This is a genomic window from Corynebacterium sp. MSK035, from assembly GCF_030232615.1.
GTDB classification, from domain to species: domain Bacteria; phylum Actinomycetota; class Actinomycetes; order Mycobacteriales; family Mycobacteriaceae; genus Corynebacterium; species Corynebacterium jeikeium_D.
Window position 1 is genome coordinate 115,343 of the sequence record NZ_JASPJP010000001.1, and the last position, 115,343, is coordinate 230,685.

Annotated in this window: 95 protein-coding genes, 1 tRNA gene, 1 pseudogene and 1 CRISPR repeat array (2 of these 98 running past the window's edge); of the genes and pseudogenes, 36 read left to right on the top strand and 61 right to left on the bottom strand. The window is 58.6% G+C overall.

Annotated features, from left to right (window positions below; translation table 11 throughout):
* The 5 genes from QP978_RS00510 to QP978_RS00530 form a co-directional block, all read right to left on the bottom strand.
* Window positions 1–1,126, bottom strand: the 5' portion of a protein-coding gene (locus tag QP978_RS00510; protein ID WP_049189478.1) for a sulfate adenylyltransferase subunit 1. Its footprint begins 176 nt before the window's first position; the window shows 1,126 of its 1,302 coding nt (coding positions 1–1,126); its start codon is at window positions 1,124–1,126; the stop codon falls past the left edge of the window.
* Window positions 1,126–2,052: a sulfate adenylyltransferase subunit CysD gene (cysD, locus tag QP978_RS00515; RefSeq protein WP_049189477.1), complete on the bottom strand. Its 927-nt coding sequence runs from the start codon at window positions 2,050–2,052 to the stop codon at window positions 1,126–1,128. Before cysD ends, QP978_RS00510 begins: the two co-directional genes overlap by 1 nt.
* Before the next feature lie 117 nt (window positions 2,053–2,169).
* On the bottom strand, window positions 2,170–2,934 hold the full coding sequence (locus tag QP978_RS00520) for a phosphoadenylyl-sulfate reductase (protein ID WP_048734528.1): 765 nt from the start codon (window positions 2,932–2,934) through the stop codon (window positions 2,170–2,172).
* Window positions 2,935–3,184: 250 nt separating this feature from the next.
* Entirely contained in the window at window positions 3,185–4,891 is a 1,707-nt protein-coding gene (locus QP978_RS00525) for a nitrite/sulfite reductase (RefSeq protein WP_069358959.1), read from the bottom strand.
* Between the two features lie 143 nt (window positions 4,892–5,034).
* Window positions 5,035–6,060: a sulfite exporter TauE/SafE family protein gene (locus QP978_RS00530; RefSeq protein ID WP_069358960.1), complete on the bottom strand. Its 1,026-nt coding sequence runs from the start codon at window positions 6,058–6,060 to the stop codon at window positions 5,035–5,037.
* A 253-nt stretch (window positions 6,061–6,313) separates the two neighbouring features.
* Between QP978_RS00530 and QP978_RS00535 the strand changes: the two genes are divergently transcribed.
* Together QP978_RS00535 and QP978_RS00540 are read left to right on the top strand one after the other, a co-directional pair.
* Window positions 6,314–7,819 (top strand): FAD-dependent oxidoreductase, encoded by a 1,506-nt coding sequence (locus tag QP978_RS00535; protein ID WP_049189473.1) that lies wholly within the window; start codon window positions 6,314–6,316, stop codon window positions 7,817–7,819.
* 64 nt (window positions 7,820–7,883) lie between these two features.
* The gene (locus tag QP978_RS00540; protein ID WP_048734520.1) at window positions 7,884–8,387 is read left to right on the top strand and encodes a phosphoribosyltransferase; all 504 of its coding nucleotides are present in this window, start codon (window positions 7,884–7,886) and stop codon (window positions 8,385–8,387) included.
* A 93-nt stretch (window positions 8,388–8,480) separates the two neighbouring features.
* Here QP978_RS00540 and purT read toward each other — a convergent pair whose 3' ends face one another.
* The 6 genes from purT to QP978_RS00570 form a co-directional block, all read right to left on the bottom strand.
* Window positions 8,481–9,701, bottom strand: coding sequence for a formate-dependent phosphoribosylglycinamide formyltransferase (gene purT, locus QP978_RS00545; RefSeq protein WP_049169873.1), 1,221 nt, complete (start codon window positions 9,699–9,701; stop codon window positions 8,481–8,483).
* 117 nt (window positions 9,702–9,818) lie between these two features.
* Window positions 9,819–10,850, bottom strand: coding sequence for a nucleoside hydrolase (locus QP978_RS00550; protein WP_070546043.1), 1,032 nt, complete (start codon window positions 10,848–10,850; stop codon window positions 9,819–9,821).
* A gap of 96 nt (window positions 10,851–10,946) precedes the next feature.
* Window positions 10,947–12,203 carry a glycerophosphodiester phosphodiesterase family protein gene (locus QP978_RS00555; RefSeq protein ID WP_070546041.1) on the bottom strand — a complete coding sequence of 419 codons (1,257 nt, stop codon included), beginning with the start codon at window positions 12,201–12,203 and terminating at the stop codon, window positions 10,947–10,949.
* 192 nt (window positions 12,204–12,395) lie between these two features.
* Window positions 12,396–13,034, bottom strand: coding sequence for an LppP/LprE family lipoprotein (locus tag QP978_RS00560; RefSeq protein ID WP_284856719.1), 639 nt, complete (start codon window positions 13,032–13,034; stop codon window positions 12,396–12,398).
* A gap of 162 nt (window positions 13,035–13,196) precedes the next feature.
* Entirely contained in the window at window positions 13,197–13,787 is a 591-nt protein-coding gene (locus QP978_RS00565) for an LppP/LprE family lipoprotein (RefSeq protein WP_049169864.1), read from the bottom strand.
* Between the two features lie 257 nt (window positions 13,788–14,044).
* Window positions 14,045–15,334 carry an adenylosuccinate synthase gene (locus QP978_RS00570; RefSeq protein ID WP_070546037.1) on the bottom strand — a complete coding sequence of 430 codons (1,290 nt, stop codon included), beginning with the start codon at window positions 15,332–15,334 and terminating at the stop codon, window positions 14,045–14,047.
* Between the two features lie 51 nt (window positions 15,335–15,385).
* Here QP978_RS00570 and QP978_RS00575 point away from each other — a divergent pair, with 51 nt between their 5' ends.
* Complete coding sequence (locus QP978_RS00575) at window positions 15,386–16,330, top strand: hypothetical protein (protein ID WP_284856720.1); 945 nt, start codon at window positions 15,386–15,388, stop codon at window positions 16,328–16,330.
* A gap of 134 nt (window positions 16,331–16,464) precedes the next feature.
* Window positions 16,465–17,157, top strand: coding sequence for a DUF1707 SHOCT-like domain-containing protein (locus tag QP978_RS00580; RefSeq protein ID WP_150961475.1), 693 nt, complete (start codon window positions 16,465–16,467; stop codon window positions 17,155–17,157).
* An 87-nt stretch (window positions 17,158–17,244) separates the two neighbouring features.
* Here the strand turns inward: QP978_RS00580 and QP978_RS00585 are convergent, their stop codons facing one another.
* The 8 genes from QP978_RS00585 to QP978_RS00620 form a co-directional block, all read right to left on the bottom strand.
* Window positions 17,245–18,648 (bottom strand): FUSC family protein, encoded by a 1,404-nt coding sequence (locus tag QP978_RS00585; RefSeq protein ID WP_284856721.1) that lies wholly within the window; start codon window positions 18,646–18,648, stop codon window positions 17,245–17,247.
* Window positions 18,649–18,755: 107 nt separating this feature from the next.
* Entirely contained in the window at window positions 18,756–19,166 is a 411-nt protein-coding gene (locus QP978_RS00590) for a DUF3151 domain-containing protein (RefSeq protein WP_016421545.1), read from the bottom strand.
* Between the two features lie 132 nt (window positions 19,167–19,298).
* Window positions 19,299–20,516 carry a glycoside hydrolase family 76 protein gene (locus tag QP978_RS00595; RefSeq protein WP_005510131.1) on the bottom strand — a complete coding sequence of 406 codons (1,218 nt, stop codon included), beginning with the start codon at window positions 20,514–20,516 and terminating at the stop codon, window positions 19,299–19,301.
* Between the two features lie 70 nt (window positions 20,517–20,586).
* Entirely contained in the window at window positions 20,587–21,258 is a 672-nt protein-coding gene (locus tag QP978_RS00600) for a TrmH family RNA methyltransferase (protein ID WP_038626765.1), read from the bottom strand.
* Window positions 21,245–22,090, bottom strand: a complete 846-nt coding sequence (locus QP978_RS00605) for a lysoplasmalogenase family protein (protein ID WP_070628460.1) — start codon at window positions 22,088–22,090, stop codon at window positions 21,245–21,247. The genes QP978_RS00600 and QP978_RS00605 overlap by 14 nt, the downstream gene beginning before the upstream one ends.
* Window positions 22,091–22,199: 109 nt before the next feature.
* Window positions 22,200–22,760, bottom strand: a complete 561-nt coding sequence (gene pyrE / locus QP978_RS00610; protein ID WP_070628459.1) for an orotate phosphoribosyltransferase — start codon at window positions 22,758–22,760, stop codon at window positions 22,200–22,202.
* A gap of 51 nt (window positions 22,761–22,811) precedes the next feature.
* Window positions 22,812–24,851, bottom strand: a complete 2,040-nt coding sequence (locus tag QP978_RS00615; RefSeq protein WP_284856722.1) for a TtfA family protein — start codon at window positions 24,849–24,851, stop codon at window positions 22,812–22,814.
* Window positions 24,852–25,059: 208 nt separating this feature from the next.
* Window positions 25,060–25,890, bottom strand: a complete 831-nt coding sequence (locus tag QP978_RS00620) for a sulfurtransferase (RefSeq protein WP_049193768.1) — start codon at window positions 25,888–25,890, stop codon at window positions 25,060–25,062.
* Window positions 25,891–26,069: 179 nt separating this feature from the next.
* Here QP978_RS00620 and QP978_RS00625 point away from each other — a divergent pair, with 179 nt between their 5' ends.
* Window positions 26,070–26,315, top strand: a complete 246-nt coding sequence (locus QP978_RS00625) for an SDR family oxidoreductase (RefSeq protein ID WP_239272088.1) — start codon at window positions 26,070–26,072, stop codon at window positions 26,313–26,315.
* 27 nt (window positions 26,316–26,342) lie between these two features.
* On the opposite strand, the gene QP978_RS00630 is transcribed toward QP978_RS00625, so the two are convergent.
* The 3 genes from QP978_RS00630 to clpB all read right to left on the bottom strand — a co-directional run bounded on the left by QP978_RS00630 (window position 26,343) and on the right by clpB (window position 31,542).
* The gene (locus QP978_RS00630) at window positions 26,343–27,881 is read right to left on the bottom strand and encodes an HNH endonuclease signature motif containing protein (RefSeq protein ID WP_284856723.1); all 1,539 of its coding nucleotides are present in this window, start codon (window positions 27,879–27,881) and stop codon (window positions 26,343–26,345) included.
* A 247-nt stretch (window positions 27,882–28,128) separates the two neighbouring features.
* A complete protein-coding gene (locus QP978_RS00635) occupies window positions 28,129–28,776 on the bottom strand; it encodes a GNAT family N-acetyltransferase (protein ID WP_048734476.1) in 648 nt (215 codons plus the stop codon).
* A gap of 186 nt (window positions 28,777–28,962) precedes the next feature.
* Window positions 28,963–31,542: an ATP-dependent chaperone ClpB gene (clpB, locus tag QP978_RS00640; protein WP_284856724.1), complete on the bottom strand. Its 2,580-nt coding sequence runs from the start codon at window positions 31,540–31,542 to the stop codon at window positions 28,963–28,965.
* Window positions 31,543–31,901: 359 nt separating this feature from the next.
* Here clpB and QP978_RS00645 point away from each other — a divergent pair, with 359 nt between their 5' ends.
* Complete coding sequence (locus QP978_RS00645) at window positions 31,902–32,789, top strand: fructose bisphosphate aldolase (protein ID WP_016421556.1); 888 nt, start codon at window positions 31,902–31,904, stop codon at window positions 32,787–32,789.
* 131 nt (window positions 32,790–32,920) lie between these two features.
* On the opposite strand, the gene QP978_RS00650 is transcribed toward QP978_RS00645, so the two are convergent.
* The 3 genes from QP978_RS00650 to QP978_RS00660 all read right to left on the bottom strand — a co-directional run bounded on the left by QP978_RS00650 (window position 32,921) and on the right by QP978_RS00660 (window position 35,208).
* Window positions 32,921–33,559, bottom strand: coding sequence for a DedA family protein (locus tag QP978_RS00650; protein WP_016421557.1), 639 nt, complete (start codon window positions 33,557–33,559; stop codon window positions 32,921–32,923).
* Window positions 33,560–33,642: 83 nt separating this feature from the next.
* A complete protein-coding gene (locus QP978_RS00655; RefSeq protein ID WP_016421558.1) occupies window positions 33,643–34,260 on the bottom strand; it encodes a trimeric intracellular cation channel family protein in 618 nt (205 codons plus the stop codon).
* A 105-nt stretch (window positions 34,261–34,365) separates the two neighbouring features.
* Complete coding sequence (locus tag QP978_RS00660) at window positions 34,366–35,208, bottom strand: nitrilase-related carbon-nitrogen hydrolase (RefSeq protein WP_198493784.1); 843 nt, start codon at window positions 35,206–35,208, stop codon at window positions 34,366–34,368.
* A gap of 143 nt (window positions 35,209–35,351) precedes the next feature.
* Here QP978_RS00660 and QP978_RS00665 point away from each other — a divergent pair, with 143 nt between their 5' ends.
* Window positions 35,352–35,669 carry a hypothetical protein gene (locus tag QP978_RS00665; RefSeq protein WP_049189443.1) on the top strand — a complete coding sequence of 106 codons (318 nt, stop codon included), beginning with the start codon at window positions 35,352–35,354 and terminating at the stop codon, window positions 35,667–35,669.
* The gene (locus QP978_RS00670) at window positions 35,657–37,219 is read left to right on the top strand and encodes an alpha/beta hydrolase (protein WP_284856725.1); all 1,563 of its coding nucleotides are present in this window, start codon (window positions 35,657–35,659) and stop codon (window positions 37,217–37,219) included. The genes QP978_RS00665 and QP978_RS00670 overlap by 13 nt, the downstream gene beginning before the upstream one ends.
* Before the next feature lie 108 nt (window positions 37,220–37,327).
* On the opposite strand, the gene QP978_RS00675 is transcribed toward QP978_RS00670, so the two are convergent.
* From QP978_RS00675 to dnaK, 4 genes are read right to left on the bottom strand one after another with little or no spacing between them, the layout of a single operon-like run.
* Window positions 37,328–37,738: a heat shock protein transcriptional repressor HspR gene (locus tag QP978_RS00675; RefSeq protein ID WP_016421562.1), complete on the bottom strand. Its 411-nt coding sequence runs from the start codon at window positions 37,736–37,738 to the stop codon at window positions 37,328–37,330.
* The gene (dnaJ, locus tag QP978_RS00680; RefSeq protein ID WP_005511752.1) at window positions 37,738–38,934 is read right to left on the bottom strand and encodes a molecular chaperone DnaJ; all 1,197 of its coding nucleotides are present in this window, start codon (window positions 38,932–38,934) and stop codon (window positions 37,738–37,740) included. Before dnaJ ends, QP978_RS00675 begins: the two co-directional genes overlap by 1 nt.
* A 60-nt stretch (window positions 38,935–38,994) precedes the next feature.
* Window positions 38,995–39,582 carry a nucleotide exchange factor GrpE gene (grpE, locus tag QP978_RS00685; protein WP_149420791.1) on the bottom strand — a complete coding sequence of 196 codons (588 nt, stop codon included), beginning with the start codon at window positions 39,580–39,582 and terminating at the stop codon, window positions 38,995–38,997.
* 2 nt (window positions 39,583–39,584) lie between these two features.
* Window positions 39,585–41,426, bottom strand: coding sequence for a molecular chaperone DnaK (gene dnaK / locus QP978_RS00690; protein WP_048734453.1), 1,842 nt, complete (start codon window positions 41,424–41,426; stop codon window positions 39,585–39,587).
* Window positions 41,427–41,944: 518 nt separating this feature from the next.
* Here dnaK and QP978_RS00695 point away from each other — a divergent pair.
* On the top strand, window positions 41,945–42,676 hold the full coding sequence (locus QP978_RS00695) for a YcnI family protein (RefSeq protein ID WP_049171733.1): 732 nt from the start codon (window positions 41,945–41,947) through the stop codon (window positions 42,674–42,676).
* Between the two features lie 277 nt (window positions 42,677–42,953).
* Here the strand turns inward: QP978_RS00695 and QP978_RS00700 are convergent, their stop codons facing one another.
* On the bottom strand, window positions 42,954–43,718 hold the full coding sequence (locus QP978_RS00700) for a cyclase family protein (protein ID WP_284856726.1): 765 nt from the start codon (window positions 43,716–43,718) through the stop codon (window positions 42,954–42,956).
* 246 nt (window positions 43,719–43,964) lie between these two features.
* Here QP978_RS00700 and QP978_RS00705 point away from each other — a divergent pair, with 246 nt between their 5' ends.
* A complete protein-coding gene (locus QP978_RS00705) occupies window positions 43,965–44,741 on the top strand; it encodes an enoyl-CoA hydratase (protein WP_049193758.1) in 777 nt (258 codons plus the stop codon).
* A 6-nt stretch (window positions 44,742–44,747) separates the two neighbouring features.
* Here QP978_RS00705 and QP978_RS00710 read toward each other — a convergent pair whose 3' ends face one another.
* Window positions 44,748–45,356, bottom strand: a complete 609-nt coding sequence (locus QP978_RS00710; protein ID WP_049189446.1) for a YdcF family protein — start codon at window positions 45,354–45,356, stop codon at window positions 44,748–44,750.
* 788 nt (window positions 45,357–46,144) lie between these two features.
* Here QP978_RS00710 and QP978_RS00715 point away from each other — a divergent pair.
* The 3 genes from QP978_RS00715 (at window position 46,145) to QP978_RS00725 (ending at window position 51,685) form a co-directional block, all read left to right on the top strand.
* The gene (locus tag QP978_RS00715) at window positions 46,145–49,528 is read left to right on the top strand and encodes a heterodisulfide reductase-related iron-sulfur binding cluster (RefSeq protein WP_070549977.1); all 3,384 of its coding nucleotides are present in this window, start codon (window positions 46,145–46,147) and stop codon (window positions 49,526–49,528) included.
* 263 nt (window positions 49,529–49,791) lie between these two features.
* A complete protein-coding gene (locus QP978_RS00720) occupies window positions 49,792–50,898 on the top strand; it encodes a histidine kinase (RefSeq protein WP_246818326.1) in 1,107 nt (368 codons plus the stop codon).
* A gap of 133 nt (window positions 50,899–51,031) precedes the next feature.
* Window positions 51,032–51,685, top strand: coding sequence for a response regulator transcription factor (locus QP978_RS00725; protein WP_016421571.1), 654 nt, complete (start codon window positions 51,032–51,034; stop codon window positions 51,683–51,685).
* 145 nt (window positions 51,686–51,830) lie between these two features.
* Here the strand turns inward: QP978_RS00725 and QP978_RS00730 are convergent, their stop codons facing one another.
* From QP978_RS00730 to QP978_RS00750, 5 genes and pseudogenes are all read right to left on the bottom strand, one after another.
* A complete protein-coding gene (locus QP978_RS00730) occupies window positions 51,831–52,430 on the bottom strand; it encodes a hypothetical protein (RefSeq protein WP_284856727.1) in 600 nt (199 codons plus the stop codon).
* An 8-nt stretch (window positions 52,431–52,438) separates the two neighbouring features.
* Window positions 52,439–53,113, bottom strand: coding sequence for a hypothetical protein (locus tag QP978_RS00735; RefSeq protein WP_284856728.1), 675 nt, complete (start codon window positions 53,111–53,113; stop codon window positions 52,439–52,441).
* A 47-nt stretch (window positions 53,114–53,160) separates the two neighbouring features.
* A complete protein-coding gene (locus QP978_RS00740) occupies window positions 53,161–53,754 on the bottom strand; it encodes a hypothetical protein (protein ID WP_016421574.1) in 594 nt (197 codons plus the stop codon).
* 714 nt (window positions 53,755–54,468) lie between these two features.
* A pseudogene (locus tag QP978_RS00745) lies at window positions 54,469–54,873 on the bottom strand (CE1759 family FMN reductase); the annotation flags it as partial.
* Window positions 54,870–55,994, bottom strand: coding sequence for a CE1758 family FMN-dependent luciferase-like monooxygenase (locus QP978_RS00750; RefSeq protein WP_284856730.1), 1,125 nt, complete (start codon window positions 55,992–55,994; stop codon window positions 54,870–54,872). The gene QP978_RS00750 and the pseudogene QP978_RS00745, both read right to left, overlap by 4 nt.
* Before the next feature lie 138 nt (window positions 55,995–56,132).
* Here QP978_RS00750 and QP978_RS00755 point away from each other — a divergent pair, with 138 nt between their 5' ends.
* The 3 genes from QP978_RS00755 (at window position 56,133) to QP978_RS00765 (ending at window position 60,180) form a co-directional block, all read left to right on the top strand.
* Window positions 56,133–56,669 carry a YceI family protein gene (locus QP978_RS00755; RefSeq protein ID WP_070856126.1) on the top strand — a complete coding sequence of 179 codons (537 nt, stop codon included), beginning with the start codon at window positions 56,133–56,135 and terminating at the stop codon, window positions 56,667–56,669.
* 147 nt (window positions 56,670–56,816) lie between these two features.
* The gene (locus QP978_RS00760; RefSeq protein WP_269667829.1) at window positions 56,817–58,187 is read left to right on the top strand and encodes a pyridoxal phosphate-dependent aminotransferase; all 1,371 of its coding nucleotides are present in this window, start codon (window positions 56,817–56,819) and stop codon (window positions 58,185–58,187) included.
* A 496-nt stretch (window positions 58,188–58,683) separates the two neighbouring features.
* Window positions 58,684–60,180: a YibE/F family protein gene (locus QP978_RS00765; protein ID WP_284856731.1), complete on the top strand. Its 1,497-nt coding sequence runs from the start codon at window positions 58,684–58,686 to the stop codon at window positions 60,178–60,180.
* Here QP978_RS00765 and QP978_RS00770 read toward each other — a convergent pair.
* A complete protein-coding gene (locus QP978_RS00770; protein ID WP_284856732.1) occupies window positions 60,177–61,559 on the bottom strand; it encodes a UDP-glucose dehydrogenase family protein in 1,383 nt (460 codons plus the stop codon). The genes QP978_RS00765 and QP978_RS00770 overlap by 4 nt on opposite strands.
* A gap of 201 nt (window positions 61,560–61,760) precedes the next feature.
* Window positions 61,761–62,342 (bottom strand): dCTP deaminase, encoded by a 582-nt coding sequence (dcd, locus tag QP978_RS00775; RefSeq protein WP_005511764.1) that lies wholly within the window; start codon window positions 62,340–62,342, stop codon window positions 61,761–61,763.
* Window positions 62,343–62,607: 265 nt separating this feature from the next.
* Between dcd and QP978_RS00780 the strand changes: the two genes are divergently transcribed.
* Window positions 62,608–62,681, top strand: a tRNA-Gly gene (locus tag QP978_RS00780).
* Window positions 62,682–62,830: 149 nt separating this feature from the next.
* Here the strand turns inward: QP978_RS00780 and QP978_RS00785 are convergent.
* The 10 genes from QP978_RS00785 to QP978_RS00830 form a co-directional block, all read right to left on the bottom strand.
* Entirely contained in the window at window positions 62,831–64,222 is a 1,392-nt protein-coding gene (locus QP978_RS00785; RefSeq protein WP_284856753.1) for an ABC transporter ATP-binding protein, read from the bottom strand.
* Window positions 64,219–64,905 (bottom strand): energy-coupling factor transporter transmembrane component T family protein, encoded by a 687-nt coding sequence (locus QP978_RS00790; protein WP_070437217.1) that lies wholly within the window; start codon window positions 64,903–64,905, stop codon window positions 64,219–64,221. The genes QP978_RS00785 and QP978_RS00790 overlap by 4 nt, the downstream gene beginning before the upstream one ends.
* The gene (locus QP978_RS00795) at window positions 64,898–65,494 is read right to left on the bottom strand and encodes an MptD family putative ECF transporter S component (RefSeq protein ID WP_070437219.1); all 597 of its coding nucleotides are present in this window, start codon (window positions 65,492–65,494) and stop codon (window positions 64,898–64,900) included. Before QP978_RS00795 ends, QP978_RS00790 begins: the two co-directional genes overlap by 8 nt.
* A gap of 34 nt (window positions 65,495–65,528) precedes the next feature.
* Window positions 65,529–67,277 carry an ABC transporter ATP-binding protein gene (locus tag QP978_RS00800; protein WP_070437222.1) on the bottom strand — a complete coding sequence of 583 codons (1,749 nt, stop codon included), beginning with the start codon at window positions 67,275–67,277 and terminating at the stop codon, window positions 65,529–65,531.
* Window positions 67,274–69,085, bottom strand: a complete 1,812-nt coding sequence (locus tag QP978_RS00805; RefSeq protein WP_444859535.1) for an ABC transporter ATP-binding protein — start codon at window positions 69,083–69,085, stop codon at window positions 67,274–67,276. The genes QP978_RS00800 and QP978_RS00805 overlap by 4 nt, the downstream gene beginning before the upstream one ends.
* A gap of 60 nt (window positions 69,086–69,145) precedes the next feature.
* Window positions 69,146–69,613: a recombinase zinc ribbon domain-containing protein gene (locus QP978_RS00810; RefSeq protein ID WP_224433374.1), complete on the bottom strand. Its 468-nt coding sequence runs from the start codon at window positions 69,611–69,613 to the stop codon at window positions 69,146–69,148.
* Between the two features lie 15 nt (window positions 69,614–69,628).
* On the bottom strand, window positions 69,629–70,018 hold the full coding sequence (locus QP978_RS00815) for a recombinase family protein (RefSeq protein ID WP_070429408.1): 390 nt from the start codon (window positions 70,016–70,018) through the stop codon (window positions 69,629–69,631).
* A 91-nt stretch (window positions 70,019–70,109) separates the two neighbouring features.
* Complete coding sequence (locus QP978_RS00820) at window positions 70,110–70,769, bottom strand: response regulator transcription factor (protein WP_284856733.1); 660 nt, start codon at window positions 70,767–70,769, stop codon at window positions 70,110–70,112.
* Window positions 70,766–71,935 (bottom strand): sensor histidine kinase, encoded by a 1,170-nt coding sequence (locus QP978_RS00825; protein WP_284856734.1) that lies wholly within the window; start codon window positions 71,933–71,935, stop codon window positions 70,766–70,768. The genes QP978_RS00820 and QP978_RS00825 overlap by 4 nt, the downstream gene beginning before the upstream one ends.
* Window positions 71,936–71,991: 56 nt before the next feature.
* The gene (locus QP978_RS00830; RefSeq protein WP_115598414.1) at window positions 71,992–73,323 is read right to left on the bottom strand and encodes an MFS transporter; all 1,332 of its coding nucleotides are present in this window, start codon (window positions 73,321–73,323) and stop codon (window positions 71,992–71,994) included.
* A gap of 185 nt (window positions 73,324–73,508) precedes the next feature.
* On the opposite strand from QP978_RS00830, the gene QP978_RS00835 reads away from it, so the two are divergent.
* The 3 genes from QP978_RS00835 to QP978_RS00845 all read left to right on the top strand — a co-directional run bounded on the left by QP978_RS00835 (window position 73,509) and on the right by QP978_RS00845 (window position 78,020).
* Entirely contained in the window at window positions 73,509–73,988 is a 480-nt protein-coding gene (locus QP978_RS00835; protein WP_005510532.1) for a universal stress protein, read from the top strand.
* Between the two features lie 196 nt (window positions 73,989–74,184).
* Complete coding sequence (locus QP978_RS00840; RefSeq protein WP_005510537.1) at window positions 74,185–74,379, top strand: DUF2613 domain-containing protein; 195 nt, start codon at window positions 74,185–74,187, stop codon at window positions 74,377–74,379.
* Window positions 74,380–74,408: 29 nt separating this feature from the next.
* Window positions 74,409–78,020 (top strand): alpha-(1->3)-arabinofuranosyltransferase domain-containing protein, encoded by a 3,612-nt coding sequence (locus QP978_RS00845; RefSeq protein WP_284856735.1) that lies wholly within the window; start codon window positions 74,409–74,411, stop codon window positions 78,018–78,020.
* Between the two features lie 6 nt (window positions 78,021–78,026).
* On the opposite strand, the gene QP978_RS00850 is transcribed toward QP978_RS00845, so the two are convergent.
* Window positions 78,027–79,307, bottom strand: coding sequence for an acyltransferase family protein (locus tag QP978_RS00850; RefSeq protein WP_284856736.1), 1,281 nt, complete (start codon window positions 79,305–79,307; stop codon window positions 78,027–78,029).
* A gap of 196 nt (window positions 79,308–79,503) precedes the next feature.
* On the opposite strand from QP978_RS00850, the gene pgfA reads away from it, so the two are divergent.
* Together pgfA and QP978_RS00860 are read left to right on the top strand one after the other, a co-directional pair.
* Window positions 79,504–80,664, top strand: a complete 1,161-nt coding sequence (pgfA, locus tag QP978_RS00855) for a cell envelope lipid trafficking protein PgfA (protein WP_048734381.1) — start codon at window positions 79,504–79,506, stop codon at window positions 80,662–80,664.
* 81 nt (window positions 80,665–80,745) lie between these two features.
* Window positions 80,746–82,578 carry an MmpA family trehalose lipid delivery protein gene (locus tag QP978_RS00860; RefSeq protein ID WP_126108224.1) on the top strand — a complete coding sequence of 611 codons (1,833 nt, stop codon included), beginning with the start codon at window positions 80,746–80,748 and terminating at the stop codon, window positions 82,576–82,578.
* Here the strand turns inward: QP978_RS00860 and QP978_RS00865 are convergent.
* Window positions 82,558–83,736: a glycosyltransferase family 4 protein gene (locus QP978_RS00865; RefSeq protein WP_070549971.1), complete on the bottom strand. Its 1,179-nt coding sequence runs from the start codon at window positions 83,734–83,736 to the stop codon at window positions 82,558–82,560. The two genes, QP978_RS00860 and QP978_RS00865, sit on opposite strands and share 21 nt — an antisense overlap.
* Window positions 83,737–83,829: 93 nt before the next feature.
* Between QP978_RS00865 and QP978_RS00870 the strand changes: the two genes are divergently transcribed.
* Window positions 83,830–84,693 (top strand): class I SAM-dependent methyltransferase, encoded by an 864-nt coding sequence (locus QP978_RS00870; protein WP_224783725.1) that lies wholly within the window; start codon window positions 83,830–83,832, stop codon window positions 84,691–84,693.
* Window positions 84,694–84,743: 50 nt separating this feature from the next.
* Window positions 84,744–85,382: direct repeats of the CRISPR family, unit length 29 nt; unit sequence GGAAATACCTCCGCGTGTGCGGAGAAGAG.
* An 18-nt stretch (window positions 85,383–85,400) separates the two neighbouring features.
* Here QP978_RS00870 and cas2e read toward each other — a convergent pair.
* From cas2e to cas6e, 4 genes are read right to left on the bottom strand one after another with little or no spacing between them, the layout of a single operon-like run.
* Window positions 85,401–85,715, bottom strand: coding sequence for a type I-E CRISPR-associated endoribonuclease Cas2e (gene cas2e, locus QP978_RS00875; RefSeq protein WP_083295731.1), 315 nt, complete (start codon window positions 85,713–85,715; stop codon window positions 85,401–85,403).
* Between the two features lie 17 nt (window positions 85,716–85,732).
* Window positions 85,733–86,671, bottom strand: coding sequence for a type I-E CRISPR-associated endonuclease Cas1e (cas1e, locus tag QP978_RS00880; RefSeq protein WP_070549970.1), 939 nt, complete (start codon window positions 86,669–86,671; stop codon window positions 85,733–85,735).
* Entirely contained in the window at window positions 86,671–89,412 is a 2,742-nt protein-coding gene (locus QP978_RS00885) for a CRISPR-associated helicase/endonuclease Cas3 (protein ID WP_070549969.1), read from the bottom strand. Before QP978_RS00885 ends, cas1e begins: the two co-directional genes overlap by 1 nt.
* The gene (gene cas6e / locus QP978_RS00890; protein ID WP_070549968.1) at window positions 89,409–90,092 is read right to left on the bottom strand and encodes a type I-E CRISPR-associated protein Cas6/Cse3/CasE; all 684 of its coding nucleotides are present in this window, start codon (window positions 90,090–90,092) and stop codon (window positions 89,409–89,411) included. Before cas6e ends, QP978_RS00885 begins: the two co-directional genes overlap by 4 nt.
* Window positions 90,093–90,311: 219 nt before the next feature.
* On the opposite strand from cas6e, the gene QP978_RS00895 reads away from it, so the two are divergent.
* From QP978_RS00895 to cas5e, 4 genes are read left to right on the top strand one after another with little or no spacing between them, the layout of a single operon-like run.
* Complete coding sequence (locus tag QP978_RS00895; RefSeq protein WP_070549967.1) at window positions 90,312–91,916, top strand: type I-E CRISPR-associated protein Cse1/CasA; 1,605 nt, start codon at window positions 90,312–90,314, stop codon at window positions 91,914–91,916.
* A complete protein-coding gene (locus tag QP978_RS00900; RefSeq protein ID WP_083295730.1) occupies window positions 91,916–92,596 on the top strand; it encodes a type I-E CRISPR-associated protein Cse2/CasB in 681 nt (226 codons plus the stop codon). The genes QP978_RS00895 and QP978_RS00900 overlap by 1 nt, the downstream gene beginning before the upstream one ends.
* 59 nt (window positions 92,597–92,655) lie before the next feature.
* Entirely contained in the window at window positions 92,656–93,765 is a 1,110-nt protein-coding gene (cas7e, locus tag QP978_RS00905; protein WP_308813178.1) for a type I-E CRISPR-associated protein Cas7/Cse4/CasC, read from the top strand.
* Entirely contained in the window at window positions 93,758–94,471 is a 714-nt protein-coding gene (gene cas5e, locus QP978_RS00910) for a type I-E CRISPR-associated protein Cas5/CasD (protein WP_070549964.1), read from the top strand. The genes cas7e and cas5e overlap by 8 nt, the downstream gene beginning before the upstream one ends.
* A 33-nt stretch (window positions 94,472–94,504) precedes the next feature.
* On the opposite strand, the gene QP978_RS10820 is transcribed toward cas5e, so the two are convergent.
* Window positions 94,505–94,801, bottom strand: coding sequence for a VOC family protein (locus QP978_RS10820; protein WP_350309293.1), 297 nt, complete (start codon window positions 94,799–94,801; stop codon window positions 94,505–94,507).
* Entirely contained in the window at window positions 94,743–94,898 is a 156-nt protein-coding gene (locus tag QP978_RS00920; protein ID WP_168162084.1) for a hypothetical protein, read from the bottom strand. Before QP978_RS00920 ends, QP978_RS10820 begins: the two co-directional genes overlap by 59 nt.
* Window positions 94,899–95,141: 243 nt before the next feature.
* On the opposite strand from QP978_RS00920, the gene QP978_RS00925 reads away from it, so the two are divergent.
* The 7 genes from QP978_RS00925 (at window position 95,142) to QP978_RS00955 (ending at window position 106,278) form a co-directional block, all read left to right on the top strand.
* Window positions 95,142–96,377, top strand: a complete 1,236-nt coding sequence (locus QP978_RS00925; protein ID WP_070549963.1) for an acetyl-CoA C-acetyltransferase — start codon at window positions 95,142–95,144, stop codon at window positions 96,375–96,377.
* 74 nt (window positions 96,378–96,451) lie between these two features.
* Complete coding sequence (locus QP978_RS00930) at window positions 96,452–98,683, top strand: 3-hydroxyacyl-CoA dehydrogenase NAD-binding domain-containing protein (RefSeq protein ID WP_070549962.1); 2,232 nt, start codon at window positions 96,452–96,454, stop codon at window positions 98,681–98,683.
* A 140-nt stretch (window positions 98,684–98,823) separates the two neighbouring features.
* The gene (locus QP978_RS00935; RefSeq protein WP_088611768.1) at window positions 98,824–100,452 is read left to right on the top strand and encodes a protein adenylyltransferase SelO family protein; all 1,629 of its coding nucleotides are present in this window, start codon (window positions 98,824–98,826) and stop codon (window positions 100,450–100,452) included.
* Between the two features lie 479 nt (window positions 100,453–100,931).
* Window positions 100,932–102,677: a peptide ABC transporter substrate-binding protein gene (locus tag QP978_RS00940; protein WP_187401468.1), complete on the top strand. Its 1,746-nt coding sequence runs from the start codon at window positions 100,932–100,934 to the stop codon at window positions 102,675–102,677.
* A 4-nt stretch (window positions 102,678–102,681) separates the two neighbouring features.
* Window positions 102,682–103,608, top strand: a complete 927-nt coding sequence (locus QP978_RS00945; protein ID WP_016421610.1) for an ABC transporter permease — start codon at window positions 102,682–102,684, stop codon at window positions 103,606–103,608.
* A complete protein-coding gene (locus QP978_RS00950; protein ID WP_049171781.1) occupies window positions 103,601–104,599 on the top strand; it encodes an ABC transporter permease in 999 nt (332 codons plus the stop codon). Before QP978_RS00945 ends, QP978_RS00950 begins: the two co-directional genes overlap by 8 nt.
* The gene (locus QP978_RS00955; protein ID WP_070854122.1) at window positions 104,596–106,278 is read left to right on the top strand and encodes a dipeptide ABC transporter ATP-binding protein; all 1,683 of its coding nucleotides are present in this window, start codon (window positions 104,596–104,598) and stop codon (window positions 106,276–106,278) included. Before QP978_RS00950 ends, QP978_RS00955 begins: the two co-directional genes overlap by 4 nt.
* Before the next feature lie 200 nt (window positions 106,279–106,478).
* Here the strand turns inward: QP978_RS00955 and QP978_RS00960 are convergent, their stop codons facing one another.
* Both QP978_RS00960 and QP978_RS00965 read right to left on the bottom strand, forming a co-directional pair.
* On the bottom strand, window positions 106,479–107,150 hold the full coding sequence (locus tag QP978_RS00960) for a YdhK family protein (protein ID WP_083296871.1): 672 nt from the start codon (window positions 107,148–107,150) through the stop codon (window positions 106,479–106,481).
* Between the two features lie 76 nt (window positions 107,151–107,226).
* Window positions 107,227–108,711, bottom strand: coding sequence for a YeeE/YedE thiosulfate transporter family protein (locus QP978_RS00965; RefSeq protein ID WP_284856737.1), 1,485 nt, complete (start codon window positions 108,709–108,711; stop codon window positions 107,227–107,229).
* A gap of 204 nt (window positions 108,712–108,915) precedes the next feature.
* Between QP978_RS00965 and QP978_RS00970 the strand changes: the two genes are divergently transcribed.
* Window positions 108,916–109,935 carry a hypothetical protein gene (locus tag QP978_RS00970; RefSeq protein ID WP_284856738.1) on the top strand — a complete coding sequence of 340 codons (1,020 nt, stop codon included), beginning with the start codon at window positions 108,916–108,918 and terminating at the stop codon, window positions 109,933–109,935.
* Here the strand turns inward: QP978_RS00970 and QP978_RS00975 are convergent.
* From QP978_RS00975 to betT, 3 genes are all read right to left on the bottom strand, one after another.
* Window positions 109,932–110,699: a CDP-alcohol phosphatidyltransferase family protein gene (locus tag QP978_RS00975; protein ID WP_284856739.1), complete on the bottom strand. Its 768-nt coding sequence runs from the start codon at window positions 110,697–110,699 to the stop codon at window positions 109,932–109,934. The two genes, QP978_RS00970 and QP978_RS00975, sit on opposite strands and share 4 nt — an antisense overlap.
* Before the next feature lie 143 nt (window positions 110,700–110,842).
* A complete protein-coding gene (locus tag QP978_RS00980) occupies window positions 110,843–112,411 on the bottom strand; it encodes an aldehyde dehydrogenase family protein (protein WP_049171791.1) in 1,569 nt (522 codons plus the stop codon).
* Window positions 112,412–114,592 carry a choline BCCT transporter BetT gene (gene betT / locus QP978_RS00985; RefSeq protein WP_284856740.1) on the bottom strand — a complete coding sequence of 727 codons (2,181 nt, stop codon included), beginning with the start codon at window positions 114,590–114,592 and terminating at the stop codon, window positions 112,412–112,414.
* Between the two features lie 348 nt (window positions 114,593–114,940).
* Between betT and betA the strand changes: the two genes are divergently transcribed.
* A protein-coding gene (betA, locus tag QP978_RS00990; protein ID WP_284856741.1) for a choline dehydrogenase crosses the window boundary here: on the top strand, window positions 114,941–115,343 show its start. The gene runs 1,337 nt beyond the window's last position; the window shows 403 of its 1,740 coding nt (coding positions 1–403); its start codon is at window positions 114,941–114,943; its stop codon lies off the right edge, out of view.

Genomic DNA, 115,343 nt, shown 5'->3' on the forward strand with positions numbered 1-115,343 from the left:
TGGGCTCACCGGTTTCGATATCGATGAGCGCATCGACGGAAGCGATACGACCACGCACCAGTGCGGCACCATAGCGCACCTCTACGACGCGACCGACTGCCAACGGCTTGTCTGCAAGGTGGACGGCCACGGCGGAGAAACGGCGCACGTCTTCCGGGCGCGTGCCACTGATGAGGTCGCCACGGGCGAGGTCGAACTCGGCATCCAGGCTGATGGCCACCGACTGGCCGGCCACGGCCTCAGTGACATCCTCAGCTGCCACGGTGATCTTCGTGACCGTAGCCTGACGGTTGGCGTCTACGGAGACAACATCGCCCACACGCACGCTACCTGCGGCGATACGGCCGGCGTAACCACGGTATTCAGTGGCGTGATCGCGAATGACATAGTCGATGGGCAGGCGCAGGTCAGCCTCGGCATCGGTTTCCAGGTCGGCACCGATGTTGAGGTTTTCCAGCAGCTCCAGCACGGTCGGCCCCTCGTACCACGGAGTGTGCTCAGAAGAATCGACAATGTTGTCGCCGACCAGAGCCGACACTGGAACAACGAAGGTGTTCTGCAGACCCAGGCGCTCTGCTAGTGCTGCCACATCCGACTCAATGGCGCGGAAGGCCTCTTCGCTGTAGTCCAGTAGGTCAATCTTGTTGACTGCGAAAATCACGTGGCGAACGCCCAGCAGACCGGCCACCGTTGCGTGACGCTTGGTCTGCGTCACGACGCCGTTGCGCGCGTCGATAAGCAAAACGACGGCCTCGGCGGTGGACATACCGGTGACGGTGTTTCGGGTGTACTGCTCGTGACCTGGGCAGTCGGCGAGGATGAAGGAGCGGACGTCGGTGGCGAAGTAGCGGTAGGCGACATCGATGGTGATGCCCTGCTCACGCTCGGCCCGCAGACCGTCGACCAGCAGCGACAGGTCCGGGTTTTCCTGACCGCGCGCCTGTGAGGAGGCGACGACGGCCTCGTACTGGTCAGCGAGGATATTCTTCGTGTCGTGCAGCAGGCGACCGACGAAGGTGGACTTACCGTCGTCGACGGAGCCAGCGGTGCACAGGCGAAGAGTGCGACGAGCGCGAGTGGCGCGGTCAGCGGAAATCAGGGTAGCTGGGGAATTTGGCTGGCTCATCAGAAGTAACCTTCCTTCTTACGGTCTTCCATGGAGGATTCGGACAACTTGTCATCTGCGCGGGTAGCGCCGCGCTCGGTGAGCTTGGATGTGCGAAGTTCCTCCATGACCTCCGCAATAGTGGTGGCAGTCGATTCGACAGCGCCGGTGCAGCTCATGTCACCGACAGTGCGGTAGCGGACAGTGCGAACCTCGAGGGTCTCGCCGTCGCGGGGGCCACCCCACTCGCCCGGTGCCAACCACATGCCGCCGCGGTTGAACACCTCACGCTCGTGGGCGAAGTAGATGGGAGGCAGTTCGATGTCACGGGCTTCGATATAGGCCCAGACGTCGGCCTCGGTCCAGTTCGAGATCGGGAAAACGCGAACGTTCTCTCCGGCGGCGTGGCGACCGTTGTAGAGGCCCCACAGCTCAGGGCGCTGACGGCGTGGATCCCAACCGCCGAAGGAGTCGCGGACGGAGAACACGCGCTCCTTTGCGCGGGCCTTCTCCTCATCGCGGCGGGCGCCACCGAGAACGGCATCGTAACCGCGGTTGGCAATGGTCTCCACCAGCGGCACGGTCTGCAAGGGGTTGCGGGTGCCGTCGGCACGCTCGGTGAGCACGCCGCTGTCGATCCAGTCTTGGACCTTGGCTACGTGCAGCTTGATGCCCGGCTGAGCGGCAATCTTGTCGCGGAATTCAATAACTTCGGGGAAGTTGTGGCCGGTGTCGACGTGGAGCAGCTCCAGCGGGATACCCGCCGGTGCGAAGGCGCGCTTGGCCAGCTCGAGCACGACGACGGAATCCTTTCCGCCGGAGAAAAGTAGTGCCGGACGCTCGAACTGACCGGCGGTCTGGCGAATAATGTCGATGGCCTCGGCTTCCAGCTCGGCAAGCCGCGGGTCGAGGCGGTTTTGTACGGAAACGGTGGTTGAGCTAGTCATGGGGGTTCTTTCTGTTGGGGCTGTGTTGGCTGTTGTAACTGCGCTGTTTTAGCTGATATCGGTTATCGGCGGGCGGCTAGTGGCTGGCGGCAAGTAGCTGTCTGCTAGCCGCTCGAACTAGAGGTGCAATCCGCACTCAGTCTTCTCGGAGCCCGCCCAGCGACCCGAGCGCGGATCCGCGCCCTCTGCCACTCGCGCGGTGCATGTCGCGCAGCCAATCGACGGGAACCCCTGTTGCGTCAGCGGATGCACAATGAGGTCGTTGTCCTCGATGTACTGGGCAACATCCTCATCTGTCCAGGTGGCCAACGGGTTGAGCTTGATGCGACCAGTCTTGTCGATCTCCAGTACCGGCGTGTGTGCGCGGGTCGGCGCGTCGACGCGCTTCAGACCTGTGACCCAGCCCTCGTAGGGGCGCTTCACGGCAGACAGCGGCTCGACCTTCCGCAATGCGCAGCAACGCGTCGGGTCGGTCTTGTACAGATCAACGCCCTCTTCGGCGTCCTGCTCGGCGCGGGTGCGCTTCGGCTCAATCGACAGCAGTCGGTTGTCGTAACGCTGTGCGACCTGCTCTGCCACGTCGAGGGTCTCCGGGAAGTGGTAACCGGTATCCAGGAAAATCAGATCTGCCTCCGGCGCGTGCCGAGCAGCCAGTTCCGCCAACACTGTGTCCTGCATCGACAGGGTCACAGCCAGTGGCGTGTGCAGGTGCTCCGCACCCCATTCCAATACTTCCCCAGCAGTGGCGGTCTCCAGCTTGGAGCCCCACTCCAGTGCGAGCTCAATCAGACGGCGAGCAGTTTCCGGGTTGTCCAGCGCGTCTTCACGCGCGAGCGCCTCCTGAGTCTTAATGACCTCAGCGGTTTTCAGTCCCGTGCTCATGACGCCACCTTTCTATCGATATGTCCGTGCAGTTTCACTGTGAATACCCGGCAGCATTCGCGGCATTGCCAGGCGTAATCGGTTTCCAGGTCGGGCCACAGATCATCACCGCCGCAGTAAGGGCAATGCATCACCGCACCCCGGTTCGGATTGGGGTGTGCGCTTCGGCCACCGATTCCCAGTCGCGCTGGCGTCTCGTCTTTTTCGCTTGACGACGGCCCCTGCGACCGAACCCCATTGGGAGATTCACTCACTTCAGGTCCTCCTCATCAGCGCGGACAATCCACTCGCGGAACTGTTCACCCTCGTGGCGCTGTTCCTTGAAGTGATTGACGACGCGCTCGATGTAGTCACCCAGTTCTGCCGAGGTGACCTTGTGTCCGCGAACCTTGCGGCCGAAGTTGGCATCGAGCCCCAGCGAACCACCGAGGTGAACCTGGAAACCCTCGACACGGTTGCCCTCGTCGTCGGTGACAATCTGCCCCTTGAGTCCGATGTCGGCAATCTGCGTGCGGGCGCAGGCATTCGGGCAGCCATTGAGCGCAATGGTGATTGGGACGTCGAGGTCACCGAGGCGTTCCTCCAAGTCGCCCACCAAATCAATTGCGCGCTGGCGCGTGGTGACAAGTGCGAGCTTGCAGAACTCTAGGCCGGTGCAGGCCAGGATGCCCCGTCGGAAAGCTGAGGGCTTGGCAGACAGGCCAATTTCGTCGAGTTCTGCGAGCAGGGAGTCGACCTGGTCGTCGGTGACGTCGAGGAGAATGAGCTCCTTCATCACGGTGGTGCGGACGCGGGAAACACCGTGGCGCTCGGCGATGTCGGCGAGTTTGACCAGGTCAGAGCCCGGAACACGGCCAACAGCGGGCTTAACACCGACGTAGTTGAGACCGTCGGCCTGCTTGTGCACGCCGATGTGGTCACGGTCGCCCTCGAAAGGTTCGGGTGCGGGGCCGTCGATAAGCTTGCGGTTGAGGTAGTCGTCTTCGAGTACCTGGCGGAACTTCTCCGCGCCCCATTCGGCAACGAGGAACTTCAGACGCGCACGATTGCGCAGGCGACGGTAGCCGTAGTCCCGGAAGATGCGGCACACGCCCGCCCATACCTCGGGAACCTCGTCCTCTGGGATCCAGGCGCCGAGACGCTGGGCGAGCATCGGGTTGGTGGAGAGACCACCACCGACCCAAACGTCGAAACCGGGGCCGTGCTCTGGATGATTGACACCGACGAAGGCAACGTCCTGGACCTCGTGGGTGACATCGAGACGCGGGGAACCGGAAACTGCCGACTTAAACTTACGCGGTAGGTTGGAGAACTCGTCGCCGGAGAGGTACTCCTCCTTGATGCGGCGGATGGCGTTGGTGCCGTCGACAATTTCATCGGCCGCAACACCGGCAACCGGGCTGCCTAGAATAACGCGGGGAACGTCGCCGCAGCCAAAGTTGGTGTCGAGACCAACTCGCTCAAGGCGCTCCCAGATCTCCGGCATATCTTCGACGCGAATCCAGTGCAGCTGGACGTTCTGGCGGTCGGAGAAGTCCGCAGTGTCGCGGGCGAAGTCGCGGGAAATCTCGCCGATGGTGCGAATGCCCTCGGTGGTGGTCTGGCCACCGTCGAGGCGGACGCGGAGCATAAAGTACTTGTCCTGCAGCTCGGCGTTGGTCTTCACGCCGGTGTGCTCACCGCTAAGCCCCTGCTTGCGCTGGGTGTAGAGGCCAATCCACTTAAAGCGAGGCGCTAGGTCCTCCGCGGGGATGGAGTCAAACCCCTGCTTGGAGTAGATGTCGATAACACGCTGCTTAACGGCGATGCCAGCATCTTCTTTCTTAATGCGCTCGTCGTCGTTAAGTGGCTCGCGGCCGTCGATAAGCCACTGCCCCTGTGGCTTCGGTGCGCGCTTCTTACGTCGGGTAGCCGCTGCGGAAGCTGGACGCTCGGCGGTTTTCGTAGGAGAGCTCATGGGGAATCTACCGAATCACTTTCGTTTTGTTCTCGTTGACCGAATTAGTTTCTAATCTTTATAGACCGTTTGGTCTACGTTGCATTGCAGGCAACATTAGACCGACCAGTCTGGCTAGTGCAAGCCGGGACACGCTCGGATACCTAGCGGACCCCCGCTTCGCCCACGCGGACACCGTTTTTCGCACCCACTTTGACACCTTCAGAAGCATCCTCGGCCCCGACATCAACCGAAGCGGGTGATGGAGATCCAGAACTAGACACATCAGCCGAGGGAGACTGAGAAGTCGGCTCAAGTTGGATCCGCTGACGCAGCCCCGGAAGAGTGTCGTGCGAACGCGCCCACAGCACCAGCGCGACGACAACAAAAGCCCACACGAGCAGAACCGTTGCCAGCACGCCACCAGAAACCAGCGACAAAAACAGAGTGCGAATATTCAGCCCCACCAACACGCCGCCGATCGCAATCCCAAGCAGCCGCGGATTAATGCGCCCCACCAGGTACGCAGCCAAGGGTGCCGCAATCACACCACCGCACAACAAACCAATTACCGGTGCGGCATGCTGGGTAAATTCCTCCCGCAGCTTGGGCAAAAAGCCCAGTACAGCCGCCGAGGCAACGAGAAATTCCGCCGCAGAGACAGTACCGATAATCTTGCGCGGCTGGTCAGCCTCAGCGCCGAGCAAAGTTGAGGTGGTAACAGGCCCCCAACCACCACCTCCCGTGGAATCAAGCAGGCCACCAAAGAGCCCCAGCGGAGCGAGCTTCTTCGCCCCCCAGGCCTTCTTCTTGCGCTTAACACTGGCCAAAAAGGCGAAGCGGATAATCACCCACAGACCGAGGAAAAGCAAGATTGTCGAGGTCACAGGCGTCGCAGCATCACCGTCGAGATTCGCCAAAAAGGTCGCACCAATAAAGGCACCGATAGCACCCGGCACGCCAAGACTCAGCGCGCGTCGCCAGTCGACATTGCCGAATCGCCAGTGTGAAATACCGGAGGCCAGTGTCGTACCCACCTCTGCTACGTGAACCACCGCCGACGCAGTGGCAGCACTACTACCAGCGACAATAAACAGCGAAGTAGCGGTGACACCGAAAGCCATCCCCAGAGTGCCGTCGACTAATTGCGCGCCAAGGCCGATTAGCACGAAGACTATGAGTTTTTCCATGACAAGCCCTTCCCCGCTTACCCAACCAGAGCCTGCCGTTGCCACGATGCTCGCACGACGAGCCCCTTTCAGAGCTCATTCAGCAGAAGCGATGCGCAGCAAAACCCTCTCAAGCCAAAGCAGTGATTCTTGCGGTGTTTTGTGTTTGCTTTTTGTAGACCAGTTTGTCTATATTCTGTTTCAGCAAGCATAGACCGGTTGGTCTACGATAAGCAATCGCGACAAAGAAAACGTAGAAAAAGGATTCCACCCAATGACCAACGACCAGACTGCAGCCCAGAACACGGCCGCTTCCTCACTGCCCGATCTCGCCAACTCCACCACGCCACTGCGTGTAGCCGTGGTTGGCTCGGGCCCGGCCGGCATCTACGCCTCCGACGCGCTGATGAAGTCCGGCCGCGATGTCGCCATCGACCTCTACGAGCGCCTTCCAGTGCCGTTCGGCCTCATCCGCTACGGTGTTGCGCCAGACCACCCGCGAATCAAGGGCATCATTAAGTCCCTCCACCGAGTGCTGGACAAGCCGCAGGTTCGACTGCTGGGCAACGTGGACGTCGGCAAGCAGGTCAGCGTTGATGAACTGCGCCAGTTCTACGACGCCATCATCTTCGCCACTGGCGCGACCGGCGACCGCGATCTGAACATCCCGGGCTCGGATCTGCCGGAGCACTACGGCGCCGGTGAGTTCGTAGGTTTCTACGACTCCCACCCGGAGTTTGCTCGCGAATGGGACCTCTCTGCTGAGTCGGTCGCTGTGATCGGCGTCGGTAACGTGGGTCTCGACGTCGCCCGTATTCTCGCCAAGACTGCCGATGAGCTGCACGTCACCGAAATCGCCGACAACGTCTACGACGGCCTGGCAAAGAATGCCGCCCGCGAAGTCCATGTCTTTGGCCGTCGCGGTCCGGCTCAGGCAAAGTTCACTCCACTGGAGCTGAAGGAACTGGACCACTCTGACACCATTGAGGTTGTCGTGAATCCGGAGGACATCCAGTACGATGCCGCCTCCGAAACGTCCCGTCGCGAGTCCAAGATCACCGATCAGGTCTGTACGATTCTGGAAAACTACGCCATCCGCGAGCCAAAGGGCGCCCCGCACAAGCTCTTCATCCACTTCTTCGAGTCCCCGGTCGAAATCATCGGCGAGACCGGTGAAGATGGAGTACAGCACGTCAGCGCTATCCGCACCGAACGCACCGAACTCGACGGCGAGGGTGGCGTCCGCGGCACCGGCAAGTTCACCGAATGGCCGGTCGGTGCGGTCTACCGCGCAGTCGGCTACCGCTCCGACGCAGTCACCGGCGTACCGTTCGACACCGGCACGCACACCATCCCAGATGCCGGCGGCCGCGTGCTTGACGACATCGACGGCAACCACATCCAGGGCCTGTACACCACCGGCTGGATTCGCCGTGGCCCGGTCGGCCTAATCGGTAACACCAAGGGCGATGCCAACGAAGCTGTCGGCAACCTCATCGCCGACTGGGAGGCAGGTCGCCTGGCCGCACCTGCAAAGCCCACGCATAACGACGTCGACGAGTTCCTGGCCGACAAGGGCCTCCAGGTCACCACCTGGGAGGGCTGGCACGCACTCGACGCCGCCGAGCGTGCCGCGGGCGAAGCCGAAGGCCGCGAGCGCAAGAAGCTGGTCGAGTGGGCTGACATGGTTGCGGCCTCCACGGTCGTCGCAAAGCAGCCAGATGCCGATGACGTGGCCGAAGCTGTGCACGAAGCTGTTGTGGAGACCGTCGCGAGCTAGCGCATCGGGTCTAACCGGACAGTTGATTGTGCACGTCAGTCGATCTTCGGATTAGAGTTAATACATGGCTTATCATGCAGACTCATCCAACCTGGACGTCAAGGAAGTTCTGACCTGGGAAGGCTTCGGCGTCGCCTCCCGTGAACTGGCACAGCAGATTGTCGACTCGGACTTCGACCCGGAGATTATTATCGCCGTGGCCCGCGGTGGCCTGCTGCCAGCAGGCGCACTCAGCTACACCATGGGCGTCAAGCTCTCTGACGCCATCAACGTCGAGTTCTACACCGACGTGGCGGAGACCCTGCCGGATCCGGTTCTGCTGGAGCCGCTCCTGGACATCGAATCGATTTCCAACCGCCGCCTGCTGGTCGTTGACGATGTGGCCGACTCCGGTCGCACGCTGCATCTGGTGCTCGACCTGCTCAAGAAGCACGGCGCTGAAGTCCGTTCCGCTGTGCTCTACGGCAAGTCCCGCTCGGAGATTGCACCGGACTACGTCTGGAAGCACACCGATGACTGGATCGTCTTCCCCTGGTCGGCCGAGCCACCGGTACAGAAGTCCAAGTAGATCAAGTAGCTTACGCACCACAGCGGGCACAAAAAAGTGCGCTGCAGCGTTCCTTTCCCAAGCAACACCAGCAGCGCACACTAGGTCGTCGAACTAGCCCAGTTCGACGACCTTAATCTTTGATGCCGCCTCCGATGCACGCTCACGAGCAGCATCGACAGAATCCGCGGTTGAAACAGCAACGCCCATGCGGCGACGCGGGCCAGCGACCGGCTTACCAAAGATACGAATATCAGTCTCCGGAATAGCCATGGCCTCCGTCAGCCCGGTGTAACCCGGCTGCTCGATGTCAGCACCGCCGTAGACCACAGCGGAGGCTCCCGGGGACACCAGCGTGACGTCGATAGGCAGACCCAACACTGCACGCGCGTGCAGCTCGAACTCAGAGAAACGCTGGGTGCCCATGGTGACCATGCCGGTGTCGTGCGGACGCGGGCTGACCTCGGAGAACCACACCTCATCGCCGCGGACAAACAGCTCGACGCCGAAGATACCGCGACCGCCCAGCGCGTTGGTGATGCGCGCGGCGACAGAGCGCGCATTGTCCAGGGCGTTTTCACTCATGGCAGCCGGCTGCCATGACTCAACGTAGTCGCCGTCCTGCTGACGGTGCCCAATGGGCTCACAGAACCACGTTGCCCCCTCGCCGGTCTCCGGATCAACGGAGCGCACGGTCAGCAGCGTGATCTCGTAGTCGAAATCGACGAAGCCCTCCACAATGACGCGGCCGGACTCGACGCGGCCGCCACTCATGGCATAATCCCACGCGGCCTGGACATCCTCCGGCGAACGCAGCGTGGACTGCCCCTTGCCCGAGGAACTCATGACCGGCTTGACCACACACGGGAAGCCAATCTCATCGACAGCTGCGGTGAATTCATCAAAGCTGGAGGCGAAGTGATAGCGGGAAGTCGGCAGCCCAACCTCTTCCGCAGCCAGACGGCGAATACCCTCTCGGTTCATGGTCAGCTGAGTCGCCCGTGCGGTTGGAATAACGGTGACGTCCAGCGTCTCGTCTTCCTCAACCTCTTCCAGCACCTCGGTTGCCAGGGCCTCGATCTCGGGGACGATGAAGTGGGGCTTGACCTGGAGAATCAGATCCCGCAGTGCACTGGAATCCGACATATTCAAGACGTAGGCGTGGTGAGCGACCTGGTGTGCCGGTGCATGCTCGTAGCGATCGGCAGCGTGCACCTCAACGCCAAGACGTTGGAAAGCAATGGTCACCTCCTTGCCGAGCTCGCCAGAGCCGAGCAGCAGAACTCGCGTTGCTTCCGGCTGGTACGGGGTTCCGGTGACTTCAGGGGTGAACATCGAGATAAACTCGCTTTCGTCTACGGCACGTACGCTGCACAACCAGCAGCTGTGAAATTGATTGTCTCCAGCATACGACAGCGAGCGGATTCACCGCGGCGGGCACGGGCGGGGAACCTAGCGCGGGAACACCCGCTGGAACTCAGCCAGCGCCACCTCACGGTCAGCGGCCAGGACAACATTCGCCACCGAACCGGCAGGATCTTCCACCACCTGTCCGCGCCGCGCAGGCTCATCTGCAAAAGTTCGCCTATCGACGCCCACGAGGCGCATCTTCTCCACTTCCCCGGTCACCGCACCGACGGCCACCATCGCAGCGAAGAGGTCATGAACCTGCGCCTTGTAACCGACTCCAACTCCCTGGTGGAACTCAAAGTAGAACTTCAGCGAGCGGCGCAGAACACGCAGCAGCTCCGAGTTCATACCGGCATCTCGCCAGGATTCAATCTCAGTATCACTAATGGTGATGGTCTCGGTGACATTGAGCGGAACCAGCGTCGGCACCGGCGCGCCTGCGGCGGTGGCGATGCTGCGCACGGCATCCTCCGGGCGCTCGACGGCCACAGCGCCCGCGGTGCCGAAGACCTCGGTGACCGCGGTGGGGTCGACCCAGAAGTTCCATTCCGCAAACTCGGTAACGTTACCGTGGTACTCCACAGCACCGCCCATAATGGTCACACCGTCGAGCTCCCGCATGAGTTCTGGGTACTTCTTCAAAGCGGCCACGTAGGTAGTCATAGGGCCAGTGACCAGCAGGTGCACCTTCTCCCCCGTCGACCGCGCCTGTTCGATGACCTGGCGCCACAGCGCCAGCGGATCCGCCGCCCCTCCGCGCCCCGGCTCGTAGATGACGGCCGGTGGCGCCAGGTTGTAGCCCAGCCCGTACGGACCATGAGTCTCAGGCGTGGTAGTCAGCTCACGGTCAGCGGGCCCCTCGAAACCGCTGACAACCGGGACCTCCGGGCAACCGCAGAGATTCAACATGTACTTGGTGTTGCGAGCGGACCATGCCGCAGTGGTGTTACCACCTGCGCAGGTCACACCCACCAGCTCGATCTCGCCTGCGGTATGTAACCCTGCGAGGTAGACGAGAGCAAGACTGTCATCGATACCCGTGTCAACGTCGGCAAGCACTTTCAAACGCGTCATAAGGTCAAGTGTGACACGAAACACGCTCAGCCCGCAGAGCTAAACACGGGCAAAACAGGGATACAGACGAGTTTTCGCTGGTGCTAGCCGGGTTTACTAGTTCGTCGACATCGCTGCATCACCCACCGGAGCGGGCTCTGGCAGCGGCATATTCAGCTCGGCCAAGACCTCGCGCAGTCGCGTCGGGTAGTCGGTGATGATGCCATCGACACCAGCGGCAATCTGCTCGCGCATGGTCTCCTTTTCGTTCACCGTCCACGGCACCACCTTCATGCCGGCCTCGTGTGCGCGGGAAATCAGCTCCGGCGTGGCGACCGGGTGGTAGTCAGAATCCGACGGTGTCTTGCCGTAAGGAATGCTGTGCGTCGGTGAGAGCACCTGCACGCCGAGCTGCTTGGCGGCCTCGATGATGTCGCCATCGACCTCGTCGTAATTGACATCGCCGATCCAAGGAGAATCCTTCTTCCAGGTGGTTTCGTCCCACAGCATGACCAGCGGAATCTCCGGGTTCCGTTCCGCGACCAGCGGCAACGAGCGCCAATCGAAGGATTGAATCATCACACGATCAGCCACACCCGCGCGGTCAATCTCGTCGAGAATCACATCGACGAACTCCTGCGGTTCTGCCGAGTCAGCGCGCTTTTCGCCCTCGATCTTGGTCTCAATGTTGAAGTGGATGTCCTGGTTGTCCTTAGTCAGCTCGAACAGCTCCGGCAGGGTCATCATCCTATTGCCCTTGATTGGCTCCGCATCCGGGAAGTCCTCGAGCTTCTTGTCGCAGACCAGGGTTTGTACCTGCTCATAGGTGAGATCATGTACGAGCTTGCCGACGTACGGGTACTGCGGATCCCCCTCCGTCACTGGCTCGGTGTCCGAGCACTTGTCATCTTGGATTTCCGGATCGTGCCAGACCATAGGCACGCCATCCTTCGTCAGAACGATGTCCAGCTCCAACGTCGTAACGCCCAGCTCCAGCGAGTTGGCCATCGCCTGCTTGGACTCCTCCGTCCACTCACCGCGACCACCACGGTGCGACTGCAGATCAAACCCCTCCGGCAGCTTAGCCATCGCAGCCGGCCGCACATTCGCGGACGCATTCAGCTCAGCGACCTGCTGCTTTTCAAAGGTCTTCTCTTCGCTCGCCGTAGTGCTAACCGCGCTTGCACTGCTTGACGACGATGCCGCATCGTTGTCCGCATCATTGCTGCAGGCTGCAATGGGAGAAATAGCAAACGCGCCCATAGCAATCGCCGCGATTGCGCGGCGCGTGCCGTGGACGCGTGAATTCTGAGGCTGCTCGCTCTGCTTGGCCCGTTCGTCAAACATGGAGTCAGATGAGTTGCGAGAAGACATGGCCGGTGATTTTCCTCTTTGGGCGTAGTGTTAGCGACTTCATAGCGACGGCATAGTACCGACAACAAAGTGTCGACAAACTACCGTCGGAGATTTTACGGAACACAGAAATTTACGTGAAATCTGTGTGTTGCGCCACTACTTTAAAACGGCTTGCCAGCACTCGCATCTGGAGAGAGCACGGGTTAGAGATTAATTTCCCTCTGCCTTTGGAATCTCACCTTCTTGAGCAACTTCTGCCCCATCCCAGGAGTACGTAACGGGAGCGTTGTACTGGTCTTTAAAGGCGAAGGCACCGCCGTCTTCAATCATTTTATTGACATCGAAGAAATTGACGGTCACAGTTTTGCCATCGCCTTCGACCGAGTTGATTGTCTGCGGACCACCGGCGGTACCCACGTACTCGCCCTTATGAAACAGCAGCACTGCACCAGAGGTAGTTGAGTGGGTAATTTCATTCTGTGCTGCTGAGGCAAAGGTCAACTCGCTGGTGGTATCCCAGTTCGTATTGTCCGTGACTGTCCAACCGCTGCCATTGCCACCTTCCATTGAGTTCAGGTCGGCAACCGCTTCTTCGAAAGCCTCTTCCTGGGTTGGCGCAGAAGAACCCCCATCGGTGTCGTTATCATCGACATCCGGATTGGGGGTATCTGCACTTTCACTGTCATCCTCGACAGTGGTGGTCGTAGTGATGGTGGTCGTTTCTTCATCTACCTGAGGAGCAGAGGTCGGTGCTGCAGTCTCATCAGTGGAGCAACCGGACAAAGCCACTACACCTGCGACCGCCGCGCTAACCAGCATCGACCCGCGACGAACTGAACGACCACTCATGGCTGGAACCTCTTCTGTTCTCTCAAGTTTTCTCAAACACTTAGCGACGGCGGAGCATTACTTTCTCATGTCCGACTCTGAATTGAGTTTACTTGGAAAAAATCAAGAGTCCCCGCGAGTGCCCAAGAATTCTCGAAAGCTCTCGAGAGTTCTCGGGAGCCGTTAGGAAGCGGGCTTCGCGCCGCCGGGAATCTTCCCCTCGTGAACGACGTGATCGCCGTTCCAGAAGAAGTGAACATTAGAGGTGAACTTGGCCACATCAGCGTTCGGCGCACCTGCGGCCTCCTGGGCCTCCCAGTCGTGGTAGATGACCGAGATGTTCTTACCATCAGGGGTCGGCGTCACCTTGTTGATGTGCTGAGGCCGGTCAGAGTCCGTACCAATGTATTCACCCTTGTGGAACATCAACAACACAGTGGAGGACTGAGCGTTACCCTGCTTGGCCTGATCTGCGAGAGCAAAGCTCAAATCGCTACACGGGCTGAAGTTGGAGGTGCCAGTGTACTTCCACCCATCATGGTTGTTCGGACGCTCCCTGTTGACCTTATCCAGGGCCGCCTGGATTTCAGGTGCAGCCGGGTTCGGGGTACAGCTATCCGCCTGCGCCGGAGCTGGAGCCGGTGCTGGTGCCGGAGCTGGTTTCGCCTGAGCCGCAGGAGCTGCAATTGCTCCACCTACTGCGGAGAAAACCATCGCGCCGGAAAGCACGGCGGAACTTGCCAGTCGTTGTACTCGGTGTCCTGTGTTTTGCATGAAAACCACACGCCTTCTGTCGTTTGGACTTCTGTCGTTGGACTACGCGGTGAGGCCTACGATACAAAAATGACTCTGGGATGCCAGGGGCAACTGACAATTCCCAGAGCCTTCGCGTGGTTAGCAAATGTTCTTTTTTACAGCAGCCAGCGGTTTCGGCACCGAAGATTTTTTATCTAACAGTTCGATAAAGCCGGGTCGAAAGCCGGACTATTTTCCGGTTAGTTCGCCACTGCCTCCAGGTTAAGTGTCCAGCGCTAGTTATCCAGCACGTCGTGAACAACGATGGTCTGGTCACGACCCGGACCAACACCGATGTAAGAAATGCGAGCGCCGGAGAGCTCCTCCAGTCGGTTCAGGTAATCCTTGGCCTTGTCCGGCAGCTCATCGAAGGTGCGGCAGCCAGTGATGTCTTCGTCCCACGCAGGCATGGTCTCGTAAATCGGGACAGCGTGGTGGAACTCCGACTGGGTGAGTGGCATTTCGTCGTGACGCACGCCATCAACGTCGTAAGCGACACAAATCGGAATCTCACCGATACCGGTCAGGACGTCCAGCTTGGTGATGAACAAATCCGTGAAACCGTTGACGCGCGCGGCGTAGCGAGCCAGCACCGAATCGTACCAACCACAGCGGCGCTTACGGCCGGTGTTGACTCCGACCTCACCGCCGGTGGTCTGGAGGTACTCGCCCCACTTGTCGAACAGCTCCGTCGGGAACGGGCCAGCACCGACGCGGGTGGTGTAGGCCTTCATGATGCCCAGCACCGAAGTAATCTTCGTCGGGCCGATACCGGTACCCACGCAGGCACCACCAGCGGTTGGGTTCGAGGAAGTCACGAACGGGTAGGTGCCGTGGTCGACATCGAGCATGGTGGCCTGACCGCCCTCCATGAGGACATGCTTGCCGGCATCCAAAGCCCGATTGAGCTCAAACTCCGAGTCGATAATCATCGGACGCAGACGATCGGCGAAGCCCATGAAGTAATCGAAGACCTCATCCGGGTCGATGGCGCGGCGGTTGTACAGCTTGACCAGAATCTGGTTCTTCTGAGCCAGCGAAGACTCAATCTTCTGGCGCAGAATCGACTCATCCAGAATGTCCTGGACACGCAAGCCCGTACGGCCGACCTTGTCGGCATACGTCGGGCCGATACCGCGGCCAGTGGTGCCGATAGCGCGCTTACCCAGGAAGCGCTCGGTCACGCGGTCCAGCGTCTGGTGGTACGGAGCAACCATGTGGGCATTGCCGGAAACGCGCAGGCGGGAGGCTTTTGCACCGCGAGCTTCGAGGCCATCAATCTCGTCGAAAAGCGCCTCGAGGTTGACCACACAGCCGTTACCGATAATCGGCACAGCGTTTTCCGACAGCACACCCGCCGGAAGCAGCTTCAGCTCGTACTTCTCACCGCCGACGACAACGGTGTGGCCGGCGTTATTGCCACCGTTGGGCTTGACGACGTAGTCGACGCGGCCACCGAGAATATCGGTTGCTTTGCCCTTGCCCTCGTCGCCCCACTGGGCACCGACGATAATGATTGCGGCCATAGTCCTACTTCAACTCCTGGGATTGCAGACGACGCATTAGAGTGTAGTCCTATGCGTATTGTTGTGCTGCAGTGTGGCCCCGATGTACCCGCGTTTCCCCAATTGCTCCACCAATCATGGTCTACATCAGCACCGTCCACACCATCAGCACCAGCTACTCCGGCACCACCCGCCTATGCGCTTCACGACGTCGCGATGATCCCCACCCGCAAGGAGCTGGCTTTCATCGACGACCTGGCCAAGGACGTACTGCCTATCGATACAGCACCGACGCCGGAGGAAATCTCCAAGCAGAAGAAAGTCGACCACTTAGGCGCTCCGCAACCCGCTCCGCAAAAGCCGAGCGAGCCGTTACGAATTGTGGTCGTTGGCACCGACGCGGCACTGGCTACCGTGGCAACCTACCTGATGCGCAAGAACCTCCTGTGGATTGAAGTGGCACATGTCCCCACCGCACCGTCGACCGCGGCCAAAAACTGGGGCATCGAAGGAGGAGAAGGGCTCGATGCGGCGACCGCGCTCACACGCCCGACGACGCCAGTGCCGCTGATTCGCGATGACACCGGCCACGCAATTGTTGGTTACGCCCTACTGACAGAGCCGGGAATTACCGGAGTGTCCTCGGCAAACGGGTTTACTGGCGAGGTCTATGTCGACGAGCATCAGATGTTCTCCGGCACATCCACCGGCCTGCAGATTCGCCCTACCCCCGACGCCCCGGGCATCGTTGCGGCCGAAGTTCCGGCTCCGGAAGCGGAAATCGGTAACGAGGATGGAGGCAACAAAGGCCTGCTGAGCCGACTCGGATTGGGGCGCGGTGGCCGTCGTAAAGCGAAAGAAGCCCCGGCCCGCGAGCTACACCGTCCGATGACGGGTCGGGCAGTTCAAGTTGGTGGCCTGGGCTTCCGATATGTGCGCGATGGAGTCGAGTCTCGAAAGCCGCGAGAGAAGACAACTCTGTACCGACACCTTCGCGACTTGCAGATTGTGCACTAACTGCGTCGGGGCAATAGCCACGGTCTGCCCGTGAGAAAGTGGCTTGCGCGAAAGTGGCCTGCGCGATAGCTCGAGTACAGATAACATTTGGGTGTTAAAGCCCCTGCCCGCCACTGCCTCGATAGGACAGCATCATGACTGACAACACCCCACGGCTACGCGCTGGCGACCAAGCCCGCCACACTGCGCTGGAACGCTTGGAATGGGCATTCCGCGATGGCCAGATTGACTTTGCGGAACTGCAGGAGCGCACCGAGAAAGCCCAAAAGGCAACGTACATTGATGAGTTGCCCACATTGACACAGGACTTGTCGCTGCCCGCGAACCTGGCCGAGCCGACTCCACATGCGCACCCAAACCCTAACCTGCGCCCGAACCTGCACAGCGTCCCGGACGAGCACCATTCAGTGGCACCGAATGCAGCCAGCAATCATCAACCAGCCCGGATTGATAGCTCCGCCGCGGCAACTGGTTCGAAGCTCTCCATCGGCATCTTTGGCGGCACCGACAAGAGAGGCCCTTGGACGTGCGCTCCCACGCACACCACGGTGGCGGCCTTCGGCGGGACTGGCTTGGATTTCCGCGAGGCCATCCTTACCGCGGAAACCACTGTCGTCAACATTGGCTGCGCCTTCGGTGGAGTCGACGTCATTGTCCCCGACCACTACCAAGTTGATGTCGACGTGCTGCCCATCTTCGGAGGCACGGATGTTACTGGAAAGCCGGGACGCAACCTTCCTGCTCCTGGCGCAGGACAGGCTCCGAAGATTATTGTGCGCGGCTTCGTCGCTTTCGGCGGCGTCGAGGTCAAGCGCGTACCGCAGTAGAGCAGGTTGCAGTAGCACGGGGCAGTAGAGCGTACCGCAGTAACCGACTGACGGCTAGCGAGCCGCTACTCGCCCACTCCTCACCGGCTACTCGTCCCATACCTCCGGCGGCATTGCTGGGAACGGCGTCGTCGGCGGCAGCGTTGCCACAGCTGAACGTCTGGACAGGCCACACACCTGCAACAGGTCCACCACCAATGAGCGGGACTGCGCAAACACGACCTGTTCCGATAGCGTTGCGTCCTCGATGACGCGCGGGTGCATTTTCGCTGCTAGACGACGCAAGTACCGAACCACGTCTTCAAGCTTGACCTCTCCGGATCCCTCGGAAAGCTGGGCGATAGCGATGTCGCCGGATTCGAAAGGCAACTCGCCCCACTCTGGGATTCGGCGCACGGCGGCTTCGTCGTCAAGCACATGACTGACCAGGCGCGTGCCTTCAGATACGCCGAGAACAAGCCCACACAGTTCGGGCGAAAAGTCGATGTGGTCCTCGCGGGCTGTGATAGCGCGACGCGCGAGCACACGGATGTTGCGCATGGCGTTGTCGACAGGATGAACCATGCGTGACAGCGAGTGGATTCGATCCCGGGAGCGCCAGAGCAACGGGGAGATGCGGACCTGCTCGCCCGCGTCAGCAACGGTGCGGTCCATCAGTGAGACCTGCGCCTGCATGGAGCGCACCACGCTCAGTGCGGTGCGGATGCGATCGGTGTCGCCCTCTTTCATGCCGATGCCGATGTCATAAAGTACGTCTGCACCCATGTCGAGGACCTTGGCCACCTTGCGGCGAGCACCCGCCAGCGGGCTTCGCGGCAATACCATGAGCACAATAATGCCCACCACACCACCGACGAGAGCATCAATCATTCGGTAATAAGAACCAGCGGTGCCCGGCGGAATAATGGTGGCGATAAGCACGGCTGAAGATGCCGCTTGGTTCACCACAAGCGGGCCTCGACCGACAAACACGCCAATGACCATGGCGACGAACACACCGACAGTCAGCTGCCAGATACCCGAGCCGAGGATGGAGATAATCACATCACCAATGCCGACTCCCAACGAGGCGCCGAGCACCAACTCCACAGAGTGCTTTAGGCGAGGACCTGCGGTCATCACGTTGAGGCTGATGAAAGCGGCCATCGGCGCGAAGAACGGGTTGGGGTGCCCCAGTACCTCAAGTGCGAACCAGTAGGCCAACCCAGCGGCTAACGTGGCTTGGACAATGAGCATCCAACGGGAGCGCACACGGTCAATCGCATGGAGGAAACGCGTGCGGGGCCTCACTTTCTGACGCAGCTTGTTTGCTGCGCGGGAGGCCGGATGTAGGTACGTATTGCGAAAATCTTGGAAATCCGGGCGCGGATTATCCTCGACGAATTGCGTTTCCTTAGCTTCGACGAGGTCGTCGACATGCGCGGGAGCAAGGTCCTCTAGATTCCTGGCAGCTGCGGCATCCTTATCTTCCCCACCAGCGATGCCAGCCATGCCGAAGTCACCATCCTCATGTGAAAACTATGTGCTTGTTGCGTCCCTGTTGTGCTCGTGTGCGCTTCTATGCGCTCGCTGAGTCTTTGTGCGGTCTCTGTGCGCGATTAAAGACCCAACTCTGGCAGCGCGGATTCATCACTGTCACGCAGTAACGCCATCATGCGATCGAATTCATCATCCTCGCCGATAGCCTTAGCAGCCTTAGCCAATGCTGCGAAGGCGCGGAGCACACCACGATTGGGCTCGTGCTCCCATGGAATCGCTCCGAACCCCTTCCAGCCGTTTCCGCGCAGCAGATCCAGACCACGATGGTAACCAGTGCGGGCGAAGGCATAGGCCTGAATCTCCTGACCTTCGGACAAGGCACTTTCAGCCAAGTCTGCCCACGCCTGGGAATCGCGCGGGCATGCGCGAACCACAGCCTCCGGGCTTGCGCCACCATTGCGGGCAGCAACGGCCTCGTCAAGAACGGGGAGCTTCACGGGAGCAGGAGCCATCATGTCATTGAGTTTCATGCGTCCTATTGTGCCAGTCATCACGTGGCGATGGCAGGGGCTCAGTAGGTGACTCCCTGTTGGCAACGGCGGGCACAGCGCGGTGGTACAACGTCGGCAAGCGCCAGATGACGACCAACTAGCGTTCCCCGACTACTCCGGGCAGCTCGGCTTCGTCGAATCCAACGACTCACCATTTTCCAGCTTGGTCGCAACAAAATCGGCCACTCGGGCACACGCTTCCATCAGCATCCAACCCGACAGCTGGACAGAGAGGTCACGCTCCTTGATCGCCGAACCGCGAACCGCGCCACCGACTGATTGCGCAACCGAGCCGCCCTGTGGGAACTGAGCATTGTCGTTCCAATCTGCGGGGAAAAGCGGCAGGCCATCGACCTCGAGGCGGTGGTACCAGCACTTCTCCCCCGACGCCAGAACCAATCGGCGGGCAATGCGGGCCGCCGCGCGATTCATGCGATTGTCTCCAGGCAAACGCACCGCCGCATCGGCGAGGTATCGCACGAGGATGCCGTTGAACAGACCACCATCGCCGCCACCGGCACCGGCGATGACATTGTCGGTGGTCGCCAAATCCTTTGCCACCGCGTGGATGAGGTTTTGCACGCGCGTGAAATACTTCGTCGCCTGTTCCCGCTGGCCGTGCGCCCGAAGCGCAAGTCCCACTTCGAGGCAAGCGCCAATCATGACACCCTGGTTGTACGTAAACATGCCCTTCTGCACCACGGCACCTGCCATGGACAAGCGAATGCCGTCGTAGAGCAGACCTGAGTCCGCCAAAAGGTTGGCGTAAACCCAGTCGATAAGTTCCTCTGCCTCCTTGATGCGACCAGCCCGGGCCAGAGCGATGGCTGCAGGACCGTTCGAGGGGACGTTGAAAAAGAGGTCCTGCTCACGCCACGGCAGCACACCCGTGGACTCCTGCCGACCATCGCCCAAGCATGAAATCAGCCGCGCTGTCGTCTTCTTGGGCACCGATGCGCCGAGGACAGCGTCGGCACGCCCGAGCGCCAGTGCCATCCACGCGCGATCGTCGTAGTACTTGTTCTTGGTCAGCAGCGTGAGGTTGCGAATGCGGATACCCCGAGTGGTCTGGCGGATAGCGCGGTACTTCTCCTTAGAGGGCACGCGCTTGGCTGCGTCTACCAGACAGTCGAGATACTGCGCCTGCCACCAGTAATGCCAGTTGATGAAGACCTTGTGTCGCAGCGGCGCGGGCCAGGAAGCCATTGCCAGATTCGTGCCCGGAAGACCCCACAGCTTCGCCGCATGACGGTTGCGAATCGCCTGCTCAGCCACGTCCGCGCGATAGGCCCACGTTTCGGCCTCCGGACGCGACATTTTTAGAACCACTGGCTCTCCTTAAAACGGCTGTGAAACAGCTCTAAAACAGCCTTTCGAAATAAAACACCTAAGCAGACAATTACCAGGCCGCGGTGATATCTGCATGAGTACGAATCCAAGAGTGCATGGCAATACCCGCCGCTACCCCCGCATTTATCGAACGCGTCGATCCAAATTGGGCGATCGACACCGTCAGATCCGCCGCCTGCTGTGCCTCTTCAGTCACTCCCGGCCCCTCCTGGCCGAAGAGCAAAAGACAACGCTCGGGCAACTCAACGGTTTCGATGGGTACGGAGCCCGGCACGTTGTCCACGGCCACCACAGCCAGGTCATGCTCGCGCGCCCAGCTAATGACCTCCGACACCGTCTCATGGTGCAGCAAGTGCTGGTAGCGGTCAGTCACCATCGCGCCGCGACGATTCCAACGCTTGCGCCCCACGATGTGCACGGCCTCTACCAGGAAGGCATTTGCGGTGCGTACCACGGTGCCGATGTTGGAGTCATTCTCAAAATTCTCGATGGCGATGTGCAACGGATGACGACGCTTATCCAGCTCCGCGACGATAGCCTCCATCGTCCAGTAGCGGTAAGCATCGACGACGTTGCGTCGGTCGCCCTCATCCAAAAGCTGCTCATCGTATTCTGGGCCGGTCGGCCGAGGTTCGTTCGGGTGCTCCTGCTCCCACGGTCCCACCCCGACACGAGCCTCAAACCACTCCGTCGGCCCCTTCCCGGGCTCAGGCGCGGTCAAGAGCCAACAGCCCCTCGACCAGGAACAACTGCGCCACGGTGTAGGTGTCCATCACTGCCGCATTCAGAAGCTTGCCGACGACGCCCTCCTCCGCAAACATCTTTCGAGCCATCAGTAGCGTGTCGGAGATAAGGAACAGGTTGCCACCGTGACCTAGGCCGTAGGTGGCATCGGCAATCGGCAGGCCGGTCTGCTCATCAGTTCCGACAGCACCGGCCCCCTCCAGCAGTACCGGGTCATCGGCCAGTGCAGAAGTCACGGCCAGCAGCGGACCGTAGCCAACTGCAGCGGGCAGCGCCTCTGGCTTTACAGCACCGACCAGCGGTACCGAACCAGCCCACAGTGGGAAGCGAATGGCAGCACGCAGCGCGCTAATGCGAGCTCCGGCACGCCACAGCAGCACGTGGTAGGCAACCTGGTTAACTGCGAACGGCACAGAACCGCGGTTCAGGTTCGGCTTGTTCGGCATGAGAATCAAGTCGCCCAACCAACCGCCGGCGAGGCCGATGAGCAGGGTGGTCGTCGTAAAGCGAGACGTCTCGTGGCGACGGCGCCAAACATTGGCCGCCAACAGTGGCATGAGGACAGTCTTGGAAACTCGACGTGGAGTCTCCCAGCCGAAGGCGCTGGAGACAACGTTGACCGCACTGGCGGCAATGTAGCCGGCGCGTTCCGGGGCACGGCGGGTGTCGGAGCTCGCGCTGGCGATACCGACGAGTGCGCCGAGGCCCTCGCCCGTGCGACGCACAAACATGTCAGCGACGGTTTCCTTGGTGCCGGGAAGTTTGGTCGTAGTGAGCTTGGACAAGAGTCCTGCACGCTTGGTAGTCATGGGGATGTTCCTCTTTCGTGGGACTGCGTTGGGGCGGGTGAGCTGGGTGAGGCTCGGCGAGGCTCAGTGAGTTGAGTGAGGCTCGGTAAAAGCTCTAGCGCTCAGATTCTTAGGCCAGGCCCAAGTCATCCAAACCGAGCAGATAACGGTACTCCAGGCCTTCACCCTTGATGACCTCGTCGGCGCCCGTCGCGCGGTCAACCACAGTGGCTACACCGACAACCTCGGCACCGGCCTCGCGTAGGGCAGCTACGGCGGTCAGCGGTGAGTTGCCCGTCGTGGTGGTGTCCTCAACAACCAGGACCTTCTTGCCCACAATGTCCGGCCCTTCAATGCGGCGCTGCATGCCGTGCTTCTTGGCTTCCTTGCGTACTACGAAGGCATCAATCGGACGTCCTTCGGCGTGCATGACAGAGGTGGCCACCGGGTCCGCGCCAAGCGTCAGACCACCGACGTGCGCGTAGTCCCAGTCGGAAGTGAGCTCTCGTAGCAGGGAACCAATCAGGCGCGAGGCCTCATGATGTAGGGTGGCGCGGCGCAGGTCAACGTAGTAGTCAGCCTCACGTCCAGACGACAGCGTGACCTTGCCATGGACAACCGCCAGCTCCTTGACCAGCTCGGCCAAACGCTGCAGCTTCTCCTGATTGACATTGCTCGTGTGGGTGCTCATCTGAGGTTGTCTCCTAAATAAACGACTGTGTGCTCAAGGATATGTCTGGTTCTACTCGTCCGCGGAATCAGGGGTTGCGCCTTTGTCCTCGGATACAGATTCGGTGGGGTCGTCGCTGCTGTCGAGGTCTGGGGCGGCGTCGGTAAAAATACTGGCGGGCTTCACATTTGATCGCACTACACGTCCCCGGCTCGAGCGCATCCGGCTATGTTCGGGATCCTCGCCAAGCGCAGGAATCTGCTGGCCAGAATCCCCAATGTCCTCCGACTCACCAACATTTGCACCCATCTTTCGTGCCGTTGACCGCGAAGGCAGCGCCGTCGGATCAAGCGGTATATCCCGCGTAGGGCGCCACGACGAGCCGTCAATCGCCTGCACCACCGTGGGTTGTGCATTGCTTTGCGACGACCACTGCGAATCATCCGTGGTTGCATCCACGGTGGCAGCGGACGAGGACGAAGGAGAATCTGCGTAAACAATTTCCTCAACGTCCAGCGGCTCTTCGCCCTTGCTATTCTGCGCGCTGTGACTCTGGGCATGCCCGTTCTGTGAGCTGTGATTCTGCGATTCATGGTTAGCAGAACCGTTGCGACGCTGGTCTGGTACCGCGTGCAAGTGCCCACGCCCGGTTCCATCCGAGATCAAGGAACCAGAGTCAACGGACTGCTCGGTGAGCTGCAAACGAGTGGGATCCCACTGATTAGCGTCCGGAGCGACGGTTTCACCTTCCGCCGGTGGCAACCTGCGCGCAATGTCGGAGAAGTCCGACAGCGATACCAGTGCACCGTCCCAGTCCTCTGGCACTGAATTATCAATCAACTGAGCTAAGGACCAGGAGTTTTCGGACCACATGCGGGTAATGGCCGGGTGCACGTCGGCAAGCATGCGGGTTGCACGGTCGTCGAAGATGCGATGAATGAGCTCTGGGTCGGTAGCTGCGACTACCAGGCCGGCTTCGGTGGCTACGTGAGGCAGCGTCGTGCCGCCGCTGCGGCGCAGCTCGAAAACCTCATCGCTGGATACAGAGCGGCGGATAGCGATGGTGGTGATGCCACCGACATCGGCGAGGTGCATTTCCCGGCCAAAGGCGAAACCGGAGACCACGGCCTTGGCATCGCCGTCCGGCGTGCGCTGCCAGTACGACGGCAGCTCATGGTCCACACGGTTGTAGACAGAATTACGTTCCTGCGCCCAGGCCTTCCGCAAGTGACGCACCCGGCGACCGCTGATACGTCGACGGACAGGAGCCACTGACTTCTGCTGGGCGCGCTGCGGTTGCGCGGGCTGGGTGGGCTCTGTGGGCTGGGCGGGTTGGGTGACCTGAGTGGCCTGGGCGTGCGCCGCAAAATCGGATGATTGCGGCACTTCGCCGGTCTCGGTATTTTCGACCGACGCAGCCTGGAATTCTGTACCGTCAACAGTTCCAGTGCGAGTGTCAGCGGCGGTGGTACTGTTGGCCTCTGTGGCACTGGTGTCGCCCACTAAACCTGTCTCGGGCTCATCCACGGTATCAGTATCTTCAGCAGTCACTGACTCGGCTGGCTCCGCGCCAGCCCCTGTGCCAAACTCCGCGCCAGACTCCGCGTTACTTCGGAGAGTCCCGTCCGTTCCCGCATTCAGGTCAGCTGCTGGTCCCGATGTTTCGGAAGCTCCCGTGTTTTCTGCTGCTTCGGACATTTCAGCAGGGGCCGCCGGTTCGATTCCCGCGACAGATTCAGGCTCCGCCGGCATCATTTGCCCAGCTGAAGTACCCAGTTCTGTCGTCGAAAACTCAGTTTCAGGGTCAACTTCAGCGGCACCATCAGTCTCAGCGACAACCTCAGAGTCAGCGCCAGCTGCGACATTCGGTCTCACCACAGAAGCTGTCTCAGAGCTGCCCTGCTCTGAAGAATCCGGCTGTTCAGGCACAACATCTTCTGCCGCCACACCGGTTACTTCGCCGGTGGAGTCCGAAGGCTCGTCGTAAAGCGATGGCGACGAAGGAGACGCCACAGCAGTCTCACTTGTGCTGCGACGGCGGCGGTCGACAACGAACAGCGCGACTGCGGCGATGATGAGGATCGCTGCGAGGGTGAATACTAGGGGAATCATTAATCTCCTAGCTTAAGCCAGAAGCCGTTCTATTTGGTCAGCGACAATATGCCGTCCCCCGTCTGGCGCAATGCCAATGCCCGAGGCGAGAGCGTACAGGACTCTCTAGAACCGTAAGGGCGAGGGGAAATATCCACATGGACGACACATCAGGGGTTCCCTGGGGGGGCGGTCGCCCTGCCCCGGACACATGCGAGTCCGGCGCCGCTTAGAAACGGACGATAGGCAGGCTCGGATTGCCAGCCCACTGGGACCAGCCTCCGACATACAGCGAGGCGTCAGTAATGCCCGCTTCTTCCATGGCCTGAATGAACAGTGAGGAATGAAGACCGGAACCGGAGTAGACCGCTACGTTACGACCGGCTTCGATACCGACGGAGGCAAAGCGCTCACGGAGCTTCTCAACAGGCAGGAAGGAACCGTCGGCATTTTGCAGACTGCGAGCCGCCAGGTTCACGGCACCCGGGATGTGACCTGCCTGCAGATCGACGCGCTCACTGCGGCCTTCAAAGCGGCTGGACTCACGCGCATCCACCAAAATTCCACGTTCAGACCAGGTGCGTACGTCGTCGAGGCTGGCAACAGGCATATTGCCCTCGCTCACCGCAATCGTTCCAGGCTGCGGCAGATTGCCGGGACCGAAGGCAGTCTCGTTTCCATCTGCTTCCCAAGCAGCTAACCCGCCGGTGAGGACACGCACATTCTCCAGACCCGCCCAGCGCAGAATCCACCAAGCACGTGACGCGAACAGCCCATCGCCCGCGTCGTAGACGATCACCAGATGCTCCGAGCGGACTCCCCAACGACGGACGGCATCGCGCACACGCTCGATATCCGGCAGCGGGTTGCGACCAGCTTCTCGGCTGGGAACACCCGCTAGATCCAACTCGGGATCACAAAACACGGCCAGAGGGATGTGAGCCGTAGCGTAGGAGTCATATGGTTTTTTAGCGCGCGACCAGCGTGCGTCAACGACGACGATGCGACCGCCGCCGGCAATCTTGTCACGAAGCTCTTGTACCGAGATGGATGTTGTCATAATCCCGGATTCTAAATCGATTGACTTGGTAGCGCGATATGTACGTTATTAAAACTAGGAGCTCGGGAAGATGTCTGAAGATGCTGCCCACCTGGCCGTTTTCATCTCAAACGCAGGCCATGGAATCGGCCGTGCCACCGCAGAAAAACTGCTTTCCCGCGGTTAAACCGTCGGAGTTGTTGACGTCTCTGCTCGAAAATGCCAGCACTGACGGCACCAAGCGCATGGGTATTCGCATCACACCAGCTGATGTCGCCAACGCAATCGTCGGCTGCATCGACCAGAAACAGGGCACGATTACTAAGGCTGACTTCCCTGTCAGCCTGCCGACAAAACTGCTGCACTATGCCGCCAGCGTCGGCGCCCCTTTCCTCGACCGCTTCATTAACGCAAAGCTGACTACGAAGCGGAAAATCGGCCTCTAAGCCAGGGCGCCTCACCCTCCCATCCGGCTATCCACCGGGATCCTGTCCCGTCTCGCCATTGCCATCCGCTGTGTCTCCCGCTCGTGTCTCTCGCGCTTTACGACGCAACCAGCGCCCCGGGCTATCGAACGTATCGGGGTCCTCATTGGATTCCGCTTTTCGGTTTCCTTCCTTGCCTTTCGGGGCCACCCAGACCACACGATCAGTAGAGACCGGCTCGCACTCCCCACTAACCCCGTCCCCTTCGTCAGTTCCTAGAATCCCCGGCACCTCATCCGGCCGAAGCGTCCACCAAGCATTTTCATCACATCGAGCATCATCGATCTTTCGATGCGTACCCGGATCAACCAACGTGAGATTATCCAGATCAGTGCCACCACCGGAAGACCACGACTGCACATGGTGAACATCACACATAGCTCCCGGAGTGCCCATGCCCGGCGCGGAGGAACCTCCTTCCTCTCCAAGAAGGGCCAGATACTGCGGCAAAGTCCCCAGCCTGCGGGACCGACCAAAATACAAGGTCTGCCCCTCATTCCCCAATACTTGGAGGAACGAATTTCTATCAACCATCTGTTGCACGGCCTGACTAATGGAAATTCGCACTCCCGCGTCTGAGACCGCTTTGCCCGATCCAGGAAGTACAAAATCTTTCCCCTCAGGCAGGGAGACTCCAGCTAACGCTGCCACATCTGCGATATGCGCGACGGTGACCACCGATGTCGTCCCCCGCGCCGGCTGAAGCTCACCGCCTGGTTGAAAGCCCCCGTTCACCGCCGCTTCCACGGCATCATGGAAACGCTGCTCCGGATTCCGCTGGTCATCGGCGCCTTCTTCGAGTAACCCACCAGGCCGCGCATGATCTGCCTGCAGCCTTTTGAGCACCGCCGCAAACGAAGGCGTAACCACACCGCTCAACCGGCTCATGCCGTCCGGCCCCTGAGCACCGATTTTTAGACTTCGTTTCCGAGCGCGGTCCTCATCCGTATACGGGTCATCAACCCCCAACATCGCCCGCAGGCGGTTCGGCAATTTATTGAGATCATCAACACGGATTTTGTCCACTAAATCTGAAATGTGCTTGTCCAGCAGCCTAGACAGCTGTGCATGCTCCGTTGCCGGCAGCTCCCGAACGGCTTTGTCAATCTTCGCAACAGCATCCGCACCGACAACACCTTCCTCAACCTTCTGACGAAGGTTCGGCATTCGCACATCCTCATTCGCCGGAGCAAACGGATCAACATTCCTACTCAGACGTCCGACGACATTGATACGCTGCCTCGCTTCTGCTCGCGAGATTCGCATCTCCTGCGCTAGCCACGCGATCCTTCGGTGCTCCGCGCTGGGCATCCGCCCCTTCATAGTCTCCACATAAGTCGCATCAATTACTGCGAGTCGTTTTCGCGCTTTCTCAATCGACTTATATGCATCGTGCGCATGATCCGGTGCAAGTACTTCGAAGTTCTCCACGATGACTGTCGACAGAGCTTCAAACTGCGCAACCGCATCTAAAACCTGCGATGTCGAAAGCGGTCCACCGCCGTTTGACGCCGATGGTGTAGACATTTCCCCACCCCTTTTAAAACGCTAGCAATCCGAATCCCCAAATGGACTAACTAATTTCCCTCCCCCACATTATCGCACACCCATTCGACACACCACAACCCCCTAAGTCAACTTTTTCGAACCTTTTTCCGAAACGCTGCCTCGCTTCCAGCGCCTAAACACCCCACCATCCGCCCTGAAAACCCCACCAACTCGCGCAGTCCCTCACCACCCGCGCAGCCCCCACCAAAAACTGCACGCCGAAAACCTAAAACCGCACCACCATCACATCATGGTCCGGGAAGCTCGAGCGCCCCACTAGCTCAAATCCCGCCTTCACATAGGCTTTCGCCGCCCGCGGGTTGGCATCATGGACAGCCAGACTAACCCCCGGGTACCCCAGCTCACGCGCATACTCAAGGAGTCCTGCAATCATCGGCTGCGACAGCCTGCGCCCAACAACACCCGGACGCAGCGCAATCGCTACCTCAGGAATCCGATTTTCCACAAACCCGTACCCCGGATCGTCCTGCGTAAACGTACGCAGCCAGGCTGCCCCCACCGGCACTTCATAGCTCTCGTGCTCTTCGCTTGACGACGAATCCCCGCGCTCCAACCATTCCGTCTTAATGGCGGCCGCACTGTAGGTAGCCTCGCGAGAAACCCTCGGTTCAAATGGGTCAGTGCGGGTCATGTCGCTACTGAGCGACTCGAGGTCAGCGTCGTCAAGCGAAGTGGCGAAAAGGATAACCCCGCCCTGACTCGCGTCCCACTGGTCGACGTACTGACGCCTCGTGACTACATAATCTTCCGGCAGTGGCTGACTTTCATCTCCGAATGTTTCCGTTAGTTCGTCCATCCAGGCAATGAAGGGGAGGTCGGAGTCTGTCGCTGGTCGCCACTGAAAGTTAGTCATATTTGCGCACTATACCGGCGCACTCCAGACTGACCGGAATGCAACAAGCACACACGGTCGGTCACAAGACACATAAACCCGGACAATAAAGGCACAAAAAAGGGGCGGTTCAGGAGAAAACTCTCTCAAACCGCCCCAACAAACAGACAACCTGCTCAGCAGTTATCGCCCTGAGTATCAGGCGCCCTAGATTCGGGCTACGCCATCCTCGTCATAGCCGACAACCTTCAGCGACTCGCTATCGTCAGCAACCGTGACCTCTACGCGGTCACCATCGCGAACATCACCGGCGAGCAGTCGACGTGCCAGCTCATCGCCGATTGCCTTCTGCACCAGACGACGCAACGGACGGGCGCCGTAGGCCGGGTCGTAGCCGCGCTCCGACAGCCAATCCAGTGCCTCATCGGAGACATCCAGCACCAGACGACGTGCCTCCAGGCGTTCTGCCAGGTTGCGAACCTGAATGTCCACAATGCCGCGCAGCTGCTCGGAGGTCAGCGGATCGAAGATCACTACATCGTCGAGACGGTTGATGAACTCCGGCTTGAAGGCCATCTTGACCGCATCCATGATCTGCTCATGCGTACCACCAGCACCGAGGTTGGAGGTCAGAATCAGAATCGTGTTTCGGAAGTCCACGGTTCGGCCCTGACCATCGGTCAGGCGACCCTCATCGAGCACCTGCAGGAGCACATCGAACACGTCCGGGTGAGCCTTCTCGACCTCGTCGAAAAGCACGACGGTGTACGGACGGCGACGAACAGCCTCGGTGAGCTGACCGCCAGCGTCGTAGCCGACGTATCCGGGAGGAGCACCAATCAGACGAGCGACAGAGTGCTTCTCGCCGTACTCGGACATATCGATGCGCACCATCGCACGCTCATCGTCGAAGAGGAACTCCGCCAGCGCCTTGGCCAGCTCTGTCTTACCAACGCCAGTTGGACCGAGGAACAGGAAGGAACCAGTCGGACGGTTCGGATCGGCAACACCCGCACGCGAACGGCGGACGGCATCGGAGACAGCCTCCACAGCGGCATTCTGACCAACAACGCGACGGCCGAGGTTGAGCTCCATTTCGAGCAGCTTCTCGGTCTCACCCTGCATCATCTTGCCAGCCGGGATACCCGTCCAGGCGGAGACAACCTCAGCGACTTCCTGAGGCGTGACCTCCTCCTTGAGCATGGAGTTTTCCTCTGCGTCAGCGACCGATTCCTCGGCGGCCTCCAGCTTCTTCTCCAACTCAGGGATGCGTCCGTAACGCAGCTCTGCGACGCGCCCGTAGTCACCTTCGCGCTCAGCCTTTTCGGACTCAGTGCGCAGGGCATCGAGCTCTTCGCGGACGGAGCGGACATCATCAATCGAGGACTTCTCGTTCTGCCAGCGAGTCTTCAGAGCGTTGAGCTTCTCGCGCTCATCTGCAAGTTCCTCACGGAGCTTGTCCAGACGCTCCTTCGACGCGATGTCAGTTTCCTTCTCCAGGGCCATTTCCTCGATTTCGAGGCGGCGCACGATGCGTTCCGCGGAGTCGATTTCCTCCGGCGAGGAGTCAATCTCCATACGCAGACGCGATGCGGCCTCATCAACCAGGTCGATAGCCTTATCCGGCAGGAAGCGGGATGTGATGTAGCGGTCCGACAGCGTTGCTGCAGCCACCAGCGCGGAGTCCTGGATGCGAACACCGTGGTGGACCTCGTAGCGCTCCTTCAGACCACGCAGAATACCAATGGCGTCCTCAACGCTCGGCTCACCGACAAAGACCTGCTGGAAACGACGCTCCAGCGCAGCATCCTTCTCGATGTACTTGCGGTACTCATCCAGGGTCGTCGCACCGACCAGCCGCAGCTCACCACGAGCCAGCATCGGTTTAATCATATTGCCCGCATCCATCGAGCCATCACCCGTGGCGCCAGCGCCAACGATGGTGTGAATCTCATCGATGAAGGTAATAATCTGACCGTCGGATTCCTTAATCTCGTCCAGAACCGCCTTCAGGCGCTCCTCGAACTCACCGCGGTACTTCGCACCGGCGACCATAGAGCCCAGATCCAGGCTCATCAGCGTCTTGCCCTTCAGAGATTCCGGCACGTCACCTGCAACAATCCGTCGTGCCAGCCCCTCTACAATGGCCGTCTTACCAACGCCCGGCTCACCAATGAGCACCGGATTGTTCTTGGTACGACGACTCAAGACCTGTACCACGCGACGAATCTCCGCATCGCGGCCAATAACTGGGTCAATCTTGCCCTCACGTGCCCGCGCGGTTAAGTCCGTCGCATACTTTTCCAGAGCCTGGTACTGCTCTTCTGGATTCTCCGTTGTTACCTTCCTCGATCCACGCACACTAGTCAGCGCGCCCTTTAACGCCTCGGCAGTAGCACCCGCCGACTGCAGCACAGTTGCCGCCTCCGACTGGCCAGTTGCTACACCGATAAGCAGAATTTCCGTGGAAACGTACTCGTCTCCCAGCTCCCCCGCCAGCTCCTCGGCGGCGTTCAGAGCATTAACGGCGTCCCTATTAAACTGTGGGTTCGCCATATTCGCCCCGCTTGCCGACGGGTACCCCGCGACCAACTCCTTAGCGCGGGTCAAAACCCCGGAAGGATTAACGCCCGCTGCTTCAAGCAGTGGAGCCGCAATACCCTCCTTTTGCTCCAGCAGTGCTACCAGAATGTGCCCAGGCCGGATATCCGGGTTACCCGCGTTGGTCGCGGCCTTCATAGCTTCCTGGAGAACTTCTCCAGTCTTAGTTGTTGGTGTAAAACTCATAACTTGCGCCCCTTTGACTCAACTTTGTCATTCACTACCCATAACGCACTCAGCCTTGAGTCTGTTCCACTCAACTTCAAATTTTTCAATTTCCGACTGTGATTCACACCACATCTATAGCAAAAAGGATTGAGCTCGGCAGCGTCGTTAAGCGTAGTAGCGCGCCGGAAAGCACTAGAAAACGTTGGAAAGCTCGAGAAACCACGTGCGAACACACTCCGACACACCGCCCGACGTCCTCACCAGCACACTCCCGCCGGATTCAACTTCCCCCATGTGAGTGATGGGTGGACAGCGCACTCATACTGTTTTGGTTACCCTGGTAGGTGACATTCCTTCATTCTCACGAAAGGACTCGAATGAACATCGAGCAGGCACGTCAGATGACTGAGGGCAAGGGCTTCATCGCCGCTCTCGACCAGTCCGGTGGATCTACCCCGAAGGCTCTGCGCCTGTACGGCATCAACGAGGATCAGTACTCGAACGAAGATGAAATGTTCGACCTGGTTCACCAGATGCGTACCCGCATCATCACTTCCCCGTCCTTCAACTCTGAGCAGATTATTGGCGCGATTCTCTTCGAGCAGACCATGGATCGCGACATTGAGGGAATCCCGACCGCTCAGTACCTGTGGGAAAAGAAGGGCATCGTCCCGTTCCTGAAGACTGACAAGGGCCTGGCAGACAAGGAAAACGGCGTTCAGCTTATGAAGCCGTGCCCGGGCCTGGATGAGCTGCTGGAGCGCGCTGTCGCTAAGGGCATCTTCGGTACCAAGATGCGTTCCTTCATTGCTGAGGCAAACGAAGAGGGCATCAAGGCCAACATTGCCCAGCAGTTCGAGTTCGGCAAGCAGGTTCTGTCCCACGGTCTGGTTCCGATCCTGGAGCCGGAGGTCGACATCAACGCTGCTGACAAGGCAGAGGCTGAGGACATCGTCCTGCGCGAGCTGCTCGCTGGCCTGGATGACCTGGCTGATGACCAGAAGGTCATGATCAAGGTTTCCATCCCGACCAAGGATGACCTGTACAAGCCGCTGATTGAGCACCCGAAGGTCATGCGCGTTGTCGCCCTGTCCGGTGGCTACGAGCGCGAGGACGCCAACGAGCGCCTGTCCCGCAACCACGGCATGATTGCTTCCTTCTCCCGTGCACTGTCTGAGGGCCTGTCCGCTCAGCAGTCCGACGAAGAGTTCAACGCAACTATGGCTGAGTCCGTCAAGGGCATCTACGAGGCTTCGATTTCCTAATCGTCCGCGCTGTGCATCTGCGCTTGTGCGCACCTCTAGATAGTCGCTAGCGCAACTAAAAACTCCCGCACCAGGTTTTCTTGGTGCGGGAGTTTTTCTGTCGGCGCCTCTGCCCTTACGACAGCACCGTCCTACACCGAGCGCTTCGCAACAGCTGCTTTACGACGCGCATTCACACCACCAATGACAACCGGTAGCACGGAAATTGCAATGACCAGCAACATGATCTTGTCGATGGAACTGGTGATTCCCGGAATGTTGCCCAGCAGCACACCAACAGCGACCATACTGGCGACCCAGCCAATCGCACCGGTGACATTCCAGCCGATGAACTTTCCGTAGGGCATATTCGCAGTGCCCGCCGCCAGCGGAACGTAGGTGCGCACAATGGGAACAAATCGCCCCAGCACCAACGACAGTGGTCCGTACTTGGCAAAGAACTTCTCGGCCGCTTCCAGCCGATTAGTTCGGAGCACCTTGGCATTGTCGCTGAACAGTTTGCGGCCGAAGGAGTGGCCTAAGAAGTAACCGACTTGATCACCCAGCACCGCGGCAATAATACCGATAACCAGCACCTGCCAGGTGTGGACATCTAGCTCTGACCTTAAGACGGCAGCAGTGACCAACAGCGAGTCACCGGGCAGAAAAGGAAAGAGCACACCGGACTCAATAAAGATGATGAGTCCAAGCCCCGCAAGCACCCAAGGGCCAAACCCCTGGAGTAGAGCTTCGGGGTCTCCGATACCGGAGAGGAATCCAGAAAAATCCATAACGGCAATCTTTTCAGCAACAACTATCGATTCTGCTGAGCTAATTAGAGTATTTTGCTGAGAGTTTTTCTGGGTACTGTGTTTTAATCGCGCCCCTGATAGTCAAATACCGGCAGCGACCAGCCACGCCAAAGCGCCGCTAGTCGAATGAACAGTGCGGACAGCACCGCACAGATGATGTTGATGTTCTCGTGCAGGCCAACCATGTCGAGCACGTAGTAAAGCGTCGCCGCGACGACTGCGATGGAGGCATAGAGCTCCTTTTGAAACACCAGCGGGACGCGGTCACACATCAGGTCGCGGAGCACACCTCCAAACGCACCGGTAAGAACGGCGCCGACAATAGCGATGATGACGCCGTGCCCCATTTCCATGGCCACGCGGGCACCAATGATGGAAAACGCCGACAAACCGATTGCGTCAGCGACCAAGAACACGACCCGGAAGTGCTTCATCAGGAAGTCGGCCAACAGCACCGTGATCAGTGCTGCACCGACAATAACCAGCAAATATTGTGGGCTTGCAACCCACACCAACGGATAGTGACCGAGAATGACATCGCGCAGGGTACCGCCGCCGATAGCAGTCATGCACGCAATTGTTGAAACTCCAAAGAGATCCATGCGCATTCGACCGGCCGCTAGTGCGCCGGTGACGCCTTCGGCCGTAATTCCGATGACCCAGAGGATGTGGAGCAGCATGATAAGAAATATAAAGGACTTCGCCCGAATCGGTAGAACTATAGGCTAATATCCCGCAATCTTCGCCCCCTCGGCTCGGCCCGCTTCATTGCTTCCCGGCTAGCCCTAATCGCGAATCTCCAGCACCGGAATCGAGCGGCGAATCCGCTCCACCTCCGCTATATCCACATCGGCCACAAGCAACTGCGGGTCGTAGCCCGCCGAGGCAATGACTCCGCCGTCCGCATTGACCAACATGGAGTGCCCCGCGCCGGTCGGCCCCTCATCTTTCCCCGCGGCCTTCGCCCCACCAGGCCGGGCTGCATCGACTGCCGCAATCACACAAGTGCTATCCAGTGCGCGTGCCGACACCAGCGTCTGCCACTGCCTTACCTTGCCCGGGCCATCATTCCACGATGCAGGCAGCGCGATGACCTCTGCGCCCAGGTTGGCCAGTTGAATGAATTGCTCCGGGAACCTGATGTCAAAGCATGTCGCAAGACCGAGGGCGACCGACAATCCGTCGGCAAGCGGGACATCACAGACCACGTGCGCATTGCCCGGCGCGACAGTATCCGATTCGCGAAACCCAAAAGCGTCGAAGAGGTGGAGTTTGTCGTAGAACTCGACACCGGGGCCGTCCTCATCACGCCAAGCCAGAAGCAGCGAATTGAAGACGCGGTGCATCGTCTTACCGTCGCGCTCCACTTCATCTGCCGGCCGGAACATGCCGACCACCACGCTGATTCCGGCATCGTGAGCGGCCTGCGAGACCTCCGCTACGAACCTATCGCTGCTGGACTCCGCCACGACATCCAGGCGACCGGAATTGAACGCCTTCATCGTGGCTTCGGGGAAAACCACCAAATCGGCGTTGTCCTGTGCTGCCCGCGCGATAGTCACCTTCACCGCGTTCAGATTCTCTTCAACCGACGCTGACAATTCCAACTGAGCCAGTGCAATACGCATGCCTAAATGTTACCGACTACCCCGGATTGACCGCCCTGAAGTTATCCACAGCGCGGCTTCCTGCGTTGCTTCCGCTCAGAGTTATCCACAGTTCGCTGAAGATGGTCTTCCGCTGCCTTACTCCACCCAGCAGAATCAAAAACATGGCCGAACACATCACAGTCAACCCAGCTCAACTATCCGCCTTAAGTCGTTCCTACCAGCAGATTTCCACTCGTATTGATGCTCTTTCCACCATCGTCGCAGCTGCCCCAGGAAGCGCCGGGCTCACCTCTGCCCTGCCCGGTTCACGGATTGTCCCCGCGGTCTCCACTACTTGTGGGAAGTGGTCGGAATCATTGCTTGCCGCGTGCACAAACATCGACGTTATTGCGCAGGCTGCCGATGCCCTCGCTGTCAGCGCTCTCGCGCACGAGCATGACCAGTCCGCCGCCTTGGAAAAGCTGTCATGGTCACGGTAGGCGAAGCGCTGCTGTGGCGTGTGGATTCGCTGGAGACGCTTGCCCGGGCACTGCGTTCCGGGGCGCGCGCCCTCGCCGATTCCGCCGACAGTTCCCAGGCCGCACTCAACGCGCTTTCAGAGGATGACTTCGCCGGCGACAACCGCAGCGCCGCCGAGGTTTCTGTCACCCACAGCTCCACGCGTCTGCGCCGAAGCAGCGTCGCGCTCGAACGTCTCGCCGCCTGCTGCAGCGACACCGCCGCCATGCTTAACGACGTCATCCGCGAACTTACCGCCGCGGTAAACCAGGCAACCAACCTGGGGTTTCAGGTGAACCTGGTTTCTGGTGCGGTGACTCCGCCGGAGGGCATGCTGTCTGCGATTGCGCGCAGCCTCGTTCATCCCAAAATTCCTGCCGGGCCTTTCACCATGGCCGAATGGCGTGCAACCTCGCAGCTTCGGATTCAGTCGGCTTTGGCTGAACTCAACCGACTCGATGAGAAGGCGGCGGGCGCAATCTCAGCTCTTTCACCACTGGTGGCAAGCGAAGTTAGCGGCTCGGGTAGATTGCAGCCATCACAGGCTGGCAGTGGTACTGGCAACCCTGCTGACAGAGGGCTTGACGGTGGTTGGGACTTGGAAGTTGGGAGCGGATTGACTGGGGCGTATTCGAGTAGACCGCTATCGGAGATAGACGCTGCCATGTCCGCTCGCGCCCGGGCTTTGGGGCTGCCTCCTGGACAACTATTGGAGTCCTCGCCTGGACATTCTGCGATTGCGTTCGGTGACGTTGAGCGAGCATCGACTGTGATTACTCTCGTCCCCGGCACCAGCTCTAGCGCGGAGGATGCTAGCAGGCAGTTCGAGCGCGTAGCCGCGACCTTCCACGCCGCCGGTGAAGATCCGGAGGATGTGGCGGTGGTGTTGTTTTCCTATGACGCGCCGCCCGACCTCCGTGAGGCCATACGCACCGAGTATCACAATTTTGCCGCTGAGCGGCTGCAGCATTTGCAAGCTGGTTTGATTGAACGTTCCGGTGGTGTCGATAGTGGTGACACTGCGATTGCCGGTGGCATTACTAGCCACGGCACGTCTTCTACTCAGCGGCACGTTGTTGCCGGCTATAGCTATGGGGCGACGGTGGTCTCGCAGGCTTCCCTTGGTAGTGGCCTCTACGCGGATAGGGTGCTGCTCATAGCTCCGCCAGGTGTTGGCCCCGGACTGGAGCGCGCAAACGACATGAAACTACTCAAGCCGGACGGAACAGTCCGACCCGAAGATGAAAATAGCCACCGTGTGGCAGTGGCGACGTCCCCGATGGACCCCATTCGTATTCCTGCCGAACTGGGGATTCATGGGAAAAACCCAGCGGATAAGGATTTCGGCGCGTACACACTCAACCTGAGTGAGCGTGGCCTGTCCATGCGAGATTTGACCGATTTCATGGTCACTCCCGTGCAGGATATTCCTCAAAAGTATCGGCACGTTCAGGGCAACCCGCACATCGAACACTACTTTGACGACGAAGTTTTCACCCGCGAGACCAACCGGTGGCTAACTGACAGCTGACCGGTGTCTCAGATCAGCGGTTGCGAATCCACGGCCCAAATTAACAAGCCAAAAGAAAACGGACTAACCAGGCGACGCTGGTTAGTCCATTCACTCAGCCGTGTGGGATTACCTTTCCCCACCGCGGTTGTCTTTGTGCCGGCGTCGTGTGCGCGGCTCCCACATCACCACTGCCGTAGAGCGTGGGACGTGGACCAGTTCGCCTCGCGAACGACGAGCCTGTGCCTTTGCTTGATAGAGCTGCTCTCGCAGTTCTGCATTTTCCTGCTCAAGCGAATCCACCCGCTCAGTCAGGTCGATGATGGCCTTAATACCGGCCAGGTTGACGCCGTCTTCCTGACTCAGACGCTGAATCTCACGCAGCAGCGCCACATCGCGTTTGGTGTAGCGCCGACCTCCGCCGGAGGTTCGCTGCGGAGTTACCAACCCGAGTCGGTCATAATTACGCAGCGTCTGCGCATGCATGCCCGCGAGATTCGCGGCTACGGATATGACATAGACCTCAGTGTTGTCGGACATTATTTCGCACCTGCCCAACCCTCACGAGGATTGAACCCGCTGGCACGTTCCGCTTCGACGTAGGAGCGCAATGCCGAAGTGGCATTGTCGTCCAAATTGGTCGGCACCTTCACACGCACGGTTACCAACAGGTCACCCGGAGTGCCATTGCGCTTCGGGATTCCTCGACCGCGCACACGCAGTGTTCGGCCATCGGCTGTGCCAGCCGGGACACGCACGCGAATCTTGTCACCCAACGTCGGCACGGTAATGGTGCCGCCGAGCGCGAGCTCGCCGAAGCTCACGGGCACCGTGACCTCAAGGTCGTTGCCGCTGCGGGTGAAGACTTCATCCGGACGAACATGAACGGTGACAAAGAGATCACCGGCCGGACGCCCCCGCAGTCCCGCTTCACCTTGGCCCGCAAGACGGACCTTCTGGCCGTCCACCACACCAGCGGGGACGCGAACGGTGATGGTACGACGGCGGGTGGTCACACCGGTGCCGTTACACTGCGAGCAAGGGTTCTCGATACGAGTGCCCTGGCCACCACAGTCCGCACACGGACTGGAGAAGCCGAAGGCCCCCTTTTGCTCCTTGACATATCCCGAACCATGACAGGTGGTACACGTCACCGGTGAGGTTCCCGGCGCTGCACCCGAACCATTGCAGTTCGTGCATGGCGACGGGTTGGTGAGCTGCAGCGGGATGGTGACACCTTGGGCGGCCTCGCGGAAATCGAGCGTAATCTCTGTCTCCACATCCGCACCACGGCGGGCCTTCTGCCGCCCGGCAGCACCAGCGCCACCATTGCGGTTTACGAAACCGCCCAGGAAATCACCTAGGCCACCTGCACCACCAGCATTGCCACCGAATCCGGCACCTCCGCCGAAGAGATCCGACACGTCGAAGTCGAATCCACGTGCACCGGCAGCACCGGCTCCGCCGGCACCTGCGGCACCGGGGAATCGGAAACCACCTGCGAGAGCTGCACGCAGCTCATCGTATTCGCGGCGCTTGTCCTCGTCACCGACCACCGAGTATGCCTCGGAGATTCGCTTGAACTTATCTTCAGCGGCCTTGTTACCCGGGTTCTTATCCGGGTGGTTCTCCCGGGCTAACTTGCGGTAGGCCTTTTTAATCTCGTCGAGTGACGCAGACTTAGAGACGCCCAAGTCAGCGTAATAGTCCTTATCTGCCCATTCCCGTTGAGTCATGGTGCATCTCCTCCTTTCAGAAAAACTAATTCAAAGAAATCTGCGTCACTTGTGTCTCCGCTACTGCGGATCGCCGATGATTACCATCGCCGTACGAATGACACGGTCATTAATTCGGTAGCCCTTGCGCAGCACATTGGCTAGAACCTTGTCATCCCCTTCGGAGAGATCCTGGACAGCCTCGTGGATGTCCGGGTTGAACTCCTCTCCTGCGGCACCAAATTCCTCAACACCCTGTGCGGTCAGCACGCCGCGGAATTTATCCGCGAAAGCCTTCAGCGGGGTGCCGTCTGCCAAGTCGCCGTGATCTTCAGCCCGGTCGAGGTCATCAGCCAAAACCAGCAGTTCTCCAGCCAGCTTTGCCTTCGCCTGTACGCGCTCGGCTTCACGGTCTCGGTCAACTCGACGACGGTAGTTTGCGAACTCCGCCGACAGGCGCTGCAGGTCCTCCGTGCGCTCATCCAACTCACGCTGGATGGCTGCAACTGGGTCTGCAGCTTCCTCCGCGGCGGTGTCGCCGGCGGCACCTTCGGTCGCCGGCTCCACGTCGTCGTCAAGCTTGGCCTGCTCGAAGACCTCGTTGACCTGATCGGCCAGGTTGGCCGGCTCCTCCGGGGTGGGCTGGTTTCCCTGATCCTGGTCAGTCATTCTTACTTGTCCTTCTCGTCCTCGTCGACGACCTCAGCGTCAACGACGTTGTCGTCAGCGTCAGCGGCCTCAGCGCCCTCGGCTGCGGTTGCACCCTCAGCTGCCTGAGCCTCGTAGATGGCCTTACCCATCTCCTGGCTCTCGGTGGACAGCTTCTCGACGGCGGACTTGATGGCCTCGATGTCGGAGCCCTTCAAAGCCTCGTCGACTTCCTTGGCGGCCTCTTCAACGCGGTCGCGGATGTCCTGGGAAACCTTGTCCTCGTTCTCCGATGCGAACTTGCGGGTCTGGTAAGCCATGGACTCAGCCGAGTTGCGGACTTCCTGCTCCTCGCGGCGCTTCTTGTCCTCGTCAGCGTGCTTCTCAGCGTCCTTGATCATCTGGTCGATCTCCTCCTTGGAGAGGCCGGAGCCGTCCTGGATGGTGATCGTGTTTTCCTTACCAGTGCCCTTGTCCTTAGCAGTGACGTGGACAATGCCGTTGGCGTCGATGTCGAAGGTGACCTCAATCTGCGGGACACCACGCGGTGCCGGAGCGATTCCGCCCAGCTCGAAAGAGCCCAGCAGCTTGTTAGCTGCAGCCATCTCTCGCTCGCCCTGGAAGACCTGAATCTGAACGCTCGGCTGGTTGTCTTCAGCAGTGGTGAAGGTCTCCGAACGCTTGGTCGGGATAGTGGTGTTGCGTTCGATCAGCTTGGTCATGACACCGCCCTTGGTCTCAATACCCAGCGACAGCGGGGTGACGTCGAGCAGCAGCACGTCCTTGACCTCACCGCGCAGAACGCCGGCCTGCAGAGCAGCACCAACTGCGACAACCTCGTCCGGGTTAACGCCCTTGTTCGGCTCACGACCACCGGTCAGTTCCTTGACCAGCTCGGAGACTGCCGGCATACGGGTGGAACCACCGACCAGCACGACGTGGTCAATGTCGGAAACCGAAACATCAGCGTCAGCAATGACCTGCTGGAACGGCTTACGAGTGCGGTCAAGCAAATCAGAGGTGATGCGCTGGAACTCAGTACGGGACAGGGTCTCGTCCAGGAACAGCGGGTTCTTGTCAGCATCAACGGTGATGTACGGCAGGTTGATAGATGCCTGCTGCGAGGAGGACAGCTCAATCTTGGCCTTCTCAGCAGCCTCACGCAGACGCTGCAGAGCCATCTTGTCCTTGGTCAGGTCAATGCCGTTGCTGGACTGGAACTTCTCAACCAACCAGTCAACGATGCGCTGATCCCAGTCATCGCCACCGAGCTTGTTGTCACCAGCAGTTGCGCGAACCTCAACAACACCGTCGCCGATCTCCAGCAGGGAGACGTCGAAGGTACCGCCACCGAGGTCGAAGACCAGAATGGTCTGCTCCTTGTCGGACTTCTCCAGACCGTAAGCAAGTGCAGCAGCAGTCGGCTCATTGACAATGCGCAGGACGTTCAGGCCAGCAATCTGACCTGCTTCCTTGGTTGCCTGACGCTCAGCGTCGTTGAAGTAAGCCGGAACGGTAATAACCGCATCAGTGACGTCGTCACCCAGGTAAGACTCAGCGTCGCGCTTCAGCTTCATCAGCGTACGAGCGGAAATCTCCTGCGGAGTGTACTTCTTGTCATCGATCTCGATGCTCCAGTCAGTACCCATGTGGCGCTTGACCGAACGAATAGTGCGATCAACGTTAGTGACAGCCTGGTTCTTAGCGGACTGGCCAACCAGGACCTCACCATTCTTTGCAAATGCAACCACCGACGGAGTGGTGCGCGAACCCTCAGCGTTCGCAATCACCTGAGCCTCGCCGCCCTCGAGGACGGAGACACAGGAGTTCGTCGTACCCAAGTCAATACCAACAGCGCGTCCCATGATGAACACCTTTCTAGAAGAGTAAAAGAATTGCCCTTAAGTCTTACGCGCTCAAGTCTGCATTGCCGTAGAAAATCTGTCAAGCAAACTTGAGTGTGTCCGACTCAATGTTTGTCATGCTGTGCAACGGACTATGGGGCAAAGTTATTCCCACCCAACTCAACTTTTCTAAAAAAACCGTCATCACCGCAGGTCACCGCGATAAAAGATTTTTACAAGACTATGCTCTAAAGCCACTCACGGTAGCCGACAGCGCAGTTTTCTATACAGAATCCTGCCTCTGGACTCCAGGGGGACAAAGAATTTCCTAGCACTAGCCCTGGGAACTTTCCTGCACAGCGAACCGACTAATCCCCTGACGTGTTTTGCAGCCACCGGCTCATCAACAGGCCATGCCCTTGTTACCCCATGGCCTGACACCGAATCAGCTCTGGCGGCTCCACTAATACATGTCTAAATTCTCCCCATTTACGGGGCGATTGAGCCAAGAATTCATCCCACTTATTTAGGAGTTTTTCGTGCCTCAGAATGCACAGCGACACCATTTCCCCTTTTTCCGTGGGCTCGCAGTAGCGTCGGCAAGCGCCGCACTAACCCTCGCCTTCCCTGCCATTGCATCCGCACATGTGCATGCAACCCCGTCGTCTGCCCCGATTGGCGGCTACGCGGATCTGGCTTTCGGGGTCGGCCATGGCTGCGACGGTTCGCCGACGACGAAGGTCGAGTTCACCATCCCGGAGGAGTTCGAAAAGGTTACGCCGAACGTGAACGCGAACTGGGATGTCACCAAGGAGTCGACCGGCTCTGGCAAGAATGAAAAGGTGCAGAAGGTCATCTACACCGCAAAGACTCCACTGCCGTCGGACCTGAAGGATTCTCTGACGCTCAGCGTGAAGGTGGCTGATGACGCAAAGCCGTCGACAGTTGAGGTGCCGACGCTGCAAACCTGTGAAAAGGGTTCGATGAACTGGGCTGAAAAGGACCACGATAGTGACTACCCGGTTCCAACTGTGGAGCTGATTGAGAAGTCGGAAGACAATGAACATAGCCACGGCCACGACCACAGCCACAACCATGGCACCAGCGAGACAAACCACGGCGATAGCCGCTCAGACGACGTGGAGCATTCCGCAGCTGCTACCAGCGAGGATTCGAGCAGCACGCTTGGCGGCTGGGGCCTGGGGCTCGGCCTCGTGGGCGCGCTGACCGGTATTGCCGCATTGGTAGTTTCACTGCGTAAGCGAGGTTAAGACCACAGGCGGATTGCCACTCGGGAATCCGCCTTCACCGCGGCACTGCCGCCCATGCCTTCACAGAGCTCACCCCATGCGAGCACATAGAGCCGGCCGATCTTGACAATGCACGCCGGAGGATAATCCGTGCTGTCGGCTCGTCGTTTCGGTCGACGCAGTGAACGGACAATGCAAAGCTCTCAAACAATGACGGCTGAATCACGCATCTAGGCTCGGATTGAGTTAGGCGAAGCTTTATGGCGTATTCGAAAACCGTTCGAAGGCAGTGGGAGGATTACACTGGCAAAACAGCAAAAACTCGAGCTGGGAACCCCGTCCCATCCTTTGGCTTCGGCCAGGAGGCAACCACGAGAGCCCCCGTTTCCGGCACCTGGTCGAGCCCAGCCAGAAGTTCAATCTGCCATCGGTCACGCCCTAATAGATAGAGTTCCGTCGGCAAGCTGCCACCATGAGCCACGATGCCGGGGTCCGTATCAGTGGTCTCGTGCCCAATCGCCACAACGCCACGGTTGTCTATCAACCATTCGACAACCTCAACGTTCCATCCTGGGTAGTGAGTCACGCCCTCTTCATCCGCATTGGCCATTGCCTCAGCGTCAGGCCACCGCTTTGACCAGTCACTGCGAAATGCGACAAATGCACCGCCCGGAATCAAACCATTGCGTTCCTCCCACGCCTCGACATCAGCAATCGAAGGGGAGAAATCATGATCCCGAGCGACTTCAGCAGTGAAATCTAGGACGACCAAAGGCAGGATCATCTGCTCGACGCCAATATTGTCAAGAGTTCTCGTCTCTTGGACGAAATGCACAGGCGGATCCACATGCGTACCCCACTGGCCAACAAACTGATACTGGTCGATTTCAAATCCATGCTCAGCAACGGTGAAAAGCCGTGTTCGCTGTTCGTCGGGAAGCGCAGGGAATTTCGGCTGACCGGCGTGAAACGCGTGAGTCAAGTCAACATAGGTGTGGTTTTCCCGAAGCTTGCGAGCAATGTCCCATAGTTCGTGCGTGTTTGCGGTGTTCTTGTTCGACATAAAGCGAAGTATATAGACAAAGCTGTCTAGTTAGCCAATATGGCCACCGGCACATCGAGCACTAAAAGACACCAACTCGCCCCACCCTGCACCTATCAGCTCAAACAGCCTGACGACACCCGCTACCGCAGGTACCCTCGCATACAGGAAAGACTTTTCAAGCCGCAGCCACGTTCTTCAGATTTTGGAATTGCGGGCTACATACACAACTTTCACCAAACTCAAGCCATCCCAAAGGAGTATCTAATGACCACCTACGAAAACATCCTTACCGAAACCCGAGGTCGCGTCGGCATTATCACCCTGAACCGCCCGAAGGCACTGAACGCCCTGAACCACAAGACCATGGAAGAGATCGGCGCAGCAGCCACCGCTTTCGACAACGACTCGGGAATCGGCGCGATTATCATCACCGGCTCCGAGAAGGCGTTTGCCGCAGGTGCGGACATTAAGGAGATGGCGGACAAGTCCGGCACCGAGATGTATGTCTCTGACTGGTTCGCACGTTGGGATGTTCTGACTTCCGTCCGCACTCCAGTTATCGCCGCCGTCAACGGCTACGCCCTGGGCGGTGGCTGCGAGGTCGCTATGATGGCGGACTTCATCATCGCTGGCGCTAAGGCCAAGTTCGGTCAGCCTGAGGTCAACCTCGGCATCTCTCCGGGCATGGGCGGCTCGCAGCGTCTCACCCGCGCAATCGGCAAGGCTAAGGCAATGGAGATGTGCCTCACCGGCCGCATGATGGGTGCCGAGGAAGCTGAGTGCGCAGGTCTGGTCGCCCGCGTCGTCGAGCCGGACGCGCTTCTCGACGAGGCCCTGAAAGTCGCCGACACCATTGCGTCGAAGTCTCTGGTTGCCACTACCCAGATTAAGGAACAGATCAACCAGGCCTACGAAATGACGCTGTCGCAGGGACTGCTCTTTGAGCGTCGCACCTTCCACTCCCTGTTCTCCTCCAATGACCAGAAGGAAGGCATGGCCGCTTTCACTGAAAAGCGCGAGGCAAACTTCACCAATTCCTAGAAACTGCTAGTTCACAGTCGACGGGACTGCCAGCCACAGAGCCGAGTTGTCGGCGGCAGCATAGGTGTCTCGTGCACGCGGTGTGTGCGTTGGAGAAGTCACAATGACAGCAGCACGAACGCCACGGGCTCCCGATCCTGCAAGGTATGCAGTGCCTGCCGCGTTTTCAACGGTGGAGTCTGAGTTTGTTTCCATCGTGATTCGTCGCTTCCACACTCCCATAGATGCAAGCGCATCACGCATGTACTCAGCCTCAGTCTGGCAGCCCGGCCGAGTACGACCACCCGTGACGACGACCGGGTTAAGCGGATGACGCAGCGCCAGCGAACGTGCAGTTTCCAATCGGGACGTCAACACAGCAGGAGCACTGCAGTCGGGATTGAGACGGGCCCCGAGCACAATAATCGGCACCTGAGGATCAAGTAACGCAGTCTCCGCAGCTGCACGTCCGACCGGGGAAACCACCACTGGAGTCGCAAGCGAGCTATTGAACGCCTTGACTGCGACTGCACTGACCGGATTGGCGTTTGCCACTGCGCCCGAGCCAAAGACCGCACTCGCAGTAAGAATAAGGCCAGCTCCAGCCATAGCGATTGCACGGAAAGATCGCGCCATTAAAGTCCCTCTCAAGAAAAGTGGCACGGAAAAATCCATACCCCACATGCCATTTAGAATCAGGCGGATAAATCCGCAGTATCACGCCGCTAATACTAGGCGCTACACAAAATGGCGCCTACATAAGAATTACGCGGGGGTGGCCAGGCACTCTCTTCGCCACCAAAATAGCACGCCGCCTACCAGGTAAATTGCGGACGTAGAGGCTTTTAAATCCACTTGGGATTCATAAAAGTGAGTTACATTTAATGACTTTTTCGTTAACTGCCAGCAAATCCCGGGATCCAATAGCAAATTATCCACCAAAACACAGGTACAGAAGTCACTATTGTTATTTAAGTTAAGGATGTAACGCATGTGAATAGATGTCCGCTTCAGTCAATCTTCAAAAATCAACACGCCACCGAACATCTTCTCCACCTCGCAACACAGCCCCACCCCTGCACTCCAGCACTACCCCCACAATGCGTCCGCAAAACATCGAATCGACAACACTCGACAACTACATACACGCAACTCCGCCGCCACTTCCGCCTACAAATGCGTGACGACGAAAGTGCCGCGCGCCGTCGTCAAGCGAAGGCGTCAACCCCCTCGAACCCCTCTCGAATAAAACAACGATTTTTTTGCGTAATTCGTCAAATAACCGCTGGTTACACCGTGTATCGATGAATTCAGCACTATTTTGCACATTAGTTAGGTAAGCGTCCGCGGCTCGTGATAGAACTCACAAGAGAACTATTTTCACTCAGCCATCACCCTGGCTGAGCCAGCCTAGAAGGAACATTATGAGCGTGCTCAACCTCGCCGCGGCGACGGCTGACACGGCGATTCCGGAATCTACCGGATTCACCGTCGCAGTCGGCGTTATTGGCGTCCTGTTGTCCCTGCCCTGCTGGTTCATCTTTATTAAGGGATTCACCCATATGGTGAAGACCATCATGGTGGGCCAAAAGACGTACGGTCACACCGGTGAATGGGGAACCCGTATTTGGACCATGATCCGAGAGATCGTCGGTCACACCAAGATGGCCAAGAAGCCCGGCGTTGCTGTGGCTCACTGGTTCGTCATGGTGGGCTTCCTCCTCGGTTCCCTAGTGTGGTTCGAGGCGTACATTCAGACCTTCTGGCCAGCCGGTGGTTGGCCAATCCTCAGGAATCTGACCGCCTGGCACTTCATCGACGAACTGCTCGGCCTGGGCACCACCCTGGGCATCCTGGCACTGATTCTCGTCCGCCAGACCAACCTGGGCAAGGAGCGTCTGAGCCGCTTCTACGGATCCAACGCCAAGGCTGCCTACTTCGTTGAGGCCGTCGTCCTCATCGAGGGCCTGGGCATGATGTTCGTCAAGGCTGCCAAGCTGGCTACCTACGGCGACCACGGTCACACTGGCGCCGAGGTCTGGACCTGGGCGAACTTCGTCACCGGTGGTATCGCACAGATTCTGCCGGCCTCCGAAGTCATGGTGTCCATCTTCGCGCTGATTAAGCTGCTGTCCGGTATGGTCTGGCTCTTCGTTGTTGGCCGCAACCTAACTTGGGGTGTCGCATGGCACCGCTTCCTGGCGTTCGCCAACATCCTGCTCAAGCGCAACGCTGACGGCTACAACGCCCTCGCTGGGGCTAAGCCGATGACCTCTAACGGCGAAATCCTGAACCTGGAAGAGGCTGACCCGGAGGTTGACTCCATGGGCACCGGCGTAGTCACCGACCACTCCTGGAAGGCTCTGCTGGACTTCACCTCCTGCACCGAGTGTGGTCGCTGCCAGGAGCAGTGCCCGGCATGGAACACTTCCAAGCCGCTGTCCCCGAAGCTGCTGGTTAACCAGCTGCGTGACCACGCTTACGCTTCTGCCCCGTACCTGTTGGCTGGCGAGACCATCGAAACCGCTCGCGAGGGCGAAGGTGCTGGCGCAGCACTCCTGACCAAGCCGCTGGTTGGCGACGGCGACGAGGGCATCATCGACCAGGACGTTCTGTGGTCCTGCACCAACTGTGGTGCCTGTGTTGAGCAGTGCCCGGTTGACATTGAGCACATCGACCACATCGTTGATATGCGTCGCTACCAGGTCCTGGTGGAGTCGGACTTCCCGACCGAGCTGGCTGGCCTGTTCAAGAACCTTGAGACCAAGGGCAACCCGTGGGGCCAGAACGCTTCCACTCGCGCCGACTGGATCAATGAGGTCCGCAAGGAAGGCGTCGTTGTCCCGATTTGGGGCGAGGATGTCGAGAGCTTCGACGATACCGAGTACCTGTTCTGGGTCGGTTGTGCCGGTGCTTACGACGACAATGCGAAGAAGACCACCAAGGCTGTTGCAGAGATGCTTTACACCGCAGGTGTGAAGTACGCTGTGCTCTCCCAGGCCGAGGGTTGTACTGGCGACTCCGCTCGCCGTGCTGGTAACGAATTCCTCTTCCAGATGTTGGCTGAGCAGAACATCGAGCAGCTCGACGAGGTCTTCGACGGTGTGCCGCCTAAGCAGCGCAAGATTGTCGTCACCTGTGCGCACTGCTTCAACACCTTCAAGAACGAGTACCCGGAGCTGGGCGGACAGTACGAAGTTGTCCACCACACCCAGCTGCTGAACAAGCTGGTTCGTGCTAACCGCCTGCAGCCGGTTGCTTCGGGTCAGGGCCGCCAGGTCACCTACCACGACCCATGCTTCCTGGGCCGCCACAACAAGGTATTCGAAGCTCCGCGTGAGCTGATTGGCGCGTCCGGCGCCAACCTCGTCGAAATGCCACGTAATAAGAACACCGGCTTCTGCTGTGGTGCTGGTGGCGCTCGCATGTGGATGGAAGAGACCATCGGTCAGCGCATCAACGTAAACCGCACCGAAGAGGCTGTCGGAACCGGCGCTGAGGCAATTGCCATCGGCTGCCCGTTCTGTAAGACGATGATGAACGATGGCGTCAACAACGTCATCGAGGACGACGAGAAGAAGCCGGAGGTCCTGGACATCGCCCAGATGCTCCGCGACTCCGTGAAGGTCGACGGCGAGCTGCCGCAGGCACGCGAACCGGAGTGGATTGAGCAGCCGGAGCGTGGCTGGGTCGATCCGAAGAAGGCTGAAGAGGAAGAGCGTCAGCGCCTCGAGGAAGAGGAAGCTAAGCGCAAGAAGGCTGAGGCTGCCGAGAAGAAGAAGGCAGAGAAGGCTTCCGCTGCCGGCGCTGGTGCCGCAGCTGCTGGTGCTGCTGCAGGCGCTGCCGCCAAGGGTGGCGCTCCGACTCCGGGTGGTGCTCCGAAGCCGGGTGGTGCCAAGGGCGGCGCACCGACCCCAGGTGGTGCCAAGAAGGGCGCTCCGACTCCGGGTGGTGCTCCAAAGCCAGGCGGTGCCAAGGCCGGCGCACCAACTCCGGGTGGCGCCAAGAAGGGTGCTCCTGCTCCGGGTGGCGCTCCGAAGCCAGGCGGCGCCAAGGCCGGCGCCCCGGTTCCAGGTGGTGCAAAGGGCGGCGCCCCGACCCCAGGCGGTGCCAAGAAGGGTGCTCCAGCTCCGGGCGGCGCTCCGAAGCCAGGCGGAGCAAAGGCCGGCGCACCGGTTCCAGGTGGCGCTAAGAAGGGCGCTCCAGTTCCGGGCGGCGCCAAGGCCGCTAAGCCGGCCGCGCAGGCAGAGCCAGCAGCTGCAGAAACCGAAGCTCCGGCTGAGGCTCCGAAGGCAACCAAGGGCGCTCCGATTCCGGGTGGCGCACGCAAGGGTGCCCCGGTTCCAGGTGGTGCTAAGAAGGCAGCCCCGGCCGCCAAGCCGAAGGCCGAGGAAACCGCTCCCGCCGAGGACACCGCTGCTGAAGTAGCGGCCACCGAGTCCGAGCAGCCAGCAGCTGACCAGCCAGCAGCTGAGCAGCCGAAGACCGCATCCGGTGCTCCGGTTCCGGGCGGCGCACGCAAGGGCGCTCCAATCCCAGGTGGCGCACGCAAGGCCAAGCCAGTCGCTAGCACCCCTGCCCCGGCAGCAGAGGAAACCGAAGCTCAGGAGGCTCCTGCTCAGCCAGAGGCAGAGCAGGCTCCGGCGCAACCAGAGGTTACCGAACAGCAGTCGGCGGAAGATGCCACCTCCACCGAGCAGGCCACTGAGACCCCAGCCGAGGAGACGCAGGCGCCGTCGGCAAGCGCTAAGAACCTTCCGCGCAACCAGCACGGAGTTCCGCTGCCAGGATCGGCGCGACGTAAGTAGCGCTCGCTAAGTAAGCAGGAATCCGCCCGAGAGGTTATTCTTCCCGGGCGGATTTTTTGTGCTTTACGACGACCCCTGCGCCACGGCATTAATCATGCAAATGGCACTCTCAACCGCACTGACAATATATTGATTACTGCATATTGATTACTGCATCCCGTTAGAGATGACCGCGTTGTGGTGTGGAAAGAGGTCTTGGCGTAGTGATTAAGAAATCGCTGTCACAGATAAGAGACTTTCTGAGGACTCCGGGGTCAGTGGAGATGGTCATTGCGCTGATCCTCACGGCTCTCGATGCGCTAATTTTCCGCGAGAGCAACTCTGATTTATTGTTGCCGACCATTATCGGTGGCCTTCAGGTCATTCTTGTTGCAGTGGCCACGTATTTGCCGCTCTTTGCCATGGTGGTTGTCCCAGCGAATTTCTTGGCGTTGACCTTCCTCCCAACAGAGCAAGCTCCAATGCAGATTTTCTGTGCGCTTCTCATCGTGGAAGTGATGCGTGCTAACAACAACAAGATGCCGGCGAGAATCACTGCGTTGCTCTTGTTGGTGATTTCAAACTACGACGTAAACACAAGTACTTTCGCACGCGACCATGTCGCAACCTTTGTGACAACACTGCTTTTTGTAATTGCCTACGCCATCGGCATGATGCGCAGCCGCTACAAAGAGCAACGCCGGCGGGCAACGATTGAATCTAACCGCGCTCTGGAAGAACAACGCCTTGAGTTGGCGACCGTACTGCACGACTCCACCGCCAAGTCCTTTACTCGCGTAACCATGCTGGCACAGGCGCTCGCCATCGAGCGAGAAGGGACCGATGAAAAACTTGAAGAATCCCTGGAGGACATCGCAGAGACCTCCCGAGAAGGCCTGCTACAGCTTCGCCAGTTGCTTTCATTGCTGAAATCCGCTGACGACGAGAGTTCTTTGACCTCCGCTATCGGCCAGGATGAGCGAGTTCCCAGCATGAACAAGGTGCTCCAACAGGCCAAAGATGAACTACAGGAAGCTGGGTTTAACGTTTCGCTGGCCACGAGGATCGAAACCGAGCCCTCTTTGACGCAGATTTCAGAGGTTATCTCGCCGGCGCTGTCGGAGTTCTGCACGAACATTCAGAAGTACGGCGAACCGCAAACGAACGTTCACATTCTGGCGCTGAGCAATGAAGAAGATGGCTTCACGCTCGACATCAGCAATCAGATATCGAAGGCGCTACCGCATTTTCTGCCGCGGGCGATGCTCTCGAGCGGTTTGGGGCTTTCCTCACTGCATCGGCGAGTGCGACCGTGGGACGGTTCCATCACGTCAGAACGAGAAGGAAATGTGTGGAATTGCAAACTCCACATGCCACCTACCAACCAGTAGGTTACGCTAGCGTAAGATTGATGTAGTAGCCGCCTGTGACGAAGATATCTCTCGAAAAGTCCTGGTTAGCGTAGTAATATCACACGATGACAGATATTGTTCGGTTTTTATAACTTCTATGAAAGGTTCGCGGATGTCTGACATTAAGGTTCTCATTGTCGACGACGACCCACTCGTACTCTCGACGCTGCGAACCTATTTCAAGAAGGCACCGCATATCACCGTGGTCGATGAAGCCAGCGATGGCCACGAGGCTCTCAACATTATTGCCCGCGGTGGCGTTGACGTAGTTTTGACCGATATTCATATGCCCAACATGGACGGCGTTGAGCTACTTGAGCGCATTAAGAAGGTGGAGAATCCACCGAAATTCATCGCTATCACCTCATTTGATACCGATGAAACAATGCTGAAAATCTTGAGTCTCGGCGGAAATGGCTACATTCTCAAAACTGCCCGCCCGGAATCTGTCATTGGCACCGTTGAAGATGTCTTCCAGGGTGGCACCGTCATCTCGCCGATTTCTGCGACTCGGCTGATTAAAACTCTGCCGTCCCGCAACATTTCCTCGTACAAGATCACTCAAGCCGAGCGAGAGGTTCTCGGCCTAATCTGCCGCGGTAAGTCAAACCACGACATCGCCAAGGAACTCGGCAAGTCGCCGGGCACTATCAAGAAGCACCTCTCCAGCATGTTCAATAAGTTTGGAGCTACCTCTCGCCTGGACCTGGCGCTGAAAGCAATAGACGCAGGCTTCCACCCGCCGGCATCCGCTGCCGCAGAATAACCAGGGGCTCTGAGATTTGGCCGGTTAGCGGCTCTGAATTGAGCCTTTGCAGGCCCGAGATAGATAGCAAAAAAAGGGGCCTATTCACTTTCGTGAATAGGCCCCCTTTTACCCGTGCTGAGTGTGGAGAGAGAGAACTGTGTAACTACTGAATGGTCACCTCGACATGTCGCTCACGCGGAGCCACGCCAAAGTAGCTGCGCCCAATCGGCTGCCACGTCTTCGAGTTGGCGTTGCAGCGGACTGTCTGCCCGGCGAACTCGTCAACCAGGAATCCCCAGCTCAGACGACCAGTTTCACCCTTGCGTACTTCGTATGGCCCGATCTTCTGCCCGAGGCTCCAAACCATCTCTCGGGAGTATTCCCAGGAGTACTTGCGGTTGAGCTCCTTGCTGACCTTCACGCTGACGGAGATATTGGTCCACCACTTCTTGGTCTTGGACTCCTTAATGGTCTGCGTCAGCGGAATCGGCTCATCACCGATGTCATTCTTCGTAGAAACAACGCCCTCAACGTCGTAGCGAGAGCCGGTGATTTCCACGAACTCAGCCACCGAACCCGGAGCTTCACAAGTGGTTCCCAGCGCCGGGCCGCGGTCAACTGCCGCTGGCTTGGGCACTGGTACCCACTCCTCCGGCGCGAACGGTTCACCAGCTCCCGGATTCGGGGCGGCCACTGCTGTCGGAGCGCCGAGTCCGAGCGCAAAGACCGTCGTCAAGCACATGGCGACAACACGCTTTTTCATAACTGCTCCTAGTCGTTAATCGTGACGGATGCCGGGCCGCCGTCACCGGAGTTGCCGCTGACAGGCGCCCACTGCTGACGGTGCTCGCCCTCCTTGGTGGTCTTGTGCCAGACCACGAAGCGAGTCGACGGCCCCTTGCCGTTGTACTCACCGAAGTAAGGCTCACCGCGCCACAGGCCGGTCTTCTGGTCACAGGTGCGAACACGGCCAATAAAGGACTTCATGTGCACGCCGTAGTCTGCGCGAACGGTCTCACCAGGGTTGACGGTCACCGGGCCCAGCTTGTCGCCAACCGACCACTGACTGACCTCGACGATGCCGTACTTGTTCTTCACCCCGTGGAGGAACACGTCCCACATATTTCCGGAGCTCATGGCCTTCACGGACTCGTTGACCCCCTCTGTCACCTCGAGGGTGTACTGAATCGGGCGGTCAGTGCGGTTGGTGAATGAGTTAGTGCCGTTGTAGCGGTCCCATTCGTCGGTAATCCACTGTTCCCAGGGGTGACGCTTGGCATCCTTGACCGGGTCACATTTATCCGTATTGGTGAAACCGGTGTGGTGCTCATCCTGGTCGGGGGTCTGGGTCAGCGGGGTCGCCGCGACCTGTCCGACGATGCCTGGTGCAAGAAGACTTGCACCCATCACCGCGCAGGCCAGGGCCTTCTTTTTCAGGCTCAACATGGAGAAACTTCCTTCTACTTCGAGGTCTTAAAGAGGCTCAGCCCGTCTTAGACGGCGTACTCCTTGACCTGCGGAGCAGCACCGTCCACGGAGCGATCAGCTTCGTTGGCGCGCATGGAAACGCGAATGTGACGCTCCTTCGGGATGGTGCCCCAGTACGGACGACCTGCGTCAATCCACTTTCCACCCTTGCAGGTCAGGTGAGTGCCTTCGAAGGACTGGTTCAGGAAGCCATACTCCAGAACACCGGTGTAGCCAGGCTTGACCGGGTACGGGCCGAGGGTCTGGCCAACTTCCCAGGTCTGAGTCGACTGGTAGCCAGCGCTGAAGGTGACGTGGAAGAGCTTGAGCAGGTCGAAGTCGACCGAACCGCCGACGTTCCAGGACTTGGTCTTGCCCTCCTTGAGGGTCTGGGTCAGCGGCAGGTCGGTATCGCCGTAGTTAGCGACGGTGGCGGTGCCTTCGACCTCGAACTTCGAGCCGGTAATCTTCAGGGACTGGCCGGACTGGCCTTCAACGGAGCAGGTGCCACCGACGGTGCCCGGGGTGGGGGCTGGGGCAGCTTCGGCCATCGGGGCGACAGCCAGCGAGGACATGGTAACCAGGGCTGCAATGGAGCCGGAGAGCAGGGTCTTCTTCACGGCGAAATCCTTTCAGGGTGTGACGAGCAACTCGTAAGGAAATACTTGAACTAACACCTGCTAAGGTAAGTCGAAATTCAGCGTTTTGTAATAGAAAATTTTCGACTCGCTTTACGACGGCCACAGCGATTATCCACATAGTAAAAATGGAATCTCACCGATTTCCACCATGCGAAAATAAGGCATATTACAGCGTTTGAACAGCGATTATGGTCGCCACAATAAGATTTCAGCGATTAATTTAATCGCATTAGAACTACACCTTTTGAACCAATTCAAAAATGCCTTGGTCGACCACTTGGTATTGGGCAATCAACATTTCGGCCACTACCCCACCTACATAAAGACACCATAGAGTAGCCATTTGGCCACCCCCGGGAGCGGGCAGACGAAGGGCCCCTCACGCTTCACACTCTTGATTAAATAGTTATGATTTCTTTATTAATCACTGGCGAAGTCCGGCAGTCCACAAAGCCCTGACACTTTGCCGAGGCAGATATCTTTCGGAGTACTACCTAATGTTTCGACGCACTTCTGTTCTTGCTACCACCATTGCATCCGCAGCACTTTCCCTGGGCGCGCTGACCGGTGCCCCTGCTGCTACTGCCGCTACCGCTGCACCGACAACCGCAACCAGCAGCGATGAACTACAGGTCAAGGAATACGCTCTTTCCGATACCTTCTCTTGCGACTACTACAACCTCCCGTGGTGCCGCTAAATAGCGGACACATCGCATACTCCAGCACCAATGAGTGCCGCGCTGTGCCAGCCGTCGCAGCAATAATGACCGGCATGGAGGTCAGCGCATCCTTATCCAGGGCGTCGAAAAACATCTTGAAAAGCCCCGAGTAGGACGCTGCGAACACCGGGGTCGCGGCAATCAATCCATCAGCACCGCTGACAGTATCGAGGGCGGTGCGCAATTTTTCGTCGTAAAGCCCTGTGGACATCACAGTGCCGAGACTGACAGCGAGTTCGCGCAGCTCAATGTACTCGATCTCGAGACCTTCGCCGCGCTTGGAGACCTGCACGTCAACAGCTTCCGCGATGCGATTCGCGAGGATGCGCGTGGTCGATGGGTCGGAAACGCCAGCGCTTACTACGACAAGCTTTCTCACTGCTGATTCCTTTCCGCCGGGCGGACCAGCAGGTGCGGGGAATCTGCGCCTTCGGCGACGAGCGAGGCGTGCGTCGGCGGGTCGGAGGGCACGTGTGCCGGACGGCGGCGCTCGAACTCTTCACGCAGGACCGGAACGATTTCGGTTCCCAGGATCTCAACCTGCTCCAACGCCATCTCCAGCGGCAGGCCGGCATGATCGATGAGGAAAAGCTGGCGCTGGTAGTCACCAACGGCATCTGCATAGCCCAGGTAACGTTCGATGATTTGCTCAGGCGTGCCGACGGTCAGTGGAGTGATGTTCTCGAATTCTTCCAACGATGGCCCATGTCCATAGACCGGGGCATTGTCGAAGTAGGGGCGGAAAATTTCCTTGGCTTTCTTCTCCGTCTCAGCGGAGAAGACCTGCCCACCAAGTCCGACAATTGCCTGATCAGCAGCACCATGACCGTAGTGCTCAAAGCGCTGGCGGTAGAGATTGACCATGGCTGTGGTGTGCTCGATATTCCAGAAAATGTGGTTATGGAAGAAGCCGTCCCCATAGAAGGCGGCCTGCTCAGCAATCTCGGTGGACCGGATTGAGCCATGCCACACGAAAGGCGCTACCCCGTCGAGCGGACGCGGAGTGGACGTAAAGGACTGCAGCGGCGTGCGGAATTGACCTTGCCAATCCACACTCTCCTCACGCCAAAGGGTGCGCAATAGGTGGTAATTCTCAATGGCCAGCGGAATCCCCTTGCGGATATCCTTGCCAAACCACGGATAAACCGGCCCGGTGTTGCCGCGGCCCATCATGAGATCCATGCGGCCTTCGGAAAGGTGCTGGAGGTAGGCGTAATCCTCGGCGATGCGCACGGGGTCGGTGGTGGTAATCAGCGTTGTCGAGGTCGACAGAATCAGATTTTCGGTCTGCGCTGCGAGGTTTGCCAGCAGAATCGGCGGGTTCGCCGGGGCCACAAACGGTGGATTGTGGTGCTGGCCGGTAGCAAATACATCAAGGCCAACCTCTTCAGCCTTCTTCGCTAGCGCGACAGTTGCCTTAATTCGCTCATGTTCAGTAGGGATTTGTCCGGTCGTGGGATCTTTTGTGACGTCGCCAATTGTAAAAACTCCGAATTGCATGGCTCCATATTAAGACCTTTTTGTTGACACGTCATCTCTCCCTGGCTTATAGTTGATACGTCAACACCGGAAGTTGGTTCCGGCGGACAAAAATACTTCGAAACATTCGAGATACTTTTAACTTTTAGGAGATTCACCATGGCTCTTCAGTCTGGTAACTACGTTCTTGATGCACAGCACTCCACCGTTGGATTCACCGTTCGTCACGCAATGATCACTAAGGTCCACGGTCAGTTCACTGAGTTTGAGTCCGTTATTAATTTTGATGCCGACAAGCCGGAGAATTCCACGGCAAAGGCGACCATTCAGGCGAACTCCATCAACACCAACAATGAAGAGCGCGACAACCACCTGCGCTCGAAGGACTTCTTCGGCACCGACGAAAACCCGACCTTCGAGTTCGTTTCCACCGCTATCGAGCTCCAGAGCGAAGAAAAGGCCACCGTTACCGGCGACCTGACCATCAACGGCATTACCAAGCCGATCACCCTAGATGTCGATATTTTCGGCTCCGCTGAAGACCCATGGGGTCAGACTCGCGTTGGCTTCGAGGCAGCTACCAAGATTGACCGCACCGATTTCGGTATCGATTACAACGCTCCTATTAAGACTGGCGGCCTGCTCCTTGGCAATGAGATTTCCCTGCAGATCGACGGCTCCGCAGTCAAGCAGTAACTAGCAGCCGGAACCCAGCAGCCAGAACCCCAGAAAAGCGTCCTGCATCCTCATGCAGGACGCTTTTGCGCAATCAATGTGCAATTAATCTGCCCCCGCTGTGAGAAAAGCATGGTGCGGGAGCAAAAAAGTGGCATGCTTAGACAGGTGAGTTCCAGTAAAGACACTTCCCAGGGCACCGAAACCACCAACGAGACAACGCAGGACGCTCAGACTGCGCAGGCCGCTCAGGCCGAGCAGTCCCGCGCCGCCCGCGTTGCCGCCCGTCGTGGAAACATCAAGGCACCTCGCCGCACTCCGCTGAAGACACTGGACCAATCCTCCAAGCTGCAGAACGTCCTCTACGACATTCGCGGTCCGGTGACTACTCTCGCCGAGCAGATGGAGGCCGACGGCCACCGCATCATGATGCTCAACACTGGCAATCCGGCGAAGTTCGGCTTTGATGCACCTGACACCATCGTGCAGGACATGGTCCGGGCCCTCCCCCACGCACAGGGCTACTCCGAGTCCAAGGGTATTTACTCCGCACGCCGTGCCGTCGTCACGCGCTATGAGATGGACCCGGATTTCCCCCGTTTCGACGTCAACGACGTCTGGCTGGGCAACGGCGTCTCCGAGCTGATTTCCATCACCACGCAGGCGCTGCTCAACGAGGGCGATGAGGTCCTCATTCCAGCTCCGGATTACCCGCTCTGGACGGCAGCAACCACCCTCGCCGGCGGTAAGGCCGTCCACTACACGTGTGATGAGGAGAATAACTGGGCTCCGGATGTCGAAGACATTCGCTCGAAGGTGACGGATCGCACGAAGGCGATTGTCATCATCAACCCGAACAATCCGACCGGCGCGGTCTACACACGCCAGACACTCGAAGCCATCGTCGATATCGCTCGTGAGCACTCACTCCTGCTGCTTTCCGACGAAATCTACGACCGCATCCTCTACGACGATGCAGAGCACATTTCCACTGCTTCCTTGGCCCCGGATTTGCTCTGTATCACCTTCAACGGCCTGTCCAAAACCTACCGCGTGGCCGGCTACCGCGCGGGCTGGATGGTACTGACTGGCCCGAAGCGCCACGCAGAGGGCTTTATCGAGGGAATCAACCTGCTGGCCAGCACCCGTCTGTGCCCGAATGTCCCTGCTCAACACGGCATTCAGGTGGCACTTGGCGGTTACCAGTCCATCGAGGACCTGATCTTGCCAGGCGGTCGCCTCCTGGAGCAGCGCAATGTCGCCTACGAGGGACTGACCTCAATTCCGGGCGTGAGCTGCGTGAAGCCGATGGGAGCAATGTACGCATTCCCGAAGCTGGATCCGAACGTCTACGAAATTCACGATGACGAAAAGCTGATGCTCGACATCCTGCGTGAAGAGAAGATCCTGATGGTCGGCGGCTCTGGCTTCAACTACCCGACGCCGGATCACTTCCGAATTGTCACCCTGCCATGGGCACGCGACCTGAAGGAAGCTATCGAGCGCCTGGGCAACTTCCTGGTCAGCTACAAGCAATAGCTGTACTTAGGGTTGCGCACGCTATTGGTTCTGCCCTTCTCACATATCGATGCGCTATTCACTTATGGACACACTGGAGCGCATCGATGAGTGAGTATTGCATCGATAGGTGAGCCATAGCGCTGATGACTACGGCTCGGCGCGCCGGAATGGCGGTACGCCTTCCGGTGCTGGTGCAGCGATTAGGTTATTAAGGGTGGGCAGGCATTCAAAAGATTCAATGAACTCTGACAACCAGCAACCTTTTCACGTTGCTCCGGGTTCCGACATAGGTGCGCATCTCGACGTACTGAAGAACTCGAACAGCGGCTCCCCTACCGGCCGGTTCCGGGCTGTCAATACCGCGAATCAACCCAACTCTGCAACCTCGGCTGCCCCAGCACGACTTGCAGAGCCTGCCGCACATTCAAAACCAGCACCGGCACGGCAAAACGAACCTGCGCAAGCCAAACCAAAACCAACGAAACCGCGGCACAACCCCACAAGAGCACGTCGCTTGCTGGCCACAGTTCTCACAGTTGCTGGTATTGCCACTTTCCTCGCAGTGATTGGGCTCTGGCCATCGGGTGAAGCTCCGAGCCCAGGGCCGGGATTCCTGCAGTCACAGACGTCAGCTGCAGAGACGGTTAAGGGAACCGTCGTAAAGCACAGCGTCGGCGCGTGCAATTCGCCTGACAACGGACGCGTCTTCGATGACCAGCCGCGGCCAGGGCTGGCGGCCTCCCTCAATGACCCCGCGGCGCCGAAGTGCCAGCTCTCGGTCATTGAGCTGACCTCGGGTCCAGACGAGGGCAAGAAGACTCTGCTGGAAGCATCCGGCCTGCCCGGCGAGATTGAGCTGGCGGAGGGCGACAAGGTCGTCCTGGCAATTCACCGCCCAAACGCGGCCGGTACCGGAGCTGTCGACAATGGTGCCGTGCCGGATCCGGGGTTGATGACACCGGCTCCCGGCGTTGTTCCCGCGCCTGCCCCTGAGGGCGCAGAGGGTGAGCCTGCTCCTGATGCAGAGGCTCCGGCACCAGCTCCAGCCCCGGAGCAGGAACCAGCACCTGAATCCGGCGCAGAAGCTCCTGCTGCTCCTGCTCCACCCGCACCACCTGCCCCCGAGGCTCCCGCGGCCGACACTAACGTCGTCGACCTCGCACCTCATCAGGTTGTCGACACCGCTAGCATCGGCAACACCTACACCTTCCTGGACAAGGATCGCACCACGACCATCTGGATGTGGCTCGGCGCAGCGGTGCTGCTCATCATCCTCGTCGGCATGACTCGCGGGGTCTTGAGCCTCATTGGTCTTGGCATCACGCTGGCCGCAGTGATGGGATTCCTGGTTCCGGCACTGCTACGCGGCGGCGATCCTGTGGCCTTGGCTATCACGGCGGGCGCGGCGATTCTCTTCCCGGTGCTCTTCCTCGTTCATGGCATCAATTGGAAGTCAGCTTCCGCACTGGCGGGAACACTCACCACGATGGTACTGGCGGCGGGCCTGGCCAACCTCGCTATCTCCACGTCGCAGCTACGTGGTCTCGGCAACGAGGACAACCTGCTCATTCAGCTTTACCTGCCTGACGTCTCCGTCACAGGTCTGCTTCTGGCGGGATTCATCATCGGCGCGTTGGGCGTGCTTAACGACGTCACCATCGCCCAGGCATCGACCGTCCAGGAGCTTTACGAAGCAGCTCCGCGGTCGCGCCCTATGGAGGTCTTCCGCTCGGCAATGCGCGTCGGTCGCGATCACATCGCGTCGATGGTCTACACACTGGTACTGGCGTACCTCGGCACCGCACTACCGCTATCGATTTTGTTAAGCGTCTCCGACCGGCCGCTGATGCAGTCGTTGACCTCCGATGTCGTGGCCACAGAGCTGCTGCGTTCCACCATCGGTGCGGTGGCTTTGGTACTCGCAGTGCCGATTACCACCCTCATCGCCGCCTATACCGTGGCCCCGGAGGGTATGAAGTTTCCGAAGCGCTCGAGGGCAGCTAGCATTTAGCCGCGGCCGAGGCAGGTGACATCCCAGCCTGCGGCACGCCACTGATCTGCTGGCAGGCAGTTGCGGCCGTCGAGCACCGCTGCGCGCTTGACCAGCTTCTTCGCAGCCACCGGGTCGATGTCGCGGAACTGCTGCCACTCGGTGGCGACGACAACCATCTCCGAGCCTTCCAGAGCTGCTTCGATGCTCGGTGCATACTCCAAGGTCGGGAAATTCTTCTTGGCGTTCTCCATGGCCTGCGGGTCATAAACAATCACCGAAGCGCCCGCCAGAGACAGCGAACCGGCAATCGACAGCGCCGGGGAGTCACGCACATCGTCAGAGTTCGGCTTGAAAGCCGCACCCAGCACGGTCACGGTGTGGCCGAGCAGCGAGCCGCCGAAGCTACCACGCACCAGGTCAACGGTCTTTTCACGGCGACGCATGTTAATCGCATCGACCTCACGCAGGAAGGTCAGCGCCTGGTCAACGCCCAGCTCACCGGCGCGGGCCATGAATGCGCGGATATCCTTCGGCAGGCAACCGCCGCCGAAGCCCAGACCCGCGTTGAGGAAGCGGCGGCCAATTCGGGCATCCATACCGATGGCGTCGGCAAGCGTGGTGATATCCGCACCTGTGACCTCACAGATTTCGGAGACCGCGTTGATGAAGGAAATCTTGGTGGCGAGGAATGCATTCGCCGACACCTTCACCAGCTCTGCGGTGGCGGTGTCCGCGACGATAAGCGGAGTCTCGCGCTCGAAGATAGGGCCGAAGCACTCGCGCAAACTGGCCTCGGCAATCGATTCGACCTCCTGACCCGCACCATTGAGGATCATGCCCGGCTTCTGGGTGCCCAGCACCACACGGTCCGGCTCCAGGGTGTCCTTTACCGCGAAGCCCTCGCGCAGGAACTCCGGGTTCCAGGCGATTTCGAGACTGGTGTTCTTCAACTGCTCATCACCGGCTTCGGCGCGCTCACCAATCATTTTCGCAGCCAGCTCCTGCAGGCGCGGTGCGGTACCGACGGGCACAGTGGACTTACCAAACACTAAATGCTTGCCGACGACGCGCTTAGCCAATTCGGTAATGGCGGCGTCCACATAGCGAACATCGGCGGCGTACGAGCCCTTAACCTGCGGAGTTCCGACACCTACGAAGTGGACGTTCGCAAATTCAACGGCTTCGTCGTAGTTAGTGGTGAAACGTAGTCGCCCCGACTCAACGTGCTTCTTTAGCAGTTCGGGCAAGCCAGGCTCAAAGAAAGGAACTTGGCCTGCGGACAATGCCTCAATCTTGGCGGGATCAACATCTACGCCGAGAACCTCGTGGCCTAACTCCGCCATCGCCGCGGCATGAGTGGCGCCTAGGTAACCCGTACCAATAACCGTAATACGCATAAGGGCTATTATTTATCGAAAGATAAAAGGCCATCAAGCCGATTTAACCCTTAAATGGTGTGAACTAAAGGCCCATATTTAGGCTTTTCACCTGCGAAAACTCTTTATTGAACAATTGTTTCCATTTCTTCACCGAGAATTCACTCGGGGCTATTCACAATTCATTTATATTCCGAGTTCATATCCCGAGTTTCAGGTGCCTTATTCCTCATCGCGGAAGTTCAGGTACGCACGCGACGGCGTCGGGCCGCGCTGCCCCTGATACTTCGAACCGAGCTTGCCGGAACCGTAAGGCACCTCTGCCGGCGAGGACATCTTGAACAGTGCCAGCTGGCCGACCTTCATGTTCGGCCACAGTGCGATAGGCAAGTTCGCCACATTGGATAGCTCCAGCGTGATGTGGCCTGAAAACCCTGGGTCAATAAAGCCGGCGGTCGAGTGCGTTGCCAGGCCCAGACGCCCCAGCGAAGACTTACCTTCCAGGCGGCCTGCTAGGTGCGGAGGAATAGTGAAGTACTCCAGGGTCGATGCCAGGACGAATTCGCCCGGGTGAAGAATGAAGGGCTGCCCTTCTGGAACCTCGTGCGGGGACGTCAGTTCTTCCTGCGGCAACTTCGGATCGATGTGCGTGTACTGCGAGTTGTTAAAAACTCGGAAGAACTTGTCCAGACGCACGTCGATGGACGAAGGCTGAATCATCTTCGGGTCAAAAGGATCAATGCCGAGATGGCCGGAGCCTTCGGCATCGATAGCGGCACGAATATCACGATCTGAGAGCAACACATAGACCAGCTTAACCGCTCTGTAATACACAGCGTGTGCGGGTTACAGGATATGCCCGCACTGAATCCCCCGGGAAGGACTGGATAAGGTCCTACAAGGAGATCAGCGATTAACCCGAAAAGACGGACAGAGGGTCTTCAAGACCAATTTTTTCGACACGAATCGAGAGTGCTACATTGAAGTTACAGAGGGCGACTGATTGCCTGCATGCCACACCTACTGTGCCAATCCCGTGGCGTGCTTTTAATCATTCCGCCTACTGTGTGCCGATGTAGTTCAATGGTAGAACTCCTGCTTCCCAAGCAGGCGGCGCGGGTTCGATTCCCGTCATCGGCTCCACTTAGACGTCGAAAATGATAAGTAGGCGTTTGCGTTAGCGAGTATGCCCCAAGGGGGTCAAGAAAATCGCTTGCGTTAGCGAGTGTATAGCGCGTTAACTCTGACCTGTAGAAACACTTTCCTCTCTTTCGGCTGAGTGAGCGTTTGCGTTAGCAGGCGTTGATTTGGTCGAGGTGGATAGCGTGGTCGGCGACCTCGGTAACGAGTTCAGCATCGTGGGTGATGACGATGACGACGGCACCAGTGTCAGCGAGTTTACGCATTACTCGGGAAATCGCGACAAGGTGTTTGTAGCCAACACCGGACGTGGGCTCGTCGAAGATGTAAACTTTCTTGTTCGCAGCAAGCGCTGTAGCAATAACCAGACGTTGACGTTGCCCGCCAGAGAGTGCTTGCGGATGATCAGCCTCGTGGTCGGCAAGGTCGAGTTCTTCAAGGATCGCGTGGGCATCGATGTGTTGCTTTTCGGCTTTGGTCGTGCCGAGCGTGACTTCGTCGATGACGGTATCTGAGAACAACTGTCGGGTAGGGTCTTGCATCACAAGGTAGGCGTCGCGGCTGGTGAATTTTTGTCCGCCGAGTGTGATGGATGCATGTTTGGCTTTTTCTAGTCCGCAAACAATGCGTGCCAGTGTTGATTTGCCTGACCCGCACGGGCCGAGGAGTGCCGTGATTTTCCCTGCCGGAAACAACACGTGGTTAATATTGAGGACTGTGTTTCCGTGGCGGTAGGCAAAGGCGAGGTTGTCGATTGTGAGCCCTTCACCTTCTGGTTCGGGCAGGCTCGGCATGGATACGGGCACTAGGGATCGCAGCCCAAGCTGTTTGCGCTCCTCATCCGAGGTAGCGTAGAACTCTTCGCCGGTTGCGGTGAGGACAATCTTGCCTTTGTCGAAGCAGTAGACACGGTCGACGATCCCGGAAAGGAAACTTAGCCGGTGTTCAGCAATGATGATGGTGTGTCCATCGGCTTTGAGCCTGGCGATGAGTGTGGCGAGTTGGTCGATAACGTCAGCGGACAAGTTCGCGGTTGGCTCGTCAAAGACGATCAGCGACGTGTTGTTGCACATGGCGACGGAGCAGGCCACGCGTTGCATCTGTCCGCCTGATAGTTGTGTGACGCGGGATTCCAGCAGGTCGGCGATACCTAACTCGGCTGCGACCTCGTCAATGCGGGCACAGATCTCCTGCGGGTCGCGGCCGAGATTTTCTGGGCCGAAGGCGAGTTCTTGGCGCACGTGGGTGGTGTAGAACTGGGTGCGCGGGTTTTGAAACACTGTCGAACAGTGGTGGGCAAGGCGTGGCAGGTCTGTTTGTGCCACGTCAATGTCGTCGACTGTGACGTTTCCGGTAAGGTCGCCGTCGTGGAAGTGCGGGATGAGCCCGTTAAATAGCCGTAGTGCGGTGGTTTTTCCTGACCCGGATGCGCCACACAGCAAGGTGACGGTTCCGGGTGTGATGGTGATGGTTACGTCGTTGATTGAGGGGTGGTCTGCTCCTCGATAGGTGAAGGTGACCCTAGTTGCTTGGGCTATTGTCATAGGACGATTCTCCATATCGCGAAGCCGATAACGATGAGCAGAATGACTGCGTCGACCACTCGGAATTTCACGACTGTGACTGAGGTGGGCTTTGCGGTTCCGCCCAGTCCGCGCACGAGGGCGGCCGATGCCAGTTCGTCCCCGCTGCGTACCACGGTCGATAGCAGAGGGATTGTGAAGTATTGCGCCGCACGCAGTGAGAGCACGGACATGCCGCGTAGTTTCATGGCATCTGAGATCGCTTTAACTTCGTGGCCGATCACGGGCAGCACACGTAACGCGACTGAGATCGGGATCGTGAAACAGGTCGGGATTCGTGAGCTGGCGAGTGCTTTTTGCAAGGTGGCGGGTCGGATTACGCCGATCGCGTAGGCTCCCATTCCTGCGCTGACGCTGAATCGCCACATCCACTGCAGAAACAGCACGAGGAACGCGCTGGCTGTTGATTTCCAGACCAGGGGTATCACGAAGACGAGTGTGCCGAGAGCCGCAAACGTGGCCAGGTAGACGGCCACCCAGCTCGGGCGCACGAGCGTGTTGGGGTTGATCGTAGCGCTCGTCAGCATCACGGCGGCGAATCCGCCCAGAGTACACACGAACCACGGCGAGTAGGCACTGTAGATCGTGGTGGAGACGATGACGAGCGCTGCGATAATGGTGCGCGGGTCGGGAAGTTTAGACAAGACCGGCCCGTTCAAAGTGTTTGCGCGCGACCCTGGTTCCCAACAGACCAGCAAGCCAGCCCACGATGAGCATCACGCCGAAGAAGCCCAGCAGAATCGGAATCGTGACGACCTGTGCCATCTTGGCGGCATACTCGGCACCCATTTGTTCGGCGATCTGCGACATATATGCGTCTTGGTTCATAAATAGCGGAATCCACGGGGAAACATAGATCGGCAGAATAAACAGTGCATATGCCAGCGGGACACGAACTTTCACGCTCTTCGGCCCCTTGGTGATCACCAAGTCAGCGAGCAGGCCGAACACAGCGGCGATCGCAATTCCTCCCACCCAGTGGCCGGTCACGAAGAAGAGGATTTCGATGATAATCAGCATGATTGTCAACGCCCCCATCTTCGGAGTGCGGGCAGTAAACAGCGCAAAGACGATGCCGTTAACGAGGATAGAAAGCAAGAAGCCGGCATACATGGCAGCCGGAATGAACCCGAGCATTCCGAATGCAAACACGATGACGAACATCAAGGCAGTGAAGACGCCGATATTGATGAAGTCGCGCGCGTTGAGGCGCGAGGATGTGGGTGTGGACATAGTTTTTCCTTTTATGTGCTGATATGCGCTGTGTTTAGACGAGTTGCCATCCGCCTGCGTTGATGCGCTCTTGCCAGAAATCGCGGTATTGACCCGGCTGGTTGACCAGCTCGTCGTGGCACCCGCGCTGGGCGATACGCCCACCGTGGGAGAGCACAATAATTTGGTCAGCTTGTCGAATGGTTTCAAGTTTGTGGGCGATCACGATCAGCGTGGAGTGCTTGCGTAGCTCATTCATCGCCGCAACAATATTGGCTTCATTTTCCGCGTCCAATGCGCTGGTGGCCTCATCGAAAAGCACGATCGGGGCCTTCTTCACCAAGGCGCGAGCGATAGAGACGCGTTGCCGTTCCCCACCTGACAGTGCACGCCCGCCAGAACCCGCCAATGAATTCCAGCCATCTGGGAGGCGGTTGACGATTTCCGTCACGCCCGACAGGTCAGCGGCCCACCTGATTTCTTCATCGGTGGCTTCTGGGTTGCCAAGGCGAATGTTGGCTTCGAGAGTGTCGTTGAATAAGTAGACGTCTTGGAAGACAAGAGACACCTGGCGCATCAAATCTTCGGTGGTCTGCTCGCGCACGTCCACTCCGCCAACGCGCACGCTGCCGGACTGCACATCCCAGAAACGTGCAACCAACCGGGCGATCGTCGTCTTCCCGCACCCAGATGGACCAACCAGGGCACACATGCCACCTTGCGGGACATGGAAGGAAATATCACGGAGAACCGGGGTGTCCGGATCGTAGCCGAAGGTGACGTCCTCGAAACGAACATCACCAGGGGCGTTTATCGGTGTAGAGGCATCGGGTTCGGACAGTTCGGGGGCATCCATGACCTTGTCGACGTGGTTCATCTGCTGGCGGCGTTCTTCCAGCCCGGTCATGCAGCCACCGATGTCTTGGAGCATGGTGGTGAACCGCAGGCACATGCCGATTGTGACCACGGCGTTCAGCGCATTCATTTGCCCGCCGAGGGCGAGTTGGGCGGTCAGCCAGATCATCACCACAATGAGCGCTTGAACGAACATCCCATTAATCAGGTTCGCTAGTGTTTCGATCCACAATGCTTTGCGACCCTTGCGGTCAGCCTGTTTGAATGCCCGATCAAGGGCCGGGTAGTCGTCGGCGACATGGCAGGAGCGCAGCGCGCCTTGGCAGGTGGCGAATTCGACCATGCGAGCCGCCAGCTCCGATTCGGCTGGTTCGGAAACCTTCTTGCCCTTATCGAGAAGCACACGGGAAATATGGAGGAAGGCAAGCATGATCGGGAACGCGATCGTCAAGGTCAGTCCCAGCCGCCAATCCCAGAACCAGGTTCCCACAGTGATCACCAGCACGGCCGAGAGTTTTTGGACGAGAGAGAAAATGAAATGTGCCGCCGACTCGCCCAAGTTCATCATTTCCTGGGTGACCATGCGCGACAGCCGTCCAGAGCTACCCGAATCGAACACTCCCAACGGTAGGCGGGCTACTTTGTTACCTACTGCCTGGTGGACGTCGTGAATGAATCCAAGCGCGCCGATATAGCCGGTGCGCATGCCATAAAACTCCGTGCCCACGCCCAGCACCGCGAACACCGCCAAGGCGATGAGCCAGCCCCAAAACGACAGCCCCCACACCGGCATTCCGGTCGCCAAGGCGCTTGCTGCAGGGAGTAGCGCGAGCAGGGCAAAGCCGTGACACAGTCCTGAGACCGCACCCCACGCTTGACCAACCGAAAGGTCTCGCCACGAGGCGGGTTCCATCAAACGCTTAAAGCGTGGCAGCAATAGTTGATTCATCGTGTCATCTCCTCGCATGCACCTTGGGCAAGAAGTGCCTGATAGTGCGCATTACCCAACAACTCGTCGTGTTTACCGACCACAGCAATGCCCCCGCGTTCCATGACGACAATCTGATCCGCGCCCCTGATCGAGGCCAGTCGGTGGGCGATCACAATCACGGTTCTGCCTTTGGCAAGAGTCGAGAGAGCTTGTTGGATTTTCGATTCCGATTCCGGGTCCGCCATCGCCGTCGCCTCGTCCAGCACCAACACTGGGGCATCAACCATGAGCGCCCGGGCGATCGCGATACGGGCTGCCTGCCCGCCCGAAACGTGGGTGTCCTCCCCCAACACAGTGTCGTAACCATCTGGCAGGCTCATGATGAACTCGTCGATCTGCGCTGCTCTCGCCGCCTGCCGCACCTGATCCAAGGTTGCGTCTCGCGCGCCCAGGGCAATGTTGTTGTGGATGGTGTCGCGAATAAGCTGTGCATCTTGCAGGACGAATGCGACCGTCGAATACAACACATCCTGGGAAATGCTCTTTAGATCAACCCCGCCGATGGTGATCGTGCCAGCGTCCGGGTCATCAAAGCGGGCCATCAAACTCGCCAACGTCGACTTCCCCGCACCCGACGGGCCAACCAGCGCGGTCACCGTGCCTGCCGGAATGCTCAGGCTCACCTCGTCTAATGCCTGGGTGTCGTCATAGGCATACGACACACCCCGAATCTCGATATCATGACCGTGTGGTGTCTGTGGCGCATCGGGCTGACTCAACGCCGGTAGCTCCATGACATTCACCAGCCGTACTGCCGCTGAACCTGCGAGCTGATAAGACCAGGCGATGGTTGCGACTGCCATCAACGCTCCCGGCAGCACCAAGGCAATCAACGTCGTCGCTATCACCTCGTAGATGCTCACCCAACCGGCGTTCATCATCAACGCGCCACCGCCAAGGTTCACGATCAACAACACCGGGATCGACACCCACGAAAATGAGGCGACCGACATCGACACCAGCGGCATACACCACGCCCGGTAGAACTTAGAAAACTCGTTAGCTGCATCTAAATAGGCTTTATGTGCTTGGCCAACCTTGCCGAACGCTTTCACCACTGAGATACCGGCAACGAACTCGGCCATCGTTGCCGAAACCTGAGCAAGCTTGGTGTCCATTTCCGCGGTCTTCTCATTCATCCCACGCATCGACATGCCATACATGCCCACATAAACCGGAATCGTCGCAATCGACAGCAGAGCGAGCCGCCAATCCACCACGAACGCATAGGCCAACAAGGCGAGCGGGGAGACGATTGCGTTCAGTTTCTCGATCGGCCCGTGTGCGATCACTGTGTGCACCGTGGCCGTATCATCCTGAATGGTCTTGCGGATCTTCCCTTCGCCCTCGCGGGTAAACCACGACAGCGGAGCAGTCGACATTCGGGCGGCAATTTGCCGACGCATCTGATTACGCAACGACAGGTCAATAAAATGCGTCACGCCCAACGCAACAAAATACAAAGTCAACCGCGCCATGTAAGCAGAAACAAGGAGCATCACGATCCAGTTCACCCGCGCCGGGTCCACCCGGTCTTGCATCAGCGCAGCTCCCAGCTCCACCAAAGCCACATAGGGTGCGATAGCCAACACCCCAGAGGCGAACGTTAAGGCCTGCGCGATAAACAGTTTGCCTTTCACCGGCTGCGATAGCTGACGGATCGCGTTCTGGCCAGCGACTGATTTTTCCTTCGCCGACCCATACTCGCCTTCAACAACCTGATCCGTTGCACTTTCGTTCACGTAAGCACCATCCTTCTTAGGCATGCCTAACCTTACTATATTTCTGGGAGGTGTGTCTACTGTGCACGTCAACTGATACGAACATCACCCTTTCAGGGCAATCCTCACCTGTTCACCGGTGCGGAACACGAACCGGATCGCGTCCTCGGTGACAATGGCGTGGTCGATAAGTGCGCTCCATTGTGCGGGGTGAAACTCGCTCACAGGTTCCCCTGTCAGATCATTCAGGGTTGTGGTGATGGCGGCGTGCTTGGCGGTGTTCGCTGCGATATCTTTTTCCAGGCTTGTTCTACGTGCGAGCGTCTTACGGTAGGTAGTATCGAGTTCGGCGTACGCGGATTGGCAGGCGTCCTGGTCGAGCGCACACCGCTGGTTTTCCGCAATCAGCGCTTCGATCTGCTCGTCTTTCACCGTCGCGCTGCTGCAGGGATGTTCGTCTGTGTATTTATGGTTGCATTGCCAAACTGCGTCTTTGCATTTCGTGTTCGACGCCCACGTTTTACGCCCATACCACGCCCCACACCGAGCACATTCCAGCCGGGTGGAGAACAACCCGACTTTCGCTGACTATATGTTGCCATGCCTGGTGGCGAGTTCGTATTGCATCTGATCCCAGATACGCGGTTCGGTAATCGGCTCATGATTACCTGATACATAGTATTGGGGTACTTCGCCTTCGTTGACCTTCATCTTCTTAGTAAGGAAATCGGTGGTGAACGTCTTTTGCAGCAGGGCGTCGTCCTTGTATTTTTCGTTGGACAGGATGGAGCACACTGTCGAGGTTGACCACACTTCTTTCCCGCGCGGGGTGAGAATCTTGCGGGCAGCGAGCTCGGTTTTAATCTCACTGATCGCTATCCCATCAAGGAACAGCTGGTAGATCAACCGCACGGTCGGAGCCTGCGTCTCGTCGATGACGAGGCTTCCACCCTCGCCTTTCTTATATCCGAGTAGCACCAATTACCCATAATCCCCACGCCGACTCCCGTTTCGAAGGAGTCGGCGCGGGGGCTTTTGCGTGGGTATGGAGCTGATTCAGGGGCGCAACCTAAGCCGACGGCGACGACGACGGCGACGGTGCAGTGTATCTCAGCCACCGCAACACTGCTTTAACACGACGGTTGCTATCCTCCGGCTGGAAGCCGAGCTTTAAAAACACATTCGCCACATGCTTACTCACTGCACCAGCGGTCAGCACCAGGCGTTTTTCTATTTCCTTATTACTGAGCCCCTGCGCCATCAGATTGAGCACTTCGCGCTCACGCGGAGTCAGCGTGGCGATACCGTACTGCTTTGCAGTCAGCAGCGTTGCGACCACTTCAGGGTCAACCACGGTACCGCCGCCGCGGACCTCTTCCAGCGCCGCAACGAAGTGGTCGACATCCGAGACGCGTTCCTTAAGCAGGTACCCAAAGCCACCATGCTGCAGCAGGCGATCCAGATAACTGGCCGCTACGTATTGACTGAGCACCACAACCGGCTGGTCGGGGTTGTCCTGGCGCAGTGTGGAGACCGCGAGCAGTCCGTCGTCACGCATGTTCGGCGGCATCCGGACATCGGTGACGATGACATCGAACGCTTGCTCTTCGGCGGTGGCGAGCAGCTGATCCGCATCGCCGACGGCGACGACCTCGTGCCCCAGCGCCCGCAGCAGGCCGGTCAGCCCCTCGCGCAGGAGTACGGAGTCCTCTGCCAGCAGTATTTTCATCGTGTCCTTCCTTGGCGAACGGGCAGTTCCAACCGCAATTCGGCACCACCGTCGGCGTTGGTGAGCGACACGGTGCCACCGAGCGCTGCCGCCCGTTCGCGCAGGCCCGCAATGCCGGTTCCGGTGCCATGCTTTACGACGTCTACAGCGTCCGCCCCCGATGGTGCTTCCAGGCCTACGCCATTGTCGCGTACGGTGACCGTAAGCGTACCGAGATGGGACACGAGCGCCTTCTTTGGAGCCTGAACCGCAAGAGTGATCTCGGCGCTGTCGGCGTGACCATGTTTGGTGGCATTGGTCAACGCTTCCGCTGCACAGTGGTACGCCAGCAACGCTGTGGTCTCATCGAGTGGGCCGAAGTCGGAGACACCATCTTCATGGACGGCTACCTGCATTCCGGAGTGCGCGGCCAGTTCCTCCACTGCTGCCACCAGACCGTTTTCAAACAGTACCGGCGGAGCAATGCCAAGCACCACCGAGCGCAACTGCGCAAGTGCTTGCGTTGCATTGTTATCGGCGGCGGTGAGCGCCTCGGTCACTTCTTCCTCAGTCTTACCCATGCGAGCAGCGGCAATGTTGAGTTTCAAGGCGGTTAGGTGTTGCTGCGGACCGTCGTGAAGCTCGCGCTCAATGCGACGGCGCTCGCCTGAGAAGGAGTCAATGAGCACGTCGCGGGATTGGGTAACTTCTTCGCTGGATGGTGCGAGGATGACGCGGGAGAGCCAAATGGACAGCAGGCCGGCACCGAGGTTGATGGCGATGGTCAGCACCAAAAAGAGGATTGCGAAAACCCAGGCAACAGCGATTTTCTGTGTTGGGTCCGTCAGAGTCCAGCTGAAAAACTGCACTTCATCAACCAGGAAAGGTGCAGCGAAGAGCACTCCGACAGTAAAACCACCGCTGACCCACGCTGTAAAGGTGACGAACCCAATGACCAGTTGGACGAGCAGGTTGACGAAGTTGCGGATGTCGAACCAACGATTGGTCACGCGGTTGGCAATCGGGGTGCCGGACCACGATGCCACCCAGCGAGAGAGCCAGTCGGCACCTCGGCCGATGAGCGGAATCCACGGCAGAAGAAAAGCGGAGGCAATCAAACCCGGAATGAACAGCAGGCCGAGAATAAAACTCCAGGCCAGCGCGATTAAATTCTTTTTCTTTGTCATTGGTTCAAAGCTAAGTTGGCCCGGGTTCAAATACAGTGGAGCTAACTCCCCTAAATTCAGTCGAGCTGAATGCGCCCCGACTTCTTTTCACCGATACCTCGGTCGGCCAGTTCGTCATCAATGTACGTTGGCCGACCGACAGCCAGCCCAAGCACTGCAAGCACCACCGTAGTACCAAGCAGTACGACCAGAATAGGTGTCCACGTTTCCGTCGTTCCAGCGGCCACACCCACTAGGAATGGCCCGACTGCGGAGAAAATGTAGCCGATTGGCTGCACGAAGCCGGACAGCCGCGCGGTCAGCTCATGGCTGCGCGTGCGGCCCGGAATCAGCGCGATAGCCATGGGGAAACAAAAACCACCCACGCCCAGCAGGAACGCAGCCCCAATCGCGTATCCAACACCAGTTTCCGCCGCTCCCCGCTGGTCGATCAGAATCATCAACGCATACCCGAGGAAGAAAAGGCAGCCGAGACCAAAAGCGACGTAGGACATGGTGCGGAGCCGTGCAATCAGCGGTGGCATCAGCAGACCGCCGATGATGCCCAGCCCTTGAACAATCATGGATGCCGCGGTAGCTACGCTGACGCTGATGCCTGCGTCGACAAGCATTTTCGGCATCCAGCCCATCAGCACGTAAGCGTTCATCGACTGCACGCCGAAGAAAACTGCCAGCGCAATGGCTGTCGGAGACTTCCAGATTGGCGTGTTTGCCGAGGAACTGACCGAGGCCTTCGGATAGTCGAATCCGATGCGCGCACGCAGCGGCAACCACACAACAAGCTGAACAAAGGCGGTAATCGCCCATACGGCAATCGCCCAGCGCCACATATCGACGCCGCCTGTGGACGCTTCGGGTGAATCGTTAATCAAAAACGCCGTCGCCGGCCCCAGTCCGCCCCCGAGGGCGAGCATGCTGGAGTACAACATCATCAGCACGACGGCATGACGACCGCCATGCACCTTAATCCACGCAGGTAGCAGTACATTTCCCAGCGCAATACCCGCAACCGACAACGCCGTAAACAGAAGGAATAGCCAGATGCTGCTCACCCACGGGCGCACCGCAAGGCCGACGAATAGCAACGTCGCAGACAGTGTGAGTGCACCGCTTAAGCCCATTCGCTTGCCGACGGAAACCGCGGACAACCCAATCGCGAAAAATGCGAGCCCCGGAATCGCCGTAATCAAACCACCAAAAGCGGAGGAAGCGCCTAGGTCGGATAGGAGCTGATCAAGCACCGGACCGATTGACGCAATACTCGGGCGCAAATTCAGCGCAGCGACGATTACGGCGATAACGAGAACGGGAACGCTGAGCGCGATGGCATTCTTCGAGGACCCAGCGGCCTTTGGCTGTGGTTGCCCTGGTTTTTCTTCTATCGCCATAACAATGGACGTTACCGCTTCCTGCTAAGGACTCTCTAGCCGACCCAAGTCGGCTGGTTCGGGGAAGCTTAAAAACTAGCGTGCTGAATGTCGCTGTTGTCCTATCCTGGACTATAACGACATCTCTTTTTCTTCATCTATTGACAGTCTTTCGGCTATCTCTGACGTAAGGATTGAACTCAAAAATGGTTGAACCGATTTCTGATTCCATGCTCATTGCCTACGACGGCTCCGACGAAGCCAAGCGGGCGCTGGCCTATGCCGGAAAACTGCTGCGCGTTAAGAAGGCCTACATTCTGACTGCCTGGGAACCCCTGCAGCGCGCTGCAGCTCGCACGGCTGGCGCCTCTGGCATGATGCAGCCCGACTGGGATGCCACGACTGAAGACGGCGATCCGGCTCACGACGAGGCCGTCCGTATTTGCCGTGAGGGTGTACAGATTGCCGCTGAGGCTGGCTTCGTCGCGGAGCCCTACTTGGTAGAGACTGAAACTACTATCTGGTCGGCCATCGTCGATGCAGCTCACGACCTCGATGCGGGCGTGATTATCTCCGGCACTCGCGGTGTTACTGGTTTGCGTGGTCTGTTCACCGCCTCGACCTCTGACGCGTTGCTGAAGAATGCTGGCCGCCCGGTCCTCGTCGTTCCGGGGGAAAAAGAATAATTTCCAGAAAATTTTTAAAAACTTACTTAGCTGATAGAAAATGGGTTAATCTCTCAACTAAGAAAACTCAATGACCGCTGAAACCGCTCAAAATTCAAGGCGGGGAGAGAATCCCAGCTGTTCCACTGGTTTACAGAAGTCACAGAGTGTAGTTTTATAAACAGTATTGACTTAATGCACACGAGGAGTCCTCAACATGGCATACGAAACTGATTCCGAGCAGCGTCGTAGCGTTGGCCCTGCCCTGGCCTCGGCGCTCATTGGCGCCCTTCTCGGTGGTGCCGCTATCTTCGGCATCGGCCAGGCTCTGACCGAAGACCGAATTCCGGAAGCACAGGCTGTTTCCACCGATGACGCTCTGCTTGGCGGTGTCGAGTACGGTCAGCGTTAAGTTTTTAACGCTAACCCTCCTTTAAAGCTATGCCCACCTTTGTTCGAGCGCGTAAGCGCGTGCTTGTACCCTGGTGGGCTTTGCTGTGCCTGCTGGCATTCATCCAGTCCCCCGGCAAGACTGTCGCTGACACAAAGCACGACCTGACAGAAGACCCCATCGGGTTTTTGTCCGCCTCGCTCAACATGTGGTCAGACACCATGCCGCTGGGACAGCTCCAAAACCAGGCATATGGCTATCTCTTTCCACAGGGCGCGTTCTTCGCGCTGTTTAGTTTGCTGCCCGATGTCCTAGCGCCCGGCTGGCTGATTCAGGCGCTGTGGTGGAGCCTTACTCTCTGCGTGGCTTTTACCGGCGCATATCGCGTGGCCGAAGCTATAAACGTCGGCACGCATACCTCACGCGTATTGGCGGCTTTGTTGTACGCGTTGTCGCCGCGTGTGATTACGACGTTGGGCGCGATTTCGTCCGAGACCTGGCCCGTCGCGCTGGCACCGTGGATTCTGCTTCCGCTCCTGCGGGTCGCAGCCCGGCGCGAGGAACTGCCCTGGCGTGCGACTGCCCGTGCCGTATTGCTGTCCGGTCTAGCGGTACTGTGCACTGGCGCGGTCAATGCGGTCAGTACAGCGGCGGCTTGCATCCCCGCAGGTCTGATGCTGCTCTTCTTCGCTTTTACGGGGCCTCGTCGCGGGCGTGCGTGGGCGATGCTCGGCGGTTGGCTGGCTGCGTGTGCAGCGGTCAGCATGTGGTGGATTGTGCCGCTACTGCTGCTGGGCAAGTACTCACCACCGTTTACGGACTACATCGAGTCCTCCGGTGTGACCACTCGTTGGTTGAGTCTCGGCGAGACACTCCGCGGTTCCACCTCGTGGACACCGTTTGTCTCTTTCGAACGAGTCGGCGGAAATGCGCTGGTCGCGGAGCCCATTCTCATTTACGCCACCCTGGCTGTAGCGGCGATTGGCCTACTTGGCTTGGTCATGCGCTCGCTGCCGCTGCGTCGAATGTGGCTGATGATGCTGCTCATCGGGCTTGTCATCATGGCGGCCTGGACGGAGCCATTCGGACTGGCGTGGGAATCGGCTCGAGAGGTGCTCGATTCCACGCTCGCAGCAGTGCGCAACCTGCACAAATTTGACACTATTGTGCGTCTGCCACTTGTTATCGGCTTCGCTCATGCGACAGCCCAGCTGCCATGGCCGTGGCGAGAGCCGGCGAACGAGCACACGAACGAGACGGCGAGCGATTCAGCGACCACTGGCTGGCAGCAGTGGCTACACCCGGAGAAGCACCCGCGCGCTATCGCATCGATGCTGGTTCTGGTGGTTATCGCCAGTGCCACCGCCCCTGCGTGGAGCGCACGCCTCGCCCCGACAGGCAGTTTTTCCGAGGTTCCGGGCTACTGGCACGAAGCGGCCGACTGGCTGAATGAGCAGGGCGAGGACACCCGCACGCTGGTGGTGCCGTCATCGCCGTTTGCTGATCAGACATGGGGCAATACTCGCGACGAACCGCTCCAGCCGCTTGCCGACGTGCCCTGGGCCGTCCGCGATACGGTGCCGCTAGTGCCTCCAGAGGCGATTCGCGGCCTCGATGGTCTGCGCAATTCACTGACTCGGGGCCGTGAGGTACCGGCACTGGATGCCACCCTGCGCAACAACGGTATCGGCTACGTGCTGGTCCGCCACGACTTGAGAGTTACCTCGAGGGGCGATTCGCTGCGCGCCATCACTTCCACGCTGCAGGACTCTCCGACCATGGAAAAGGTGGCGGAGTTCGCGGACGAGGACGGCCATACCGCTATCCAGATTTGGGGTGCGGGCCCGAAGGAGCTGCGCAATCACGCACTTTCACCGCGGTTGGTGGACACTACCCAGGTACCGCTAGTCGCCGGCGGCCCCGAAGTGCTCCCGCGGCTTGACGAAGTCGATTCCGATGCTCCGGTGCGCATCCTGTCTGGCAAGGATGCCGGCACTGTCACCGACACCCCCGCCCGCCGCGGCCGCAACTATGGTGAAGTCGTCGGTGCGGAGTCAGCAATCCTGGCCGAAGACGAGGACTCATATGTCCGCAACCTCGTTCCGGACTACCCCGTCGTGGGACTGCCACTGACGCAGACAGCAACGGGTCGCGCCACAATTGAGGTTTCGTCGTCGGCCTCTGAGCCATACAACGTCGGTGGTGCATCGGCTGACCACTCGGTCAACGCAATGCTCGACGGCGACACCACCACCTGGTGGGAACCCTTGGCGGGCAAGAGCCAGGCTGAATGGGTCAAACTGTCATGGAAGGAACCGACCGATAACGCAGTGCTCAGCCTGACCGGTGCTCGCGTTCCAGTGCAACTGCGCATCCAGACTGATACGGCTTCGAGCTCCGTACAGTTGGTCCCGGGTGAGACGACTCGTATTCCGCTGCCCGGCGGCAAGACCACATCTGTGCTCATCACAGCGAAGATTGCTCCTGTAGGCTTTGCTATCTCCGAGCTAGGCCTGGTGATTCCACAGCGGAACACTGGCTTCGACGCATTCGAATCCAGCAGCCCCGATTCCGATGAAGAGGCGGAACTTTCCACCGAGGATATAGCGGAGGACCTCACGCCGGTTCGTGTCCCGGTGGTGCCGAATTCCTCTTCGCTGGCTCAGCGTTGGGTCTTCGGCCAGGAGATTCACGAGGGCACGCTGGTGCGCCTGTTCACCGTTCCAAAGCCGGTAAAGGTAAAGGTCGATGCTGATACCTGCCGCAGCAGCATCGGAGCCCCGTGGGCCAGCCTCCAGCGCGGTGACGGCTCTGATCACCGCGAGCTGACCTGTGGTGAAGAGATTGAGCTCTCACCGGGGCCATGGCGCATCGATGCCAAGTCCGATTGGGTGTCGCTCACCTCGACTGACTACTTCGCGCCGTCAGCTGAGCAGCAGAAAGTGACGCCAATCGATCTGAACAATCCCATTGACGCTGCCGACCACGATCGCATCGCGTGGTTGCCAATCTCTGTCAATGCTGGCCATGAGCTCCGTGTCGGAGGCGCCGCCATGAAGCCGGTAACGGTCTCTGGTTGGCAGCAGGGTTGGACGATTCCGGCCGGTATTGGTGGTGCGGTCGAGCTGACCTACCCACCGCAGCAGACCTGGCGTACTAGCATCCTGGCAGGCGGCGCACTCGCAACCGTGTACGCACTGGTCACTGTGGGGCTGGCTTTCGCTTGGCGACGCTTCGCTCTCACCACCCCGATTCCCGCGTCTTCGCTGAGCAATGACTTGCCGCGGGCGGCTATTGGCATTGCGGCTGCCGCGACAGTGACGCTGGTATCCAGCTGGCCTGGCGTGGTCGTTGCCCTCGTGGTGGTTGCCACTACCCTTGGTGCGGTTTTCTGGGCACGGAAGCGTGGGGACGTCGTCAAGCCATGGCTGAACGTGCGAAACGCCCTTATTATGATACTTGCTGCGACGATGTCGATTGCGGGCTTGGTGCTGGCGGCGAACCCGTGGCCGAAGGATGACTACGCCGGCGCTGGCTGGCCGCTGCAGTTACTGCTGACGGCGGCGCTGACGATCGTGGCGTGCTGCTCGATGCTTTCCGATGGCGGTGCTGATGACGACACCGACAGCGACGTCGACGACACCGACAACACCGCTGATTAAGAGCTGTTAGCGGTTGACCCAGACGCGTGCGAAGAAGCGGCGGGCAGGTTCTTCGACGAGCGCGTAGGAGGCGGCGGCCACTGGAATCGACAGTGCGACCGTAACAATGGTGACACTGAGCAGATGGCCGGTAAATAGCTTCACACCAAGCAGCGGGAATGCGATGGAGAGCATCGCCACGTGCCAGAGGAAGATGCCGTACGACCAGCGCCCCAGCGCCTGCATGATGGGGTGTTCGAGGAAGCGCGACTCCGGCGCCATCGTCCAGGGACCGATGATGGCGGCACCGAAGACCAGCCCACACAGCAGGCGGCGGGTGAATTCCCAGCTGGTCAGTTCGACGAGTCCTTCGGGGCCCAGGTAGGAAGCCAAGACCAGCGCACCAACGGCGATCGCCAGCCACAGTGGGCGGCGGCGAGCCCAGCGCTGCATGGTTTCCACCCTCGCGCGGGCAGCATCGGTATCGACGCCCTGGAGCGATTCCAGCTCGGCGAGAATCATGCCAGCTGCGAACCAGGAAAAGTATGCAATCGGCTGAATATGCGGGTTAACGCCTTCTGGGTACGGCAGTGGCAGGTAGGGCCAACCAAAGCTCAAGATTGCGAGCAGGGAAATTGTCACTATGCGGCGCCCCTGCTGGCGATGTGGGTCCAACCGGCTAAGCCCGATGGCAAACAGCGGCAGCGCGATGTAGAACGCGACCTCCACCGACAATGACCACAGGTGCGTCAACCCACCGTGCAGAGAGCCGGAGAAATACACCTGTGTCAGCGTCAGGTTTGTCAGCCAAATCTTGAAATCCGCGCCACGCCCCACCGGCAGTGCGATGAGCACAATAAGCACCAGCACCCAATACGCAGGCATAATGCGCGCGACGCGCTTCTTGTAGTACTTCGCCCAGCTCTTCTTCCGTCCGCCGTCGGCATCGGCCAATGCTTTACGACGGGGGATTCCGCCATAACCCGAGCGGTGAGAACGCCACAACAGGAATCCGGACAGCACGAAGAAAACAGCCACGAAGAAGTCGAAGCGGCCGAGGACGCGTTCCCACAGGGCTCCCACATCATGCCCGGTCTGGAATGCGACGTGCGTACCGATGATGCCCATCGAAGCCACAGCGCGCAGCCCCTCCAGCGAGGGCAGGAAGCCTGGGCGGAATGTGGTGGCAGAGTTCGATGCAGTGCTGGATCCCGAGCTGGATACAGTGTTCGGCGTAGAGTTCGGCACAGAGCTCGACACTGTGTCTTGCCCAGCGTTTGGCGCTGCCGCATATGCCTTGGACGTCATAGTACTTTCTTACACGGATACCGGAATGAGTAAAATCACTTGTATTTTATTATGAAATAAGTCCTGTTCAGGCCGGTTTTTCCAAAACTCTTTTGTTTTCCCGACAAGTTATTTTTAAAAAACACACCACATAACTCCTAACTTCCTGCTAGGTTTTGCAGCAGAAAGTTACGTACAGTTAAAGGACTATCCGCTGATGAAGAGAACTCTCGGACATGCACTGATTATTATCGGTGCTGCATTGATTGTCATTGCCGTCCTTCTGCCAACCTTCCTGGTGCCTCGCCTCCGGGTCATCCCACTTGACACTGTGAGCGATACCATCACGGAGGTGCGCGACGGCACTCTGTTGGACTCCAGCCAGCTGGGCAAGAATGAGCCAACGCCAAACCGCAAGAATGACCCGCGCTGCAAGGCAGAGACGGACGAAGAGAAGCGCGATCTCCCGGTCCACTGCTTCATCAACGACAAGACTCCGATGCAGTCGAAGCGCCACGTTGAGATTGAGGAGCCGGCTGACGACAAGATTGCAACTCTCCAGGTCGGTACCACTCTGCTGCGCGATGACCGCGAAGAGCCGAAGAACCTCATCAATGCGACCCTCGACCGCATCACTGTTGACCGCAGCACTGCGTACCCGGTAGATGACCCGATCTCCAGCGTTGCTATTAACGCACCGCAGGGTGGTTCGGACACCAAGCCGCCGACGTTCACCCGTCCGGGCATCCAGTACCAGTTCCCGTTTGGTGCTGAGAAGAAGTCCTACCCGTACTACGACGTCCAGGCGATGCGTAACTTCGAGATTGACTTTGTCGGTGAGGAAACTCAGGATGGCGTCAAGGTCTACAAGTACTCCATGACCATTCCGCCGCAGAACCTCTACGAGTCCCTGACCGAGCACTTCACTCGCGACGGCCGCAAGCTCACCGAGGCTGACAAGTCCTCGCTGGCTTCCATGCGCCTGAGCTTCCCGGCTCACAAGTGGGGCCTGGAGGGTGACGACGACGTCGAGCTGGATCGTTACTACACCAACGTCCGTACTGTCCGCGTCGAGCCGACTTCTGGCGTGATCGTCAACGGTACTGAAGAGATGTTCATGTTCTACGCCAAGGACGACAAGGAAGCGGAAGAAATTGCTTCCAAGGCTGGCCGTGAAAAGGAAGCCAAGGAGCAGAACCGTACCGCGATGAAGTACACCGCTCAGTGGGACGAAGGCTCCAAGGGCCGCCAGATGGACCGCGCTAAGGAAGCACGTAAGTCGCTGACTATCGGTGGCACTGTCGCACCGTGGATCCTCGGTATCCTCGGCCTGGTTCTCATCGTGATTGGCTTCCGTGTTCGCAGCAAGTCCGCCTAAGACGCCAAACTACGGTGCCACAGGCTCTCGCTTACCCTAAGTTTCACTGAGGAAAGCGAAAAATAATTTAATATAGGGCACGTGACACAACGTTTCCGCACTACTCTGACCCAGTCGGCTCGCTCTCATTCGGAGCGAGTCGCCTGGGTTTTTGTGTTGTCGTGGATTCTCCTGCTGACCGCTGCCGTGTGCTGGCCGCTCTTTGTGCCCCACAAGGCCCCGGCCGATGGTCGCTTTGGGGCACCGATGTTTCTGCTGCGCGACATGGTCATCCCCAATCACCCACCGCTTACCGACGCAGCCCTGGGACTCGGCCCCGCTGCGGCACGAGCTGTTCCGCAGGACACCGCACTGTGGGCACTGGGCTACTTTGTGGATGCCAGCCATTGGGTGCGCTTCGGCATGGTGGGCGCCTGTTTGATTGGTGGTCTTGCAGCTGCTGAGCTCGCCCGCAGATTCACTCGCCACGGCTCGGGCACCAGTAGCGCATCCGGTGCGGGCCTTGTACCCATGACTCCGAGCTTAGCCAGCCAGCTGATTGCACCGACGATGCTGCTCTGGAACCCGTTTGTGGTCGAGCGTTTGCTCCAGGGACAGTGGTCACTGGTCATCGCCGTATTGCTGCTTCCGGCAGTTGTTCTGGCAACGCAGATGGGTAGTGCCTTGTGGCGCACCAGCGCAATTGCCGCTGCGGGTCTCACGCCGACCGGTGCCCTTTTGGCTGGTATCACCGGCATTGTTACCGCTCGCAATAACCGCGACCGCGCTTGGATTGTGGCCACAACAGTAGCAGTCAGTTCACCGTGGCTAGTGGCATCTTTGCTGAACCCGAGTGCAGCTGGGTCCTCCGATGCGGCTGGCGCTGCCGCATTTGCGGCCAGAGCAGAGGCACACGTCGGCACGCTCGGCAGCCTGTTGGGATTGGGTGGCATCTGGAATAAGCAGGCTGTGCCACTGACGCGCGAGGTTGGTTTTTCGGCGATTATGGTGCTGGCACTCCTGGTGCTTATGGGTCTGGGATTCCGTCGGGTCTGGCATTCGCAGGAGCGCTGGCGGGGGCTGATTATCACTGGCGCCACGGCCATCGTGCTGGTGGCTCTCGCCGCAACAACGCCGGGCATTTTGATGATGGGTTGGGCGCTCGAGCACATCCCGGGGGCGGGCCTGCTTCGTGATGCGCAGAAGTGGATCGCGCTCGCTGTCCCCGCGTATGTCATCCTCGCCGCCAGCGGTGCGGAGTACCTGGCACGCCGCGCTCGCGGCGCCACCGCCAATATCGGCCAGTGGTTGGCTACTGGCGTCAGCGCGCTTATCATCATCGCCGCTGTCCCCACGCTGCCCGCCGATGTCGCTCCGCTCCGCCCCATTCCGTCATGGGAGGGCTGGTCGGCGGTTTCCGGTGTGGTCGCGCTTGACGACGATCGCGTTGCGGTTCTACCTGCCGGTTCTTACCGCATTATTAATGGGCGTCCTGTCCTCGACCCGGCTACGAAGATTTTGCCCGCTCCGGTGGTGAGCTCTGGCGAACTGATTGTCTCTGGGCAGTCGGTGTCTGGCGAGGGAGCCACAACCGTTGAGCGCACGCTGCTCGGTGGTGCGAAGAGACACGAGGAGCTTGAGTCTGCGCTCCAGGGTCTTCGAAACCAAGGCGTTGGCTGGGTCCTAGTGGAGAATTCGCCCGGCAACTTCGGCGACTCCGCTGACATTGTGGCGGCGTTAGACCCCGTCTATGAAACACCTGACCTGCAGCTATACCATGTCCCCGGTGTAATCGAGCCGGCCACACAACCAAGCCAGGGGGCCTATGCAGCTGCGTGGACAGCCTTTGGAATCTGGACTCTTTGCCTACTCGCTGGGCTGCTGGCGGGACTACTGACTGGAGTAATGGAAGCGCTACTGCCCCGCCGCAGGTAGCAGCTTGTCCAGTGTTGGGTTTTCCAAGACATTCAGAACTGCCTCACCGGTCTTGTCCCAGCCAAATTCCGCGGCACGGGCGACGCAGGCCTTGGACATTGCGCGATGCAGTTCACCGTTATCGAGAATCTGTCGCGTCTTGGTAATTAGGTCCGCTTCATCGCTGGCCAGCAGGCCAGTTTCACCGTCGTTGACCGAATCGCGCAAGCCCGCCGAGGAACGGTAACCGACCGTCGGCACGCCGTGCTGCGCCGATTCGATGACGGCGAGCCCCCAGCCCTCCTTGCGCGAAGGCATCAGGTGCAGACACGCCTTGGAGAGGATGCGGTGTTTATCCGCCTCGGTGACCTGCCCGTGGAATACCACGTGGTCCGAAACGCCCTTGTCACGGGCATATTCCACCAGGTTGTCGTGCCACCATCCCGAGCCAATAACATCGAGAATCGCACCTGGACGATCTTGTACAAGATCTGCAAGCACATCGATGGCGTGCTCAATCTGCTTATGCGGAACCAATCGCGACAGCGTCACCAAATGCGGTGCTGGACCGTCGCACTCGGATAGGTCCGCCATGATTTCGGTCGACTGCAACTCCTCCGGAATCGGGTCCACACCATTGCGGATTACCGCGATGCGCCCCGGCGACACTCCGAGTTCTACCAGTTCAGCGGCACTTGGCTCGGAAACGGTGATGTAGCGGCAGCGGCGGTGAATCATCGGCGACAACCGCGATTCGATGAACCACCCCAGCTTGCTGATAATCGGCCCTGCCACTGGCCACTGCTCACGGTGGCAGTGATGTGTCAGCAGCACCGTCGGCGCGCCGGAGAATATCCGAGCGAAAAAGGGGACGCCATTTTGGGTATCGACCACGACATCCGGCTTGCCGCCGAGCACCTTGGCAATTGGGCCCACGCCAAATCGCGCACCCAGCATCGCGGTCCAGGATCGCACGTAGACGGAGAAGTTTCCACCAGCGCGGGAGAAAGTCACGCCATCACGACGCGAAAGGGCTGGTGCGCCTGGGTAGTTGGCCGTGCGGAACACCACAGTATGGCCTTGGTCGGCAAGGTAACCTGCGACGCGCTCCAAATAGCGCTCACTACCTCCACCTTCGGGATGGCCGGTGTCGCGCCAACACAACAGTAAGATTTTCATAACAATATGAGCCTAACGCTCGGCGCGGCTTTCGTTGCCGCTTTAGCTCAAATCCATACTCCCAAACCCAACCAGTCCATTAGATTGTTTGACGTGACCAGCTTTCGCTTTCCCGCTTTTATCGTCCCGCCCGCTCTGAAAGAGCTGCGCAGCTTTGCTACGCTGTCGCGCTCATTCGGGCTGCTCAACGACTTCAAATACGAGCAAACCGATCCCGATATCTTCTACGGGCACCTGGCCGAGGACACCATCGGTCTCCTAGAAGGCATCGCAGCTGGGGCGGATGGTGCGGCGGGGTCGGCGGACACCGGGGAGACAACGGGCGCGTCGTCAAGCGTTACGACGAATACCGCACTGCGCGGCAAGCGCATTCTTGATGTCGGCGGCGGCCCCGGGTACTTTGGCCGAGCATTTGCCCAGCGTGGCGTGGAATATTACACCTGCGAACCCGATGTGGGCGAGATGGCGGCGGCGGGTATCAAGCTGGAGTCGTCGGTACGCGGATCGGGGCTGGAACTGCCGTTTCGCGATGACGCGTTTGACCTGACGTACTCGTCGAATGTCGCCGAGCACGTGCCCGAGCCATGGACGATGGGCGAGGAAATGCTGCGTGTAACCAAGCCGGGCGGACTGGTCGTTTACTCGTACACCATTTGGTACGGCCCGTTCGGCGGCCACGAGATGGGGATGACGCATTACCTGGGTGGCGACCGCGCGCGGCGCATGTATGAGAAGAAGCACGGCAAGCGACCAAAGAACTACTTTGGCGAGTCCCTGTTCAAGGTCGGTTGCGGTGAAGGATTGAAGTGGGCGCGCGCTGCCGCGGAGGCCGGCGACTGCGAGCTGCTGGCCGCTTTCCCGCGCTACCACCCGTGGTGGGCCTGGTGGATGGTGCACGTGCCGGTGCTGCGCGAGTTCGCGGTGTCGAACCTGGTGTTGGTGCTGCGGAAGCGGTAGGGGTGAGGCTGAGCCACAAGGTGGGTGCCGCGCTTGACGCTTGGTACCTGAGAACTACCTCCGCGTGTGCGGAGAAGTGACCGGCGGCGAGGCTTATATCCCACTTGCTCGGGAAATACCTCCGCGTGTGCGGAGAAGAGAGCGCGCTGCCACGGTACACGCCTTTGACCTTGGAAATACCTCCGCGTGTGCGGAGAAGAGACGGTGTTACCCCGTATTTCACTATTGGTTCTGGAAATACCTCCGCGTGTGCGGAGAAGAGCCGGCTCCTCACAGCCAATACGGTCACCAATCGGAAATACCTCCGCGTGTGCGGAGAAGAGCGTATGAAGCCCAGGACGGCGTGACTATCAGGGGAAATACCTCCGCGTGTGCGGAGAAGAGCTGGGTAAGCCGATGAATGATGCGATTGACGCGGAAATACCTCCGCGTGTGCGGAGAAGAGTGCAGCAGATCGAAGGTAAACAGCTTGTATTTGGAAATACCTCCGCGTGTGCGGAGAAGAGATACGAGTCCGGCTTGTCCTTCTGGGATTGCTGGAAATACCTCCGCGTGTGCGGAGAAGAGCGATGGGTGAGATGGGCCAGATTTTCAACTCCGGAAATACCTCCGCGTGTGCGGAGAAGAGGGGAGTGAGCGTTCGACTGCGCCGGTTTGTTTGGAAATACCTCCGCGTGTGCGGAGAAGAGAGTTCCCGACCTGCGGTTTTACGAAGAAGTTTCTTCAAGTCCGCGAGTTTCGGCAGATAAGGTCACAGGCAGCAACAGACCATCGAAGTCCTGAATCACTCGGCGATTACTCCCCATCGTATTTACGGCGAACCCCTGCTCTCGGGTGGGATCATTATTAATCATCGTTAGACGTCCCTCCCCTATAGCTCGGCTGCACCGGCTCCATAGATTATCACGAACGCGTCTCGACACGTTACCTACAAAAACTCCAGTATCAACTTCAACTAAGAAACGAGTTAGATACCCTCGGAGATGTTCCGGCAAATTAGATGCAGTAAGTACCAAAAACATAAGGGATGCGCCTACTGTTACTGGGGTCGATTTCCATACTGTGTATGCCCAGCCACTTCGTCGCCCCGTCCCGCAATCAACCGGTCATCGTCTCTTTCTGGCAGATACGGTTCGAGAATCTCCATTAATACTCCAATCATCTCTTTCAACATGCCCCTTCGATGAATCTCACGGCGAATTTCCTTCCGAACTTCTTTTAGAGCGTCACCACTTTTCGAGCATCGGAAAGACAACGGAAGCGAAACTTCAGGTTTATATAAATCAGCCAGATCGAACAACAAAGAACGGGCATCGCCACGATGGATTACTCCCAGCGCAGGGTTAATCCCCAAAGCTTGGCAGGCGGAAGCGGCACAGCCGTATAACATTGAGTTCGCCAAATTGAGGCACAAGTTCACTGAATCTTCAGCTGTAGTATCACGCCGAAAAGCCTTGACACCATGCTCTCGAGCTAAAGACCGATATGTCTGTTTCATCATCCGGCCTTCGAGTCCACGCATCACGGCGATGCTGGTCTCTTCGGAATCAATGTCCAACCCAAGCTGGCGCCGATACAGGATAACCGCAGCTTTCCTCTGGTTACGTTCCGATGATACAAGCTTGGCTTGGGCAATCGCCCATCGAGCAGAGCTCGTCAATGGTACAGAGTAGGAATAAGAAGGCACTCCTCCCCCACCGGTGAACATGACTGTCACCCCTGCACGGGTACACGAAGTCATGGCCGCCGCTGAAATGCTCGTCCCAGGCCCTAAATGCAGCACAGCCAAACCTGAAACCGGTAATTGCACACGCTGAATCAGCGACTCGCCTTCGACTTTCGAATAAGCGACAACACCGGTCTTGTCCTGGCGCACGCTACATCGCTCGAGGTAGAGGAAACTAACTCTATCTTCAAAACGAACCTGGTGTCCTGCTGGAATTTGAGAGAATGCAATAGCTTCCTCTGAATAAGTCACTACGCACCGGTCGCTTTCCCGCTGAATCCTAGGAAACCAACCAAAGAATCGTAGAGTTCATGCGCCTCGACGGCATAGTACTGACTCAAGAGGGTTTTAGCATCGGCCAGTGAGATTGGAGACTCAATCTGCGAAAACTTGCTCTGTCTCATCGGCATAGAAGCCCTTAGCGCTTTGCGGATTCGCTCACGATCCCCGCTGCGAATCGATCTCAGTTCCTCGACATCTCCTTGCCATCCGCCTGGAATGCTGTCCCCGGAATCCAGGAGAATAACTCGCACTGACTCCTCCTCGATAAGGCGAGTTCTAGCATCACCGCCATCCAAAGATAGAGCAGACTCATTACTAAAGTTCTCATGGAGATTGGCCATGCGGTATTCCGGGTCTAGGATCTCTTCGACTTCGTAAGAGACGCTTTTACCCTTACGCGCCATTAGGCTTTCAGCTGCAACCTGATCGAAATCAGCATCCGTTGCAGACGGGTTCTTCAAATCGTCAAAACTCACTGAAGCAGCATCCACGAATTCCTGACACTCCTCCGGCATCTTCAGAACTCGATGCTGCTGGATCCACCGCGATGTGCGAAGCATCTCCGCTTTGTAATACGGATATCGCAGTTTTTCGCTTACTTCAACACCATCGACCACTCGAATCAATGGAGTGTGAATCCCAGGAATTCTTTCGCTTCTTGACGTATCTTGCCTTCGCCACACCCTACCGATTCGCTGAATCAGCGAAGCTGAAGGACACAAATCCGTAGTCAAAATATCCATGTCAATATCGAGCGAGGCTTCAATCGCCTGCGTACCTACGACGGTCACACCAGTGGCGTTACCGTTAGGTCCGATTATTTTTTCCAGCAACTCTGCGTTACGACGTCTATGTTCCGAAGTCATCGCGGAATGTAGCACGACTACATTGTGCCCTGCATCGGACAATTGTCTCGCTACTGATTGAGCCCAATCCACTTGGTTCACAATTACTCCAATACGTGCTTGCGGGAACCGTAAGCGTTGTTGGATTACCCATTCCGCATGAGCACGGCAATTGTCGGAGTGACTGATCTTTGTGTGATTAAGTTCTATATCTCGTCGTAGAACATCAAACGGCAGAACTGAAACTACTTTAGACTCCTCAGCCTTCTTGACCCGTTCGCCCCCAGAATTATGCTCTAGTGCGCATTCCTCCCGCTGCACACTTTGAACTTGGCGACGAGGACGAACAACCGCTACTGCGGGAAACTCAGCAGGTTTGTCAACATTCACTCCTGAGTATGCATGTACAAGTCGTCTGTATTGCCAGCTCGGGAAGGTAGCAGTCAGAAGAGTTACTCGTGCACCAACTTTGCCAAGCCACTCAAGAACAGTGCTCAGCAGCTCTGTCTGATAATGATCAAGCGTATGAACTTCGTCAACAACGATGTGGGCATTGGCCAAGGACAATAATAGTAAATGTAGCCATTTTGTACGGAGTCCGGCTTTCAAACTCTGATCAACCGTTCCCACCGATACAGCTGCCATCAGTCGTGACATCCCGGCTCTCACGAATGATGCGGGATACAGTCCGCCAGATTCTCTACAGCTAGGATCCCCTTCCGTATCATCATGGAAGCTACTTACTGGGGTGTCGTAAAAATCCTCAACACTCGCGAGGCTATGAGCCAACGACGCTACGTTCGGCGTGCTAGAAAAAGCACGCTGCACACGTCTCATTAATGCATTCGTTGTTGCTTGGGTTGGCAGTAAAAACAGGAGGCGCTCATTCTTCTGCGCATGGCGAAGCAGAGCCGCCTCTGTCTTCCCGATTCCAGTCGGAGCCATGACTCCGACAAGCCCGTCACCAGCGTCACGAACTATTTTCTGGATGTGCCGTGGACTACGTTGCTGCAGAATAACTGACTCTGCGTGCTCCTGCGATTCCCAGCCAGAGTAGATGCCAAGGTTTTCACGGACGTATTCGTCTGCCCTCTCGAGCTGAACTCGATACCACTCGGTTGGGTCATTGAGATTAAGCTCACCTCGGCTTGTGGCTGCTTGCGCGTTCTCAACCCACTCATTATTTGATGCCAAACGATCAGCCAGCACGGTCAGTCCAGATAAAAGGATAGAAACCGCAGGGTCACACTCTTCGGGAAGTTCGTTTCGCGATACCCCGACGGCCCTCTCAAAACACTCTTGAATATTCTCGTGCGCAGTCTTCCATCCTTCCCATTTGAGCATCTCATCGGCACGTTTCATGGAGGATGAATGCATCTTTCCACGGAAGGGAAGGGTAAAGTAGCCATGATGACCTAAAGCTGGCAGTGTCGCCCACTGTTCTCCGATGGTTGAATCCCCGAGATTCATTCCGCCGATACCGATTGCAGATACGCGTTCATGCCTACGAAGATCGCTGTACCTATTCCAGCGCTCCATCTTCTCCCGTGGAACGGGTTCGTAATTTCCACTGTCACGAATCTCGGATCGGACTTTTCGCCACGATTCATCGTCCCGCATGTGCTGAAACTGAAATAGCGGGTTGGCTTTTCCTAAATCATGCATACCCACTACCCAGGCCACGATGCACTCCGCATTTTCTCCCAGTGCATCGCTTATTTGGAAGCGCAGCTCGGGTCGAAGCCAATGCCTAAACAAGTAAGTACCTACCGCAGCTGCATCAAGCATGTGTGCTAAAAGCGGATACGTCTCAGCGTTCTCACCCTTCTTTGCCCAAAGCTCGGAATGGACAAGTGAGTCACTCATGGAATTGCCTTCACGCTTAGCATCCCGCAGCCATACGCCTTTTCCCTGCCGACACCTTCGAGAATCAATCTGTTTAGAGCCTCTGGATCGTCGACAAGCGCAGCACCATCCAAAACATCAACCTGAATGGCCATTCGGGAAGACTCCCGTTCGGTGGCCTTCAGCACCTCTCGCTGATGGTTAACCAACTGCACCTCCTTCAAGGCTCCAGCGAGTTTGTTCTGAATCCACGGAGTAATTGTTGTCCGCCCCTGCTCAATTGCGTCTATCTCTTGGTCATATGGCACGGGCGTCACGATGGTCTTCATCTTTCCATCATGCTGTTCACGCTTTCGACGAACTGCATTGACAGCTACACGAAAGACAACTGGCTGACCGGGCTCAAGGTCGAATAATTCCACAGTACGACTTTCAGCCCCTCGAAGCTCACCGAGATGTACAGGTTCCACCGAAGACTGGATAAGGAAGTACGGGGGGTGACCTGCAGTGAAATCAACTCGGAAAAGAATTTTTCCTGTCTGTCTGGGATTTGCATCAAACTCCCCAAAGAGGCTCATCACAGCCCTGTGTCGGAACAACGGAGAGTCAATCGACGACGGGACAAAGCTCTTTTTCTTGTTTATTCTTCGCGAAAGCAAAGAATGCACTGGAACCTTAGTCAGAAATACTGTTGCTGTCATGAAAACCTCTCTATTTACAGCATCAACGGTACAGTGAAACTGGTCTCCGCTTTCGTGGAGGTACTTCGTTATATTCGGCTATTTGCACACCTTCTCCGCGCTCGTGGAGGCACTCTCAAATAGCCAACCAGTTTTATTAATACTTATATTCGGCAATTGCTTGCGACGTATTAACCTCATCGGTACCATAAAGCAGTACCTAGCGAAAGTGAACTACGAATGAAGATAAATGCTCTCACGGATTCACCCTTCCTAAGAACACCGAACGGTCGCTCAACCGTTCGAGACCTCCTTCTTTCATCACATAAGCAAGACACCGCCATCAGCGTCGATGGCGCCGCATATCAGTTCACGGCGCAGTTACGTTTCCTCGCTGCGATCACAGCAGTGGCTTTACGTCACACATCAACCCCAATCGAAGAAATTGTTCAGGGCGGCCTACCAGAAAATGCTGTCGACCAGGCAATTACAGATTTAGCTCCGGGCTGCGACCCCTTTGATTCAATTCAGCCTTTTCTTCAACGTCCACCACTGCCATGCGATGGCCCAAAGGACAAAGCCCACCTACTGATGGCTGGACATTTCCCTATTAAAAAGCTCTCACCGGCAATGCTCCCCGACGAGGGCGAGACGTACTGGAACCTAATCAATGACGGGACTCCAGCCTTAGCACTGCCCGACGCTCTGCTAGCCCTCGTGGTGTACCACCACCTCTCAATGGCGGGAAATAACAACTACGCAGGAGACAAATGCCAAATGGGAGCTCCAGGCATGCGTTTTGTGGGCGCCGATTACACCGCGACTGAGGTTATCCAAACCGGAGATACCCTTCTGGAAACCTTGCTGTACCAAATACCGACATCATGGGTAAAAGGCAGTGGCCTTCCGGCTTGGGCAGATCGAACGTGCAACAATTCCACACTCCCGGATGCTCCAAATCAGGCGCATCCACTTTGGCGAGCCACATGGAGCTCCAATGCTCCAGCATGCCATTGGGAAGATGGGGTACTTAATGGAGTTCGCACAGGCGGCATCCCCGAAGAGTGGTACTTCAAACCCGAGATGGGCACAAATAAAACGACATACAAAGAATGGTGGGATCAGCGCAATACACTTGACCCGTTCTACCTGTATGAAACGCGTGAAAAAGGCGGCGAAACCTTAGTTCGTGTCGACTTGGGGCGAGACAACACTGACCTTGCCGTTGAGTGGGCCGCAAATAACCGTTCAAACAAAGTGCATGCTCGAATCTCAAGCCGCGCATTATCCCGCTTACCCAACGACGCGCCGCTCATTTTCGCACAACACCTAATTGCAGGTACAGCTAGCTCACCAAATATTCGCGCCAGCGAAGTTTTCTTTCCCTCATCTGCGGAATGGGCATTCGATGTCGACGAAGACTTACAAGAGGACATTCAGCTTCAAGCTAAACTTATCAACCAGCTGCATCGCAGGGTATGTCAAGTGTTTAGCAGGAAACCCACGAAATCTAAGTACCCACCCGCAGTTTTAGATGACATGATTGACCGAAAGCAGGACGCTTCAAACGCTTTCTGGCGCAATATTTCAGCGGTTTACCAGGACATATTGAACGACGCTCGCAGATTCTATAAAGCTCAGTCTCCTTCACCTTTTACGCACAGCTACGAGATGCCAACCGACCTCAGAGACCGCTGTATTGACGCGTCGTTGTGCGCATTTGATGAAGTTGTCAATCCCCATTCCATTCAGGAGCCAGCACGAATCGCATATGTCCGAGCGCAACTCCGAAATGGATTACAAGCCTTAATACCCAAGCCGGCCAGTACCGAGGAGAGTTTCTAATGACATCTTCCGAAGCTAATAGTGTCCACACAATGTGGGCAACGCGGTTAGCCAGCGTTCTCGCCTTACGAGACGACGCAAATATCCAGTCACCCCGTTGGAGAAAGACTCGAGCAGAGCTGCGTCGCGGAGCCTCACCAGCAACCGAGCACTATGCCTATCCGCATGTTCTTCCGTATGCAGATCCGACACTTTCCGACCATCAAATAACATCACTCGTTCGTCTCTTTGCTTTGGTAGCAGAATTCGACCAAGTTCCTCACTACCGACCACCGAACACAACAGACACAAATGGACAAAAGAAGATTCGGAGGATCGGGCATTGGGCTCGACAAGTCTCAATTGCTCAAGCGAAGAAAACTGGCGAACAATTTGAGGCTAATCCCGACGACCTCGACTCCGTTGGCCAGCGCCTGCAATTCATCTATTCACTCGATGCGGAAGAGGCAATTCTTAACGTTTCGCGTATCTTGAAAATTGCAACTGCCCTGCCCGGACCTATTCCGGCGCTCGACTACTACGACCTGTTCCGGACCTTCCTATATTGGGGCAATGGATTCACGCCTGAGTCACAGAACATTAGGCGCCGAATGCTGCGAGACTATTTCTCTTACTTCGCTGAAATTCCAGAGACCTCCTCCAACGCAGATAACGACAACAAAGACAACGCAACAACATAATTCTGTCGTAGAGGCATAAACAACTCCCCGAGAAAGGCCTAAACTCCATGCCCCATAACTTGACCCTCAGCATCGTCACCGCAATCCCATTCAGCAATCTAAACCGTGATGACACCGGAACCCCAAAACGAATTAACCAGGGCGGAGTTCTTCGAGCCCTCCATTCTTCTCAATCGATTAAGCGCAGCATCCGGTTACGCTACGAAAACGCGTCAATGGACCTAAGCATCCGCTCGGGTGAACTCGCCGAAGAAATCGTCGAAAGAGTCCTTGAACTGAACCCCGACGTTGACCGGAAGGCTGCACTGAAAAACGCGAGATCAATCGTCGGCAAGCTCACCAAAGCTGAAACACCAGCTAAGACTTCTGGCGACGTTGATTCGCAAACCCAAAAGGCTGAATCCGCTCGTTCGACGTGGATGTCAAATGAAGAGATCAATACTGCCGCCCAGACTGTGCTGGCCAGCCTGACGAGCGGAAAGGACATCAAGAAAACCGATGTCAACGACTTTATTCAGGAGCACCGAACAGGATCACTAGCAATCGCTGCCTTTGGTCGAATGTTCGCCAATTCCCCTCAAAACACAACGGAAGCGGCCCTCAGCGTCTCCCCAGCAGTAACAACTCATGCGACCAGCATCGATACCGATTACTTCTCAACTGTCGATGATCGACACGAGGCACAACATCGAACTGGGGCAACATATCTCGGAGTTAGCCAGTACACCAGTGGCGTTTTCTACCGCACAGTCAGTATCGATAAGAAACAGTTGCGTGAAAGCTGGTCAGCTTTCGATGCAGAAGACTCTCGAGAAAACGTCCGGGAATTGATTCGATCAGCTATCTATGGCCAGCCACGCGGCAAAGAGCACAGCACAGCCCCATACGTCCTTCCAGCCCTAGTACTCGCTGAAGAACAGCGCTACCGGACTGCATATGACTTCCAAACTCCGGTCATCCCCGAAGGAGCTGGAGGATTCCTCGCAGCTACAATCACTTCCCTTTCTCAACAGTATTCCGCAGCACGAAGCTTTGACGCCGGAAACTTCGGCCCCACTGAAGCCCTCGCTGGAACTTTCCCAGGGCTTGAAGGCAAGTTCGGCAAACTCGAGCCGACTCAGCTGGACGACCTCATCGACACCGTCGTGAAGTGGGTTTTTGATGACTGATTCAGTGTTCATTCGGCTGGCTGGGCCAGTTCAAAGTTGGGGCAAACCAGCCATCACCGGTAATTTCGTCAAAACTGACAAAATGCCTACAACCACTGCACTCCGCGGACTGATTGCTGGTGGCCTTGGATACCGCCGAAATGAATGGCCGGACTGGATTTCTGATATCGAGTTCACTGTTCGAGAAGAACGCCGACCTACGTTCGTGGACGACTTCCACACCATCGGCTCGCGTGAAGATGAGTGGGACTTTCGGCGTCGTCTAGCGATTAGCCAAGGACTTAAAGCCAAGTCAGCAAAATCGGTTGCCTACAAACCCGGTGTCGGAGCGACTGTGGTCGTCCGCCGAACATACTTGGCCGATGCGGAATTCATCGTCCGCATAACCTGCGAGGGACACACGGAGGACATTGACCGAGCTGTTTCAGACCCGGTATTTGTTACGTACTTAGGCCGCAAAGCGTTTTCGGCAACTTTCCCGTTCTATTTAGGCACGGGAAAACCCGAGCTTCTCCAACGAATTCCGAATATTTCGAAGGACACCCAACTCGGAGATAGCACTACAGTTAATCAGTACTTTTTAGCAAAAGGTGCGGGCACACGCCCCGCAACAGTTGTTGTTCCTCGTGTTTCAACTCGCGCGGAATGGATGGGCAGGGTCGGCCAACTGGGTTTGAAGCTACGGTCAACGATTCAAGAAAACTAGAAGCACCGAACTTCGGCACAGTGGGATTTTGATTCACAACGCACGAGCGTGGCTAACGGTATCTCGCGTATCTGTCAATTTCGCCGCCGGAGTCCACGCGCCGAGTTCGTGGCCGGCGGGCGTCGTGAAGCAAAAGCGAAAACTACCTGGGAAGTCGTATGGTTCCTTGACAATCTTGCCACCCGCGGACGTGACCTGCTCGTAGGCGGCATCGAGATCCGCTGCTCGAATGAGGGGGCATGATTGCGCGGGTGGGATCCTCGGCGTTGATTCAGCTGACGATGCCAGAATCGCTGGTATCGGCGCAGTCGTCGCCGTACATGGCGTAATTCCACCCGAATACGCTGGAGACGAAGTCGCAAACGGTACTCAGCTCCTCGACGGACGACACAGGAAACTCAATGTCATCAAAGAGTGCGCCAGTCACGAACTAATCCTAAGGCAGAATCGAGCCCCCGCCATTCGCCTGCCACATTGCAACGCGCCCCACTCTCGCGCCACATCACCAAAACTACTTATGTAATTACCCCCGGTTTCTCCCATAACCGCAGGTGAGAGACTACAGCGAGTCAACTTTCTCCCCAGCACCCCTCAAATCACCCCCGGCAATCCGCCATTCGTTATAGAGTGACGCACGACACTTTACGACGAATCTGTGAGGTAAAAACACATGACTTCCGCCACCATTCAGCCGGGCGGCGAAGCCTTCATCTACGAGGCAATTCGCACCCCTCGCGGCAAGGGCAAGAAGGACGGCTCCCTCCACGAGGTACGCCCGGTATCACTTCTCGTCGGCCTCATCGACGAAATTCGCAACCGCTTCCCAGAACTGGATGAAGAACGCATCAGCGACCTCATCGTTGGCTGCGTCAGCCCGGTCGGCGACCAGGGTGCGGACATTGCCCGCACCGCAGCACTCACCGCAGGTCTGCCGTACCGCACCGGCGGTGTCCAGATCAACCGCTTCTGCGCTTCCGGCCTCTCCGCCATCAACTTGGCTGCTCAGAAGGTCCGCTCCGGCATGGACGAGCTCGTCCTCGCCGGCGGCGTCGAGTCCATGTCCCGCGTGCCAATGATGTCCGACGGCGGCGCAATGGCGATGGATGCACAGGTCTCGTTCGCGACCGACTTCGTCCCGCAGGGTATCTCCGCTGACCTGATTGCATCGCTCGACGGCTTTGACCGCGAGTCCCTCGACGAAATGGCAGCGCTCTCCCACGCCCGTGCCGCAAATGCATGGTCTGAGGGCCGCTTCGACCGCTCGGTCGTCCCAGTCAAGGACGCTAACGGCCTGACCATCCTCGACCGCGATGAGACCATTCGCGAGGGCGTCTCCGCAGAGTCCCTCTCCGGCCTGCGCGCAGCCTTCACCATGATGGGCGAGCAGGGTGGCTTCGACGCAGTTGCACTGAAGAAGTACCCGCAGCTTGAGCGCATCAATCACGTCCACCACGCAGGTAACTCCTCCGGCATCGTCGATGGCGCTGCACTGACCCTGGTTGGTTCTGAGAAGGCCGGCGCAGACATGGGTCTGACCCCACGCGCACGCGTTGTCGCCACCGCCGTTAATGGTGTCGAGCCGACCATCATGCTCACCGGTATCGAGCCGGCTGTCCGCGAGGCACTGGCCAAGGCCAACCTGACCGTCGACGATATCGACGTCTGGGAAATCAACGAGGCGTTTGCCGCCGTCGTCAAGCATGCTCAGCAGAACCTGGGCATCGACTACGAGAAGCTCAACATCAACGGTGGCGCAATGGCCATGGGTCACCCGCTGGGTGCAACCGGTGCCATGATCACCGGCGCCGCAATCGACGAGCTGCACCGCACCGGTGGCCGCTACGCCCTCATCTCGCTCTGTGTGGCTGGCGGCATGGGTGTTGCAACCATCATCGAGCGCGTCTAAAGCAAACCGGAACGAAACTCACAGCGACAATTACCGCGGTCACACCGCGATAACCACAAAGGACTGACTGATTTATGAGCACAGATAACATGTTCCGGTGGGATCAGGACGACGCCGGAATCGTCACCCTCACCATGGATGACCCGAACGCACCGGTCAACACCATGAACAAGACCTTCCAGGACGACATCCGCGCCACCGTGGAGCGCCTGGAAAACGAAATTGGCGACGGCTCTGAGACCTCCATCAAGGGCATCATCATCACCTCTGCGAAGAAGACCTTCTTCGCAGGCGGCGACATCAAGCAGATGTCCAAGGCCACTGAGGACGATGCAGCTGACATGTTCAACATGGTCGAGGACATGAAGGCCTCCCTGCGTCGCTTGGAGAAGCTCCCGGTGCCAATTGTTGCTGCCATCAACGGCGCAGCACTGGGCGGCGGCCTCGAGGTCGCGCTGGCTGCTAACCACCGCGTTGCTGCCGATGCCCGCGGTTCCAAGATTGGCCTGCCAGAGGTCACCCTCGGCCTGCTGCCGGGTGGCGGCGGTGTTTCCCGCGTCGTGCGCATGCTGGGCATTCAGGACGCGCTGATGAAGGTCATTCTGACCGGCGCTCAGATGAACCCGGGCAAGGCTCTCGCAGCTGGCCTCGTTGACGAGGTTGTTGCTCCGGAGCAGCTCATCAACACCGCTCGTGCATGGCTGACCAGCGAAGACGCCAAGGCCGCACAGCCGTGGGATGAGAAGGGCTTCAAGATCCCGGGCGGCGATCCGAAGACTCCTAAGTTCGCAATGAACCTGCCGTCCTTCCCGGCAAACCTGACCAAGCAGCTCAAGGGCTCCCCGATGAAGGCTCCGCGCCTTGCGATGCAGGCTGCCATCGAGGGCTCTCAGGTCGACATCGACACTGCACTGCGTATCGAGTCCCGCTACTTCACCGAGCTGGTCACCGGCACCCAGTCGAAGAACATGATGCAGGCGTTCTTCTTCGACCTCAACCACGCTCAGGGTGGCGGCTCCCGTCCACTGCAGGCTGACGGCACCCCGTACCCGAAGCGCGAGTTCAAGAAGGTTGCCGTTGTCGGCGCCGGCATGATGGGCGCAGGTATCGCCTACGTGTGTGCAAAGGCTGGCATGGAAGTTGTCCTGAAGGACATTTCCCTGGAGAACGCCGAGCGCGGTAAGTCCTACTCTGAAGGTCTGGAGGCCAAGGCTCTCAAGCGCGGTCGCACCACTGAGGAGAAGTCCGCAGCGCTGCTGAACCGCATCAAGCCGACTGAGTCCTACGACGACCTGTCCGATGTCGACCTGGTCATCGAGGCCGTCTTCGAGAACACCGACCTCAAGCACAAGGTTCACGCCGAGATCGAGGCCGCAGTTCCGGAGACCTGCATCCTGGGCTCCAACACCTCCACCCTTCCGATCACCGAGCTGGCTTCCCACGTCAAGCGTGAGAAGGACTTCATCGGCCTGCACTTCTTCTCCCCGGTGGACAAGATGCAGCTGATTGAGATCATCTCCGGCGACAACACCGACCCGGCAATCCTCGCCGCTTCGCTGGACTTCGCTGTTGCAATCCGCAAGATCCCGATTGTTGTCACCGACTCCCGCGGTTTCTACACCTCCCGCGTCATCGGCACCGTCATCAACGAGGCCCTGCGTATGGTCGCTGAGGGCTACGACCCGGCCATCATCGAGGCCGCTGGTCGCCAGGCTGGTTACCCGGCACCGCAGCTCCAGCTTGCCGACGAGCTTAACCTCAAACTCATGGAGAAGATCGCTGGCGAGACCCGCGCTGCCGCCGAGGCTGCAGGTCAGACCTTGGACGAGGGCGGCGTACCGGCTTTGGTCGAGGCCATGCTGCACAAGTTCGAGCGCCCGGGCAAGCTCGAGGGTAAGGGCTTCTACGAGTACGTCGACGGCAAGCGCTCCGGTCTCTGGCCGGGCCTGTTCAATGAGCTCCGTGAGGAGCTGAACATCGCCCCGATCGCTCCGGAGGACACCGACCTGCAGGAGCTGGTCGACCGCATGCTCTTCATCGAGGCCATCGAGACTCAGAAGTGCGTCGACGAGGGCGTTCTGCTTCACGACGCCGACGGCAACATCGGCTCCATCTTCGGTATCGGCTACCCGGCCTGGACCGGTGGTACTCGCCAGTTCATTAAGAACTACGACGGCGCCACTGTTGTCGACCCGGCCGCAGCTCACCCGGAGCGCCGCGGCGTCGCGGGCTTCGTCGAGCGCGCCGAAGAGCTGGCCGCTAAGCACGGTGAGCGCTTCAACGCTCCGGAGTCCCTGAAGAAGTAGGACTACCCCGAGCGCACCCCGGTTGCTGGAATTGTTCCAGTAACCGGGGTTTTTCGCCTTCGAGGCCACGTCAACGGCGTAGCACCGCTGAACGCACCAGCGCACCAACCCCAATTCGGCCTACCCGTTAAACTGCGCACATGGCTAGAAACGTCGCTGATCTGCCCACCGCACTGCCTGAACTCGCTATCGACCAGCAGGGGTTTGATGCCCCATCGCCGCAGCTGGTCATGCTTAACGACGAGCTCGCGACCCAACTCGGCCTCTCCCCGCAGTGGCTTCGCTCGGAGGCTGGCCTGAAGTTCCTCACTGGCCACGGCGCCGATCACGGAGTCGGCCAGGAAACCGATACCCCACTCGGCGCATACACAACCCCGATGGCCACGGCCTATGCCGGCCACCAGTTCGGCAACTTCGCAGGCCTACTCGGTGATGGTCGCGCGCTCTTGCTTGCCACAGTTGAGGTTGAACCGGGGCTGACTGGGCTGCACTGTCCGCCTAACCAGCCCGACTGCCCCAAAGAGACAACCCACAGCGACAACACCCAGGCCTACGAGATTCAGGCGAAAGGCACCGGCCCCACGCCCTTTTCCCGTGGCGGTGACGGCAAAGCCACGCTGACCTCCGCGCTGCGGGAGTACCTCATCAGCGAAGCCATGTATGCGCTCGGCATCCCCACCACCCGCGCGCTGGCGGTCATCAAAACCGGCGAAGAGATTTACCGCGGCTCGCAAACCCCATTCGACAACACCGACCCCACCACCGAACTTCAACCGGGTGGCATCGTCGTGCGCGTAGCATCCAGCCACCTGCGAGTTGGCACGTTCGAGCTGGTCGCTCGCTCCGGAACGGACACCGGAATCATGGATCGGCTCATCGAGTTCGCCGCGCAGCGGCACGGCTACGAGAGTTCGGCGGAGTCGGTTCTCCGGGACGTCGTCAAGCGGCAAGCCAATCTCGTTGCGGCGTGGCTGGCCTGCGGATTTGTCCACGGCGTGATGAACACCGACAATGCCAGCATCGCGGGCGAGACCATCGACTTTGGGCCGTGTGCGTTTCTGGATGCGCACGATTCGCGGGCGGTGTTTAGCAGCATTGATCACGGCGGTCGGTACGCGTACGGCGCGCAGCCAACAATCGCGGGGTGGAACATGTCGAAGCTCGCGGAGACATTGCTACCGCATTTCGCAGGCACCCCGGAGGATGCCCTCGCACGCGCCCGCGACATCCTGGGCGAATTCGCCGACGAATTCACCGATGCGCTCAGCCGCAGGTGGCTGCCCAAGTTGGGGATTCTCCCCTCGCTTTACGACGACCCGCTGGCCATCCCCCTGGTGCAGCAGTGGCAGGCGTTGCTGGCGAAGTTTGGGCTCGACCACACGAATGCTCATCGGGCGCTGATTGAGGTTCTTGCCGATGGTGATGGGGATACAGTTGCTGCGTTGGCTGCGCTGACCAGGCTGACCGCTGATCCTGCGTTCCCCGCCGCCGCGGCTGAGTGGGGGCAGTTGTGGAAGCAGACGCGGGAAGAGCTGGGAATCGACCAGACGACGGCCCTGACACTTATGGAGGAAACGAATCCGCTGTATATTCCGCGAAACTACCTGGTCACGGAAGCGTTAGCGGCGGCAGGGGCGGGGGATCTGACCGACTACCGGCACCTGCTGGAGGCGGTAACCAACCCCTTTGAGTCGCAAGACGTCCCTGCGGGGTTCACGGAGCCGGCACCGCGGGAGTTGGGTGCTTTCCACTCGTACTGTGGGACTTAATGCGCTGCCTCTCCGCCTCCTCCAAAGTCCACTTCCTCTTCCAAAGCCCACTTCACGACACAGGTGTCACCTCGTGCCAGCTGTGGAGGTGGCATGAGGTGACACCTGTGTCGTGAAGTCGCGGATGGGGCCGGACAGGAGCCCGGCGGTGGGACAGCCAGAAATTCAGCAGCCCCAACCCCTGCGGGGGTGCCAGGATGTTACAACGTTGCACCACTGCACAGGATTAACTCCCCAATCGAGGGTAAAAGACACCGTCAAATAAGGGATGGTTCGCCTGATTAATACTCATATGTTTTTTGGACTTGTATGGTTAGAGACTGTATTGAACGGTCGTATCCAAACCTTAGAGCCCACCACACCCAAGTTGTCACCACCACCATTGCCTATGCAGGTGGGAGGTGGGTATCTAAGTCATTTGGAGTGAGCCGATCACCAAATTCATATCGCCTATCTGGCAGAATCTAGAAAGGCTCGCGATGCATAGACCCGTTGCCTCCGGCCCCTTCCACACCCGGCAGAAACTCCGGCGGAAGCTCCGACAGCGAGAGAAGTCCCGTGCCACAAAACTGCACGCAACAACGCTCAGCGGAAAAGGAAAGTTCACGCTGCATGTCCGCCAGATCCTGGCGGCTTTGCTGGTAATCGCCTTGCCAGGAAGCGCGCTCGCTGCCTGCAGCACTGACCAGCAACAGGTCGGCGCGGGGTTCATTGTGGTCCAGAACTCCGAACCACAGTCGCCGCTGTACACCACTGACACCAATGAAACCGGTGGTGGCGATATCCTCCGCATGCTCTACTCAGGTCTGGTGCGCTACGACACCGACGGCTCGATGATCCTGGACCATGCGGCAGAAATTAAGCCCAACGAGGACTCGACCCATTTCGACATCACGCTGAAACCGGGCTGGACCTTCCACAACGGCGAACCAGTCACCGCGCAGAGCTACATCGATGCCTGGAATTACGCTGCCTACGGACCGAACCTGCAGAAGCAGCAGTCCTTCTTCGCCAACGTGCAGGGTTTTGATGCAGTCTCGGGAGAAAAGGCCACGGAGAAAACCCTCTCCGGCCTGAAAAAGGTCGATGACCTGAGGTTCACCGTGGATCTGACCAACCCAGATTCCTCCTTCCCGCTCAGCCTCGGCTATGTCGCGTTTATGCCGCTGCCGAAGGCCGCGTTCGAAGACAAGAAGGCTTTCGGTGAACACCCAATCGGCAATGGACCGTACAAGATGGCCGAAGGCCGCGCTTGGCTGCACAACAACCAGCTAACTGTGGTTCGCAATGATGACTTCGCCGGTGAGCACAAGGCCCGTAACAACGGCCTGGTATACCGCTTCTACTCGGACGTGGACACCGCATATGCAGACCTCCAGGCCGGCCGCCTGGACACGCTGCCACGCACAATTCCACCAACGGCTCTCGCCAGCTTCCAAACCGACTTCCCCGACTCCAGCGCAAACGTCCCGACCTCCTCTTCGCAGTACTTCGCAATTCCGCGAAATCTGCCAGGTTTTTCGGGTGAAGAGGGCAAGCTTCGTCGTCAAGCGATTTCCATGGCGATTGACCGGAAACTAATCACTGAGAAGATTTTCTTCGACACCCGCACCCCGGCGCGCGAGTTCAGCTCGTTGACGCTCGGCGACCTTGACCCGAACGTACCTGGCCAAGAGGTGCTGGAATACAACCCGAAGAAGGCCCGCCAACTGTGGGCCGAAGCCAACAAAATTGCGCCGTTTACCGGCTCGTTCGACATCGCCTACAACGCCGACGGCGGACACCAGCAGTGGGTCGAAGCGGTGACCAACATGATTGGCGAGACCCTCGGCATCGATTCCCACGGCAAGGCCTACCCGACCTTCAAGCAGCTGCGCGATGAAATCTCCAACGAGACCATCACCAGCGGCTACCGCACTGGCTGGGCAGCTGACTACCCATCTGTGGCCAACTACATGCTTCCGCAGTTCGTCACCGGTGGCTCCTCGAATGACAACCACTACTCCAACCCGGAGTTCGACAAGCTGATTCAGGAGGCGGCCTCGGCAAAGAGCGCAGACGATGCCAAGCCAATTTATGTCAAGGCTCAGTCTGTGCTGATGGAGGACCTGCCAGCGATTCCGCTGTGGTACCCCAATGCTTCGGTGGCGTGGAACCCGAAGCTGCGCAATGCCGTAGTGATGTGGGACGGCATCTTGGACTACCCAATGATTGAGAAGGACTAGCACCATGGGTTGGTATATCGGAAAGAGACTCCTGCAGATGGTGCCGGTTTTCTTCGGTGCCACACTGCTGATTTATGCAATGGTCTTCGCCATGCCAGGCGACCCCATCGCTGCACTGGCTGGTGATAAGCAGCTGCCACCGGAGCAGGTCGCAGCACTGCGCGCTCACTACCACCTGGATGAGCCTTTCCTCGTCCAGTACTGGGAGTATCTCAAGGGCCTATTCACCCTGGATATGGGCGAGACCTTCTCCGGCCGCTCGGTCGGCGAGGAAATTGCGCTGGCCTTCCCTATTACGATTCGCCTGGCGCTGATGGCCGTTGCCATTGAGGCCATTTTCGGTATCGGCCTCGGCGTTATTGCCGGTATGCGCAAGGGCGGCTTCTTCGACTCCACCGTTCTGGTGATGTCCCTGCTGGTTATCGCAACTCCGACCTTCGTGCTCGGCTTCGTGGCCCGCTACCTCTTCGGTGTGCGCTGGGAGATTGTCTCCCCCACCGTTGGTAGCGATGCCTCCTTTACCTCCCTGCTGCTGCCGGCATTCGTGCTGGGTCTCGTCTCGGTTGCTTATGTTCTGCGACTGACGCGTTCCGAGGTCTCGTCGGCACGCCATGCTGACTTCGTACGCACTGCCCGCGCCAAGGGCTTGCCAACCTCTGAAGTCACCCGCCGCCACATCTTGCGCAACTCGCTAATTCCCGTTGTGACCTTCATCGGCGCTGATCTCGCGGCTCTGATGGGCGGCGCAATTGTCACCGAGGGCATCTTCAACGTGCCAGGTATCGGTGGCCTGATCTTCCACGCCGTCCAGATTGGTGAAGCTCCCACCGTGGTCAGCATCGTGACCATCCTGGTGGTTATTTACATGTTCGCCAACTTGCTCATCGACTTGCTCTACGCAGTCCTGGATCCGAGGATTCGTTATGCCTAAGCCAGATTCGACGCAGTTAGATTCGACTCAGCCAGAAAAGCAGGCCAACGCCGTGCATACCGGCACCGCGCAGGCCAACACCGCGCAGGCCCCCGCCGCACAGGCGACGAACCCCGACCACAAGCAGTTGCCGGATACCCCACCACTGGGGCTCTGGGGTTCGGCCTGGCAGAACCTGCGTTACCGCCCACTGTTCTGGGTTTCCGCATTCATTATTTTGCTCTCCATCGCAGTGGCCGCGTTCCCGTCACTGTTCACCTCTGTGGATCCGACGGCGGCAAACCTGCGTGACTCGCTGGCCCCGGCCCGCGACGGCCACCCGATGGGCTTCACTCAGCAGGGCTACGACGTCTACGCCCGTGTCATCTACGGTGCCCGCGCCTCGGTCATCGTCGGCATCGGCGTCACCCTGGCCGTGACCGTGGTGGGCATCATCCTCGGTGCCATCGCTGGCTATCTTGGCGGTTGGGTCGACGCGGTGCTCTCCCGCATCACGGACATGTTCTTTGCCATCCCCCTGATTCTCGCCGGCATCGTGCTGATGCAGCTGTTTACCGAACGCACCATCTGGTCCGTGGTCTTCGTGCTCGCTGCTTTCGGCTGGCCGCAGATGGCGCGCGTGGTGCGTTCCTCGGTGATCTCGGTGAAGAACGAGGAATACGTCACCGCCTCCAAGGCGCTCGGTCTGTCCAGCACTGGCATTCTCTTCCGCCATGTGCTGCCGAACTGCCTCGCCCCTGTCATCGTCATGGCCACGACCTCGCTGGGTATTTACATCGTCGCCGAGGCCACGCTGTCCTACCTGGGCATTGGCCTGCCGACGACCACCGTTTCCTGGGGCAACGACATCTCTGTCGCACAGCAGGTGCTCCGCCAGGCCCCGTCCAACCTGTTCTGGCCAGCACTCGCCCTGGCGATTACCGTTCTCGGCTTCATCCTCATGGGTGACGCTTTGAAGGATTCTCTCGACCCGAAGGAGCGTCGTCGATGAGCACCGACACCAATACTTCCGCAGCGCCCATTCTCACCTTGAAGGATGTCTGCATTGGCTTTCCGACGACCACAGCGTCCGGCCGCCGCAGTAAATCGTTGACCGATGTCGTGCATGACGTCGACCTTGAGGTTTTCCCCGGTGAGACGGTCGCCATTGTCGGCGAGTCCGGCTCGGGTAAGTCCACCACTGTCCACGCCGCGCTGGGGCTGTTGCCCGGTGATGGTGAAGTCACCGGTGGCACCATCACCTTCGATGGCCGTGACATCACACACCTGACCGACCGCGAGTTTGTTAGCATCCGCGGCAACGGCATCGGCCTGGTCCCCCAGGATCCGATGACCAATCTCAATCCAGTGTGGACCGTCGGTTCCCAGATTAAGGAGGCGCTGCGCGCCAACAACATCACCACTGGCTCCGAGGCCCACAAAAAGGCGATTGAGCTGCTGGAACAGGCTGGCCTGCCGAACGCTAAAAAGCGTATCGACCAGTACCCGCACGAGTTCTCCGGTGGTATGCGCCAGCGCGCACTTATCGCGATGGGCTTGGCCGCGCACCCAAAGCTGCTGATTGCCGATGAGCCCACGTCCGCTCTCGACGTGACCGTGGCGAAGAAAATCCTCGACCACCTCGACAAGCTCACTAGCGAACTCGGCACGTCCGTGGTGCTTATTACCCATGACCTCGGTTTGGCTGCCGAGCGCGCTGACCGACTCGTCGTTATGCAAGCAGGACGTGTCGTGGAGACCGGCCCTGCCCTGCAAGTTCTCACCCGCCCGCAGCATCCATACACCAAGCAGCTAATCGCGGCGGCTCCATCGCTGGCTGCCCGGCGCGGTGATCGCGTGGTGGCGGCGCCGACGACATCGGATGCGGACCAGAAGGAGATTCTGGTCGCGAAGAACTTGGTGCGCGACTTTGCCATCCGCGGCGACCGTCCGTGGCGCAAGGATTCCTTCCGCGCCGTCGATGACATCAGCTTTACGCTGCGTCGCGGTCGCACCATCGGAATCGTGGGCGAATCCGGTTCGGGCAAGTCCACTGTCGCCAACATGGCGCTGGGGCTGCTCGATCCGACCGAAGGCGAAGTGCTTTTCGACGGCAAACGCGTCCAGGGCCGGAGTCGTAAAGAGGAGCTGGAGCTGCGGCGTCGCATTCAGCCGATTTTCCAGAACCCGTATGCGACGCTGGACCCGATGCGCACGGTGCATTCCTCCATCGAGGAGCCGCTGCGGATTCACAAGATTGGCACCAAGAAGGAGCGTGAGCAGCGCGTATTCGAGCTTCTCGACCGCGTCGCACTTCCCGCGGAGATGGGGCGCCGCTTCCCCGGTGAGCTGTCGGGTGGTCAGCGTCAGCGTGTGGCGATTGCGCGTGCGCTGGCCCTGAACCCTGAGGTTGTGGTCTGTGACGAGGCAGTATCGGCCCTCGACGTGGTGGTGCAGGCTCAGGTGCTCGAACTACTCGCTGAGCTGCAGGAAGAGATGGATTTGGCCTACCTCTTTATTACGCACGACCTCGCTGTGGTGCGGCAGGTGGCTGATGAGGTCATCGTGATGGAGCACGGCAAGATGGTTGAACACCGTCCGACCGACGATCTCTTCGACCACCCGGAGAAGGAATACACCCAGCGGCTGCTGGACGCCATCCCAGGTGCGTCGTTGGATTTGGATCTGTAGCTGGGCAGTGGCCTGTTTCCCCAGGGCACTTCGCTCCGCCCCCCTCTGGGCCACTTCACGACACAGGCGTCACCTCGTACCAGCTGTGGAGGCGGCATGAGGTGACATAGGTGTCGTGAAGTGGCTGGGCGATTTTGAGTCGGAGCGGATTGAGCGGGAGAAGAGAGAAAGCTATCCGGAAAGACCGTCCAGACAGCCTGCTAGTCCTCCGGAGCAAGCTCGCTTTCAGTAACCCACTTGTGGTTCTTCATGGTCATACCATCATCGTCAATGTCGACCATGTACACCGGCTCCTGGGTGGAGTAGTCAACAGTGCCCTTGGCCCCCTTCATGCCCGCCATATGCTCGGCGTTGATGGTGATCTCGGAGCCGTCGGCAAGCGGTGCTTCGCCTGGGTTCTCCAGCTCCTCATGAACGACCCAGCGGTGGTCCTTCACCGGCTCACTGCCATCGGTCGGGGTGTAGGAAACGGAGTAGGTAGTGGTGTTGAAAACACCAACAACCTTGCCTTCTGCACCCTTCATGCCCGGCATGTGATCGGCGAGAACCTGCACTTCACTGCCGACCGGGAACTTCGCGTTGTCCGCCGCAATCATTCCCTCTGGAGCCGGACCACCATCGGCCGGATGGTCATGGCCGGCCATCGCGTCATCACCATGGTCACCATGACCGCCATGCTCATCGGCATCGTCCATATCATCCATGTCGTCATGGCCCTCAGTGCTGGTGGCCGACACGGAAGAGCTGGTCTCGCTAACAGTGCTGCTTGCCTCAGTACTAGCCGAATCATCGGAGGAGCAACCGGCCAGCACAAGGACGCTGGCGGCACCCGCGACTACGAGAGCATCTAGTGGTCGAATATTCTTTGCCATGGTTGAGCTCCTTTGTTGTTGATGTCAATCAATCTATGCCCTCACCCTAACAACGCTCCCCCGCCGTCACCATGCCTTACTTCCCGCGGCGGACGGAAATCGTCCAGCCAGCTTCACCGGTCTGCTCAAAGTTGGTGACCTCGTGGCCATCCTTCGCAGCCCAGCGCGGAATCGCATCCGTGGCCTGGGTGCAGTCGAATGGGATCACCAGCTCCTCGCCGACCTCAATCTTGTTGATCGCGTCCTTGGCCTCGATCAGCGGGAAGGGGCACACCGCGCCGACGGTGTCGAGCTCGTAACGCCCATCGCCCAGTGGCTTGAGCTTGCCGTCTTCCTGCTTGACGACGCTCCGGTCGAGCAACGCTACCGGCGCGACAGTAAAGGCACCCGCCAGCGGGGAGGCCTCGGTGCCAGCGACACCGGCACCTTCGCTACCCGGCAGGGACACAGGCGAAGTAGCAGCCGAAGTGACCGGAGCAGTTGCCGATACCGCTGTGTCGTTGGTGGTGGAAGGGGTGCTCGGGACGTCGTTAAGCGAAGGTGCGGACGGCTTCAGCCAGAGCTTTGCGGCGATAGCGACACCTGCGGCGATGGACGCCAGTGCGAGCCAACCCTGGTAGCTGAACAGCGAGGTCTGAACCATGCCGTTACCGACGGTGCAGCCGCCGGCCCACGCAGCGCCGACACCCATGAAGATGCCGCCGACGACCGAGCGTGCACCCTGGGTGGCGTCCGGGACGCGGAGGCGGAATTCACCGGAGGCCTTGGCCGCGATGAAGGAGCCGACGAGGATGCCGAGGACGAGGAGGACGCCCCAGTCGAAACGCTCGGTGTCACCAGTAACAACGTAGTTGGCGAGGTTGGAGGACGGAGTGGTGATGCCGAGGCCATCGTTGCGGCCGGTAGCTGCGGACAGTGGCCATGCAATCACGCCCAGTACACCGACGATGGCGGCGGTGGCGTACACGTGCCAGGGCTTCTCAGCCAGGATGTGCGCGAGACCGGACTTACGCGGTGCCAGAGTTACCGGGCGCGGGCCGGAGAACTCTTCGCGCAGGAAGCGGACGGCGAAGTATGCCGTGACGGCGCTCAGCGCGATGACCAGTGGCCAAATGCTAATACCGAGAGAGGCATGAATACTGGTCAGGCCGACGGTGCGGTCCTTCAGGGAATTCTGCAGGCCGCCCAGGAAGCCGGTCTTCATAGCAGCAGCGGATAGGGCGTAAAAGACCAGTGCGATCCAAGAGCCGATCAGGCCCTCACCGGAGCGGTACCAGGTACCCGAGGCACAGCCACCGGCCAGGACGATACCCAGCCCGAAGATAACGCCACCGACGATAACGGCCACCGGTGCCAGTTCGTTGTATTCGGGAGTAATCACGCCGGCGCTGGTCAGTGCGGCCAGGCCGATGGCGTGGACGGAAATAACAATCAGCAAGGCGACGAAGCCGCGCCAGCTGCGCTGAGTGAAGATATCGCGCAGGAAACCGGTGACGCAGAAACGTCCTCGCTGCATAACAAAGCCGAGCACGGCGCCCAGCGCTAGTCCTGAGATGAGCATGAGAGTGTTTCTCCTAAATTTATGAGCCAGTCCGCCATCAAAGCCATAATGAACAGACCTGTCTATTAGTGGATTAGAAGCTACTCTACACAGCGAAAAAAGTCCAACTTAATGAAGTTTTCACAGGGTAGAACACCTGCCAATAGACAGACCGAACCGTATAGTTGCTGGTGAGAAGCGCAAGTTGTGGCAAGCTAAAACACTATGAGCGCACAGAATTCAGCCCTGGTTGGACACCAGCGACACCAGCGGCTCCTTGCGATGCGCTCGATACTCGACCTTCCTTTTACCCATGCTTTCGCCCTTGACCCTCAGGCGGTCATCGATATTTCCGGCGTGGCCCGCCTCAGCGAGCTCAATGCCAAAAATGTCGTGACAATCGACAGCTTGCGTTCACTCGCCCACACCAACACGCAGGACTTTTACGCCATCGATGACGCGGCAGAAGCTCTGGGCACCGCCTTGCGGATGGCAATTTCCTCCCGGCAGCTACTCTGGTTCAGCTCGCTGCCCGAAAGTGATGTGGACAAGGTACAAAACATCCTCGGCGGCGACATCGTTCATGTGGTGGGCCCGGAACTGGCCGTCGATAAGCTCGATGACAGTACCCTCGAGCTTCCAACTGCACTGAAGCAGCGCGGAGAACCACTGGTGCCCATCGCTATCTCGCCAAGCGAGCTGGTACAGGCCTGGGCACACGGCAGTCGCGTGCAGCAAAAACTGCTCGCTTACCTGCTGGAGGGAACAAATACGCTGGTCATGCAGCAAAAGGATCTGCATGCACTACGCAAAGTCGGGACCAAACTCATCGAGCGCAACCCCGTGTGGCGCCTGCTCTACAACCCGAAAGTGTTGGCCTACCTGGTGGTGATGGTCTACTCTTCGCTCCGCGCGCTACCTGTGGTTTTCGTCCCCGGATTCCACGGCAATGTCTGGGTGCTGTGGAGCATCGACATCATTACCGCTATCCCCTACACCTGGGGAATTGTCGAGATGATCACCGGCCGCTCATTCGGCCGAAGAATGCTGGGGCTCCTGATCACCCTAGTGACTTTCGTCTCGCCTTACGTCTACTTCTGGGCCAATGGGCGCGATTATCCGATGTGGGTCACCATCTTTGTCATTGCGTTAATTGTTGCAGCCTGCGCCGTCGAATACGTCCGCTGGCTGCGCGACCGCGCCATCTCCGCAATCCTGCGCCAACCACCCACCAACTGCCGCTAGCGACCGCTAAGCGAGCGCCGCACGCCGCCAATAATCAGCCAGGCACCGGCGGCAACGTTGACAGCCACAAGCCCGTGGATAGACGCCTTGCTTAACGACGCTGCCATCGTCTCACTTGCGATAAGCATGCCGGTCGAGACAATCCAGATGAACGTTGCGGCAATGTTGGCAATCCGGCCGCGTTCCACGCGGAATGGATGCGTGTAGTGCAGCGGCACCAACGTCATTGCGCTGAAGATAAAAATGGCAGAGATACACACCGCCATCGGCGCGTTCCATACCCACAGCAAGACCGCCACGATATTCCACGCGGCGGGGAAACCAACGAAGTAGTAGTCGCCGGACTTGGCGGCTTCGTTGGCATAGCAGAACATCGAGGAGACCAACACTACGATGGCCAGGAAAATCGCCAGCGGACGTGGCCCCAGCGGCAGGTACATAACCATGAACGCTGCGGGAATGGCCGTCCACGTGAGGTAGTCGACAATATTGTCCACCACCGCACCGTTAAACCAGGGCACGACTTCCTTGATGTGGTGCTTACGCGCCATGTTGCCATCGACACCGTCGACGACAAGCGCGATACCCAGCCAGAGCCACATCCATTCCGGCTTGCCGTCGAGAAGCGCCACTACCGCCAGCGTTGCCCACACCAAACCGGTCAGCGTGAACCCGTGAACCGCCCAGGCGATAGCATGCTGCCTCCGCGTGAAGGTCTGGGGAGCAGCAGAACTGGCAATGTCAGAGCTAGTAGAAGCGTTCACGGCAGATGTCCTTTAGAGAACAAAATGCGCACAACTGCAAACCTTTATCGCAGTTGTGCGCAGAGTCGATTTTTTTCAATCGGTGAGTATAACGGCCGATGGGTCGTTTTCCCGTATTTTTACTCGGGCTTGTTCCGAGTTATTTAACGACGATCCTCGAACCAACCGGTAACAGCCGGTGCTGTGTTCTCGTAGACCAGCTTGGCTTCGGTGTACTCCTCCAGGCCGGTCGGGCCCAGCTCGCGGCCAATACCGGACTGACCAAAGCCACCCCACTCGGCCTGTGGCAGGTAGGGGCCAAAGTCGTTGATCCAGACGGTACCGTGACGCAGCTCGCGGGAAACGCGCTCAGACACCTCGCGGTTGGATGACCACACCGCACCGGCCAGGCCGTATTCGGTGTCGTTGCCGATCTCGATGGCCTCGTCAACCGTGGTGAAGGTCTCCACCGTCACTACCGGGCCAAAGGCTTCGTCGTGGACGCAGTCCATATCGCGGGTGACCTGGTCAATCACGGTTGGGAGGTAGAAGTAGCCGTCGGCAAGCGAGGCGGAACCATCGGCGGTGGTGCCCGTGGCGATCTCGCCGCCTACGCGCACACGAGCGCCCTGCTCACGAGCTCGATCGACGTATGCCGCGACCTTATCCAGGTGCTGCTTCGAAATCAGCGCACCGGTCTCGGCCTTCTCGTCGAGCGGACCGCCGAGCTGGATGTGTCCGGCGCGCTCGACCAGATCGTCGACAAACTTCTCGGCGATGGACTCCTCCACAATCAAGCGAGCGCCCGCCGAGCACACCTGACCGGAGTGCAGGAACGCAGCATTGAGGGCATTGTCCAAAGCGGCTTCGTAATCGGCGTCGGCGAAGATGATGTTCGGGTTCTTGCCGCCGAGCTCAAGCGCGACCTTCTTCACAGACTTAGCCGCTTCACCAGCAATAATCTTGCCAGTGACAAGACCGCCAGTGAAGGAGACCATGTCCACCTTCGGATGCGAGGACAGCGGTGCGCCCGCTTCGGCACCGGCTCCGGTAATGAGGTTGGCAACGCCTGCCGGAACACCCAGATCATCGATGACGTGCATGAGCAGAATTGCTGTGTGCGGAGTCAGCTCCGCCGGCTTGAGCACAAAGGTATTGCCCGTGGCCAGCGCCGGTGCAACCTTCCATGCGGTCTGCAGCAGTGGGTAGTTCCACGGCGTAATCAGGCCACAGACACCAACAGGTTCACGCACAATACGCGCGACGACGGACGGGTCATCCGCATCCACGAGACGACCGGCATCATTGCCCGCGAGCTTCCCGAAGTACTCAAAGCAGGCAATGATGTCATCCATATCGGCTGCCGCCTCAGGCAGGCGCTTGCCGGTATCCATAGCCTCTGCCCAGGCAAATTCGTCCTTGCGCTGCCTGATGGCAGCTCCGATATCGAGTACCAACTTGCTGCGCTCAGCTGTGCTCCAGGATGCCCAGGAACCTTCTCCGGTACGTCGGAAAGCAGCGTCGGCGGCGGCGATGGCGCGCTCGGTGTCGGTTGCGTCTGCTTCTGCGACCTCGGCGATGAAAGAGCCGTCGGCCGGGCACTCGATGGTGCGAGTATTGCCAGCGGCTGCAGCGGACCAGGTGCCGTTGATAAACAGCGTGGCGGCCCCTTCGTGAGATTTGGCGGTCTCGGTTGCGAGAGCCTTATCAGTAGTGGAAGGCTTAAAGGTCATTTAGGAATCCTCCTTGGCGTAGTCATCAGACCATTCGCGGACAGGTTCGGCATTATCGGACAGATCTGAGGTGCCCGGGAGATCAGACTGCATATGCAGGAACTCCAAGTGCCGTTCGTAGAGGTCGAGGACGTCGGAAATCAGCTGCTCTTGGGTGTAGCCATAGACGTCGTAGCCGAGCGAGCCGGTAAGCGTGAAGACCTCGAGACGGTAGTAGTAAATATCAGCATCACTGTCCAGGTGTACCAGGCCAGCGAAAGACGGCGTCAAGTGTTCAACCGGATAGACCTGGTAGCGGAAGCTCATCTCCTCGCCGAAACCGACCTGCAGGTCAATCTGGTCGATGCCAACTTCTTCAGCAGGTTCACGGTGCAGCGTCACTTCGCCGCCACGGTCCCTGATAGCTTCTGCCACCTGTTCAAGCGCGGGCTGTACCACTCGGTCGAGGTAGCGCATGACTGGCTTCTTGCCCGGGAAGGACATGGAGCGGGCAAGTCGCTTACGCCAGTCGCCCTGTTCGCCATCTACGGCGCGGCCCGACATCGCCCCATGGAGGGCTCGACGTGTCGAATCCTGTTGCAGCAGCTCCAGTCGCAGCGACTTAAAGAGGCCATACATCACCAGATAGATGACAAAGGCGAACGGCAGGCCCATCACAATCGTCGCGGACTGCAGTGTCGGAATACCACCGACGTAGAGCATCGCGATGGTCAGCACACCGACCACGACAGCCCAGAAAATACGGGTCCACTTCTTACCGTCCTGCTGTGTGTCGGTGATCTTCGAAGTGAAGTTACTCATCACCAGTGCTGCCGAGTCAGCCGAGGTGATGTAGAGCAGCAGACCGATCAGGGAGGCGACTGCCGCCACCAACATCGGTGCCGGGTACTGCTCTAGCAGAAGGTAGAAGGCGCGCTCCGGGTAATCCAATGCAGTCTGCCCAAACTCCGAATCGCCACCGATAACCAGGTCCAGAGCCGAGTTACCGAACACCGATACCCACATCAGAACGAAGAGGAATGGAATGGTCAGCGTGCCGACGACAAACTGACGCAGACTACGGCCACGGGAAATGCGAGCCAGGAACAAACCGACGAACGGTGCCCAGGCCACCCACCAAGCCCAGAAGAACAGGGTCCAGGAGTTCAACCATTCCTGCGCTCCGGAGAACGCGTAGGTATCCATAGTCATGGACGGGAACTTCGAGACGTACTCACCGACGTTCATCACCAGTGCGTCAAACAGGAACGCGGTGCGGCCGGTAACCAGGATGTAGAGCATCAAGCAGATGGCCAGGCCAACGTTGAGCTCCGAGAGACGGCGAATCCCCTTGTCAACACCGGAAACCGCGGAGGCGATAGCCACCGATACAGCCACGACGATTAGAGCGATCTGCCAGGACGTACTCTCATCCACCCCGAACAGCACGCGCAGGCCGTAATTCAGCTGGACGACGCCGATACCCAGCGAAGTTGCGACACCGAAAACGGTACCGAGCATCGCTGCGATTTCGACCGCTTCACCAGCGGGGCCGTGGATGCGCTTGCCAATGATTGGGTAGAGCGCCGAGCGAATGGTCAGTGGCATGTTCAAGCGGTAAGCGAAGTAGCCGAATGCCATGCCCATCAGCGCGTAGAGCGCCCAACCGGTCACACCATAGTGGAAGAGCGTGAACACCACTGCCTGACGCGCGGCTTCGATGGTCTCCGCATCTCCGGTCGGCGGGCCATAGTACTGTGCCACCGGCTCTGCTACCGAGAAGAAGAGCAGGTCAATGCCGATACCTGCGGCAAAGAGCATAGAGGCCCAAGAAAACAGGCCGAACTGAGGTTTGGCGTGATCGGGGCCGAGCTTAATCTGCCCCGTTCGCGAGATGGCGATGTAGAGCATGAAGAGCACTGCCACCGTCGCGGTCACGATATAGAACCAACCGAAGTTCTTCGATACCCAGGCGACAATGCCCGCTAGGGTGTCCGCTGCATTGTCCGGGGCAAAAATAGCCCACAGGGCAATGGCGAGAATACCAACGCCTGAAATAATAAATACAGGCCAGTTGACCTCAGGCTCAGAGGTCACACTCGCTTGCGCTTGTTGTGGAGGGACCGACTGCGATCGCTGCATTTCTTGCGACGATCCAGATTTTTCCTCCGTTACCTTCTCAGTTGGCGGAGTATCAGACATAGGAAAATCCTTCAGATTCGGGAACTAACCCAGCATACCTAGTTTGAATAATCCCTCAAGTTTAAGAATCGATTCAGAAGAATTCTCCAATACCAACATCAACACCTTCACCTGCATATTTACCCAGTTTTCAAGACGTTTAAAATCATTCCAACTGGAATTGAATACCAATTGTGTGGCATTCTATATAGGTGAAGGGGATTTGAGATACGCCTCCGGCCACTTATTCCAATATCAATATATAGGGCCCGCCTTTAAATATTACTTGGGGCTTATCGGGGCTTATCACAGTCCTTGAAAACCATTCCGATATGCATCGGCAAACAACCTACGGAGGTACACCAGAACATGGGAGCTTTCCCGGCTGTCTTCAACTTCGGTAAAAAGAATGGCAACACCACAGTCGAACACCGCGACGTCGTCATCGTTGGCGCGGGCTCTGCCGGCTCTGTGCTGGCTAACCGGCTGTCCGCAGACCACACTCAGCAGGTGCTCGTACTCGAGGCCGGCCGCATGGACTCCCTCTGGGATCTCTACATTCACATGCCTTCGGCGTTCTCCTTCCCAATCGGTAACAAGTACTACGACTGGAAGTACGAATCCGAGCCGGAACCGGAGATGAACGGTCGCCGCATCTACCACGCCCGCGGCAAGGTCGTCGGCGGCTCCTCCTCCATCAACGGCCAAATTTACCAGCGCGGTAACCCCATGGACTACGACAAGTGGGGCGACACCAAGGGGCTGGAGAACT

Excerpts from the sequence above, each read along its gene's own strand:
- cysD (WP_049189477.1), bottom strand. The coding sequence starts at position 2,052 with ATGACTAGCTCAACCACCGTTTCCGTACAAAACCGCCTCGACCCGCGG.
- QP978_RS00520 (WP_048734528.1), bottom strand. The coding sequence starts at position 2,934 with ATGAGCACGGGACTGAAAACCGCTGAGGTCATTAAGACTCAGGAGGCG.
- QP978_RS00525 (WP_069358959.1), bottom strand. The coding sequence starts at position 4,891 with ATGAGCTCTCCTACGAAAACCGCCGAGCGTCCAGCTTCCGCAGCGGCT.
- QP978_RS00530 (WP_069358960.1), bottom strand. The coding sequence starts at position 6,060 with ATGGAAAAACTCATAGTCTTCGTGCTAATCGGCCTTGGCGCGCAATTA.
- QP978_RS00535 (WP_049189473.1), top strand. The coding sequence starts at position 6,314 with ATGACCAACGACCAGACTGCAGCCCAGAACACGGCCGCTTCCTCACTG.
- QP978_RS00540 (WP_048734520.1), top strand. The coding sequence starts at position 7,884 with ATGGCTTATCATGCAGACTCATCCAACCTGGACGTCAAGGAAGTTCTG.
- purT (WP_049169873.1), bottom strand. The coding sequence starts at position 9,701 with ATGTTCACCCCTGAAGTCACCGGAACCCCGTACCAGCCGGAAGCAACG.
- QP978_RS00550 (WP_070546043.1), bottom strand. The coding sequence starts at position 10,850 with ATGACGCGTTTGAAAGTGCTTGCCGACGTTGACACGGGTATCGATGAC.
- QP978_RS00555 (WP_070546041.1), bottom strand. The coding sequence starts at position 12,203 with ATGTCTTCTCGCAACTCATCTGACTCCATGTTTGACGAACGGGCCAAG.
- QP978_RS00560 (WP_284856719.1), bottom strand. The coding sequence starts at position 13,034 with ATGAGTGGTCGTTCAGTTCGTCGCGGGTCGATGCTGGTTAGCGCGGCG.
- QP978_RS00565 (WP_049169864.1), bottom strand. The coding sequence starts at position 13,787 with ATGCAAAACACAGGACACCGAGTACAACGACTGGCAAGTTCCGCCGTG.
- QP978_RS00570 (WP_070546037.1), bottom strand. The coding sequence starts at position 15,334 with ATGGCCGCAATCATTATCGTCGGTGCCCAGTGGGGCGACGAGGGCAAG.
- QP978_RS00575 (WP_284856720.1), top strand. The coding sequence starts at position 15,386 with ATGCGTATTGTTGTGCTGCAGTGTGGCCCCGATGTACCCGCGTTTCCC.
- QP978_RS00580 (WP_150961475.1), top strand. The coding sequence starts at position 16,465 with ATGACTGACAACACCCCACGGCTACGCGCTGGCGACCAAGCCCGCCAC.
- QP978_RS00585 (WP_284856721.1), bottom strand. The coding sequence starts at position 18,648 with ATGGCTGGCATCGCTGGTGGGGAAGATAAGGATGCCGCAGCTGCCAGG.
- QP978_RS00590 (WP_016421545.1), bottom strand. The coding sequence starts at position 19,166 with ATGAAACTCAATGACATGATGGCTCCTGCTCCCGTGAAGCTCCCCGTT.
- QP978_RS00605 (WP_070628460.1), bottom strand. The coding sequence starts at position 22,090 with ATGACTACCAAGCGTGCAGGACTCTTGTCCAAGCTCACTACGACCAAA.
- pyrE (WP_070628459.1), bottom strand. The coding sequence starts at position 22,760 with ATGAGCACCCACACGAGCAATGTCAATCAGGAGAAGCTGCAGCGTTTG.
- QP978_RS00615 (WP_284856722.1), bottom strand. The coding sequence starts at position 24,851 with ATGATTCCCCTAGTATTCACCCTCGCAGCGATCCTCATCATCGCCGCA.
- QP978_RS00620 (WP_049193768.1), bottom strand. The coding sequence starts at position 25,890 with ATGACAACATCCATCTCGGTACAAGAGCTTCGTGACAAGATTGCCGGC.
- QP978_RS00630 (WP_284856723.1), bottom strand. The coding sequence starts at position 27,881 with ATGTCTACACCATCGGCGTCAAACGGCGGTGGACCGCTTTCGACATCG.
- QP978_RS00635 (WP_048734476.1), bottom strand. The coding sequence starts at position 28,776 with ATGACTAACTTTCAGTGGCGACCAGCGACAGACTCCGACCTCCCCTTC.
- clpB (WP_284856724.1), bottom strand. The coding sequence starts at position 31,542 with ATGAGTTTTACACCAACAACTAAGACTGGAGAAGTTCTCCAGGAAGCT.
- QP978_RS00645 (WP_016421556.1), top strand. The coding sequence starts at position 31,902 with ATGAACATCGAGCAGGCACGTCAGATGACTGAGGGCAAGGGCTTCATC.
- QP978_RS00650 (WP_016421557.1), bottom strand. The coding sequence starts at position 33,559 with ATGGATTTTTCTGGATTCCTCTCCGGTATCGGAGACCCCGAAGCTCTA.
- QP978_RS00655 (WP_016421558.1), bottom strand. The coding sequence starts at position 34,260 with ATGCTGCTCCACATCCTCTGGGTCATCGGAATTACGGCCGAAGGCGTC.
- QP978_RS00660 (WP_198493784.1), bottom strand. The coding sequence starts at position 35,208 with ATGCGTATTGCACTGGCTCAGTTGGAATTGTCAGCGTCGGTTGAAGAG.
- QP978_RS00665 (WP_049189443.1), top strand. The coding sequence starts at position 35,352 with ATGGCCGAACACATCACAGTCAACCCAGCTCAACTATCCGCCTTAAGT.
- QP978_RS00670 (WP_284856725.1), top strand. The coding sequence starts at position 35,657 with ATGGTCACGGTAGGCGAAGCGCTGCTGTGGCGTGTGGATTCGCTGGAG.
- QP978_RS00675 (WP_016421562.1), bottom strand. The coding sequence starts at position 37,738 with ATGTCCGACAACACTGAGGTCTATGTCATATCCGTAGCCGCGAATCTC.
- dnaJ (WP_005511752.1), bottom strand. The coding sequence starts at position 38,934 with ATGACTCAACGGGAATGGGCAGATAAGGACTATTACGCTGACTTGGGC.
- grpE (WP_149420791.1), bottom strand. The coding sequence starts at position 39,582 with ATGACTGACCAGGATCAGGGAAACCAGCCCACCCCGGAGGAGCCGGCC.
- dnaK (WP_048734453.1), bottom strand. The coding sequence starts at position 41,426 with ATGGGACGCGCTGTTGGTATTGACTTGGGTACGACGAACTCCTGTGTC.
- QP978_RS00700 (WP_284856726.1), bottom strand. The coding sequence starts at position 43,718 with ATGTCGAACAAGAACACCGCAAACACGCACGAACTATGGGACATTGCT.
- QP978_RS00705 (WP_049193758.1), top strand. The coding sequence starts at position 43,965 with ATGACCACCTACGAAAACATCCTTACCGAAACCCGAGGTCGCGTCGGC.
- QP978_RS00710 (WP_049189446.1), bottom strand. The coding sequence starts at position 45,356 with ATGGCGCGATCTTTCCGTGCAATCGCTATGGCTGGAGCTGGCCTTATT.
- QP978_RS00715 (WP_070549977.1), top strand. The coding sequence starts at position 46,145 with ATGAGCGTGCTCAACCTCGCCGCGGCGACGGCTGACACGGCGATTCCG.
- QP978_RS00720 (WP_246818326.1), top strand. The coding sequence starts at position 49,792 with ATGGTCATTGCGCTGATCCTCACGGCTCTCGATGCGCTAATTTTCCGC.
- QP978_RS00725 (WP_016421571.1), top strand. The coding sequence starts at position 51,032 with ATGTCTGACATTAAGGTTCTCATTGTCGACGACGACCCACTCGTACTC.
- QP978_RS00730 (WP_284856727.1), bottom strand. The coding sequence starts at position 52,430 with ATGAAAAAGCGTGTTGTCGCCATGTGCTTGACGACGGTCTTTGCGCTC.
- QP978_RS00735 (WP_284856728.1), bottom strand. The coding sequence starts at position 53,113 with ATGTTGAGCCTGAAAAAGAAGGCCCTGGCCTGCGCGGTGATGGGTGCA.
- QP978_RS00750 (WP_284856730.1), bottom strand. The coding sequence starts at position 55,994 with ATGCAATTCGGAGTTTTTACAATTGGCGACGTCACAAAAGATCCCACG.
- QP978_RS00755 (WP_070856126.1), top strand. The coding sequence starts at position 56,133 with ATGGCTCTTCAGTCTGGTAACTACGTTCTTGATGCACAGCACTCCACC.
- QP978_RS00770 (WP_284856732.1), bottom strand. The coding sequence starts at position 61,559 with ATGCGTATTACGGTTATTGGTACGGGTTACCTAGGCGCCACTCATGCC.
- QP978_RS00785 (WP_284856753.1), bottom strand. The coding sequence starts at position 64,222 with ATGACAATAGCCCAAGCAACTAGGGTCACCTTCACCTATCGAGGAGCA.
- QP978_RS00795 (WP_070437219.1), bottom strand. The coding sequence starts at position 65,494 with ATGTCCACACCCACATCCTCGCGCCTCAACGCGCGCGACTTCATCAAT.
- QP978_RS00800 (WP_070437222.1), bottom strand. The coding sequence starts at position 67,277 with ATGAATCAACTATTGCTGCCACGCTTTAAGCGTTTGATGGAACCCGCC.
- QP978_RS00805 (WP_444859535.1), bottom strand. The coding sequence starts at position 69,085 with ATGCCTAAGAAGGATGGTGCTTACGTGAACGAAAGTGCAACGGATCAG.
- QP978_RS00820 (WP_284856733.1), bottom strand. The coding sequence starts at position 70,769 with ATGAAAATACTGCTGGCAGAGGACTCCGTACTCCTGCGCGAGGGGCTG.
- QP978_RS00825 (WP_284856734.1), bottom strand. The coding sequence starts at position 71,935 with ATGACAAAGAAAAAGAATTTAATCGCGCTGGCCTGGAGTTTTATTCTC.
- QP978_RS00830 (WP_115598414.1), bottom strand. The coding sequence starts at position 73,323 with ATGGCGATAGAAGAAAAACCAGGGCAACCACAGCCAAAGGCCGCTGGG.
- QP978_RS00835 (WP_005510532.1), top strand. The coding sequence starts at position 73,509 with ATGGTTGAACCGATTTCTGATTCCATGCTCATTGCCTACGACGGCTCC.
- QP978_RS00840 (WP_005510537.1), top strand. The coding sequence starts at position 74,185 with ATGGCATACGAAACTGATTCCGAGCAGCGTCGTAGCGTTGGCCCTGCC.
- QP978_RS00845 (WP_284856735.1), top strand. The coding sequence starts at position 74,409 with ATGCCCACCTTTGTTCGAGCGCGTAAGCGCGTGCTTGTACCCTGGTGG.
- QP978_RS00850 (WP_284856736.1), bottom strand. The coding sequence starts at position 79,307 with ATGACGTCCAAGGCATATGCGGCAGCGCCAAACGCTGGGCAAGACACA.
- pgfA (WP_048734381.1), top strand. The coding sequence starts at position 79,504 with ATGAAGAGAACTCTCGGACATGCACTGATTATTATCGGTGCTGCATTG.
- QP978_RS00865 (WP_070549971.1), bottom strand. The coding sequence starts at position 83,736 with ATGAAAATCTTACTGTTGTGTTGGCGCGACACCGGCCATCCCGAAGGT.
- cas2e (WP_083295731.1), bottom strand. The coding sequence starts at position 85,715 with ATGTTTTTGGTACTTACTGCATCTAATTTGCCGGAACATCTCCGAGGG.
- QP978_RS00885 (WP_070549969.1), bottom strand. The coding sequence starts at position 89,412 with ATGAGTGACTCACTTGTCCATTCCGAGCTTTGGGCAAAGAAGGGTGAG.
- cas6e (WP_070549968.1), bottom strand. The coding sequence starts at position 90,092 with ATGACAGCAACAGTATTTCTGACTAAGGTTCCAGTGCATTCTTTGCTT.
- QP978_RS00895 (WP_070549967.1), top strand. The coding sequence starts at position 90,312 with ATGAAGATAAATGCTCTCACGGATTCACCCTTCCTAAGAACACCGAAC.
- QP978_RS00900 (WP_083295730.1), top strand. The coding sequence starts at position 91,916 with ATGACATCTTCCGAAGCTAATAGTGTCCACACAATGTGGGCAACGCGG.
- cas5e (WP_070549964.1), top strand. The coding sequence starts at position 93,758 with ATGACTGATTCAGTGTTCATTCGGCTGGCTGGGCCAGTTCAAAGTTGG.
- QP978_RS00925 (WP_070549963.1), top strand. The coding sequence starts at position 95,142 with ATGACTTCCGCCACCATTCAGCCGGGCGGCGAAGCCTTCATCTACGAG.
- QP978_RS00930 (WP_070549962.1), top strand. The coding sequence starts at position 96,452 with ATGAGCACAGATAACATGTTCCGGTGGGATCAGGACGACGCCGGAATC.
- QP978_RS00935 (WP_088611768.1), top strand. The coding sequence starts at position 98,824 with ATGGCTAGAAACGTCGCTGATCTGCCCACCGCACTGCCTGAACTCGCT.
- QP978_RS00940 (WP_187401468.1), top strand. The coding sequence starts at position 100,932 with ATGCATAGACCCGTTGCCTCCGGCCCCTTCCACACCCGGCAGAAACTC.
- QP978_RS00945 (WP_016421610.1), top strand. The coding sequence starts at position 102,682 with ATGGGTTGGTATATCGGAAAGAGACTCCTGCAGATGGTGCCGGTTTTC.
- QP978_RS00950 (WP_049171781.1), top strand. The coding sequence starts at position 103,601 with ATGCCTAAGCCAGATTCGACGCAGTTAGATTCGACTCAGCCAGAAAAG.
- QP978_RS00955 (WP_070854122.1), top strand. The coding sequence starts at position 104,596 with ATGAGCACCGACACCAATACTTCCGCAGCGCCCATTCTCACCTTGAAG.
- QP978_RS00960 (WP_083296871.1), bottom strand. The coding sequence starts at position 107,150 with ATGGCAAAGAATATTCGACCACTAGATGCTCTCGTAGTCGCGGGTGCC.
- QP978_RS00965 (WP_284856737.1), bottom strand. The coding sequence starts at position 108,711 with ATGCTCATCTCAGGACTAGCGCTGGGCGCCGTGCTCGGCTTTGTTATG.
- QP978_RS00970 (WP_284856738.1), top strand. The coding sequence starts at position 108,916 with ATGAGCGCACAGAATTCAGCCCTGGTTGGACACCAGCGACACCAGCGG.
- QP978_RS00980 (WP_049171791.1), bottom strand. The coding sequence starts at position 112,411 with ATGACCTTTAAGCCTTCCACTACTGATAAGGCTCTCGCAACCGAGACC.
- betT (WP_284856740.1), bottom strand. The coding sequence starts at position 114,592 with ATGTCTGATACTCCGCCAACTGAGAAGGTAACGGAGGAAAAATCTGGA.